This window comes from Sphingomonas sp. ASV193 (assembly GCF_040203355.1).
In the GTDB taxonomy this organism is placed as follows: domain Bacteria; phylum Pseudomonadota; class Alphaproteobacteria; order Sphingomonadales; family Sphingomonadaceae; genus Sphingomicrobium.
This window is the reverse complement of the sequence record NZ_JBEHBW010000004.1, coordinates 192,107-303,404: the sequence shown is the minus strand read 5'-3', so window position 1 is coordinate 303,404 and position 111,298 is coordinate 192,107. Positions and strand designations below refer to the sequence as shown.

At 65.9% G+C, this 111,298-nt stretch carries 118 protein-coding genes, 1 tRNA gene and 1 pseudogene (1 of these 120 only partly in view); 58 read left to right on the top strand and 62 right to left on the bottom strand.

What is annotated here, in order from left to right:
• The 5 genes from ABDK56_RS09955 to ABDK56_RS09935 form a co-directional block, all read left to right on the top strand.
• Positions 1–45: the 3' end of a DUF2268 domain-containing putative Zn-dependent protease gene (locus tag ABDK56_RS09955; RefSeq protein WP_349808109.1), read on the top strand. It extends 876 nt beyond the left edge of the window; 45 of the gene's 921 nt are visible here — the last part of the coding sequence; its start codon lies beyond the left edge, outside the window; its stop codon occupies positions 43–45.
• A 157-nt stretch (positions 46–202) separates the two neighbouring features.
• Positions 203–673: a nuclear transport factor 2 family protein gene (locus ABDK56_RS09950; RefSeq protein ID WP_349808108.1), complete on the top strand. Its 471-nt coding sequence runs from the start codon at positions 203–205 to the stop codon at positions 671–673.
• Entirely contained in the window at positions 673–1,407 is a 735-nt protein-coding gene (locus ABDK56_RS09945; RefSeq protein WP_349808107.1) for a nuclear transport factor 2 family protein, read from the top strand. Before ABDK56_RS09950 ends, ABDK56_RS09945 begins: the two co-directional genes overlap by 1 nt.
• Before the next feature lie 257 nt (positions 1,408–1,664).
• Positions 1,665–2,009: a YciI family protein gene (locus tag ABDK56_RS09940; protein WP_349808106.1), complete on the top strand. Its 345-nt coding sequence runs from the start codon at positions 1,665–1,667 to the stop codon at positions 2,007–2,009.
• A 161-nt stretch (positions 2,010–2,170) separates the two neighbouring features.
• Positions 2,171–3,046: a sigma-70 family RNA polymerase sigma factor gene (locus ABDK56_RS09935; RefSeq protein ID WP_349808105.1), complete on the top strand. Its 876-nt coding sequence runs from the start codon at positions 2,171–2,173 to the stop codon at positions 3,044–3,046.
• Between the two features lie 285 nt (positions 3,047–3,331).
• On the opposite strand, the gene ABDK56_RS09930 is transcribed toward ABDK56_RS09935, so the two are convergent.
• Genes ABDK56_RS09930 through ABDK56_RS09915 form a run of 4 tightly spaced genes read right to left on the bottom strand, consistent with a single transcriptional unit; the run spans position 3,332 to position 6,125 of the window.
• A complete protein-coding gene (locus ABDK56_RS09930) occupies positions 3,332–3,808 on the bottom strand; it encodes a hypothetical protein (RefSeq protein WP_349808104.1) in 477 nt (158 codons plus the stop codon).
• A gap of 35 nt (positions 3,809–3,843) precedes the next feature.
• Positions 3,844–4,659 (bottom strand): NAD-dependent epimerase/dehydratase family protein, encoded by an 816-nt coding sequence (locus tag ABDK56_RS09925; protein ID WP_349808103.1) that lies wholly within the window; start codon positions 4,657–4,659, stop codon positions 3,844–3,846.
• A gap of 51 nt (positions 4,660–4,710) precedes the next feature.
• Positions 4,711–5,640 (bottom strand): hypothetical protein, encoded by a 930-nt coding sequence (locus ABDK56_RS09920; RefSeq protein ID WP_349808102.1) that lies wholly within the window; start codon positions 5,638–5,640, stop codon positions 4,711–4,713.
• 53 nt (positions 5,641–5,693) lie between these two features.
• On the bottom strand, positions 5,694–6,125 hold the full coding sequence (locus ABDK56_RS09915) for a nuclear transport factor 2 family protein (protein ID WP_349808101.1): 432 nt from the start codon (positions 6,123–6,125) through the stop codon (positions 5,694–5,696).
• Between the two features lie 397 nt (positions 6,126–6,522).
• On the opposite strand from ABDK56_RS09915, the gene ABDK56_RS09910 reads away from it, so the two are divergent.
• The 3 genes from ABDK56_RS09910 (at position 6,523) to ABDK56_RS09900 (ending at position 10,837) form a co-directional block, all read left to right on the top strand.
• Positions 6,523–8,022: a S41 family peptidase gene (locus tag ABDK56_RS09910; RefSeq protein ID WP_349808100.1), complete on the top strand. Its 1,500-nt coding sequence runs from the start codon at positions 6,523–6,525 to the stop codon at positions 8,020–8,022.
• A gap of 109 nt (positions 8,023–8,131) precedes the next feature.
• Positions 8,132–8,932: a dienelactone hydrolase family protein gene (locus ABDK56_RS09905; protein ID WP_349808099.1), complete on the top strand. Its 801-nt coding sequence runs from the start codon at positions 8,132–8,134 to the stop codon at positions 8,930–8,932.
• Between the two features lie 1,437 nt (positions 8,933–10,369).
• A complete protein-coding gene (locus ABDK56_RS09900) occupies positions 10,370–10,837 on the top strand; it encodes a TlpA family protein disulfide reductase (RefSeq protein ID WP_349808098.1) in 468 nt (155 codons plus the stop codon).
• Here the strand turns inward: ABDK56_RS09900 and ABDK56_RS09895 are convergent.
• Positions 10,834–11,760, bottom strand: a complete 927-nt coding sequence (locus ABDK56_RS09895) for a hypothetical protein (RefSeq protein ID WP_349808097.1) — start codon at positions 11,758–11,760, stop codon at positions 10,834–10,836. The two genes, ABDK56_RS09900 and ABDK56_RS09895, sit on opposite strands and share 4 nt — an antisense overlap.
• A gap of 973 nt (positions 11,761–12,733) precedes the next feature.
• Between ABDK56_RS09895 and ABDK56_RS09890 the strand changes: the two genes are divergently transcribed.
• Positions 12,734–13,219: a hypothetical protein gene (locus ABDK56_RS09890; RefSeq protein ID WP_349808096.1), complete on the top strand. Its 486-nt coding sequence runs from the start codon at positions 12,734–12,736 to the stop codon at positions 13,217–13,219.
• Positions 13,220–13,877: 658 nt separating this feature from the next.
• On the opposite strand, the gene ABDK56_RS09885 is transcribed toward ABDK56_RS09890, so the two are convergent.
• The 5 genes from ABDK56_RS09885 to ABDK56_RS09865 all read right to left on the bottom strand — a co-directional run bounded on the left by ABDK56_RS09885 (position 13,878) and on the right by ABDK56_RS09865 (position 20,068).
• Complete coding sequence (locus ABDK56_RS09885) at positions 13,878–14,111, bottom strand: hypothetical protein (protein WP_349808095.1); 234 nt, start codon at positions 14,109–14,111, stop codon at positions 13,878–13,880.
• A 119-nt stretch (positions 14,112–14,230) separates the two neighbouring features.
• The gene (locus tag ABDK56_RS09880) at positions 14,231–14,704 is read right to left on the bottom strand and encodes a hypothetical protein (RefSeq protein WP_349808094.1); all 474 of its coding nucleotides are present in this window, start codon (positions 14,702–14,704) and stop codon (positions 14,231–14,233) included.
• Positions 14,701–17,274: an RHS repeat-associated core domain-containing protein gene (locus ABDK56_RS09875; RefSeq protein WP_349808093.1), complete on the bottom strand. Its 2,574-nt coding sequence runs from the start codon at positions 17,272–17,274 to the stop codon at positions 14,701–14,703. Before ABDK56_RS09875 ends, ABDK56_RS09880 begins: the two co-directional genes overlap by 4 nt.
• Complete coding sequence (locus ABDK56_RS09870) at positions 17,265–19,115, bottom strand: hypothetical protein (RefSeq protein WP_349808092.1); 1,851 nt, start codon at positions 19,113–19,115, stop codon at positions 17,265–17,267. Before ABDK56_RS09870 ends, ABDK56_RS09875 begins: the two co-directional genes overlap by 10 nt.
• Before the next feature lie 41 nt (positions 19,116–19,156).
• Complete coding sequence (locus ABDK56_RS09865) at positions 19,157–20,068, bottom strand: Calx-beta domain-containing protein (protein ID WP_349808091.1); 912 nt, start codon at positions 20,066–20,068, stop codon at positions 19,157–19,159.
• A gap of 314 nt (positions 20,069–20,382) precedes the next feature.
• On the opposite strand from ABDK56_RS09865, the gene ABDK56_RS09860 reads away from it, so the two are divergent.
• Genes ABDK56_RS09860 through ABDK56_RS13155 form a run of 9 tightly spaced genes read left to right on the top strand, consistent with a single transcriptional unit; the run spans position 20,383 to position 28,001 of the window.
• A complete protein-coding gene (locus ABDK56_RS09860) occupies positions 20,383–20,649 on the top strand; it encodes a TrbC/VirB2 family protein (RefSeq protein WP_502959290.1) in 267 nt (88 codons plus the stop codon).
• A 6-nt stretch (positions 20,650–20,655) separates the two neighbouring features.
• Positions 20,656–20,940 (top strand): VirB3 family type IV secretion system protein, encoded by a 285-nt coding sequence (locus tag ABDK56_RS09855; RefSeq protein WP_349808090.1) that lies wholly within the window; start codon positions 20,656–20,658, stop codon positions 20,938–20,940.
• Positions 20,937–23,291, top strand: coding sequence for a VirB4 family type IV secretion/conjugal transfer ATPase (locus tag ABDK56_RS09850; RefSeq protein WP_349808089.1), 2,355 nt, complete (start codon positions 20,937–20,939; stop codon positions 23,289–23,291). Before ABDK56_RS09855 ends, ABDK56_RS09850 begins: the two co-directional genes overlap by 4 nt.
• Positions 23,288–24,484, top strand: a complete 1,197-nt coding sequence (locus ABDK56_RS09845) for a type IV secretion system protein (RefSeq protein WP_349808087.1) — start codon at positions 23,288–23,290, stop codon at positions 24,482–24,484. The genes ABDK56_RS09850 and ABDK56_RS09845 overlap by 4 nt, the downstream gene beginning before the upstream one ends.
• Entirely contained in the window at positions 24,481–25,266 is a 786-nt protein-coding gene (locus ABDK56_RS09840) for a VirB8 family type IV secretion system protein (RefSeq protein WP_349808086.1), read from the top strand. The genes ABDK56_RS09845 and ABDK56_RS09840 overlap by 4 nt, the downstream gene beginning before the upstream one ends.
• Complete coding sequence (locus tag ABDK56_RS09835) at positions 25,263–25,607, top strand: TrbG/VirB9 family P-type conjugative transfer protein (RefSeq protein WP_349808085.1); 345 nt, start codon at positions 25,263–25,265, stop codon at positions 25,605–25,607. Before ABDK56_RS09840 ends, ABDK56_RS09835 begins: the two co-directional genes overlap by 4 nt.
• On the top strand, positions 25,604–26,659 hold the full coding sequence (locus tag ABDK56_RS09830; RefSeq protein ID WP_349808084.1) for a TrbI/VirB10 family protein: 1,056 nt from the start codon (positions 25,604–25,606) through the stop codon (positions 26,657–26,659). Before ABDK56_RS09835 ends, ABDK56_RS09830 begins: the two co-directional genes overlap by 4 nt.
• Positions 26,656–27,645, top strand: coding sequence for a P-type DNA transfer ATPase VirB11 (virB11, locus tag ABDK56_RS09825; RefSeq protein WP_349808083.1), 990 nt, complete (start codon positions 26,656–26,658; stop codon positions 27,643–27,645). Before ABDK56_RS09830 ends, virB11 begins: the two co-directional genes overlap by 4 nt.
• Positions 27,642–28,001 (top strand): TrbC/VirB2 family protein, encoded by a 360-nt coding sequence (locus ABDK56_RS13155; RefSeq protein WP_502959289.1) that lies wholly within the window; start codon positions 27,642–27,644, stop codon positions 27,999–28,001. The genes virB11 and ABDK56_RS13155 overlap by 4 nt, the downstream gene beginning before the upstream one ends.
• A gap of 85 nt (positions 28,002–28,086) precedes the next feature.
• Here the strand turns inward: ABDK56_RS13155 and ABDK56_RS09820 are convergent, their stop codons facing one another.
• From ABDK56_RS09820 to ABDK56_RS09755, 14 genes are all read right to left on the bottom strand, one after another.
• Positions 28,087–28,296 carry a helix-turn-helix domain-containing protein gene (locus ABDK56_RS09820; protein ID WP_349808082.1) on the bottom strand — a complete coding sequence of 70 codons (210 nt, stop codon included), beginning with the start codon at positions 28,294–28,296 and terminating at the stop codon, positions 28,087–28,089.
• The gene (locus ABDK56_RS09815; RefSeq protein WP_349808081.1) at positions 28,293–28,514 is read right to left on the bottom strand and encodes a DUF2274 domain-containing protein; all 222 of its coding nucleotides are present in this window, start codon (positions 28,512–28,514) and stop codon (positions 28,293–28,295) included. Before ABDK56_RS09815 ends, ABDK56_RS09820 begins: the two co-directional genes overlap by 4 nt.
• A complete protein-coding gene (locus ABDK56_RS09810; RefSeq protein WP_349808080.1) occupies positions 28,511–29,719 on the bottom strand; it encodes a TraB/TrbI/VirB10 family type IV secretion system protein in 1,209 nt (402 codons plus the stop codon). The genes ABDK56_RS09815 and ABDK56_RS09810 overlap by 4 nt, the downstream gene beginning before the upstream one ends.
• Positions 29,719–30,558 carry a P-type conjugative transfer protein TrbG gene (gene trbG / locus ABDK56_RS09805; RefSeq protein ID WP_349808079.1) on the bottom strand — a complete coding sequence of 280 codons (840 nt, stop codon included), beginning with the start codon at positions 30,556–30,558 and terminating at the stop codon, positions 29,719–29,721. Before trbG ends, ABDK56_RS09810 begins: the two co-directional genes overlap by 1 nt.
• Positions 30,555–31,358, bottom strand: coding sequence for a conjugal transfer protein TrbF (gene trbF, locus ABDK56_RS09800; RefSeq protein WP_349808078.1), 804 nt, complete (start codon positions 31,356–31,358; stop codon positions 30,555–30,557). Before trbF ends, trbG begins: the two co-directional genes overlap by 4 nt.
• A 3-nt stretch (positions 31,359–31,361) precedes the next feature.
• A complete protein-coding gene (gene trbL, locus ABDK56_RS09795; RefSeq protein ID WP_349808077.1) occupies positions 31,362–32,669 on the bottom strand; it encodes a P-type conjugative transfer protein TrbL in 1,308 nt (435 codons plus the stop codon).
• Between the two features lie 123 nt (positions 32,670–32,792).
• Positions 32,793–33,512: a P-type conjugative transfer protein TrbJ gene (gene trbJ / locus ABDK56_RS09790; protein WP_349808076.1), complete on the bottom strand. Its 720-nt coding sequence runs from the start codon at positions 33,510–33,512 to the stop codon at positions 32,793–32,795.
• Entirely contained in the window at positions 33,512–35,950 is a 2,439-nt protein-coding gene (gene trbE / locus ABDK56_RS09785; protein WP_349808075.1) for a conjugal transfer protein TrbE, read from the bottom strand. Before trbE ends, trbJ begins: the two co-directional genes overlap by 1 nt.
• Positions 35,944–36,213 carry a VirB3 family type IV secretion system protein gene (locus ABDK56_RS09780; protein ID WP_349808074.1) on the bottom strand — a complete coding sequence of 90 codons (270 nt, stop codon included), beginning with the start codon at positions 36,211–36,213 and terminating at the stop codon, positions 35,944–35,946. Before ABDK56_RS09780 ends, trbE begins: the two co-directional genes overlap by 7 nt.
• Positions 36,210–36,539: a TrbC/VirB2 family type IV secretion system protein gene (locus ABDK56_RS09775; protein WP_349808073.1), complete on the bottom strand. Its 330-nt coding sequence runs from the start codon at positions 36,537–36,539 to the stop codon at positions 36,210–36,212. Before ABDK56_RS09775 ends, ABDK56_RS09780 begins: the two co-directional genes overlap by 4 nt.
• Positions 36,536–37,528 carry a P-type conjugative transfer ATPase TrbB gene (trbB, locus tag ABDK56_RS09770; RefSeq protein ID WP_349808072.1) on the bottom strand — a complete coding sequence of 331 codons (993 nt, stop codon included), beginning with the start codon at positions 37,526–37,528 and terminating at the stop codon, positions 36,536–36,538. Before trbB ends, ABDK56_RS09775 begins: the two co-directional genes overlap by 4 nt.
• Positions 37,525–37,929 carry a CopG family transcriptional regulator gene (locus ABDK56_RS09765; RefSeq protein ID WP_349808071.1) on the bottom strand — a complete coding sequence of 135 codons (405 nt, stop codon included), beginning with the start codon at positions 37,927–37,929 and terminating at the stop codon, positions 37,525–37,527. The genes trbB and ABDK56_RS09765 overlap by 4 nt, the downstream gene beginning before the upstream one ends.
• Positions 37,930–37,940: 11 nt before the next feature.
• A complete protein-coding gene (locus tag ABDK56_RS09760; RefSeq protein ID WP_349808070.1) occupies positions 37,941–39,935 on the bottom strand; it encodes a conjugal transfer protein TraG in 1,995 nt (664 codons plus the stop codon).
• 119 nt (positions 39,936–40,054) lie between these two features.
• Complete coding sequence (locus tag ABDK56_RS09755) at positions 40,055–41,911, bottom strand: DUF3363 domain-containing protein (protein WP_349808069.1); 1,857 nt, start codon at positions 41,909–41,911, stop codon at positions 40,055–40,057.
• Between the two features lie 260 nt (positions 41,912–42,171).
• Here ABDK56_RS09755 and ABDK56_RS09750 point away from each other — a divergent pair, with 260 nt between their 5' ends.
• On the top strand, positions 42,172–42,669 hold the full coding sequence (locus ABDK56_RS09750) for a hypothetical protein (RefSeq protein WP_349808068.1): 498 nt from the start codon (positions 42,172–42,174) through the stop codon (positions 42,667–42,669).
• Between the two features lie 19 nt (positions 42,670–42,688).
• Here ABDK56_RS09750 and ABDK56_RS09745 read toward each other — a convergent pair whose 3' ends face one another.
• The 5 genes from ABDK56_RS09745 to ABDK56_RS09725 form a co-directional block, all read right to left on the bottom strand.
• Complete coding sequence (locus ABDK56_RS09745) at positions 42,689–44,917, bottom strand: hypothetical protein (RefSeq protein ID WP_349808067.1); 2,229 nt, start codon at positions 44,915–44,917, stop codon at positions 42,689–42,691.
• A gap of 523 nt (positions 44,918–45,440) precedes the next feature.
• The gene (locus ABDK56_RS09740; RefSeq protein ID WP_349808066.1) at positions 45,441–46,892 is read right to left on the bottom strand and encodes an AlbA family DNA-binding domain-containing protein; all 1,452 of its coding nucleotides are present in this window, start codon (positions 46,890–46,892) and stop codon (positions 45,441–45,443) included.
• Between the two features lie 143 nt (positions 46,893–47,035).
• Entirely contained in the window at positions 47,036–47,494 is a 459-nt protein-coding gene (locus ABDK56_RS09735) for a hypothetical protein (protein ID WP_349808065.1), read from the bottom strand.
• A 316-nt stretch (positions 47,495–47,810) separates the two neighbouring features.
• Positions 47,811–48,443, bottom strand: coding sequence for an RES family NAD+ phosphorylase (locus ABDK56_RS09730; protein WP_349808064.1), 633 nt, complete (start codon positions 48,441–48,443; stop codon positions 47,811–47,813).
• A gap of 74 nt (positions 48,444–48,517) precedes the next feature.
• Positions 48,518–48,904, bottom strand: a complete 387-nt coding sequence (locus ABDK56_RS09725; protein ID WP_349808063.1) for an MbcA/ParS/Xre antitoxin family protein — start codon at positions 48,902–48,904, stop codon at positions 48,518–48,520.
• A gap of 158 nt (positions 48,905–49,062) precedes the next feature.
• Here ABDK56_RS09725 and ABDK56_RS09720 point away from each other — a divergent pair, with 158 nt between their 5' ends.
• Genes ABDK56_RS09720 through ABDK56_RS09700 form a run of 5 tightly spaced genes read left to right on the top strand, consistent with a single transcriptional unit; the run spans position 49,063 to position 53,133 of the window.
• Positions 49,063–49,335 carry a multiubiquitin domain-containing protein gene (locus ABDK56_RS09720; protein WP_349808062.1) on the top strand — a complete coding sequence of 91 codons (273 nt, stop codon included), beginning with the start codon at positions 49,063–49,065 and terminating at the stop codon, positions 49,333–49,335.
• A complete protein-coding gene (locus tag ABDK56_RS09715; protein ID WP_349808061.1) occupies positions 49,336–49,716 on the top strand; it encodes an E2/UBC family protein in 381 nt (126 codons plus the stop codon). It begins immediately after the preceding gene.
• Complete coding sequence (locus ABDK56_RS09710; protein ID WP_349808060.1) at positions 49,713–51,050, top strand: ThiF family adenylyltransferase; 1,338 nt, start codon at positions 49,713–49,715, stop codon at positions 51,048–51,050. The genes ABDK56_RS09715 and ABDK56_RS09710 overlap by 4 nt, the downstream gene beginning before the upstream one ends.
• Positions 51,014–52,522, top strand: a complete 1,509-nt coding sequence (locus ABDK56_RS09705; RefSeq protein WP_349808059.1) for a hypothetical protein — start codon at positions 51,014–51,016, stop codon at positions 52,520–52,522. The genes ABDK56_RS09710 and ABDK56_RS09705 overlap by 37 nt, the downstream gene beginning before the upstream one ends.
• A complete protein-coding gene (locus ABDK56_RS09700; protein WP_349808058.1) occupies positions 52,519–53,133 on the top strand; it encodes a ubiquitination-like system serine protease family protein in 615 nt (204 codons plus the stop codon). Before ABDK56_RS09705 ends, ABDK56_RS09700 begins: the two co-directional genes overlap by 4 nt.
• Positions 53,134–53,348: 215 nt before the next feature.
• Here ABDK56_RS09700 and ABDK56_RS09695 read toward each other — a convergent pair whose 3' ends face one another.
• The 3 genes from ABDK56_RS09695 to ABDK56_RS09685 form a co-directional block, all read right to left on the bottom strand.
• Positions 53,349–53,927: a hypothetical protein gene (locus tag ABDK56_RS09695; protein WP_349808057.1), complete on the bottom strand. Its 579-nt coding sequence runs from the start codon at positions 53,925–53,927 to the stop codon at positions 53,349–53,351.
• Between the two features lie 46 nt (positions 53,928–53,973).
• Positions 53,974–54,384 (bottom strand): single-stranded DNA-binding protein, encoded by a 411-nt coding sequence (locus ABDK56_RS09690; protein ID WP_349808056.1) that lies wholly within the window; start codon positions 54,382–54,384, stop codon positions 53,974–53,976.
• A 285-nt stretch (positions 54,385–54,669) separates the two neighbouring features.
• Positions 54,670–55,686 (bottom strand): HEPN domain-containing protein, encoded by a 1,017-nt coding sequence (locus ABDK56_RS09685; RefSeq protein ID WP_349808055.1) that lies wholly within the window; start codon positions 55,684–55,686, stop codon positions 54,670–54,672.
• 26 nt (positions 55,687–55,712) lie between these two features.
• Here ABDK56_RS09685 and ABDK56_RS09680 point away from each other — a divergent pair, with 26 nt between their 5' ends.
• A complete protein-coding gene (locus tag ABDK56_RS09680; RefSeq protein WP_349808054.1) occupies positions 55,713–57,212 on the top strand; it encodes an ApeA N-terminal domain 1-containing protein in 1,500 nt (499 codons plus the stop codon).
• Positions 57,213–57,236: 24 nt separating this feature from the next.
• On the opposite strand, the gene ABDK56_RS09675 is transcribed toward ABDK56_RS09680, so the two are convergent.
• Complete coding sequence (locus ABDK56_RS09675) at positions 57,237–58,199, bottom strand: DUF2493 domain-containing protein (protein ID WP_349808053.1); 963 nt, start codon at positions 58,197–58,199, stop codon at positions 57,237–57,239.
• Between the two features lie 604 nt (positions 58,200–58,803).
• Between ABDK56_RS09675 and ABDK56_RS09670 the strand changes: the two genes are divergently transcribed.
• Positions 58,804–59,895 (top strand): M48 family metalloprotease, encoded by a 1,092-nt coding sequence (locus ABDK56_RS09670; protein WP_349808052.1) that lies wholly within the window; start codon positions 58,804–58,806, stop codon positions 59,893–59,895.
• A 217-nt stretch (positions 59,896–60,112) separates the two neighbouring features.
• On the opposite strand, the gene ABDK56_RS09665 is transcribed toward ABDK56_RS09670, so the two are convergent.
• From ABDK56_RS09665 to ABDK56_RS09655, 3 genes are all read right to left on the bottom strand, one after another.
• The gene (locus ABDK56_RS09665) at positions 60,113–61,084 is read right to left on the bottom strand and encodes a retropepsin-like aspartic protease (protein WP_349808051.1); all 972 of its coding nucleotides are present in this window, start codon (positions 61,082–61,084) and stop codon (positions 60,113–60,115) included.
• Between the two features lie 259 nt (positions 61,085–61,343).
• Positions 61,344–61,505 (bottom strand): sigma factor-like helix-turn-helix DNA-binding protein, encoded by a 162-nt coding sequence (locus ABDK56_RS09660; RefSeq protein WP_349808050.1) that lies wholly within the window; start codon positions 61,503–61,505, stop codon positions 61,344–61,346.
• 282 nt (positions 61,506–61,787) lie between these two features.
• On the bottom strand, positions 61,788–64,061 hold the full coding sequence (locus ABDK56_RS09655) for a ParB/RepB/Spo0J family partition protein (protein ID WP_349808049.1): 2,274 nt from the start codon (positions 64,059–64,061) through the stop codon (positions 61,788–61,790).
• 91 nt (positions 64,062–64,152) lie between these two features.
• Here ABDK56_RS09655 and ABDK56_RS09650 point away from each other — a divergent pair, with 91 nt between their 5' ends.
• Positions 64,153–64,527: a helix-turn-helix domain-containing protein gene (locus ABDK56_RS09650; RefSeq protein WP_349808048.1), complete on the top strand. Its 375-nt coding sequence runs from the start codon at positions 64,153–64,155 to the stop codon at positions 64,525–64,527.
• Positions 64,527–65,759 (top strand): type II toxin-antitoxin system HipA family toxin, encoded by a 1,233-nt coding sequence (locus ABDK56_RS09645; protein ID WP_349808047.1) that lies wholly within the window; start codon positions 64,527–64,529, stop codon positions 65,757–65,759. Before ABDK56_RS09650 ends, ABDK56_RS09645 begins: the two co-directional genes overlap by 1 nt.
• 113 nt (positions 65,760–65,872) lie before the next feature.
• Here the strand turns inward: ABDK56_RS09645 and ABDK56_RS09640 are convergent, their stop codons facing one another.
• The 4 genes from ABDK56_RS09640 to ABDK56_RS09625 form a co-directional block, all read right to left on the bottom strand.
• Positions 65,873–66,487, bottom strand: a complete 615-nt coding sequence (locus ABDK56_RS09640) for a lytic transglycosylase domain-containing protein (RefSeq protein WP_349808046.1) — start codon at positions 66,485–66,487, stop codon at positions 65,873–65,875.
• Positions 66,484–67,074, bottom strand: a complete 591-nt coding sequence (locus tag ABDK56_RS09635) for a S26 family signal peptidase (RefSeq protein ID WP_349808045.1) — start codon at positions 67,072–67,074, stop codon at positions 66,484–66,486. The genes ABDK56_RS09640 and ABDK56_RS09635 overlap by 4 nt, the downstream gene beginning before the upstream one ends.
• Positions 67,041–67,259, bottom strand: a complete 219-nt coding sequence (locus ABDK56_RS09630; RefSeq protein ID WP_349808044.1) for a helix-turn-helix domain-containing protein — start codon at positions 67,257–67,259, stop codon at positions 67,041–67,043. Before ABDK56_RS09630 ends, ABDK56_RS09635 begins: the two co-directional genes overlap by 34 nt.
• 109 nt (positions 67,260–67,368) lie before the next feature.
• Positions 67,369–68,103 carry a DNA -binding domain-containing protein gene (locus ABDK56_RS09625; protein WP_349808043.1) on the bottom strand — a complete coding sequence of 245 codons (735 nt, stop codon included), beginning with the start codon at positions 68,101–68,103 and terminating at the stop codon, positions 67,369–67,371.
• Between the two features lie 256 nt (positions 68,104–68,359).
• Here ABDK56_RS09625 and ABDK56_RS09620 point away from each other — a divergent pair, with 256 nt between their 5' ends.
• From ABDK56_RS09620 to ABDK56_RS09585, 8 genes are all read left to right on the top strand, one after another.
• Positions 68,360–69,100 (top strand): LuxR family transcriptional regulator, encoded by a 741-nt coding sequence (locus tag ABDK56_RS09620; protein WP_349808042.1) that lies wholly within the window; start codon positions 68,360–68,362, stop codon positions 69,098–69,100.
• Between the two features lie 78 nt (positions 69,101–69,178).
• A complete protein-coding gene (locus ABDK56_RS09615) occupies positions 69,179–69,781 on the top strand; it encodes an acyl-homoserine-lactone synthase (protein WP_349808041.1) in 603 nt (200 codons plus the stop codon).
• Positions 69,782–69,783: 2 nt separating this feature from the next.
• On the top strand, positions 69,784–70,680 hold the full coding sequence (locus ABDK56_RS09610) for a phytanoyl-CoA dioxygenase family protein (protein ID WP_349808145.1): 897 nt from the start codon (positions 69,784–69,786) through the stop codon (positions 70,678–70,680).
• Between the two features lie 25 nt (positions 70,681–70,705).
• On the top strand, positions 70,706–71,350 hold the full coding sequence (locus ABDK56_RS09605; protein ID WP_349808040.1) for a GntR family transcriptional regulator: 645 nt from the start codon (positions 70,706–70,708) through the stop codon (positions 71,348–71,350).
• Between the two features lie 104 nt (positions 71,351–71,454).
• Positions 71,455–71,583, top strand: a complete 129-nt coding sequence (locus ABDK56_RS09600; RefSeq protein ID WP_349808039.1) for a hypothetical protein — start codon at positions 71,455–71,457, stop codon at positions 71,581–71,583.
• Positions 71,584–71,736: 153 nt separating this feature from the next.
• Positions 71,737–71,865 (top strand): hypothetical protein, encoded by a 129-nt coding sequence (locus ABDK56_RS09595; RefSeq protein WP_349808038.1) that lies wholly within the window; start codon positions 71,737–71,739, stop codon positions 71,863–71,865.
• A 44-nt stretch (positions 71,866–71,909) separates the two neighbouring features.
• Positions 71,910–72,566: a lasso peptide biosynthesis B2 protein gene (locus tag ABDK56_RS09590; RefSeq protein ID WP_349808037.1), complete on the top strand. Its 657-nt coding sequence runs from the start codon at positions 71,910–71,912 to the stop codon at positions 72,564–72,566.
• The gene (locus ABDK56_RS09585; protein ID WP_349808036.1) at positions 72,563–74,281 is read left to right on the top strand and encodes an asparagine synthase-related protein; all 1,719 of its coding nucleotides are present in this window, start codon (positions 72,563–72,565) and stop codon (positions 74,279–74,281) included. The genes ABDK56_RS09590 and ABDK56_RS09585 overlap by 4 nt, the downstream gene beginning before the upstream one ends.
• Here the strand turns inward: ABDK56_RS09585 and ABDK56_RS09580 are convergent.
• From ABDK56_RS09580 to ABDK56_RS09555, 6 genes are all read right to left on the bottom strand, one after another.
• Positions 74,267–76,267, bottom strand: a complete 2,001-nt coding sequence (locus tag ABDK56_RS09580) for an Atxe2 family lasso peptide isopeptidase (protein ID WP_349808035.1) — start codon at positions 76,265–76,267, stop codon at positions 74,267–74,269. The two genes, ABDK56_RS09585 and ABDK56_RS09580, sit on opposite strands and share 15 nt — an antisense overlap.
• The gene (locus ABDK56_RS09575) at positions 76,267–78,834 is read right to left on the bottom strand and encodes a TonB-dependent receptor domain-containing protein (RefSeq protein WP_349808034.1); all 2,568 of its coding nucleotides are present in this window, start codon (positions 78,832–78,834) and stop codon (positions 76,267–76,269) included. The genes ABDK56_RS09580 and ABDK56_RS09575 overlap by 1 nt, the downstream gene beginning before the upstream one ends.
• A gap of 65 nt (positions 78,835–78,899) precedes the next feature.
• Positions 78,900–79,871 (bottom strand): FecR family protein, encoded by a 972-nt coding sequence (locus ABDK56_RS09570; protein WP_349808033.1) that lies wholly within the window; start codon positions 79,869–79,871, stop codon positions 78,900–78,902.
• Positions 79,868–80,368, bottom strand: a complete 501-nt coding sequence (locus ABDK56_RS09565) for an RNA polymerase sigma factor (protein ID WP_349808032.1) — start codon at positions 80,366–80,368, stop codon at positions 79,868–79,870. Before ABDK56_RS09565 ends, ABDK56_RS09570 begins: the two co-directional genes overlap by 4 nt.
• Positions 80,369–80,665: 297 nt before the next feature.
• Entirely contained in the window at positions 80,666–81,841 is a 1,176-nt protein-coding gene (locus ABDK56_RS09560; protein WP_349808031.1) for a tyrosine-type recombinase/integrase, read from the bottom strand.
• A 188-nt stretch (positions 81,842–82,029) separates the two neighbouring features.
• Positions 82,030–82,120: transfer RNA gene (locus ABDK56_RS09555), tRNA-Ser, on the bottom strand.
• A gap of 124 nt (positions 82,121–82,244) precedes the next feature.
• Between ABDK56_RS09555 and ABDK56_RS09550 the strand changes: the two genes are divergently transcribed.
• Genes ABDK56_RS09550 through ABDK56_RS09540 form a run of 3 tightly spaced genes read left to right on the top strand, consistent with a single transcriptional unit; the run spans position 82,245 to position 83,829 of the window.
• Complete coding sequence (locus ABDK56_RS09550) at positions 82,245–82,646, top strand: metallopeptidase family protein (RefSeq protein ID WP_349808030.1); 402 nt, start codon at positions 82,245–82,247, stop codon at positions 82,644–82,646.
• On the top strand, positions 82,643–83,194 hold the full coding sequence (gene ccmA / locus ABDK56_RS09545; protein WP_349808029.1) for a heme ABC exporter ATP-binding protein CcmA: 552 nt from the start codon (positions 82,643–82,645) through the stop codon (positions 83,192–83,194). Before ABDK56_RS09550 ends, ccmA begins: the two co-directional genes overlap by 4 nt.
• On the top strand, positions 83,191–83,829 hold the full coding sequence (locus ABDK56_RS09540) for a heme exporter protein CcmB (RefSeq protein WP_349808028.1): 639 nt from the start codon (positions 83,191–83,193) through the stop codon (positions 83,827–83,829). The genes ccmA and ABDK56_RS09540 overlap by 4 nt, the downstream gene beginning before the upstream one ends.
• On the opposite strand, the gene ABDK56_RS09535 is transcribed toward ABDK56_RS09540, so the two are convergent.
• Genes ABDK56_RS09535 through ABDK56_RS09500 form a run of 8 tightly spaced genes read right to left on the bottom strand, consistent with a single transcriptional unit; the run spans position 83,826 to position 89,428 of the window.
• Entirely contained in the window at positions 83,826–84,698 is an 873-nt protein-coding gene (locus ABDK56_RS09535; protein WP_349808027.1) for a class I SAM-dependent methyltransferase, read from the bottom strand. The genes ABDK56_RS09540 and ABDK56_RS09535 overlap by 4 nt on opposite strands.
• 10 nt (positions 84,699–84,708) lie before the next feature.
• Positions 84,709–85,938 (bottom strand): M16 family metallopeptidase, encoded by a 1,230-nt coding sequence (locus ABDK56_RS09530; RefSeq protein WP_349808026.1) that lies wholly within the window; start codon positions 85,936–85,938, stop codon positions 84,709–84,711.
• Positions 85,935–86,546: an SURF1 family protein gene (locus ABDK56_RS09525; RefSeq protein ID WP_349808025.1), complete on the bottom strand. Its 612-nt coding sequence runs from the start codon at positions 86,544–86,546 to the stop codon at positions 85,935–85,937. The genes ABDK56_RS09530 and ABDK56_RS09525 overlap by 4 nt, the downstream gene beginning before the upstream one ends.
• Positions 86,543–86,908: a DUF983 domain-containing protein gene (locus ABDK56_RS09520; RefSeq protein ID WP_349808024.1), complete on the bottom strand. Its 366-nt coding sequence runs from the start codon at positions 86,906–86,908 to the stop codon at positions 86,543–86,545. The genes ABDK56_RS09525 and ABDK56_RS09520 overlap by 4 nt, the downstream gene beginning before the upstream one ends.
• On the bottom strand, positions 86,905–87,780 hold the full coding sequence (locus ABDK56_RS09515) for a cytochrome c oxidase subunit 3 (protein WP_349808023.1): 876 nt from the start codon (positions 87,778–87,780) through the stop codon (positions 86,905–86,907). The genes ABDK56_RS09520 and ABDK56_RS09515 overlap by 4 nt, the downstream gene beginning before the upstream one ends.
• A gap of 54 nt (positions 87,781–87,834) precedes the next feature.
• Positions 87,835–88,386: a cytochrome c oxidase assembly protein gene (locus ABDK56_RS09510; protein ID WP_349808022.1), complete on the bottom strand. Its 552-nt coding sequence runs from the start codon at positions 88,384–88,386 to the stop codon at positions 87,835–87,837.
• Positions 88,383–88,517 (bottom strand): cytochrome c oxidase system small membrane protein, encoded by a 135-nt coding sequence (locus tag ABDK56_RS09505; RefSeq protein WP_349808021.1) that lies wholly within the window; start codon positions 88,515–88,517, stop codon positions 88,383–88,385. Before ABDK56_RS09505 ends, ABDK56_RS09510 begins: the two co-directional genes overlap by 4 nt.
• Positions 88,517–89,428, bottom strand: coding sequence for a heme o synthase (locus tag ABDK56_RS09500; RefSeq protein ID WP_349808020.1), 912 nt, complete (start codon positions 89,426–89,428; stop codon positions 88,517–88,519). The genes ABDK56_RS09505 and ABDK56_RS09500 overlap by 1 nt, the downstream gene beginning before the upstream one ends.
• A 53-nt stretch (positions 89,429–89,481) precedes the next feature.
• Here ABDK56_RS09500 and ABDK56_RS09495 point away from each other — a divergent pair, with 53 nt between their 5' ends.
• From ABDK56_RS09495 to ABDK56_RS09485, 3 genes are all read left to right on the top strand, one after another.
• The gene (locus tag ABDK56_RS09495; protein ID WP_349808019.1) at positions 89,482–90,084 is read left to right on the top strand and encodes a peptidylprolyl isomerase; all 603 of its coding nucleotides are present in this window, start codon (positions 89,482–89,484) and stop codon (positions 90,082–90,084) included.
• 90 nt (positions 90,085–90,174) lie between these two features.
• Entirely contained in the window at positions 90,175–91,047 is an 873-nt protein-coding gene (locus tag ABDK56_RS09490; RefSeq protein WP_349808018.1) for a hypothetical protein, read from the top strand.
• Positions 91,048–91,356: 309 nt separating this feature from the next.
• On the top strand, positions 91,357–91,767 hold the full coding sequence (locus tag ABDK56_RS09485) for an RcnB family protein (protein WP_349808017.1): 411 nt from the start codon (positions 91,357–91,359) through the stop codon (positions 91,765–91,767).
• A 104-nt stretch (positions 91,768–91,871) separates the two neighbouring features.
• Here the strand turns inward: ABDK56_RS09485 and ABDK56_RS09480 are convergent, their stop codons facing one another.
• The 3 genes from ABDK56_RS09480 to coxB form a co-directional block, all read right to left on the bottom strand.
• The gene (locus tag ABDK56_RS09480; RefSeq protein WP_349808016.1) at positions 91,872–92,240 is read right to left on the bottom strand and encodes a T6SS immunity protein Tdi1 domain-containing protein; all 369 of its coding nucleotides are present in this window, start codon (positions 92,238–92,240) and stop codon (positions 91,872–91,874) included.
• Between the two features lie 457 nt (positions 92,241–92,697).
• The gene (ctaD, locus tag ABDK56_RS09475) at positions 92,698–94,380 is read right to left on the bottom strand and encodes a cytochrome c oxidase subunit I (protein ID WP_349808015.1); all 1,683 of its coding nucleotides are present in this window, start codon (positions 94,378–94,380) and stop codon (positions 92,698–92,700) included.
• Positions 94,381–94,403: 23 nt separating this feature from the next.
• A complete protein-coding gene (coxB, locus tag ABDK56_RS09470) occupies positions 94,404–95,444 on the bottom strand; it encodes a cytochrome c oxidase subunit II (RefSeq protein WP_349808014.1) in 1,041 nt (346 codons plus the stop codon).
• Between the two features lie 187 nt (positions 95,445–95,631).
• Between coxB and pyrE the strand changes: the two genes are divergently transcribed.
• From pyrE to ABDK56_RS09445, 5 genes are all read left to right on the top strand, one after another.
• Entirely contained in the window at positions 95,632–96,216 is a 585-nt protein-coding gene (pyrE, locus tag ABDK56_RS09465; protein ID WP_349808013.1) for an orotate phosphoribosyltransferase, read from the top strand.
• Entirely contained in the window at positions 96,213–96,953 is a 741-nt protein-coding gene (locus ABDK56_RS09460) for a pyridoxine 5'-phosphate synthase (protein WP_349808012.1), read from the top strand. Before pyrE ends, ABDK56_RS09460 begins: the two co-directional genes overlap by 4 nt.
• 76 nt (positions 96,954–97,029) lie before the next feature.
• Positions 97,030–97,437: a holo-ACP synthase gene (gene acpS, locus ABDK56_RS09455; RefSeq protein ID WP_349808011.1), complete on the top strand. Its 408-nt coding sequence runs from the start codon at positions 97,030–97,032 to the stop codon at positions 97,435–97,437.
• Between the two features lie 26 nt (positions 97,438–97,463).
• Positions 97,464–98,396 carry a signal peptidase I gene (gene lepB, locus ABDK56_RS09450; RefSeq protein WP_349808010.1) on the top strand — a complete coding sequence of 311 codons (933 nt, stop codon included), beginning with the start codon at positions 97,464–97,466 and terminating at the stop codon, positions 98,394–98,396.
• Positions 98,397–99,596 (top strand): AI-2E family transporter, encoded by a 1,200-nt coding sequence (locus ABDK56_RS09445; protein ID WP_349808009.1) that lies wholly within the window; start codon positions 98,397–98,399, stop codon positions 99,594–99,596.
• Between the two features lie 22 nt (positions 99,597–99,618).
• Here ABDK56_RS09445 and ABDK56_RS09440 read toward each other — a convergent pair.
• A pseudogene (locus tag ABDK56_RS09440) lies at positions 99,619–99,855 on the bottom strand (FKBP-type peptidyl-prolyl cis-trans isomerase); the annotation flags it as partial.
• A gap of 198 nt (positions 99,856–100,053) precedes the next feature.
• The gene (gene rpsU / locus ABDK56_RS09435) at positions 100,054–100,260 is read right to left on the bottom strand and encodes a 30S ribosomal protein S21 (RefSeq protein ID WP_349808008.1); all 207 of its coding nucleotides are present in this window, start codon (positions 100,258–100,260) and stop codon (positions 100,054–100,056) included.
• 295 nt (positions 100,261–100,555) lie between these two features.
• Here rpsU and ABDK56_RS09430 point away from each other — a divergent pair, with 295 nt between their 5' ends.
• Positions 100,556–101,224 carry a murein L,D-transpeptidase catalytic domain family protein gene (locus tag ABDK56_RS09430; RefSeq protein WP_349808007.1) on the top strand — a complete coding sequence of 223 codons (669 nt, stop codon included), beginning with the start codon at positions 100,556–100,558 and terminating at the stop codon, positions 101,222–101,224.
• 627 nt (positions 101,225–101,851) lie between these two features.
• On the opposite strand, the gene ABDK56_RS09425 is transcribed toward ABDK56_RS09430, so the two are convergent.
• Positions 101,852–103,237 (bottom strand): L,D-transpeptidase family protein, encoded by a 1,386-nt coding sequence (locus tag ABDK56_RS09425; protein ID WP_349808006.1) that lies wholly within the window; start codon positions 103,235–103,237, stop codon positions 101,852–101,854.
• A gap of 234 nt (positions 103,238–103,471) precedes the next feature.
• Here ABDK56_RS09425 and ABDK56_RS09420 point away from each other — a divergent pair, with 234 nt between their 5' ends.
• The 3 genes from ABDK56_RS09420 to ABDK56_RS09410 all read left to right on the top strand — a co-directional run bounded on the left by ABDK56_RS09420 (position 103,472) and on the right by ABDK56_RS09410 (position 104,470).
• On the top strand, positions 103,472–103,747 hold the full coding sequence (locus ABDK56_RS09420; protein ID WP_349808005.1) for a PilZ domain-containing protein: 276 nt from the start codon (positions 103,472–103,474) through the stop codon (positions 103,745–103,747).
• 12 nt (positions 103,748–103,759) lie between these two features.
• Positions 103,760–104,080, top strand: coding sequence for a PilZ domain-containing protein (locus ABDK56_RS09415; protein WP_349808004.1), 321 nt, complete (start codon positions 103,760–103,762; stop codon positions 104,078–104,080).
• 132 nt (positions 104,081–104,212) lie between these two features.
• Positions 104,213–104,470 carry a hypothetical protein gene (locus ABDK56_RS09410; RefSeq protein WP_349808003.1) on the top strand — a complete coding sequence of 86 codons (258 nt, stop codon included), beginning with the start codon at positions 104,213–104,215 and terminating at the stop codon, positions 104,468–104,470.
• Positions 104,471–104,473: 3 nt separating this feature from the next.
• On the opposite strand, the gene ABDK56_RS09405 is transcribed toward ABDK56_RS09410, so the two are convergent.
• Positions 104,474–105,352: a peptidylprolyl isomerase gene (locus tag ABDK56_RS09405; RefSeq protein WP_349808002.1), complete on the bottom strand. Its 879-nt coding sequence runs from the start codon at positions 105,350–105,352 to the stop codon at positions 104,474–104,476.
• A gap of 93 nt (positions 105,353–105,445) precedes the next feature.
• On the opposite strand from ABDK56_RS09405, the gene purT reads away from it, so the two are divergent.
• From purT to ABDK56_RS09370, 7 genes are read left to right on the top strand one after another with little or no spacing between them, the layout of a single operon-like run.
• Positions 105,446–106,618, top strand: a complete 1,173-nt coding sequence (gene purT, locus ABDK56_RS09400; RefSeq protein WP_349808001.1) for a formate-dependent phosphoribosylglycinamide formyltransferase — start codon at positions 105,446–105,448, stop codon at positions 106,616–106,618.
• Between the two features lie 51 nt (positions 106,619–106,669).
• Positions 106,670–106,810, top strand: coding sequence for a hypothetical protein (locus tag ABDK56_RS09395; RefSeq protein WP_349808000.1), 141 nt, complete (start codon positions 106,670–106,672; stop codon positions 106,808–106,810).
• Positions 106,811–106,848: 38 nt separating this feature from the next.
• The gene (gene argC / locus ABDK56_RS09390) at positions 106,849–107,856 is read left to right on the top strand and encodes an N-acetyl-gamma-glutamyl-phosphate reductase (protein WP_349807999.1); all 1,008 of its coding nucleotides are present in this window, start codon (positions 106,849–106,851) and stop codon (positions 107,854–107,856) included.
• A complete protein-coding gene (gene argJ, locus ABDK56_RS09385) occupies positions 107,853–109,016 on the top strand; it encodes a bifunctional glutamate N-acetyltransferase/amino-acid acetyltransferase ArgJ (RefSeq protein WP_349807998.1) in 1,164 nt (387 codons plus the stop codon). Before argC ends, argJ begins: the two co-directional genes overlap by 4 nt.
• Positions 109,013–109,888, top strand: coding sequence for an acetylglutamate kinase (gene argB / locus ABDK56_RS09380; protein ID WP_349807997.1), 876 nt, complete (start codon positions 109,013–109,015; stop codon positions 109,886–109,888). Before argJ ends, argB begins: the two co-directional genes overlap by 4 nt.
• A complete protein-coding gene (argR, locus tag ABDK56_RS09375; RefSeq protein WP_349807996.1) occupies positions 109,885–110,352 on the top strand; it encodes an arginine repressor in 468 nt (155 codons plus the stop codon). Before argB ends, argR begins: the two co-directional genes overlap by 4 nt.
• Before the next feature lie 49 nt (positions 110,353–110,401).
• The gene (locus ABDK56_RS09370; RefSeq protein ID WP_349807995.1) at positions 110,402–110,833 is read left to right on the top strand and encodes a hypothetical protein; all 432 of its coding nucleotides are present in this window, start codon (positions 110,402–110,404) and stop codon (positions 110,831–110,833) included.
• 15 nt (positions 110,834–110,848) lie between these two features.
• Here the strand turns inward: ABDK56_RS09370 and ABDK56_RS09365 are convergent, their stop codons facing one another.
• Positions 110,849–111,160 carry a hypothetical protein gene (locus ABDK56_RS09365; RefSeq protein ID WP_349807994.1) on the bottom strand — a complete coding sequence of 104 codons (312 nt, stop codon included), beginning with the start codon at positions 111,158–111,160 and terminating at the stop codon, positions 110,849–110,851.
• Positions 111,161–111,298: the final 138 nt, after the last annotated feature.

The following is a 111,298-nucleotide window of genomic DNA, read 5'->3' as shown; positions in this document are numbered from 1 at the left end:
TTCCTCGCAGCGAGCGGCTGGCGGCCCGGTAAGCGATGCGCCTGATGCCGTCCCTAACCGCTTACCTGTGCCCCCACCCGCTGGCGGCCAGCCGCGTTGCCGTTTCGCGGCTTCGGCTGGCCGGTCCTTGATGGTGCCCCCGGAGCCGAAACGACCAGGCCCTCGAATTCACCTCGTCCCATCGCTTTTCGAAAGGAACATCATGAAACGATCGTTCGCCCCCCTGCTGACAGTGGCGGCGCTAGCCACCCCTGTCGCCCCCGCCGCCGCGAAACCCCATCGCATGTCCGAACCGCGGACAGCGGCGGCGGTACGGGCGGCCGACGATGCGTGGGGAGCCGCCGAGGTGCGCGGTGATGCCGAGTTCGTCGATCAATTGCTGTTGCCGGACTACCGTTCCGTCGGCCCGACGGGCAAGGCGACCGAGCGAGCCGTGATCATCGCCGGGGCGAGGGCCAACCGGTCAAACGTCGCCGCGGCGGCCGCCCGGGCGAACGAATGGAAAGCGGCGCATCCGACCCGCGCCGAGGTGACCCTCCACGGCAACACCGCCGTGCTAACCTGGGTCTCGACGTCGCCGGCGACGGCCGGACGGATCTCCTCGAGCGACGTTTTCACCTATCGCGACGGACGCTGGCACGCGGCCTATTCGCAGCACGCAAACCTCGGGTGATGACGATGGCAACCCGATTGTCGCCACCGGTCCTCGCGCTGACCATTTCGCTTCTCGCCGCGTCCCCGGCCGTGGCCGAAACCGTTTCTCAGCTCCTGCTTCGCAAAACGCAGGCCTTTTCCGATGCCGGCCAGCGCGGCGACGGCACGGCCATGGCAGCGATGCTCGACGATCACTTGGTCTTCTTCAACGAGAGCGGAGACCAGGCCAGTAAATCCGACCTGGCCGCGAGCACGCCGTCCACGGGTTCGTCGGGCATCACCACCCGGATGACGATCACCGACTGGCATTGCGAGGTCCATGGTGACGTCGCGGTGGCCAGTTTCATCGACGATCAGCAGCAGGATTGGCACGGCCAGCCCTTCCATGCACGCTATCGATCGGTCGAGACCTGGCGCCATGCCGGCAAGGACTGGAAGATGATCGCGAGCGAGACGATCGCCTTGGTCGATGATCCAACACCGGTGTCACTCCCGGGCTCCACGCTGCAGGATTATGTCGGCCGATACGAGGCCGCGCCCGGGATCGAATTTTCCTTCACTCGAGACGGGGATACCCTGTTCGCGGCGACGGCGGGAAGCCCGCCGACCCGCCAGGAAGCGGAGATCAAGGACGTCTTCTTCACCCCCGGACGCTCGCGAACGCGAAAGCTGTTCGAGCGCGACGCCACCGGGCGAATAACCGGCTTTCTGCTGCGACGGGAAGGGCACGACTTGCGCTTTCGGCGCCTCTGACCACCGCTTGTTCGAGCGAAGTCCTGCCACCTGACCTACAATGCGCGGGCTGCGGTCTCGTCGTTCGGCCAAACCTTTGATTGGCGCTTCCGACCGCTGTGGTCGGATTGCCAGACCCATCATGTTTACAGCAGTTGGTCTGACATCGCGGGTTCCGAGAGGCAGAGACCGCAGTCACATCGCGCTGATCTCCAGCGTCTAGCTGATCATGGTGATTGGTCCAGATCGACCATCATCGAGCCGCAAGGAGAAATGTCGTGAAATATGCTTTGCTCATCTATCAACCGTATCCATTCGAACCAAAATCCCTTCCAAAGGGAGAGTTCGATCGGATCGCCTCCGAGTACCAGGCCGTGTCTCTCACACCGAACATCACTTCGGGGCCGCCGCTCGGGCACATCAAGGACGCAATGACCGTCAAACTGGTCGACGGGCAGCCGCTCTCCACTCCCGGCCCATTTGTCGATGAGGCCGGTGCGGTCGGAGGTTTTCTTCTGTTCGAAGCGAATGACATGGAAGACGCCGTGGCCTTGGCTGCGCGGATACCGGCAGTGCGGCTCGGCGGCGCGGTAGAGGTGCGGCCGTGCGAGGTTTACTGGTGATACGGAAGATGGCCAGCCTAGCAGGAGCAACTCCACCCGCATCGAAGGGTAGGACCTCCCGTTTCGTTCGAAGCCGGAACGCTGCGAGGATCGCGGTCCGGCATTCCCCGGCAGATCGCGCCATATGCAGGGCGACCACAGTACAAAGAGAGCGTTGAGGGGTGCTCCCGCAAACCATCCAGGACTCATTCGAGGCGGGACGCGACCGATTTCGCCGTATCGCCTTTCGTATGCTTGGCGACTGGGACGAGGCGAACGATGCTTTGCAAGATGCGTGGATCAAGGCGGCGCGTCATCACGGCAAGGAGTTGGACAACGCCGACGCGTGGCTCGTGACGATCGTAACACGGATGTGCCTCGACCGTCTGCGGCAGCGCAGGCGAAGCCAGGCCGCTGGTTTGGTCGAACTTGACGTAGGCCCCGGGGCGAAGGCCCTGACCGACGATCAGGCTGGTCCAGAGGAGACCATGCTGCGCAGCGACATCTTGGGTGCGGCACTATTGATCATTATCAAGCGGCTCAGCCCGATGGAACGCGTGGCATTCGTCCTCCATGACATTTTTGAAGTGCCCTTCGACGAAATCTCGACATTAATTCTTCGCAGCCCGGAGGCAGCCCGCAAGCTGGCCAGCCGTGCCCGAAGCAGGGTGCGCGCGCGACCGCCCGATCTCCCGGCAGGCTCGGCGCGACACCGGGAGCTCGCCGATGTTTTTCTTAGGTCAGCGAGAAGCGGCGACCTGGACCAACTGCTCCGGCTGCTTCACCCGCAGGTGATCCTCACGGGCGACGACTCGGCTGCACGATTAGCCCCCACCATCCCGCTGAAAGGCGCCCACGAGGTTGCGAATTTCTTCATGAAGCGGGCGAGCATGGCAGATGTCGCGCGCTTCAAGGAACGGCTCGGCCTGATTGTCGTGCCCGACGACCAGTTGATTCTGGCCATTGAAATCGAGTTTAGCCGAAATCAGGTCGTGCGCTTGCATGCCGTCGGCGATCCCGAAGAACTGGCCAGGGTCGAAGCGTCGATTGCCATCTGACGTCTGGCAAGGTTCGAGTTCCGCCGGCAGTCTGGTCGCACGCCAACCCGCGGACGTTGCGTGCGCTTTCCGCTGCCCGGAACAAGGGATGTGGCGACGAACTCGCAGCACTCCTCTTTTGCGGCCGCGCGCGACGGAACTGGGATCGCTGGATGATCACGCGACAGGTTTAGTAGCAGCGGCGCTCGTTGCTCGAGCGCTTCCTAAGTGGCCAGTTTGCGACCGGCCTTGCCTGAAGTTTCGCAGGGCATCAGGGCCAATTGCCGCGAGGCATCCGAAAGCGATTCAACGCTTGCACGATAAGGTATCACCCAGTGCCATCGTGCCGTCGCTTCCGCGATATGACCAATCGATGGTGAGACCGCCGGAGGAAGGTCGATAGGCGAATTGCTCGAGCGGCCGACCTTCGGCGTCACGCGTGAACAGCAGAGCCGCCCCATCGCTGCGCCCTTCGAACCACCGCATCCCGGTTGCATCGACGATCGCCGCGCGCGCGCCCGGGGATTTGAACGACCAGATTTCCGACGAATGATAGGTCCCCGGCGAAATGTCCCGGTGGTCGACAACCAGCGTGCCGTCGATGTCGCCGCGCTGGATCGAGACGAGCGCATCTAGCGGGCGCCCGCTTCGCACGAAACGGCCGTGACAGGTCCAGCGCCCCATGAAGGGCGCGGCATCGATCGCCGGAATGGCCGGCGGGAGTGCTGGTGCCTGAGCGGCGATCAACCCCAACACGACGAAAGCTGCAACCATCTCGATCAACTCCTCCGGTGAAAAACGGTTCCCAGACGGCCCGGTTACAATATCCCCTCCTCTTGCGCCTGACGGACGGTCCGAACCGACGGTCGAAACCCAAGGCTACGAGCGAGCTCCCCGTCGAGGCGCCCCGACCAGGGATTCGCGAGCGGACTGGCCGAAGCGGCTACCGGATGGCCGGCGATCTCGCACAGCTCGAAGAGCGTCATCGGCGCTTCGTCGACGATATTGACGATGCGTCCAGCCATGCCTCCCGCCAGGGCAAGCGCCACGGCCGCGGCAATATCGCGATGGTGGATCAGGCTGAGCGCCATGGCCGGGTGCCAGTCGAAGCGCTCGGCGAGACCCAGTAGGGCCGCGAGATGACCGTCGCCATCCCCGTAGACGAAACCGAAGCGCTGGATGGTCCAGTCGAGCCCACTCGCCATCAATGACGCTTCCGCCGCCACCTTGCTTGCCGGATAGGGCGTCGCCGGGTGGCACGCATCGTGCTCGCGCGCCGGGCGAGAAGTTCCCGGGTCATACACGAGCCCGGTGCTGGCCATGATGACCCGCGCATTGGGTGCACCCGCCCTGACCGCCATGATCAGGTTGTTCGTGCCCTCCAGGTTGACCCGGTGGATCAGCGAGGCATCGGGTGTTCGCAGCACTGCCGCGAGGTGGATGACCGCGGTGACGCCCTCGACCGCGGCGTCGAGCGAGGCCGGATCGAGCAGGTCGCCGTCGATCGTCGTAACCTCATCGGTTGCCAGCTTGCCCCCACGGACCAGCGCTCGACACGTGACGCCGGAAGCCACCAGGCGAGGAAGGAGCCGGGTCCCGACAAGGCCGGTGGCGCCGGTTACGAGAATTGTCATGACGTGCTCCCGGGTTATCGTCGGAAAAGTTGGAACTTTCGGGTGCGGGGCTCAGCGGCCGGTGGCCGCATCCTCTGCGCGAACGAAAATCGTGTAGGTCCGCTGGGTCGCGGCGATGTGCTTGCCGTCGTCCGTCACCAGATCCAGCGTCCGCTCGACCACGATCTGATCGGCCAGGGTAATGCCACGGACGACCGTCGCGCTTCCCGTCCAACGCGCCTGCCCGGGAACCACCCGCACCTTGATCGCCCGCCCGCCCGCGCTGATGGTCAGCGTCGCCATGCGCGCATCATCGCTTGTGAGGCCGGCGCCGGCTCCCTGCCGGGTCAGCGTGACGAGACCGAGCCCGGGATCGAGGCGGGCCACCGCCACCACTTCGGTCCCGGAAGGGCCGATCTCCCAGGGCTGCGCAATGCTCGCCGTCCAATGCTGGCCGATCGACAAGCGGTGTGGGATGGCGCCCCACAGAAGGGGATTGAACAGCGGCGCACTGGTCTGATCGTTGGTCCGGCACTTCCCGTTGACGCAATTCGTTCGGCCGGCGTCGCGGACCTCGACGACATCGCTGCCGGCCGCCGTCCCGTCATAGTGATAGCTTTCGTCGGCAACGATGCTGTCCGGTCCGGCCGACCGAATCACGATGGTGTCGGTCCCGCTAGTGCGCGAGACCTTCGGATCGAAGCCGGGAATGGAGAGCGAGACCGTCTTCGAGAAGATGGTGTCGATCCGCTCGCCGGGCTTCACCCGCGGAACGAGCAAAAGAGACGACAACGAGCGAGTTGGTCCCTCCGTCGCGCAAGCGACGGATGACGGAGACAACGCAAGGAGCATGCCGAGCGCGACCGCTATTGCCGCGCGTCGCACGTGACCGGGGGCATTCATGCCGAACTCCTCGTAGAACATGGGCTGGTCGCGGCGCCTGGACGGAACAGCTGATTTCGCGACGCGCGAGCGTCCAACAACAACGAAACGCCAGTCCATCTTGCCTTGCGATCGGGTTGGTCGGGCGCTTGCGTCATCGCGAGGCCATATCCCTAGAACATGCCGTTCGCATTGGCGGCGGCCTCCGGGACCGGCTGGCGGACGTCCCAATGTTCGGCGATCTTGCCGTTTTCGAGGCGGAAGATGTCCACGATCGCGAGCCCCAGATCCTCGGGGCGGAGCTTGACGTGGACATGGAGCACCACGAAGTCGCCATCGGCGAAGGCGCGCTTGACGTCGACACGAGCGCCGGGAAACTCGTCGACGAACTCCTGAAGCATCGCTCGAAAGCCCTCGATGCCGTCCGCGGCCCTCGGGTTGTGCTGGATGAAATCGGAAGTGAAGTAGGTCACCGCTTCGTCGATGTTGAATCGCTTCAGCGCGGCGTCGTAAAATGCGAGGACGGTCCGCTTGTTCGCCTCGCGGACGTCGGCCGCGGCAAGCAACTGCGTGATGTCGGCGACTGACGATCCGGGATCCCTCATCGATGACTCCCATGGCGCCGACCTTGGGTCAGGGATGGCGCCGGTTTGAAGGCGGCAGGTGCCGTCCGGATGACGACGCGTCCAACACTTATTCGGCCCCGTTCCATCTCACCTTGCTATGAGGCGTGAGGGTCGGTGGCAGGTCTTGCCGGCGGTAACGCTGCCATCGGCGCGGCGCGCCGAGCGTTGGGAGTGAAACGGCTCGTCCTTGGTCGTGAGATCAAGGCCGCTTCTGATCGGGTGCCAATGCGGCTCGGGACCCCGGGCCGCCGACGGTCCCTGCCGCCGAGAAGGCGAGCATATCAAGGCCATATGCCAAGGGTCAGGATCGGTATTGGAACTCCCGCTGCCCAAACGATAGCCAAGACCGACGTCCGCCTATCAGGAAGATTCCTCCTTGCTCCCCGTCCTTCTCGCCGTGGCCGCGGCATCCCTTTCGACCGCGGCCGTCGCATCCGCTCCTAACGCAGAGCCCTCCGCCAAGGCCCAAGATGCCGCCGCCTTCTGGCGCGGCGCGGCCGAGCGGGACGTCGAGGCGGCCTACATCCTGGTCAGGGACAACCACCCCGCGGCGGTCCCTGAACTCGGCGACACCCGCTTCACTGGCGCGCTTGCCACCGCGCACGCGCTTGCGGCGGCGCGCGCGCGCTCCGTTCATGATTATGATGCCTATACGGCGACCCTCGCCGCCTTCGCCGATGCGCTGGGCGACAAACATCTCTGGTCACGTCCAACCTATGTGCTGGAACGGCCGAGCTGGCCGGGCTTCCTGACCAGCAAGCGAGGCAGCCATTGGATCGTCACCGAACGAGCGGATGGCGAGGATCCGTCGCTTAAGGGCGCGGAACTGCTCTCGTGTGACGGCATCCCGGCCGAGCGAATGGCCGAGCGATCGCTCGGCCAGTTCCGCGTCGATTGGTCGGTCGGCGCCCAGCAGATCCAGGCGGCACCCTGGCTCCTAATCGATGAGCACAACCCGTTCGTCACTCGCCCTCGCGCGTGCACGTTCAACGCCGCGGGCAAGAGCCTCACGCTACCCTTGAGCTACGCCACCATCCACCGCGTCGACCTCGCGGACCGGATCAAGCGCGCCGGCGGCGCGGGGGTCGCGGGCCTCGGCATCCGCCGGGTCGGTGGCGGGGCGTGGATCGCGCTCGGCACGTTGCTCGACAGCGCCGCGCCATTGGTCGACGAGGTCGAGCGCCGCGCCGACGAACTTCGCGCGGCGCCGTTCGTGGTGGTGGACGTCCGCGGCAATGGCGGGGGAAGCTCGACCTATGCCACCAGGATTGCTGACGCGCTCCTGGGCAACGCCTATGTCGACGCCAGGCTGGGGGCTTCCGACGACAGCGATTCCTGCGCCGATGTCTGGCGCGCCTCGCCCGGCAACATCGCCCAACTGGAAGACCTGCTCGCCAAATCCGGCACCAGCCGAGGCCCCGAGTTCGTGCGCATCGTCACGAAAATGATCGCCGATGCCAAAGCGGCGCGTCGTGCCGGCAAGCCCTGGATCATTCCGGCGGCGTGCCAGCCGCGGGAAGGCGGCACGCCTGTGCCAGCCCTACCGGCCCCCGCTCCTGCGCCAGCGTTCAAGGGCAAGTTCATTCTCCTGACCGATAATCGCTGCTTCAGTTCGTGCTTGGTCCTGACCGACACCTATCGCCGTTTGGGCGCGATCCAGGTTGGGCAGACGACCGACGCGAACACGCATTACACCGAGGTTCGTGAAGTCCTGCTGCCGTCCGGGATGTCTTACTTCTCGACGCTCCAGGCCTTTTCGCCACTGAATCCGCGCCAGTACGGCCCGTTCGTGCCGCGTCACAGCTATGCCGACGATATTGCCGATACTGCCGACGTGGAAAAGTGGGTAGTCAACATCGCGCGAGCCGCCGGCTGAAACCGGCGCCGTCCGCGAGATGGGCTGAAGATGCCTCACGCAATTGCGCGTCAGATGTTGCCGGACCTTGCGTTTGCAGCGGCGCGACAGGCAATCGGAGAGATGTGTCGTGACGATCACCACAAGTAAGATATGCTACGAGATCGACGGTCTCACCATGGTCGGCCACCTGGCGCGACCGGCCGGCGGTAAGCCTCACGCGGCGGTGCTGCTCGCCCATGACGGCGTCGGGCTCGAGGACTATCAGCGGGGTCGCGCCGACGATCTGGCCACTCACGGCTATATTGCGCTCGCCATGGACTATCATGGGGGCCAACTCTTCTTCGATCGGCCGCAGGAGATGCTCGCTCGGACCTTGCCCTTGCTGGCCGACGTCGAGCGTATGCTCCGCATCGGCCGCAAGGCGCTCGACCTTCTTCTGGCACAGCCCGACGTCGACCCGCACCGGGTTGCCGGGCTCGGCTATGGCGCCGGCGGCCGGATTGTGCTCGAACTCGCGAGGACCGGCGCGGCCTTCCACGCGGTTGCCGTTATTCACCCGGCCTTTCCGCAGGCCGATGCCCAGGACTGGCGCGAGGTGACGAGCAGCTTTCTATTGTGCACCGGCTCCGAAGATCCAATCTGTACGCCCGAGCAAGCCCTCGCCTTCGGGAAGACCCTCCAGCAGTGCGGGATTGATTGGCGCGTGAACATTCTTGGCGGTGCGCGGCATGCTTTCTGGGCTCGCCCGACCAACGCCGATGGCTCTCCCGTGGACGGAACCGCGCACACCCAGGCAACCGTGCCGGGAGTCGGTTATCATCCGACCCAAACGCCGCGTGCCTGGCGCGCCGTGCTCGATCTGTTCGAAGAGGCCTTCGCGGCGCCAAGCTCGGTGTCACTTGAAAGGGAACCGACGAGCGGCGCCTGACGTCCACCTCATTGAGGCTATCTTGCACTTCAGGTCATATCGATGACGCTCCTGCCGAACGGACTGCGCTCGAGGTGATCGAGCTCGGCGGGCAACGCCGAGGGTTGAGCAGGTGGATACTCTATTGCCCGCTGTGAGGCTGCGCGACGAATCAAAGGCCGAGACGTTCGGCGCTGTTGATTCCGAACGGATTATGGCGTCGGAAAATCAGCACCCCATCGGCTCCTGCTGCCGCCATCCAAGCGCGCGTCATCATTACCAGGCAAGGCGGCAGCGAAGATCAGTGGGTTCGCCGTGACGCCGGACCCGCAGCTCGCCGCGAACGGCCAAAGGTGATCCACGCCGATGGAAGCGAATATGATTGTCCGGCCGCACAGTTCCCCTGAAGATACATGACGATGGCCGCCGCAACCAGCACCGCGAGCGAGTACGCTATCGTCACAGCGACAATCCGTGCTCTCATCAGTGGCAGGCTACGAGAAAGGCTAATGTCCACCAAAAATCGTTAGCGGCCGATGCGCTCGAACGACCAGTTTTAGTGGAAAGCGGTCATTCAGTCGCGCTCCCGAAGGTAAACCTCATGTGCCCGAAAGGCATTCCGCTTTCGGGCCCACCGCCATCGAAGCGCGAGGCCCAAGGCGCTCGCAAGCGCGCCCACTGGTAGGACTTGCGTCGTCAGGAGGAAGGACGCGCCATTTTGGTCGAGTAGACCGCGTCGCACTGCCTAAACGAGATAGATCGTCATGCCTAGGAGTGTGACCCCAGACAGCAAAAAGCACAGAACATGATAGGCTCTCGGTGGGACGCTATAACTTGGTAGCATTGGCATATAATGCCGGTGCCAAAGAGCGACGGCAATGGGTAGAGAGCGGACACGACCGCCAAGGTTCGCACTATCGAGAAAGGGGGCGGTGACGTTTCTACGTTAAGAACCAAGTCCTATCGGAGGGCCTGAATGATAGGGTCGATGCTTTGGCTTATTTGGTAGGAGGCGCATGCGCTGCGCCGGCAAGTGCCTGCATCCGAGGCCCTTTCGACGTTAGCATCGTCGGCCATAGCGCAAAGGTCGATACGTACGGTGAAAATCACTTGAGTGGCATTGTAACTATGTGGCGACAACACTCGAAGAGTCGGCTTCAAGTCATTTTTACGTGGGGCGCGATCGAACAAGGCGAGGTGCTCGGATGCTCATGGAGCGACAAACGGCCCTTAGAAAATATTTGCTTGCAGGGGGTGTGCCGCAAACCGCCATCTCCAAATCGACATCGTCAAAGCCTCCTTCCGCAGAAGACGCGGAATGGGCCGGCGCAGTTCCTGGTGCTACAATGGGGCTTGCGGCAGGCTGCTAATTCATGTCCGCAATGGGGCGCTAGCAGCCGAAGCGCTTGGACGGCTAGTTTGGGTGGAAAGCGGACATTCCGGCTCTATACAAAACCAATGAAAACGGTCTCGATGTTCCTCGCGTGCCTGGTGGCCATCCCGACAATGCTTGGCGCGCGTGCGCCAGAGGGCACGACGTTGGAAAAGCAGCCGTTCCGGTCTGCCGGCTTCGTTACTGTTGTGAACTTCTGGGCGACCTGGTGCGCCCCGTGCCGGGCGGAAATGCCCGTCCTCGACGCGTATTACCGTCGCCATCACGCGGGAGGATTGCAGATGATCGCGGTTTCGGTCGACCAAGGCGCGTCGGCTGCACGGCTTGCCAGGGCGACGGCGGGCTTCGCCTTCCCGGTCGCGAAAGTGTCGGACATGAAGCTGGCGCGCCGCGATATTCCCAACGCGCTTCCAGTCACCCGCGTTTACGACAAGACCGGGAAGCTGGTCTTCGAAACGAAGGGGGACGGTCGAACACCGATCGACGCGGCCACGCTCGAACGCGTGGTGTCCCCCCTCCTTCGCGCTGGCTAGAGGTGAGCGAGTAGCCCCACCGAAGCTTTCGCGCGTGGCGTCAGCTGATAGCCATTCACCTTGTTGTAGAGCGGCAGCTCCACATTGCCGAAGCCGACCAGTCGGTCGGTCAGCTTGAGCGACAGGCCGGGCGCGACGTTGACCTGCGTGCCCCCACTGTTGGGCCGGTCGCTAGCCGCGCCGCTGTCGCGCCAAGTGTGGCGGACGCTGAGCTGGATTTGCGGCGTGATGCCGTTCCAGCCGACGTAGTTAAGCGCCGCCGATCCTTGGACAAACGCGCCGGGCTTGTAGCCGTCGCGGCTCGCTAGCGCCCATTGTCCGCCGCCGTGAAGGAAATAGCCGAGCGTTTTCGTCACCGCACCGAGGCGATAGATACCGGCGACGGCCTGGACCGTCCCCGTGCCTGGCTGAAGCCCACGATCAACGTCCTCTCCGGACATCGGTCCTTCATCGAACGTCTGGCGAAATTGTCCGGTGGGGAGAACAAGTCCGGCCTCGAGCCCGGTCACACTTCCGGGAGTCGAAAGGCCCTGCCAACGTCCGACCACGCGCAGGTCTCCAATTCCGTTCGTGTCACTGTGCGAAGGCTCGGTCGTGTCCTCGCCATAGGTCGAATGCGGTCGGGTCAGGATTGGCAGCTGTACGTCGATCCCGAAGTCGTTGGCGAACTGGTGGTCGAGGGTGACCGTCAGACTGTGGTTGTAGGTGTAGCGTTCGATCTCGCGCTCGTTCGGCAACTCGATCAGCGAGCGGTCGAGAATGGTTGTGCCGGTCTGAAGCCGGTTCTGCGGAATGTAGTCGTAGCGCAGGCTGAGCGTCGTGCCGGGCTGCGCGGCAAGCCCCTGGCTAAGCCAGTCGGCGGTGAGCGTGCAGCCGCAGCTGGCACAGGCGGACGCCGGGGTCGAAAGGAAGAGGGTCGGCAAAAGAGTCGCCGTCGCGAGCGCGCGGCTAATCGAATTTCTAGTCATGGGAGTGCCCTGCTTGAGCCGCCCACGATGCGGGGCGGCGAGAGAAATTGAGTAAGCTAGGCAGCCATGGGTGGTCCTCGGACCGGTGGACGGGCGTGGTCGCGCGAGACTGGCAGAAGCGCAACGAGCCCCTCGGAAGTCGCCTGAGAGACAGGCCACGCAAACTGCCCGAGCCCAACGGGGTGCCCGAGATCGGCTGACGCGTTGCCGCCGATCGCGAACGGGCAATGGCCGGGCGTCGCGCTCTTCGAACCATGTGAGTGATGTTGGTGATGATCGACGGTCGGCAGAGTAGGACCGTCGTCAGGACAAGCGACGATGGTGAGGCCGCCGGCGCCTGCGGCCGGCATGAAGCCAGTCGGCACCAGCGTTCGAGCCACGAGGAGCATGACGACGAGCGTTGCCCACAGCGGGTTCAGACGGGAAAGGCGCGTCGCGCTGGCCACCGGACGCACCTAGCCTTTGGAACGTGCTCTGTCAGCGCTGTTTGAATGTCTGCTTTGGGTCGTCAGCGGCCGGGCCGCCGGGACGGCGAGTTTGGGTGGAAAGCGGACGTTCAAGTAGACGCGCTTCGAGTAGCCCCAAGAAATTTGGGATGGCCTATTGTCGTCGCTGACGGCACTTTCTGTGCGTGGCGGATTTGTCAAAACTGAGTGGCTCAGAACGCCGTATGCTCGAAATGCTGGCGGAGGGGCACACTGCGAAAAGCATTGCGAGCGCAGACTCCACAACACCTACTGCGGTGTACGAGCGTCTCCGCGAGGCGCGTCGGAAAACCGGCGTAGGTAGCAGTCGTGAACTAGCGAGACTGCTTAGGGCGCAAGAAATTCGTGACAAAGAATTGGGGGTGGGCAGCACAAAAATCGGAGGCGAAGCAACTTCCATCGCCGTTGCCCAACCTGGGCCACATCGAAGTGGAGTTGTCTTAATGATCGGATTGATTGCTGCCGCCGCCGCCGGAATGGTCACCCTCGCACTGCAAAGTTCGCCGTCAACGGTGAACGTCGATGATCCACTATTATCTGCACCAATTCCGGATGGCCCTAATATTGTTGCTCTGCACAACCGCCTTCGGACTGAAGCCCGCGACAATCAGTGGGCCGCCCATGTAGAGCCCGCAATCCGCGCACGGCTGATGTCGGTTCCGCTTGTTGGCAAAGATGGGAATGCATTGCGGGTCACATGCTCAAGCACCCTTTGCGAGATCGCGGGCACCCTGTCAGTTCCGAAAGCTAGGACCCAGCTGTCAGACCAGCATTCTCAATTCAATCGAGCTCAACGAGAATTGCAAACCTCGCCGCTGACCACCGATCTGGAAGGGTTAAAGTTGGGGCCGCTCGGCGCATTATTTACATCCGGAAAGGGAAAACCTGAGAAGCTCGCCTTTTTGATTTACTACGCTCGGATTCATTGATCCGAAAGGCAAGGACGCTTGAGGCGCAAACGTCCGCAATGGGTCGAAAGCGGACAGTCTGCTTTCGACCCAAACCTGCCGTTCAGGCGGTTCGGCGGCTAGCCCCATTGCAGATACTACGCCTGTCCGCTCTTGAAAGCGTTTCGCTGATGCCTGGTACATGCCCACCTCGGGCAGCCAGATCTGGCCGGTGTAGCCGAACCGGCCGTAGAGCGTCTGGCCCGACGCGCTGGTCTGCGGCACGCCATATTCGTCGTAAGCGTTCTTGTTAATGAGGTTGCCACTGCTGTCGGTGACCGCGACGATCGACCCTCCGCCGCCATTCCACGCGCTGCGCGCGCGGAACCTTGGACGGCTCCGCCCTTGCGATCGGGGATCAGGTAGCGAAGCGCTGAGGCGGTAACCCCACTGCCCTCGTACCAGGCGACCGGATCGTCGACGGATGCCCCGTGGAGGTAGCGGCGCAGCAGGTTGCCGCTGCCGTCATATTCCGCGACCAGCTCGTCGCCATCGTACAGGAACCGGGTGGTCGCGGCGCCGCTCGTCACCTGGTAGAGGCGGCCCAGCGGATCATAGCTGAGCGTGGCACTCAGCGTGCCGCCCGCGCTGACCAGGCGGTTCTCGATGTCATAAAGGTAGGTCGCGCTGCCGTCCGAGGTCAGGTTGCCGTTGGCGGAGCCGGCCCAAGGTTCCGAGCGCGCGAAGCGCGATCGGAATGGCCCGCGGAGGTATCGTAGGTGAAGTTGGCGCTGCCCGCGCTAATATACTGGTTGAGCCCGTTGATCCCATAAGACCGGTTCGCGTTGTACAGCGCCGTATAGGCATAGGCGTCGTTGTCGCGGCTCTCGCTCGTCAGCTGGCTCGCCGCATTATAGCCGAACGTCCAGGTCACATTGTTGGTCGTGCCCGCCAGCGTGTTGCCCAGCGACGATAACCGGTCTGTCTACTCGCTCGTTGCCGCATTCGAATCAGTACGTGGGAGAAATTGCGCATTCAAGCTCAACAATCTCCTCAATCGTCATGGGACGCGAGTTCAGAATCTCGATCGCTCGCGAAAACCGAGATGCATACTTCTCCGCTTTCGGCATCACAAAGCATGCGGGCTCTTGCCCCATCATCGCACCGAGCTACAATGACCGCGTTCCACCTAGCTGCTATGAATATTCCAATTTCACAAAGTTCTTCGAATTCAATTACATTGGGGAACAATGAATTTATTATAAGTAGATTTGACCAGTACTGAGCCTCGCTTTTAGTTTTTCCATATTTGAGTGAATCTTCGTATCTTCCAAGTTTATACAAAAACTCGTTCAACAGGACTCCGTCGACTTTGAAAAAATCCGGACAGATCAAGTTTGCTAACGATTCAACAGTCTCCAGAGACAAATCGATACTTGAGCATACATAAAACATATAGTCGTAAATCGAAAAGTCAGTTCCGTTCAAAACCTTCATCTCGTTCAGAGTTGCGAGTTTATCCGTCATTCGCCTTCGCCTGCGCTAGAGTCGACCGCGTCTTCCATAGTCTCGATGCCCATCTCGACGCCCAATAACGCCTCAACTTCCTCGCCCAGCGTAAGTTCACGACCGAGCGCCGCCTCTTCTTCTTCTTCGGCTGTCGCTGCTCGCACGGTATCCGTTGCGCTCGTTCTTCCGTTTGGCCCGGTGTGGTATTTCGTAATCTTTACATTCGGGCGCCTAATTGGGCCATGGGGCTTTCCGCTGCCGCGATACTGCAATATTGGCCTCCCTTGACTATCATATCTTACGAAACTGCCTTCGCGGCCTGGAGAAGTGTAGACGGTTCGGTCCGGCGGCCCCATCCCCGCCCTGCTCCGATTTCCAGTTACCACTATTTCGTTTGCACTTTGTGGCGGCCCGGCGGGTCCTGTCCGCGGAGACGGAGGTCTTTGAGGCGGCGTAGGTGCCGGCTTGATGAGTGAAGTTAACCAATCCCAGAAAGTTCCTTTCCCACTCGGATCACTCTTATCGACCGGATCGTCTCCGACGTATTCGTAGAGGTTGATCTGATCTTTGTATCCGATCGGATCGGTTTGCATGAACCGACCGAGGGTAGGCGAGTATAGGCGGGCCTTGTAGTGGTACATGCCCACCTCGGGCAGCCAGATCTGGCCGGTATAGCCGAACCGGCCATAGAGTGTCTGGCCCGACGCGGTCGTTTGCGGCACCCCATATTCGTCATAGGCGTTCTTGTTGAGCAGGGTGCCCGCGCTGTCGGTGACCGCGACGATCGAGCCCTTGCGATCGGGGATCAGGTAGCGAAGCGCCGCGGTGGTGACCCCACTGCCCTCGTACCAGGCGACCGGATCGTCGACGCTCGCCCCATGGACGTAACGGCGAAGCAGATTGCCGCTGCCGTCATATTCCGCGACCAGCTCGTCGCCATCGTACAGGAACCGGGTGGTCGCGGCGCCGCTCGTCACCTGGTAGAGGCGGCCCAGCGGATCGTAGCTGAGCGTGGCATTGAGCGTGCCGCCCGCGCTGACCAGGCGGTTCTCGATGTCATAAAGGTAGGTCGCGCTGCCGTCGCCGATCAGGTTGCCATTGGCGTCGTAGATGAAGGTGGCGCTGCCGGCGCTAATATACTGGTTGAGCCCGTTGACCCCATAAGACCGGTTCGCGTTGTACAGCGCCGTATAGGCATAAGCGTCGTTGTCGCGGCTCTCGCTCGTCAGCTGGCTCGCCGCATTATAGCCGAACGTCCAGGTCACATTGTTGGTCGTGCCCGCCAGCGTGTTGCCCAGCGACGTCAGCCGATCGATCCCGTCGTAGCCGAAGCCGATCGAGTTCACGCTCGCGCCCATTGCCGAGGAGCCCAGCAGCCCGCAGCTGGTGTAAACATAGCTCCTGACTGTTCCTGTCGCGCCGCTGATCCCGGTGATCCGGTCGAGCCCGTCGGGCGTATAGGTAAATTGCTGGCCGTCGGGATGGGTCACAGAGGTGCGCATCCCGTCGGCGTTCCAGCCATAGCTGAGCTGGCGGCTCACCCCGCCCATCAGCAGCGTGGTCGATGTCACCCGCCCGAACCCGTCGTAGACGCTGGTCAGTCCATCGTTGGTCGCCGCGGCCCCATCGAACCGGGCGTAAAGCGGATGGCCCTCGAGATCGTAGCCGTAATAGACGCTGCGGGTCGCGCTGGCCGGCAGGTCGGCGCGGGTCGGGACGTTCTTCACCGTCATCCGGTTGAGCGCGTCGTACGTATAGGTCAGCAGCGAGCCGTTGCGCTTTCTTAAGCTCGTCTGGTTGCCGTTCGGGTCATAGGCATAGGCCTCGTAATCCGCCGTATTCAGCGAACCTGCAGTCGTCTTCGACGGAAACGTCCATTGTGCCAGGCGGTCGAAGGCATCGTAGGCGTACTCAGCTATGTTTCCGTTGGCGTCGGTGACGTCCTTTTGCTTCCCGTTAGGAGTGTAACTGAAGGTTTCTTCATTGATCTGCGATGACGTCCAGAAAGCTTTCTGAACCTGCGTCAGCCGATCGGCCGCGTCATATTGATTGTAGGTGATTCGGTCCGGTCCGTTGGGGCCTTGAGTTGATGGATTGCAGGCACTGGTCGGAAGCGACTCGAAAACGGCCGAGTTCATCCGGACAGCGGAGCACAGCAATCGCCCGTGACCGTCATAGCTATACTGAGTGACGAGCGTACTACCGTCACTGCCTGTGACCGTGTCACGAATCTTCCGGCCCGCCGCATCGTAGATCGTCGTGGTCGACTGTTGGACCGTGAAGCCCGTCCAATTCGCGGGCGCGACTGACTCCGCCTGCCAGGAAACGAGCTCGCCCTTCTCAACCTTGACAAGGAGGCCGTCGCTGAAGGTGTTGCGAACAGCGGCATAATGCAGGGGGCCGCTGCCGTCAGGGTCGGGACTGATAGAGCCCACCAGGCGCCGATCCGCGTCGTAGCGATAGCCGGTCGTGTAGGCCGACGCAGCGCTTTGGGCTTGGGCCGGAGAAACCACCGTGACCGTCAACACAGCAATCAAACAACCAATGATTTGCGCGAAGTTTATCGCGCGGGGAAGCGTTAGGAACATGGCGTTGCTCCTTCGCCAAGCGGCTTGGTTTCCCAGATCTTGTTGCCGAGACCATCGTAACCGTAGCAGATTCGCTGGCTCGTGCCGCTTGCGGTGACGACGATCCCCTTGACCGTCAAATTGCTTCCGGTGCCGTTTGCGCCATATTCGTAAGAGGTGACGCGTTGCGGAGCGCCCGCGTCACAACTTGGCGTGTTGCTTCCGGCCACGGTCTGACACTGTGTTTGCGTAGTTACGACCCATATGGGCGTTGGGCCCGCGACGAGCGTCCCCGACGCATTTCGAAAATAGGGATAACGCGAAACCCAGGTCGTCACCTTGAGCGGTCGAGCCGCGCCCGGACTCGGCGCGGGATCCATTTCCGTCAGGACGCCGCCGTGTGCGGAATCGTAAGTATAATCGGTCTCGTTGCCGTTCGCGTCGGTCGTCGAGACCGGCCTGTTACAGGTCAATGGATTGTCGCACGTAGACGGAAAAGCCGCGGTGATCGCGATGGATCCGGTTCCCGATTTTGGCGTCGTCGTCACGGCAATGATATTACCCCGTGCGTCCCTAGTCAGGGCGACGGCATCGTTTTCCGGATGCGTGACGGATGCGGGCCGGGAGGCGAAAATATAGGATGTACCCTGGTAGCTCGAAGCAACATCCGCGCCGAGTTTCGTCTTGTTGCCGAGCGCATCTTGGACATAATCGACGATCGGCCCTGAACCGAATGTGCTGTGAGCGCTGAAGTAAGCCGCGCCCGCGGGGTCCGTTACCTGAATTGTATGCTGGGTCGATCCGTGTTCGGCGAGGTAAAGCGTCTCGTCGGGATAGGTGTAGCGCCAGAGTCCGCGATAGTCGGTAAAGGAGGTGACCCTTCCGGCTGCATCATAAGCAAGTTCGAATTCTTTGCCGTCGGGGCCCCTAAAATAGGTCAGACCGTCGCGCGTCGACCAGTCGACCGGGTTGCGGGGGTCGGTGTAGGTGTCGATGGGCTGTATCGAATATCGCCAGACATCCCCGCTCGCCGTGGTGACCTGCGTCCCAGTGACGCTCCGACCCGAAAGACCGCTCGTCCCGCTGAAATTCGAAAGGGATATCGTCGCGTCGACGCCATCGCACGCCGTCACCGCAACATCGCAGGTGTGATTGGCAAGGTTGACGACCGAAATTGACGTCGGAACGCCGCTCGCGAGATTATATTTCAGCGCGTAACCGCCGCTGCTCACCACACTCTGGATGGCGTAGCCCTGATAATAGTTGATGGTGATCGTTACGCCGTTCGGTCGCCTGATCGACAGGAGCTGCCCCAGTGTGACAACCGGTTGGGTCGTTTGATTGTACGAACTGAAGCTGTTGAGGATGCTGAAAGTGTAGATCGAACCGTCGCTGCCGGTAAAAATCCAGTTGGATCCGTTGTTCGTGAGCGATGTCCCTCGCCCCTGCAACTCCTTGCAGGCACCGTTCTGACAACCGGTGAAGATGGTCACGGCGCCCGCGATCTTCACCTGTGTCTGATTACCGGCGGCCGGGGGCCCCCAATAGCTGATCCAGCCATTGTACGGATCGGTGTCCGAGTGAGCAATGAACGACCAGCTCAAACCACCGATCGCGGGATCGCCGATCGACAGGAGCCGATCATTCCGTTCATAAAGCATGGTGGCAAGATCGACCCCCAGTTTATCGACCGTAAGATAGTCCGGAAGATCGTAGGAGGTGGGGCCGGCCGTCAGGGGTGACGTCTCAACAAGCAGCGAGGCGATAAGAAGACCAACCGTCCCGCGCCAAGAAGGGCGACGCGGTTGCTGTGGAAAAATTGGTTGCAGCGCATACCTCGCGCCCGCAATCTTGGTTGCCAAGCCAAACTGCGAGTTCGGCCGCGCTACGCATTTGACGCGATCTAGCCCGAGCATACTTTCAAATTCCCTGTTGTGGTGATCGTGACCGTGCCGGTCGACGTCGCGTTGAGGCTGTTCTTGACCGTGTAAGTCACCGTCGAAGTCGACGGCGTGCTGTCGGCGTCGATCAACAAGCTGCTGGCGGAATAGACAGACGCAGTACCGCCGTATCCCCCGGTCACGCTGATCACAGTCAAAGGCAGGTGACCGCCCGGATCCGTATCATTGTTGGTGACATTGAGGATCGCGGTGGTGTTGCACATCAGGCTGATGCTGTCCGGCTGAGTGACGGGCGGCTGGCTCTGAGGATCATTGTCGTTGATTGTTCCGGAAGCGCTCCCGATCGCGCCGTTGCCGACGACATTCGTGAGATTGATGTTGAAGGCCTGGGTTCCGATGTAGGTCGCGTCATCGATTGTCGGCACGCTGATCGTCTTTGCCGTGTCGCCTGACAGAAATGTCAAAATGCCGGAAGCAGATGTGTATCGAACACCGGCCGCGGCGGTCCCATCGGAAGTCTGATAAGCCAAAGAGATCGACCCTGGCGAAGATCCTGATTTCGTAACGGTGAAGATCGATGGGCTGCCTTCGGTGACGGGTCCGTTACTGACGATCGAGAAGGTCACGGCGGTTCCCGCGTTGGCGCAATTCAACGCGGTGGTGGAGGTGGTGACGTTGCTGCGATTTGATGCCGGATCATAAGCATAGCATGCCGTCGCCCCGTTATTAACGGTGCCGGAACTTGCTGCCTTCACAAGGCGCCCGTTCGCATCATAGATGTAGGATTTTGTTTCTCCGGCAAGCGAAGTACCGGAAAGCAATGCGAGCAGGCACCCGACAAAACATTTCCCGGTGCCTCGTCGAAGCGGTTTATCCGTCCTGAGCCGAATGACCGGCCAAGCGCCTAGGATCATTACCCTCCCCCTTTTCACCGACATCGTTGACGAATGCCCGAGCACTACCTACGCATTCGAATGAGGTGCGATTCGTACTATGAATCCAGTAAGTGAAGATTTTTGGCAAGCCCCTGCATCAGGTTATCGGCGGCGAGGAGCGAAACAGCGCCCGATCGACAAATTCGGGATTGGGGGCATGCGAAGGTGCGGCCTGTCAGGGCGGGCAACTATGGGCGAGCCCGGCTCGGCGGAATCCTTCAAAATCGGGTGGTTCGATAATGACTAGATCAGGAGGCATTCAGCCGCGGCTTCTGGTCTTAGCCGCGTCGATCTTGGGAACGGCCGAGCCGGCGCACGCGTCGCAAGTCGATCCTCAAGGTTCCGGCGTCTTCGTTTCCGCCCTCAACTGGATGCAGGGCACGTTGATGGGCACGGTCGCGACCGTAGCTGCAGTGATCGCCATCGCCGTGGTCGGCTTCATGATGCTGAGCGGCCGCGTGAACTGGCGCCACGGGGCTGTCGTCATCCTCGGTTGCTTCATCCTGTTCGGGGCCGCCAGCATCGTCGCCGGGATTCGCTCGGCCGCGACGCTGGGCTAGCTCGCCGTGCGGGGGCTCCAGCAGGATCGTCTGTTCGTCGCACTGACGCGGCCGCAGATGTTTGCGGGCGTCAGCTACAGCTTTTTTGTCCTGAACCTTATCCTGTCGGCCGAGCTTTTCCTGATCCTGCGCTCGCTGTGGGTTGTGGTCCTGGCCGGCCTCCTTCACGTGACCGGTATGCTGCTTGCGTTGCGCGAGCCGCGCTTTCTCGATCTTTGGCTGACACGTGTCAGTCGCTGTCCTCGGATCAAGAACTACCGCTTCTGGCAATGCCAGTCGTATAGGCCGTGAACCCAGAACTCTCATCTTTCGCGCGCGAAGTGCCGGTCTCCAGGCACCTCCCTTACGCGCGCCATGTCAACTCACGGACGATTGAGACGCAAGACGGGCGCCAGATGCAATTCATCCGACTGCGCGGCCTGTTGTTCGAGACCGAAGACGGGGACGAACTCGCCTATCGCGCAATACTGCGTGATGCGATGGTCCGCAGCCTCGGCTCATCTCGATACGCACTCTATCACCACATCGTCCGCCGACAGGTCGACGTTGGCCTTTCGACAGAATTCCCGGACGCGTTCTCGCGCGAGCTCGACCAGCGTTGGCGTGGCCGCTTAGCCTCACGCCAGCTCTACCAGAATGAGCTGACGCTGACGCTGGTTCGCCGGCCGATGAAGGGCCGGCTAGGCACGCTTGACCGGCTGGTTGGCCGGGTGGCAAGCAAAGCCGAGCGGCAGGCGACGAAGGCTGCCGAGCTTCGTCAGCTCCATGCGGCAAGTGAAGCGCTGATCTCGGCGCTCACAGCCTACGCACCCCGCTATCTCGAGGTTTACGAAAGCGGCGGCGACTATTGTTCGGAAGCCTTAGAATTCCTGGGCGAGTTGCTAAACGGGAACGACCAGCCCGTTCTCCTGCCGTATCAGAATATCGCCGACGGCCTGGCCCGCCGGCGGATCAGTTTTGGCGACCAGGCAATCGAGTTTGCGGCCGCGGGGGACGCGCCGCGGCAGTTCGCGGCGATGGTTTCGATCAAGGATTACGCGGGGCAGACCTCACCGGGCATGTTCGACGATCTGCTCCGCCTGCCGATCGCGATGACCGTCTCCCAGTCGTTCACTCTGGTCGAACGGCAAGCTGCGCTTGAAAAGATGAACCTCGCGCTGCGCCGTATGCGCTCGGCGGAAGACGAGGCCCTGAGCCTGCGCGACGAACTCACCCTTGCTAAGGACGAAGTCGCCGCCGGACGCGCAGGTTACGGCGAACATCATCTGAGCATCATGGTTCGGGGCGCCAGCCTTGACGAACTCGACGCAGGGGTCGCCGAGGTCGTCGCGGTGCTCGCTGATCTGGGTATTGTCGCGGTTCGCGAAGACGTCGCGCTGGAGCCGACCTTCTGGGCCCAGTTTCCGGGCAATTTCGCTTACATCGCCCGCAAAGGCCTGATCTCGACGCGCAACTTCGCCGGCTTCGCCAGCCTCCACAATTTCGCGAGCGGAAAAGCGCGCGGCAATCATTGGGGCGAGGCGGTCAGCCTGCTCGAGACAACGGCCGCCGGTCCCTATTTCCTCAACCTGCACCAAGCCGACCTTGGCAACTTCACGGTCATCGGGCCGTCCGGATCCGGCAAAACGGTGATACTCAATTTCTTGCTGGCGCAGGCGCGTCGTTTCGATCCGCGGATCATCTTCTTCGACAAGGATCGCGGCGCGGAGATCTTTCTTCGCGCCATAGGCGGACATTATGATCGACTCGTTCCTGGTGAACCGTCGGGACTCAACCCGCTGCGGCTGCCTGACACACCTGCCAACCGCCAGTTTCTCGCCGACTGGCTGACGTTGCTCGCCGGATCTGCTGGCGCAAGCGAGCTTGACCAGATCCACGACGCGATCGACGCCAACTACGCCGCGCCGGCTCGCCACCGCCGGCTCCGTCACTTGGCAGAGTTACTTCGCGGCGGCGAAAAGGCGCACGCGGCGGATCTCTACAGCCGGCTAAAGCCGTGGTGGGGCGATGGTCCCCACGCCTGGCTGTTTGACAATGCCGACGACCAGACCGATCTCGAGGCTCGCGTCGTCGGGTTCGACATGACGTTGCTGCTCGACGATCCGATCCTCCGCACGCCGGCGATGTATTACCTCTTTCATCGGGTCGAGGAGCGGCTCGACGGCAGCCCCGCCATCATCGTCGTGGACGAAGGCTGGAAAGCACTCGACGATCCGATCTTCGTTGCTCGCATCCGCGACTGGGAAAAGACGATCCGGAAGAAAAATGGTCTCGTCGGCTTCGCGACTCAGAGCCCGGAAGATGCGCTACAGAGCAAGATTTCAAGCGCGATCATCGAACAAGCCGCGACCCAAATCTTCACGGTCAATCCGAAGGCTCGCGAGGCAGACTATGTCGGCGGGTTCAAGCTGACCCCGCATGAATACGCACTTTTGAAAAGCTTGCCGCAGGAAGCGCATTGCTTCCTCGTTCGGCAGGGACAGGAAAGCGCGATCGTTCGACTAGACCTATCGGGCGAGAGGGATTTGCTCGCGATCCTGTCTGGCCGAGAAGCGACCGTCCGACGGCTAGACGAACTTCGCCGCACCCATGGCGATCGGCCCGCCGACTGGCTGCCGCAGTTGAAAGCATCCGCGGCATGATCGGCTCTTGTAGTCCCGATCCCAATGGCGCGTTCCTGACGACCACGCTGAGCGCGCTCGATTGCCAAGGCCGCACCATCGGCGCTTGGGGTTTTGCGAACATGGCCAGCAGCGGCATTGGCAACATCCTACTGTCGACCGCGCTGGCGTTGCTCATCGCGGTTGCCGGCATCCATCTGATGTTCGGCGGCAAATTGCAGAGCCGCGACATCGGCTGGGGATCGCTCAGGATCGCGCTGGTTCTGACGCTGGCGCTGAGCTGGCCCGCGGTGCGCCTCCTCGTTTATGACGCGGCGTTCGATGGACCTGCGGAGCTGGCCAGCGCGATCGATGGCAGTACCTCCAGCAACTCACCACCAACTCTGGCCCGGCTCGAGCGAGTCGATCAGGGATTTGTCGCCCTGAGTGCCGCTGGAACCGGCCGGGACGAGATGATGGGTTTGCGAACGGTCGACGGCCAGCCCTCGGCCGACGCGTTCCGCGGCATGCCGATCGCCGACCAGATCGCTCTCGGCGGGGCGCGCTTTGCCTATCTGTCGGGTTTGCTCGTCACCTTCGGGATCACTCGTCTAGGCGCCGGCTTGCTGATTGCCTTGCTGCCGCTCTTTGCCCCGCTGCTGCTGTTCGACACGACCCGAGCGCTGTTTGGAGGTTGGGTCCGAACCTTAGTGGGACTCGCGCTGGCCAATGCTGCCCTGATCGTGACGACCCGGCTCGAACTCTCGCTGCTCGAACCTTGGCTGCAGAACGCGCTAAATTTGCGCGCTTCCTATTATGCCACGCCGTCGGCGCCGACGGAGTTGCTGGTCATCACGGTCAGCTTTGGCGCGATCGGGCTGGGGATAGCCGCGTTGATGTTGCGCATCTGCTGGCAGTTCGCCGCGAGCCTAAGGGTCGCCGTCGATCAGGCCGTGGCGCCGGCGGCGACCCATCTCGCGATCCGGCCCGAGCGGGCGAACGCCGAACCCGCCCCTGAGCGCGTGGCGCACTCGATCCGCGAGACGATGATCGGCGCCAGCCTGGCGCGCGACGCGAACTATCGCGAACGCCTCGCCTCGAGCGACCGATCTCGCGGTTCCGGCGGGAGCGCCGCTCACGAGGAACTTGCCGGCGTGCCGGGCATCAATTCCTCTGCCAATAGCCCGCGCACCATTCGCGCCTCGCGCAGCCGCGCCCGAAGGGACAGTCAATGACCAAGGTCGCAAAGCCACTCGACGGCTATTTCGAGCAAGCCGCCACTTGGGCCGAGGATCGCCAGATCGAGATCGAAAAATCGCGTCGATTAGCGTGGCGGGTAGCGCTCGGCGCAGCCTTTCTCGCCGGCCTCGAAGGAATCGCGCTTGTCCTAATGATGCCGCTCAAGACGGTCGTTCCCTATACCCTGCTGGTCGACAAGCAGACCGGCTATGTCACCACGCTCGATCCGACCAAGCCGGTAACGATGACCGCCGATAGCGCGCTCACCCAATCCCTGCTCGCGCAATATGTCGTTGCGCGCGAGACGTTCGACGTCACGACGGTCAAGTCGGACTATGCCAAAGTGACCGCGCTTTCGAGTGGGGCGGCGCGCACGACCTATTTGGCGGCGATGAGCCCCGATAGTCCGACGAACCCGTTCCGGCTTTATCCGCGGACAAGCGTGGTCAGCGTCGAGATTCGTAGCGTCTCGCCATTGAGCAAGGATAGCGCGCTCGTTCGCTTTGCCACGCTCCGCCAGGATGAAGGCGCCGCCGCGCCGATTGCTCAGCCTTATGCGGCGGTGGTCAAGTTTGGATATTCGGGCGCGCCCGAGAGCCTCGCCCAACGTCTCGTCAATCCGCTCGGATTTACCGTCACGAGCTACCGGCGCGATCCCGAGGCGCCACTTTCCCCGTCTGTCATCACCTCCACCAATGTAGTCGGCGCCGTTCCCGTCGCCACCATACCCGTCACCGTCGTCCCCACCCCTACCCCGTCGCCGGGTCGAGCTCGATGAAACGAACGCCCGCCCTTCGGATGCTTGGGCTGTCGGCCTTCCTGGCGACTGCCGGGACGACTTGGGCGGCAACGCAGTGGCTCGGGCCTTGGCGGCTAACCGGCGCGACGGCTCTTTGGCCATCGCATATCAGCGACCAAGGTGGCGTCATCGCGCTCGACTGGCCCCACGATCGGGAAATGCCGGCAGTTTTTGCCGTTGAAGGCCGCGGCGATGAGGTTTTGGTCAATGGTCAGATGCGGGGAGAGCATTATATGCTCGACCGGCCGTACGCGGTGCTGATTTTTCGGCTCGGCAAGGATCAGGCCCGCGCTGAATATCGTCAGGGAAAGAAACCATGACGATCGTTTCGCGCATCCCAACCGAGCCGGAACATGCCAGTCGCCCGCTCGTGGCGCGCACGCCGCGGCGGACGCCGCTCTACGTGTTCATCGCAGTCCTCGGTCTCTTTGCGATCTACCTGTTCGCCAGCCTCAATGCCGCGCGAGTGAAGCGGGCTGAAGCAGAAGCGGGCGGGCCCATTGCCGTTCCCGACAGCGGCAGCGCGCCGGCGCTGGTCCTTCCACCAATCGAGGCTTCTCCATCGGCATTGCCGTCTCTCTTGCCCATCGCTTCACCGACCATCCGGAATACTGTGCCAACAGCGCTCGCGCCGGTCCCGTCGGGCCGCGTAGCAACCGCACCGCGAACCGTTGTTGTGCAAACCCCTGCGCCCTTTGTGCCGCCGGCCTACCCACCCGCCGCCATGCCACCGTTCGTTGCGCCGTCGCCGCCAACGACGAGCGGTCTTTCAACCAGCGGGCCCACGCGCGGCGATCCGTTTGGTCGGACTGGCTCGATGCCAATGGCCAATCCCTCCTTCACCATCGCCCAGGGGACGATGATCCCTGCCGTCCTCGAATCCGCGCTTAATTCGACCCATCCGGGGCCGGCGCGCGCTTTAGTCACGCGCGATGTTTCGGGGTTCGATGGCAGCCGCGTCCTGGTGCCTCGTGGCAGCCGTCTTTTCGGTGATTATTCGGGATCGGTCCGACAGGGGCAGAAGCGGGCGCTGATCAAATGGACCCGGCTGCTCCGTCCCGACGGCGTCTCGATCGCACTGGACTCACCGAGCGCCGACTCGCTTGGCCGCGCCGGGGTCGAAGCCCACGTGAATTTCCATGTGATGAGCCGCGTGGGTAATGCGCTGATTGGCGGAGCGAGCACGATTGGCACGGCGCTTCTGGGCGCCCGCCCGGCAACGACGGTGATCTTGAATTCGACGACAAGCACGGCGGCTCCGGTTCAAATCGGCGGCCGGGATGTCGCCCCCACACTGACCGTCAATCCTGGCGCCCGCATCGCGGTGTTCGTTGCCCATGATCTGGATTTCAGCCCGACGGACGCCAAATGAGCGCGGCCGTCGACGCGGTCTATCTTGACGCCTGGCTTGCGCCTTTCGCGTCGCTGCTGGCGGATCCGACCGTTACCGATATCGTCATCAATCGGCCCGGCGAGCTTTGGGTCGACCGGCTGGGACGGGCTCCTGTTTGCGAACCCGCTCCCGATTTGAGCAGTCGAGCCCTTGAGCGCCTATCGCGTCAAATCGCGGCCGCCTCGCATCAAGCGATCAACCGCGGTGCACCATTGCTGTCAGCGTCCCTACCAGGCGGCGAGCGCGTCCAAATCGTTGGACCGCCAGCGACCCGCGACGGGACCATCGTCGCCATCCGCAAGCAGGTTCTCCTGAACCAATCGCTTGCCGACTACGCGGTCCAAGGAAGCTTTGCAGGCTCGCCTTCCCAGACGAAAGACGATGCCGCCCTTCGTGCGCTCGCAGGACCCGGCCGCCAACACGACTTCCTCGCGCTTGCCGTCCGCCAGCGACGCAACATCTTGGTCTCGGGCGGGACGTCGACGGGAAAGACGACGTTCCTCAATGCCCTGCTCAAGGAAGTTCCGGACGACGAACGGCTGGTGGTGATCGAGGACACCCCAGAGTTGATCGTTCCTCAGCCGAACGCCGCCCTGCTCCTTGCGCGGCGTAGCCCGTTGGGGGAAGCGGAGGTGAGCGCTGACGATCTGCTCTCGGCTGCTCTACGCCTTCGCCCCGACCGGATTATCCTCGGCGAGATCCGCGGACCCGAAGCCTTTACTTTTTTGCGGGCGGTCAACACCGGTCACCCCGGCTCGATGACCACGGTCCACGCAGACACACCTGATCGCGCAGTCGAGCAGCTGGCCTTGCTGGTTCTGCAAGCCGGCTCGCGACTGTCGCGCGAGGACGTCAGATCCTACGTCGAAGGTATCGTTGACGTTTACGTCCAGCTTGCGCGGTTCGACGGACGACGCGTTGTCAGCGAGGTCCGGTTGGCGCAGCGGTTTGCGCGAGCGGCATGAGCGATCCGGCTTTTCTCGACGCAAGTGGGCATGAGGCTCTGACACAGTCGGCGGGCTGGGTCACGGCCCTGTTGTCGGGTCAGGCCACCGTCGCCCTAGGAGTGATCGCGGTCAGCTTGGTCGGATATCAATTCTTCTGGGGGCGAGTGTCTCCGCGACGCGCCGGAGCGGTCGTTGTTGGCTGTTTCATGCTGTTCGGAGCGAGCGTTATGGCGCAATCAATTGTCTCGACCTTCGGGACAGACGCGGCACCTCCCCCCACCCCGACAAGTTCGGCCGATGCGCAAGGATCCCCGCCCCTGAAACCGCCCGCGCAACTGGACCCCTATGCGGGAGCTTCCCTCCTCCGGCGGTAGCGCCGGACGCGCGAGAGAATCTTAGAACACGAGTGTTCTCATAGGCGCTCGCCCCGATCTAGATTGCTATGAATTCAGGGGCAGGTCAGTCCGGTTTGCACCGCTGGCGTTCCACGAACGACGACAGGCTGGCGAATATGATCAGCGTGGAGCTCCCGACCTTGACATGCTCGATCTCGCCGGCGCCCATCAGCTCGTAGAGCCGGGAGCGGCTGATCCCGGTCAGCCGGACCGCCTCGCGAACCCTGACGCTGATCGGGAGGGCGGTCCCGCCGGGCAAAGCGTCCGCGTTCACGATTCCCTCCGCCGCGCGTTCTGAAACGACCGATCCCCGGCAAGGAACGTATCAAGCATGGCAGGCACCAGATCGGTGACGGCTTCGGCGCGACCATATTGCGCTTCGTAGAGGGCGGCATAGGCAACCAAAGCTTCGTGCAAGGCCGGCGCGACATGAAGCACGAGCTTGACCGGCGTCCGGTCGGGCAAGCGCGGCAATCGCAGGGGCATGCTCATCGCTCCTTCCACGGCATCAGCACGAGATCTTGGTTGACGATCGCGCGCACCGGCCAGCCGGGCCGCACGCGGATCGTCGGTTGGACGTCGAGATTGCGCTTCGTCAATTGATCGCCGGCCCGGCTGCCGTTGTCCTGGACACTGCCGCGCAGCGCGCCGAGCAATCCGCTGCCGTCACCTTGCCGGACAAGTTCCGTCCCAATGCCGAGCAGACTGGCGAGCGCAATGCCTTCGACCAGTCTCAGGGTGTGGAAATTGACCCGGTCAGCAAGACCCGAATAGCCCGCCGCGTCGGTCGCCGGCAGATGGTCGAGCGCGATCGACGAACCGTCGGGCAGGACGATCCGCTGCCAGATTAAGAGCGCCCGACGCTGGCCGTAAGCGACGGCGCTGTCATAGCGACCGATAAGACGCGCGCCCTGCGGGACGAGGACGATGCGGCCGGTGGCACTGTCGCGCACATTCTCGGTGACCTGCGCGACGACCATGCCCGGCAGGTCCGAATCGAGCCCGGTGACAAGGCTCGCCGGAATGATCGTCCCGGCGGACAGCAAATAGGGCGAAACCGGCGCGACGAGACGTGCCGGATTCACGGCGCCGTCGCCCGCGTGCGCGAAGGCGGCCTTTGCGCCGGCCGCGTCCGATGCGGCCTCCCCGCTCGTTGGATCCACGTCCGGCGTTGGCGCCGGGATCGTCGCCGGCTCCCCCGTGCGTCGGCCTAGCTGGACCAGCAGCGCAGAGGTGCGTGCGGCCTCGCGCTGCGCGACGCGCCGCTGCCGCTCGGCGTTGGCGGCCGACCGCCGGCGCGCCGCGTCGTCGAGCCCCGGATCGATGGCCGGCGGCGGTGCGCGGCCCGCGAGTTCCCGCTGGCGATCGAGAATTGGTCGCCCGAGATCGCCCGGCAGCGGAGGACCGAGTTTGGGGATCTGGCCGTAGCCGGCTGGCGCGTTGGCCAAGGCCTCGGGGGTGCGGGTCGACCCGAACCGACCGTCATCGTCGCCTGTCGAGACGATGTGGAGCGCCGCCGGCTTCAAGGCGATAAAGGTGACCCCGCAAATCGCAAGCGCGCTGCCGCCCGCAAGCGCGATGATCAGCCCCCGCCGGAAGCGGACCACCGGCCGCGGGCGGCCGCGCAGGACGAGCGTCTCGGGGTCTTGCTTGGGCACCGCGCCTGCACTCCCCGGCTCGATCGTCTCGCCGGCCATCAGCGACGCCCTCCGATCCGCGTCCGCTCGATCCGGACGACCTGCTGGCGGTGTTCGCCTAGGCGGAGCTCGGCGCGATCGACGAGCCGGTCGACGACATAATAATGCCCCCGCTGCCGATAATTGACGAGTTCGGCCCGACCCCCGATCCCGATCATGAACAGCGGCGGTGCCTCGCCGGCGGCGAGCCTTGGCGGGAACTCGATATAGAGCTGCCGGCCGTCGTCGAAGGCGCGGACCGGGCGCCAGGCCGGATGATCGCCACTGATGCGATAATTAAAGTTCAGCGCCTCGACCGGCGGCACGGCAACAGGAGGCGATCCGCCGCTCGTCCGCAGCAGGATCAGTCCGTCGCCGGGATAGGTCCAGGCGATCCCGGTCATTGCCGTCGCCGCGGTGCTGATGAGGTCGACATGATAGATCCGCCGGTCGGTCGCAATGAGCAGGTTGGTGACGAGGCCGGCGCCGGCCGGCTTGACCAGGATGTGCGTGCGCTGGCCCGACCCGCTGCCGCTGGTGGTGTCGCCGATGATCCAGCGAAGCGTATCGCCGGCAGCGACCGACACCAGCGCCTCCCCGGCCTGAAGCGCGATATCGCTGACCTGGCCGGGCGCGGCGTAGAGCCGGAATCGCGCGCCCTCGCTCCACGGATAGATCTGCGCCGCCTCGACATAGCCCGCGGGCCCGGGCTCGCGCGTCGCCGAGCGATTGGCGCGGCGCACGGCGTCGATCGCAGACGGGCGGGCGGAGGCAGCATGCGGAACACGGGGCGAGGCCATGGCGAGACCGGGCAGCAGGAGGGCCAGCGCGGCCATCACCGCGCGCTGTGAAGACGTCATCGATCGATCCTTTCGGAGGTGGGTCGGGTTGGGTCGGCGGGCGCGAGCGGCGATCCCGAAGGCACGGTCGCCGACGGCGCCGAGGGCGTCGAAGTCGGCGGCGGCGGCGGTGGCGACACATCGACTTCGCGGGCCCAGTCGACGGCATCGACGAACAGACCGAGCGGGTTCTTGCGCAGCGCCTCGGCGGTGGTCGGGGTGGACACCTTTACCGTCAGGATCGCGGTCCAGCGCGCCGTGTCGGCGAGGCTGCCGCGCTCGAACTGGCTTTCGGTCCATTTGACCTGGAACGAGCGATCGGACGCGCGCACCACGCTGGTCACGGTCACCGACACCGTGCGTTCGCCGAGATGAGCGAAGGGGTCGGCGGCCCGCGCCTGCTCATTCAGGAACAACGCGCCGCGCGGCGTCACGAAATCATAGGCCGACAGCCAGTTCTCGCGCATCAGGACGGGATCGAGCGAGATCGTCCGGACATTCTTGATGAAGCGCGCGAGGTGCCAGGCGATCTGTGGATCGGTCGGCCGATAGTCGGGATCGACGGGCGCGACCGCGCGGGCTTCGCCGAGACGATCGACCTCGACCACATAAGGCGTGACCCGGCTCTGGGTCGATTGCCATAGGAGGCCGGCGGTGAGCGCGCCGGACAGGATCATGCCGCCCAGCGCCATCAGCCGCCAGTTGCGCGCCTGCACCCGCGCCGCGCCGATCCGTTCGTCCCACACCTGCCCGGCCCGCTGATAAGGGGTCTCGGGGACCGGTGTGGTCCCATAGCGCTGTACCGTTCGCCTGAACCGCATCGCTCACTCCTCTCTTTCCTTGATGTCCGGGGCGATGCCCCCACCGCCAGAATCGCCGTCGCGAAGACTTTGACCCGCGACCTGCCGATGGTGGCGGCTGCGCTGTTCGGCCCGAAGGCGACGTGCCCAATCCGGCGCGCCCGCCTCGGCCTGCGGCGAGCCATCGGCGCCTTTCCCGCCGCGCCGCTCGGCGCCGGCGAACAGTGCGGCCTTCTGGCCCGCCTCGACCGCCGCGCCGAACCCGCCCGCTTGCGCCATCTTCTGCCTGGCCGCGGCAGCTGCCGCCGAGGCGACGCCGCCGACCCCCGCGCCGATCGTCGGCGAGCCGCTGGTCTCCTGGCCGAGCCGGTAGGCGGTCGAGCCAGCCGACCCCATCGTCGTCGCCGCGCGAAGACCTCCGAGCGCGCCGCTCGCAGCCGCGCGCGCGCCGCCGAGCGCTACGCCGCCGCTGAGCGCCACCGTCCCGACGGCGGCCGCGGTGGTGCCGAGCGCCGCCCCGGCGCCGAGCTGCGGCGCGCCGGCGACGAGGCCGGTGGCGATTCCAGGCCCGAAAATGCCCAGGCCGAACAGCGAGAGGCTGGCGAGCACCAGGCTCATCGCCTGGCCGATATCGGGCTCGCGGCCGCCGAGCGCGCCGACGAAGTCGCCGAAGAAGCCGGCGCCGATCCCGACGATGACCGCGAGCACCATGACCTTGATGCCCGCCGCGACGACGTTGCCGAGCACGCGCTCGGCAAGAAAGCTGGTCCGGTTCCACAAGGCGAAGGGGACCAGCACGAACCCGGCGAGCGCGGTCAGCTTGAATTCGAGGATGGTGATGAACAATTGGATCGCGAGCACGAAGAAGGCGATGATCACGAACAGCCAGGCGAGCAGCAGGATGGCGATGGTCAGGAAATTGTCGAAGAAGCTGGTGAACCCCATCAGCTGGCTGGCCTGCTGGAGGAGCGGCCAGGCCGCCTCGAAGCCGGTCCCGGCGAGATAGCCGGGGCGGAGCAGGTCGGCGGCGGTCATGCCGCCCCCGCCCGCGGTCAGCCCCGCCTGCGCGAAGGATTTAAAGATTAAGTCGGCGAGCCGGCTGAAATTGCCGAGGATGAAGGCGAACGCGCCGACGTAGAGAATCTTCTTGAGGAACCGGCCGATGACGTCGTTCTCGCCGCCCATCGCCCAGAACAGACCGGCGAGCGTGATGTCGATCCCGACCAATGTGCTGGTGAGGAAGGTGACGTCGGGCCCGAGCAGTCCGAACCCGCTGTCGATATAGTGGATGAAGGCGGCGAGGAACCGGTCGATGATGTTGAGGTCGGCCATGCGGGAACCCGATGATCGTGGCGGAGGGGAGAAGAGGTGCCGCGGGGTCCGGCAGGGAGCACCGGACCCCGCGGCGGGCGCCGCGCGCCGAGCCGCGCCGCGCCCTTGTCGAACGCTGTCCGCTCAGGGTTTCGTGTAGGCCTGGCCGGTTCCAAGGAAGCGGCGGGTCGCCGCCCGCGCTTCCTCCCCGTCCTGGGCGCGGCGCGCCCGGTCGAGCGCCTGGCTGCGAAACTCCGTCGCCATCAATTGCTCGAGCTGAAACTGCTGCTTGGCGCTCAGGGCGAGGAGCTGGTTGGTCGCCTGGCTGACCTCGAGATTGCCGCTCGCATTCTGGCTCCGCGCGACGAGCGCGACGAGCAGATCGGCATCCTCGCGGACCTGGCCGGCGACGTTTGCCTGCACTTCCATGCTCCGGCGCGTGCCGTCCATCGCCGCGTCGAGCCGCGCCCGTGCCTGGGCCACGCGCTCATCGCCGCGAAGCGCCTGGTCGACGCTTCCCGGGAACATGGCCCGCAGCCGCTCGTCGAGACGATCGACCTTGAAATCGATACCCTTGGCCTGGTCGATCAGCTGCTCGCTTTGCTTAAGCGCGCCGGTCAACTGGGTGAGCTCCGGAAAATCAATGCGCTGGAGATCGCGCGCCATATTCTGGAGCATCGTCGCCTCGTTCTGGAGCGAGCTCAATTGATGATTGATCTGCTCGAGCGCGCGTGCGGCCGAGAGCAGATTCTGCGAATAATTGGCCGCGTCGAACACCGGGATGACCGCGGCGGCTGGCGTCGCCGGCACGATCGCGGTTAACGGCAACGCGAGCATCGATAGCGAAAGAACATAGAGCTTCATCATTGGTCTCCTTGCTTGGGGGATGGGGAAAAGCGGTCGAGCGCCTCGGCCGCCCAGTCGAGGCCTTGGGCGGCAAGGAAGCGACCCGCGAAATCGGCCCCGCCCTCGCCGAGCAGGCGATCGATGAGGCGCTGGCTGGCGGGGTCGGACGCGCCGCACAAAGCGAGCGCGACAGGCCCGAGATCGAGATCGAACAGACGGTTGCCCCGGCTGGACTGGAGGTAATAGTCGCGCTTGGGCGTCGCCCGCGCGACCAGCTCGATCTGGCGGTCGTTGAGCCCGAACCGCCGGTAGGCCTCGGCCGCCACGGGTTCGATCGCCCGGTCGTTGGGCAGGAAAATCCGCTGTGGGCAGCTTTCGATGATGGCGGGGGCGATTGTGCTGCCGGCGATGTCGGCGAGCGACTGGGTGGCGAACACCACCGACACATTCTTCTTGCGCAGCACCTTCAGCCATTCGCGGATGCGCTGCGCGAACAAGGGATGATCGAGGAACGTCCAGGCTTCATCGAGGATGAGCAGGGTCGGCGTCCCGTCGAACTGTTCCTCGAGCCGGTGGAACAGATAGGTGAGGACCGGCCGGATCGCGCCCGGCTGGGTCATCAGCGCCTCGGTCTCGAAACATTGGACGTCGCTGAGCGCGAGGCCGTCGGCGGCCGCGTCGAGCAGCCGGCCATAAGGACCCTCGAGCGTGTAGGGCATCAACGCGGCCCTGAGCGCATTCGACTGGAGCAGCAGCGACAGGCCGGTGAGCGTGCGCTCGGCCACCGGCGCCGAAGCCAGACTCAGAAGTGCCGACCAGATCATGTCTTTGACCTCGGGCGTCACCGCGACCTGCTCATGATCGAGCAGGGCCGCCAGCCACTCGGCGGCGAAGGTCCGGGTCGCTGCCTCGTCGATCCGCGCAAGTGGCTGGAAGGCGAGCCTGTCGCCACCCTCGCCGGCGCCGAGCGGATGATGCGCCCCGCCCATCGCCAGCACCGAGGCGCGCGCCGAGAAGCCCTTGTCGAAGATAGTGACTCGCGCGCCCGGATAGCGCCGGAACTGCAGAGCGAGCAGTGCGAGCAGCACCGACTTGCCCGCGCCGGTCGGCCCGACGATCAGCATGTGGCCGACATCGCCGACATGGGCGGACAGCCGGAACGGGGTCGACCCGCTGGTCTGGGCGACGAGCAGCGGCGGACCGCCGAGATGCTCGTCGCCCTCCGGCCCCGCCCAGACCGACGACAGGGGCATGAGGTGGGCGAGATTGAGCGTGTGAACGAGCGGTTGTCGGACGTTGGCGTAAACCTGTCCCGGCAGGCCCGACAGCCACGCCTCGACCGCGTTCATGCGTTCGCGAACGATGGTGAAGCCGAGACCGTTGACGACCCGTTCGACGGCGCGGATCCGGGCCTCGGCCGCGGCCGGCGTGGCGCCGGTGACGCTGAGCGTGACGGTCAAATAGCCGAAGGCGACATAATCCTGACCGAGCGCCTGCAGCGCGAGGTCGGCGTCGGCGACCTTATTGTCGGCATCGCTGTCGTGGAGCGCGACCGGCTGGTTGTAGATCACCTCGCGCAGCAGAGCGGTCACCGACTTGCGCTTATTGAACCATTGGCGTCGAAGCTTCGTCAGCGCCCGGGTCGCATCGGTCCGGTCGAGCGCGATGAACCGCGTCGTCCAGCGATAGGGAAGGCCGAGATGGTTCAAGGCATCGAGCAGGCCGGGCCGGCTCAACGCGGGGAACCCCAGCACGGTGATGGTGCGAAGATGGGCCTCGCCGAGCATCGGCTCGAGCCCGCCGATGAGGGGTGTGTCGGCGAGCAGCGCGTCCAGATAGAGGGGCGTCTCGGGCACCGCGACCGGATGCGGCCGGTTCGACACCCTGGCGTGAAGGAAAGTCAGGGTCTCGGCATCGTCGAGCGCGGCGATCTCGGGCATGATCCCGGCGAGGAGGTCGAGCGCCCGGTCGGTCTCGGCGACGAACCCGGCCAGCGCCTCGCGCCAGTCGCGCCCGGCAGCTTTGTCGGGCGCCTCGACCAGCGCGCGCCCGGTGCGAGCCTCGGCATCGGCCGGCGCCAGCCAGGTGAGGCTCAGGTAGAAGCGGCTCTCGAAATGCTCGCCCTCTAAATCGAAGGCGGCGCGCCGTTCTTCGTCGACGAGCCAGGCGGCGGCATCGGCGAACCGGCTGGACGGATAGCCGGCGGCGGCGATCCGCTCGGCCTCGACGAACAAGGCCCAGCCCGACCCAAACCGCTTCAGGAGATTGTTGACCCGGGCGGCTGCGCCGATCAGCTCGGCGTCGGTCGCGCTGTCGAGATCGGGGCCGCGAAAGCGGAAGGTGCGCAGGAAGCTGCCGTCTTTGTTGAGGACGACGCCCGGCGCCACCAGCGCCGCCCAGGGCAGATGGTCGGCGAGCCGATCGGCCCGGTCGCGATATTCGCCGAGCCTCAGCATGTCCAATGCCCTCGCTGGCGAAGATGGCGCATCAGCACCGGCGCGAAATCGGGATCGCGCTTGGCGGCGAGAACGGCGAGCGAATGACCGGCCGCCCACAACAAGAACCCGGCGAGCCATTGCTGGAGACCGAGGCCGAGCGCCGCGGCGACCGTGCCGTTGACGATCGCGACGGTGCGCGGCGCCCCGCCGAGGAGCAATGGCTCGGTCAGCGCACGGTGGATCACCGTCTCGAAGCCGTCGGGATGGTTGTCGGCGGTCATCCGAGCATCGCTCCGCCGCCGAAGCTGAAGAAGGACAGGAAGAAGGAGGAAGCGGCGAAGGCGATCGACAGGCCGAACACGATCTGGATCAGGCGGCGAAATCCACCGGCGGTCTCGCCGAAGGCGAGCGTCAGGCCGGTGGTGATGATGATGATCACCGCGACGATCTTGGCGACCGGACCCTGGACCGATTCCAGCACCTGCTGGAGCGGCTGCTCCCACGGCATCCCCGAGCCCGCCGCGCGGGCGTCGGCGGCGAACAGGATAAGGGGCGCGCCCGCGAGCGAGAGCCGCCGCAAGCATGGACGGCAGAGATGAACGGTCATGCGATGAACTCCTTGCTTGAAAGATCGGGATTGACGGCGCGAAGCGCGTAGCGGCCGTCGTCGGCGAGGCCGTGGACCGCCAGCGGCGGTGCGATCCGCCGCCCGGCGCCGCGCCCGTCGATGAAGATGATGAGATCGATCGCCTCGGCGATGAGCGCGCGCGGCACGGTCAGAACCGCTTCCTGGATCAGCTGCTCGAGCCGGTAGAGCGCGCTTGCCGCGCTGTTCGCGTGGACCGTCGCGATCCCGCCGGGATGGCCAGTGTTCCAGGCCTTCAAGAGATCGAGCGCCTCTCGCCCGCGGACCTCGCCGATGATGATCCGGTCGGGGCGCAGCCGAAGGGTCGAGCGGACGAGGTCGGTCATGGTGACCACGCCGGGGCGGGTGCGCAGCGCGACCGTGTCGGGCGCGGTGCATCGGAGCTCGCGCGTGTCCTCGATCAGGATCACGCGCTCGTCGCGCGGCGACAATTCGGCGAGCAGGGCGTTGGCCAGGGTCGTCTTGCCCGAGCTGGTGCCTCCGGCGATCAGCAGGTTGCGCCGCTCGACCACCGCCAGCGACAGCAGCCGCGCGACTTCCGGGGACATCAGTCCGTCGGCGACATAGTCGGCGAGCGAATAGACCCGGGCCGCGGGCTTGCGGATCGAAAAACAGGGCGCCGGGGCGACCGGCGGCAGCAGCCCTTCGAAGCGCTCGCCGGACAGCCCCGACCCGTGCGGCGGCAGCTCGGCGCTGACGATCGGGGACTGGCCATGAACCTCGGCACGGACATGGCTCGCGACGAGCCGGATGATCCGCTCGGCCTGCGCCGGCTCGAGCCGCACGCCGGTGTCGGCGCAGCCGCTGCCGAGCCGGTCGAGGCGAAGCGCGCCATCGGGATTGACCATCACCTCGACCACCAGCGGATCGGCGAGCGCGGCCGCGATCGCCTCGCCCATCGCGGTGCGCAGCATCGCCCGCCGCCGCTCGTCGGATTCGGCGGCGCTCATTCGCTACCCTCCGGCGCAAGGCTCGAGCGGCCGCCGGCCAGCTGCCGGCCGACCTGCTGGACGAAGGCTTCGAACCGATCGCGCCCGATCGCCCGCGCCGCCTCGTCGCCCTCGGCGACCGGAGCCTGGACGGTCAGCATGTAGCGGACGAACAGGGCGAGGCTTTCGATCTGGACGTGGCCGTCGCGTTCGATCCGTGCGAGCTGATGCGACAGCCGATCGAGCCGCACCGCGAAGCGCTGCTCGAGTTCGTCGCCGCCGCGCCGCTCGAGCATCGCCTCGAGCGCGGCGGCGAGCAGTGCCGATTTGCTTGCGCCGGGGCGCGCCGCGAGCGCCTCGAACCGCTCGCTCAGGCCCGCGGGCAGGAACAACTGATAGCGCACGCGTGTCGACTTACCCATCGCCGCGGCCCTCAGAAGCTCGGCACCAGATCGCCCGCGCGATCCGCACCCTGGTTGGCGGCATGGGCGGCGATGAGCGGCGTCGGACCGGCCGCGCCGGCGAGGCCGTCATCGTCGAGGTCGAGTCCGAGCAGGTCGAGTTGGTCGGGCGACGGCGCCTTGCGCCGGCGCGGCCGGGGGGCGAACGCGGGGACCTGCTGCAGCCCGCCTGCTCCGCCCGCGTCGACGAGCCCAGGATCGAACGACGACGGCGGGGCATCGGCGGTGGTCGTCCAGTCGTGCGGGCGGGCCGGGGGCGCATCGACGAGGTCGCCATCCACGGCCGGGGGTGCCAGGCGCCGAGCGCTGAAATTGCGGTCCTCATAATAGCGCAGCTTCGTCGCGCGGATCGGCGGCACGCCGGCGAGCAGGATCAGTTCGTCCCCCGCAGGCAGCTGCATCACCTCGCCCGGAGTCAGCAGCGCGCGCGAGGTCTCCTGGCGGCTGACCATGACGTGCGCGAGCCAGGGCGCGAGCCGATGACCGGAATAGTTGCGCATGGCGCGCTGTTCGGTCGCGGTCCCGAGCGCGTCGGAAATGCGCTTGGCGGTGCGCTCGTCGTTCGAGGCGAAGGCGACCCGGACGTGGCAATTGTCGAGGATCGAATTATTCTCGCCATAGGCCTTGACGATCTGGTTCAGCGACTGAGCGATGAGGAAGGCGCGGATGCCGTAGCCGGCCATGAAGGCGAGCGCGGTCTCGAAGAAATCGAGCCGGCCGAGCGCCGGAAATTCGTCAAGCATTAGTAGCAGCTGTCGGCCTGAGCGCGGACCGTCGCCGAGGCGCTCGGTCAGTCGGCGGCCGATCTGGTTGAGCACCAGCCGGATGAGCGGCTTGGTCCGCGAGATGTCGGATGGCGGCACCGCCAGATAGAGCGAGACCGGACGCTCGCCTTCCAGGAGATCGGCGATGCGCCAGTCGCAGGTGGCGGTGACCGCGGCGACGGTCGGGTCGCGATAAAGACCGAGGAACGACATCGCGGTCGAGAGCACGCCCGAGCGCTCATTCTCCGACTTGTTCAGGAGTTCGCGGGCGGCCGAGGCGACAACCGGATGCGGCCGCGCCCCCTTCTCGTCGTCGAGGTGATGCGTGGACATCATTGCCTTGAGCGTCGCCGCGAAGCTTCGCGCCGGGTCCGAGAGGAAGGAGGCGACGCGGGCCAGCGTCTTGTCCTCTTCGGCGTAGAGGACGTGAAGGATCGCGCCGACGAGCAGCGAGTGGCTGGTCTTCTCCCAATGGTTGCGCCGTTCGAGCGCCCCTTCGGGATCGACCAGCACGTCGGCGATATTCTGGACGTCGCGCACTTCGTCCGCGCCGCGCCGGACTTCGAGCAGCGGATTGTAGCGGGCCGAGGACGGGTCGGTCGGATCGAAGCGCAGGCAGTGCGAAAAACGCGACCGCCAGCCCGCGGTCAGCTGCCAGTTCTCGCCCTTGATGTCGTGGATCACCGCCGATCCGGTCCAGCTCAGAAGGGTCGGCACGACCAGGCCGACGCCCTTGCCGCTGCGCGTCGGCGCGAAGGCCAGCACATGCTCGGGGCCGTCGTGACGAAGATAGTCGCGGCCGAGGCGGCCGAGGAACACGCCGCGCGGGTCGAGCAGCCCGGCTGCGAGCATGTCGCGGCGATCCGCCCACCGCGCCGACCCATAGGTCGTCACCCGCCCGCGCTGGCGCGCCCGCCATAAAGACCCGCCGACCGCCGCCGCGCAGCCGACAAACCCGCTGGCGCCGGCGAGCATCCCGGCGCGGTCGAAGATCCGCGGGGCGTAGGCGTCATAATGATACCACCAGCCGAACAGCGCCCACGGCCGGTAAAGCGGCAGGCCGGCGACCAGCCGCCAGGGCGCGCCGAGTTCGGGCTGATACCCGAGCATCGCCGCCGCCCATTGGGTCGCCGCCCAGACGCCGAGGAGCACGATGGCGAAGACGATCAGGATCTGGCCGATCAGCAATCTGGTGGGGGTCATGAGGGCATCCCGCCCGGCACCGCGCCGGTCCCGCCTGATCGCCGAGCGATCCCGCCGAGGGCATTCCCCGTTCGGCGCTGTCCGGCGCAGTCCGACGAATCCCGGACCCGGCGGCCGCGCTAGCGCTCCATCCCGCGCGCACGGCCGATCGTCCAGTTGGTGCCGCGCTCGCGCACCACTCCGCCGATCTCCTTGCCGATCGCGGCGTCGAGGACCGGGCGCCACGGCACGAGGGTGAAGCTGCGCTCGGTCTCGACCAGCGCGAACCGTCCGCCGGCGAGATCGACCCGCCGGCGCAGCAGTCCCTCGATGCGTATCCCCTCGCCGGCTTCCTCGAATCCCTTCCCGGTCTCGCGCTCGAGGCCGGCGGCGGCCCCGAGCAGTTCGCGGCGCATCAGCATCGCGAGCGCGCCGCGTCGAAGCGCGAACCCCTCCTCATTCTCCTCCGCCAGCTGCCGCTCGACGAGCCACGCCCGCCGCGCGGCAAGGGCCGCGCGGACCTCGCTCCCGAACCCGGCGTCGCGGGCCGTCGCCGCCTCGCCCCGCCCGAGCTCCCGATCGAGCCAGGTCGCGCCGTCGCGCGCCGGAAGCATTTCGAGCGGCAATGGCGAGAGGATCTCGACGGCAACCGGGCGGCGGCGCACCAGCGCAGCCTGCCGGCGCTCGAGCCGCTCGAGATGGTCGGTCGGGATGGTCCACATTCCGTCGGCAGCACGCTCCAACCGAAGGGGACGCCGAAGCGCTTCGAGCCGCCGGACATGGGCCTCGACGAAGGCCGCGGAGGCGCCGGGATCATGCGAGCGGTGAAGTACTGCATCATATTTGCCACCCGACGCCGCCGCCACCGCGGCGATGGTCCGGTCGACCGCGCGGACTCCCGCGTCGTTCGGCGCGATCCTGACGATCGCGTCCGCGGGCAAGGACTCGACCGACGCGCCCTCGCCGATCATCACATAATGGGTGCGCCCATCAATCGCGTCGACCAGCAGGAAGTGCCGGTCGGCAAGCTCGTCGGCCAGCCCGCGCGCGACGACCCGACCGATCAGTTCCCGGTCGATCACGCCATCGACGCGATGCGCGGCCGGCGCCCGCTCCAGCCCGGCGTGGCGGAGCGCCCGCTGCATGGTGCGGATGAAATCGCCGCGCTCGCCGAGCGCCCGAAGCCGGGTCTCGAATTCTTCGTCGAGACGCCATCGCCCGCCGCCCTCGTCGCTCGCGAGGCCCAGCCGTTCGAGCTTGCGCAAGCGTCCGATCAGGAGGCTGTGATCGTCGGCGTCGTGCCCCACGGCCTCGACGCGGCCGGCGCCATCGAGGCCGGCGAGCAGGCGGCGGTCGAGCCTGGTAAAGCGCTCGGCGCCGACATCGCGCCTCTGCTCGGCCGCCACCTCGAGCGCGGTGCGTGGACCGAGGTCGAGCGAAACGAGTTCGCGCAAGCGGCTGCGCATGCCATGCGCGAGATAGTCGGGCGCGATCACCAGATCCCGGCCGCGCTCATCGCAGCCGCGCAGCACGATGTGGGTGTGGGGATGAAGGGTATCGGCATGATCCACCGCGACCCAGTCGAGACGCGTTCCCAAATCCTCTTCCAGGCGCGCCATGAACCGGCGTGTGAGCGGCTTCAGATCATCGTAGAGATGGCCGTCTTCGGCCGAGACGATGATCCGAAACTGATGACGATCGCCATTGCAGCGATCGAGAAAGGCCTTGCCGTCCACCTCCTCGCCGGCCGCGTCATAAAGCCGTCCCGGTGTGCCTTCGCGGGTCGCCGCGTCGCGCTGCAGGTAGCGCAGATGCGCCCGCATCCCTGACAGGCCACGTCCGGCCAGGCGGACGAGGCGCGTCTTGACGATGCCGCGCCGGCTGCCGCCGTGCCGCCCGAGCAAACGCGCCGCGACCGCGCCGCGCCCGATGCGGCTGCCGCCGAACGACCGGCCTCGCGAACAGGGTGAACCATGGCGGATCGCCGCGACGATCACGCTGCGCAGATAGCGCCGCCCGCGCGGCGAGCCCGGCGCCTTGAGGCGCCCGAGGCGAAGGTCGAAGTCGTTCTCGTCGGCCATGGCGCGAACGAGAAGGTCGCGGCCGCCGGAACCCCGCGCAACGTCCGCTTCGGCGTTCGACGATACCTGTCGACGGACGGTCGACGTCGGCCCGCGAGGGGCTTGCGCTTCGCCGGCAGCCCTGCACTATATCGGAGCCGAAGGCCGCAAGCCGGCTCGAACATGGAGGACGACCGGTGGACCTGGCCTCGAAGACCGACCGGCAGATCGAGACCTGGATCAGGAACCACGAACTCTCCGGGATCACCATGGCGGCCCTCTATCTCGAGCTTCTCGAGGAACGCGCTCGCCGAGCACAAAAGAGTCAGTTGCTCGATTTCGACAAATCCCTCGATCATCTCAAGCAAGCGGCGATCGAGCGGACCTGCACCTCCTACGGCCGACTGGCGGCCGCCAGCGGCGTCGACTGGTCGAAGGCCCGCCACCAGATGAACGGCGCGAACGGCCATCTCGACCGTCTCCTCGACATCTGCCACGCCCGCGGCCTGCCGCTGCTGACGGCGATCTGCGTCAATCAGGACAAGGTCGAGACCTGCGAACTGGGCGAGGACGCTCTATCGGGGTTCGCCGCCGCCGGGCGTCGCCTCGGCCTGCCCGTGAGCGAGCCGTTGGCCTTCCACCATCAGTGCCGCGAGGATTGCTGGGCGTGGGGCGCGGCCCAGAAGCGATCCTGACGGGCTGAGCAGTCGCGACTTACGACGATAGCGGGCGGTTGTGACCGACTCGGTCCGGCTCTTCACGTCGCGGCTCGTGTTCGGTCACCCGTTTTAGCGCCGTGCGCACCACCTGCGGCGAGGAAAGGAGAATGCTTTCTGGATTGCCCAGATGAAGATAGCGGATAGCGTCGGACGCGGCGATGTGGTCCGGCACGTCGCGCTCCCAGCTCATGCGGTCCATTTTTCCGGCCCGCTGCACGCGCTGTGCTAGTCGCTCGTACCAGTCGTCGCGCAGTGGATTTAGGTCGAACAAAGTGTCGTGAAGCAAATTACTTCCGGTCGCCGCTTCATAATGACCAGCCCGCTCGAAGCCGCGGATGATGTCGGTCGCAAGCTCCATTCGCAACACGCCGCTGACGACGTTCGTCCAGGGGAGCGAGCGTCCAGCGTCGTTCACGATCTCGGCGAAGTGAACCGCCCGGTTGATGAGGCGCATGACGAACCGCGCCGCTTGCGGCGCGCGGATCGGCAGCGCGGTCGCGACAACCGCGATCGCGCCGCACGCCAGAAAGCCATTGGCGACCGTGGCGTGGGACCGATCGAACGGATGGGTATCGCATGCACTTAGGACAACGATCGGCGGCACGCGGACCTTGCCGGCGAGGTCCCAGATGTTGAAGCTTTCGCCGCCGATCATGAGGCCGCCGGCCACGTCGCCATCCTCGTGGCCCCCATGGCTGTCGACGATCAGCATCGGACCATCAAAGCCCTCGAGCGCATCGACGAACTCCTTTGGGGAGCGGGGTGATCCGAACCGGCCAAGGATCGGCTCTCGATCGGCATCCGTCGCCAGAAGGGCGCCGACCCGGAGGTGATTGGCTATCGCGTCACCCTCGCTGAACATCGACAGCACCAGATAATTCCGGAAAGACTTGGGTTTGAGGTAGTGCGGCGGCACCGAACGGATCTGCTCGAGAAACAGGTTTCCTGGCGTCGCGTCGATCCGCGACACATCATATCGGATCCCGAGCGGCAATCCATCGACCGGCAGCCATTCGATCGGCGCATCGGCAATGATCTTGATCCCTGACTTCGATCGCTTGATGAGCGCCAGATGTTCGGGCGGGATCGCTTCCGCCAGGGCTTGCTGGGCGGCCTTGAACACGCGCGCCGACTTGACCGGGGGCGGCGCTTCATGGGTTCTCAAAAAGCGGGCGAGCTGGCCGATCACCCCGCCAGTCCGATTGACCGCCGGCGGCAAGCGGATGGTCGACGCGAGGGTCCCCGCCGCTCGAAGGCCGACTGCACTGGACAGCAATTTGAGCTCCGCGCCACGCAGCCCCAACAGCGGCCCGATTATTTGAACGTTGCTGTCGCTTGCGTCGATTTCGATAGTGTAGCGACGCTGCCGGTCGAGCGTCCGCATCGCCGACTTCAACATCGGGTTGGTCATCGCCCGTTCTAACTTCTTGGGCATGCCTCGAAGCATCGACGGGGCGAGGAGGATGAGGTCGGGCCGCGGTGGGGTGATCTGATGCGCCGCCCTATCTCCGGTCTTCGGCCACAGTGCCATGACGGCCTCGGCGGATTCGGTGATGCCGCGAACATATTCTTCCGGCGACGAGACATTGAGATGCCCTTCCTCCCCTGTCAGCGCCGCTTCGCCGGCGCCGACCAGGACCAGCTCGTTCGGTTTGGTTACATTGTGCCCGTGATAAAAAATCGAACTCGGCCGGACTTCTTCGGTCTGCCAGTTCGCGAGGGCCCACTGATGGACTCCGAAATCGAGGCGACGGTCGGCCGCTTGAGCGTGACGCATGGCGGCCGTCAGGCGGTGCCGGAGCTGCTCACGCGTGAAAGTAAAAAGATCGATCGCACCCGGCGCTCGATGAAGACTGAGGTGAACGGGCCGGATTCGAAGCCTGCTGCGCCAGCGTGATACCGCCTTGGCAGACCCGGGATCGGACGTCATCACCACCATGTATGGGACGTGCGGCAGGGGCTTCCGCCGGGTGAGCAGAAGGGAAAGATTGACCGGCGACCACAACCAGGAACCCTCGCCCGAGCGGCGCCGCGCGAGCCGATCGTCCGGGTCCATGGTCGGCTCGAGAATATCCGCCGGATAAGCGGGCAGCCGGTCGAGGAACGGAATGAAATAGGGCAACCGGGGAGCGAAGCCCTGAAATGGCGTGACCTCGTTCGGCTTCCAATCCGGCAAAGCCAGGACATAGACTATCTCGGGCCGCGGCACTTTGTCAGGGCTCACTGGATATCACTTTCGTCACTTCTCCGTTCCAGTCCAGACCTATGCGCTCACTTCCGGCTAGCCTGCTCATGCCGGGTTCGTTCTCCCCAGGCAGGGGCGCGATTCCGCGACCCGCCAGTCTGGCTGCCCGCACAACACCGAGCGGTCAACGCTCGACGCCTGGCGACGATCGTGCGCCAATCCGCTCGTCGCCCCGCATGCCTTCGGGTCTGGCGATCATAGTCGCGTGATCATTCGGCTTGCCTGAGATGGTACGGTCGACCAAATCGATATAGGCAAAGCACGCGGCCCCGATGCCGGCGAAAATGGGCACCCCCTTTGCGTTGTTACCCAAATTGCGAGCGATAGGGACCTTCGATTTCCGTAGGAGTCACCATAGTCAAGCGCTAAGCGTTTCTTGCTGCAGCATATTCTCCATTATGGCATGAATCGCGACCACTTTTCGTCCCACATTTTCCCTGCGCTTTGACGGCGCTCCATGGGCCCGAATGCGACGGTTTGAGATCTTACTTTCGTAAGGCGCTCAGCCGAAGAGCAACTCATCGATCCGGCAAATACCACGGCGAAGAAAACTGACCGCGGATGTACCTTCACCAACCGCAAGGCACTCGCGGAGCAACTTTAGTAATAATGACAAATCGAAGCTCGCGGCAGATGGCATGGCTTGGACCGCTTGGCCAATGTGGCCAGCTACCGTGGCGTTCGTCACGACTGGCATTTCTCGCGCAAGGATTTTGGTGAGATAGGACTTGGGCGTCCCAACCGCTTTATGGAAAGCTGCGTCAGGCTTAATCCAGTCGACGTACTTCTTCTTTCTGGCGAGGCTTGCCGACGTCGAATTGATGAAGGCGACAAGGTCATCGTGAGACATGCTGGCCAACCGCGCAAAGTAGTGCAGCGGGAGACGCTCATTCTGGCCAACTTCAAGCGCGAAGCGAATATAGTCAGTTGGATCGCTGGGCTCATTCTGATTGAGAAATGCTTCTAGAACGTGATTTCTGGTCAACATACCTAGCTGCGTTACCGCTCGGCCGTTGGCTTCCACGGCGGTGACATCCCCGACTAGGCGCAATGTGGGCGCGCCCCCGACCTCGCTGAATTCACCAGCCTTGATGAAGCTGAGTTTCTCCAACAACGCGCTGTCAATCTGAAGCGCGCGTCCGCCGTCCGTCAGCATTCCGCCGTCAAGATCTGCCACCATCGCGCGCGCTGGCCCGAGCTGAAGCAACTTCTCTACCATCGGCAAGATTTGGGCGCGCGCGTCGGCGTCCCTGGCATCCAAGATCGCACGAAGGTCGCTGTATTTGATCCGAGACGATTGGCCAGGGTATCGATAGAAGATATCGCCTTCTTTGATCGAAGCGTCCTGCTTCACTGCAATTACGGGCCGGCTGGCGTGTGGCTGGACCTGGATTATCCCAATCATCTTTCCGCCAATCTCGGCCGTCGAAATTCGAAAGAGGGGCGTAGGGTCGAACATCGCCTTCACCCTGGTCGAAAACTCTGCCGGATCCGCGTTGGCAAATTCCGAAGAACTCAAGCCACATACAGCGTGACTCAAGTTCTCACCGTTGGGCCCTTTCGCGTCTTTGTCATGCACGCCGAAAAATACGAAGCCGCCGGCGTTGTTGGCAAGTGCCGCGATCGGGCGAAGCCATTTGTCCATATGCTTGAAACCAAAGTTTGCTTTGCACTCACACCGGTCGGATTCGCCCTCGCTCAACCTCCAAAGGCCGTCCGGCCCTTTCGCAAAGTGTTTAGCGACGGAAGTCTGTGCCAGCGGATCACTCCGTTGGATGTGTCGACCCGACGAGAGGAACGTGGGGTCAGCCAGGAAGGCATCGAGCTCGGCGTTGCTCGCAGCGGGAATTGCCTTGGAGTTGCTGTAGGAGCCGTTGCCAATGTCAGTGATCCGGCCGCTGTTGACCTTGCGATCGGGGCGATTGAAGTACAGCTGAATGTCGCTGTTCTTCATTTTTCGGCCTAACATGGCCTTGATCAAACTGATCTCTGCATCCCTAATGCTACGCTTCGGCATGGCTTCGCCCCCAGTAAAGTACGACGACAGGAAATTTTGGCGCCAGCGCCGTCCTATTTCGCCGCGACGCTCGTTGCCCGCTATCGAACGAACGCAGGCCGTCGCTCGGTGGAAGCCCAGATTGGCACCTTGTTACTTCGACCTGTACACCGCTTGTTGAAAATCCGAATCCATCCGCGCTGGACTTCTTCAAGGTGCTGAAGTGTCTGATCCACTAGATCATCAGCAATCGCTTCGGGGTGACCATGGATGAAAGAATTCCGGGCAATTTGAACGCGGTCAATGAGCGATGCCTCTTCGTCAAACCCCTCACTTCTTAGGTCATCGAGAAAGCTGACCTGCCAGGTCCGGCGATAAAGCCGATGAAGCCGACCGCCGATGCTAGGAAATCGTCGAAGCAGTTCATCACCCAGTTCACCCGGAAGATCGGCGTACGCGGCACGGTAGAATCCTTCCATGAGCACCTCAAAAAGGGTCCAAAAGAGCAGGACAACCGTGAAACGCTGAGACATTCTCATGAAGCGGGTCTCGTCTGCCACGATGGTCCGCTTGGCTTCGATCTGGATTTGCGTGAGCAGGACAAAGGTCGACCAAGGTATTGCGCCTTGTCGGGCCTGAGTGATGTGCTCTTGCCCGTCGATTACTGCCCGATCGGGCGAGACGTCCCACTCATAGCCACACGCTCCACACTTGAGACCTCGGTGTAAGCCGTTGCAGTCTGGACAGTGGACTAAACCATGCCAAGGCTCTTGCATTTGAATGCACTACCCGAAGGCGGCCGGGCAGGCAGCGTACCTGCCGCGCATTCCGAACCTACGGCCCCCGAATTTAGCCGGATATGTGCCAGCCGTCTTCTCAAGCAGCGCGGTCGATAGACTTCTCACCGAACACCTCTTCGGGCACGAGTGTCGCGCCATCGCTGAATGAATAGACCGAACGAATGTTCGCGCCGTCCCAAACGAACTTGAAGTGCTCGGCTTGAAGGCTCCGCTGCAGCACCTCTCCATTGAACACCGCCAGGCAAGTGGAGGCCCTGCGATAAGGGCTGGCGAATAATGCGCCATGGGCGCCTGATTTCAGAGCTTCCTCGCCAATACGCCAGCGAGCGCTCTGGGTTAACGAGGGGTCCATCGTCCTCAGGTCCGCGAAATCTCCGCGAACGTTAGTGCACAATACACGCATGTCGAGGTTAAGGGGCGGCTCCCCGGTTCGGGACAAGAAGAGCTCGCGACGGCGTATCGAGGCGGCGAGCGCCGTCTGAAGGGAATCTGAAAGCTCAAGTGCTCCTATGAAAGGGTCGAGGAGCCAGGTTCCTTCAGGATTGAGGTACGTGAACGGCGCGTGGTTCCAATTTTGAAGTTGCGGTGACGCCTCATCGACCCGGTTGAGCCCTGTCAGCAGCCGACGTTCTTGAACTCGCGGGTTCGTCAGCTCTTCAACCCTTTGAAGGGTCGGCCAGTCCTCTCGCGGCGAAATCCGCTCATACAAGTCGATTGGGGGAAACCGGGACGGTATTAGCCGAAACCAATTCCCTTCCACACGCAACCGTTCCGCCTGCACCGCTATCCCCCCCGCTGTGCGTCAAGATATCGGCGCACATCGATGATGTCGGCCATTTTGCCCGAGAGCATGCGATCAAGGGCGCTCTGCTCATGCCAATAATGGTTTTGCCGCCGGATCCAGTCGTCGGCGCGCTGCGGGTCCGGGAAGAGAATGTTCAGGCACTTGTATATGCTGACAAGGTGAGAAATGCGCTCGATCGTGTCCGGGGGCAGCAGCCCGCCCTCCTTCTTCCATTTGAAGAAAGTCGACCGTGCCGGCGAGCCCAGTAGCGTAATCTGCTGGTCGGTCGACAGCTGCCAAAGATCCGCCAGTCTAATGAACGCGGTGAAAGCTGCTCGGTCGCGATCGCGCGTGCTGAAACTCTCTGGGGCGGTTGCCTCGACCATATCACACCCCCTCAATGTGAAGGTCCAAATTCGAACTTGATTGTACGCTGCAGTCCATATACCACCGGTCTAGATCCGGACGAAAACGAATCATTGGTTCGAATCGCGCGCAAGTCAAGCGCCTAGGGTTGCAGCAGGGCGCGCTAGGAAGGAAAGGAATGACCATGACTGCGGATGGCAAGGGCGGCGGGAAGCCGGAAATCTACACGTATTTCGTATCCGGCAAGAAGTACGAGACCGAAGAGCCGGAGCTCACGGGACTGCAGATCAAGGCACGGGTGCCAGACTGGGAGCCGAACCACGATCTCGTCCTCGAGGGTCACGGTAACGACCCGGACGAGATCATCGCGGACGACCAGACGGTCGAACTGGCCAAGCATAAGGGTGGGCCGTTGCGGTTCTCATCGGCGCCCAAGGCTAACTTCGGCTAGATGGGCCCGCTCGAAACTCAGCTCGCGCAGCTCCGAGAACGTTTCGGGGACGTGGCAGCCGACCGGCTGCCAAGCGGACAGACGCTTGTGACCGTGCCTTCCGTGCGTATTCCGCCAGGCTGGAACAAGGAACGTAGTGCTATCCGGTTCATGGTCCCCGCCGGATATCCATTCGCGGCGCTAGATTGTTTCTGGGCAGACCCTGACCTGATGCTCGCTGGCGGCCGGATGCCACAAAATACGGCGTCCAATCCGGTACCCGAGGTCGGAACTCCGGGCCTCTGGTTCTCTTGGCATCTGTCGCAGGCCTGGAACCCCAACCGCGACACTTTATCGAGCTGGATGAACACCATCATCGAACGGCTGCGGAAGCTTCAGTGAGCGCCCTCCGCTTTGCCGCGCCCGCCTACGCGGAGCTTACGTCGGCTCTACTCGCCGATGCTCCGCTCGAGAGTTGTGGTGTCGCGTTCGCCAAGGCAGATCCGGACGCAGGCACTTGGCTTGTCCGTGACGCGCAGTCGGTTCCAGAGGAGGCATATGAGGTACGAACCGAGACGTCTGCAACGCTCAGGCCTGCTTATCTGATCGAGGTTGCCAATCGTGCGCGACCGACGGGCGACAGCGTTGTCCTCATCCACACTCACCCCTTCACTCGCGGCACTCCTTCCTTCTCGCCGATCGATGATGCCGGTGAGGTTGAACTTGCTGAATATTTCGGCCGTCGTGCATCAACCGGCTTCCATCTTGCCATGGTTGTTGGCCCTAATGGTTGCCGGGCGCGCCGTCTTGGGACACGAGGCGACATTCCGGTCTGGGAAGTGGGCGCAACACTCGCATGTCGCTCAGGTGCCGTGACTGCGATCGAGCTTTCGGAGATTCATGACCGCCAGGTGCGCGCGTTCGGCCGGGCAGGTCAGCAAATCCTCGCGGGTCTTCGGGTCGGCATTGTCGGAGCTGGTGGAACCGGCTCGGTAATCGCGCAGGAACTGGCTCATCTTGGCGTGCTCGACTTCCTAGTCATCGACCCGGACCGGGTCGAACGCACGAACCTCAATCGTTTGGTCGGCGCCCATCCAGAGGACGTGGGAAACGAAAAGGTCTCCGTCGCGCGAAGTGCGATCCTTTCAATATCGCCGGCCGCCCAAGTTACTGGCGTGGTGAGAGATGTGGTCGATGCGGACGTTGCGGCTCTGCTTCGTGGGCTCGATTTCATCTTTCTCTGCACCGATTCGCACGCAAGTCGGGCGGTTGTTGGCCAATTTGCCTATCAGTTCCTTGTCCCGACGATCGACATGGGCGTGAGTGTGACCGTCAAGGAAGGCGAGGTGACCCACATCAGCGGCCGGGTCCAAATGTTAGCGCCCGGATTGCCCTGCCTCGCCTGCACCTCAGCACTCGACGGTGAGCAGATCAGGCGCGAGATGCTGACACCGGAGCTTCGCGCGAGCGATCCCTATATCATAGGAGTTCACGAGCCCCAGCCGGCTGTCATCTCGATCAATGCCACCATGGCTTCCCTTGCAATCACGATGTTCATGGGCGCTGTCACTGGGATGCCGGCACACGCACGCTTTCAGCTCTACGACGGTATCCGGGGAACGGTGCGACCGACCACCGCCCGCATCGTGAGCAATTGCATCGTTTGCTCATCCGAGGGCGCCCTAGCCCGCGGGCCGTCATGGCCGCTGCCCGTTCGGCCGGCAGCATTCGCATGACGGATTCGCGGGTCCAGGTTTTCTGGTTCGGACATGCACCCGAGTCCAACATCCTGACCGAGATGCGCCAGCGCGATCTCGTCCTGGAATCCTGCGACGGAAGCGAAGCGGCAACGGACCTAAGCGGCGGACGCGCCGCCATCTTCCGGTGCGATCGCGCCTCGCTGGATACAGTACTGGAAGCGGCCGAACGTCTCGCCAATGATTTGGTCGATTATGGTCTTTTGGTCCGGATCATTGCCGACAGCGATGCGACGGCGCTCGTGATCCAGAATCGGCTTGCGGACAACCTAACCTCGAAAGACATTTTCGTTCGAACGCGGCCGTTACCTCATATGCTCGCGGAGGAAGCCGCGCGGCACGATCCTGGCGCTAACGCAAGGCTGGATCTCGACATCAGCGTGGCGGGCTGCGGTACGCCGGTCATGCATTCAGATCGGATTCTGCTTCAGCGGGCCTTCAATGATTGCAGCCGAATCACGCTCGTCGAATTTGGTGATGGCAAATCAGAAGCGCGCGTCTTTGCCGTTCATCTCACCGTCGACCGATCCCAAGCCGGGCTCCGCCCGCAGCCAGCGTTCGCTAAGCTCGACCGACGCGACAAAATTGAGAGGGAACACGAGAATTATAGGGAATACGCTGACCGATTTATTCCCTTCGAACTTCGTCCCAATATTCAGTGCCGGATCGACGGAGCCAAAAGGAGCCTCTTGGTAGGGAATCTGGTCGATCGCTCGGAGTCGCTTTGGGATATCGCCCAGCGCAATGTTGCGAGCCAAGCGCTTCACTCGCTTATCGACGAGACGCTCGCCGGGTGGCGCGACCAGGCCTATGCCACTGATCCGATCAAAGGTTCGGTCGCGGATGAGCTGGTGAAGCTGGGGATTTGCCGGCCAGAGGACGTCCGTGAGTTTTACGTTGATGTCGGGCGACAAAGGGGCGTCGATGCCGGGCCTCAGGAGCTTTGGAGAGTCCTTAGGCGCCTCGATCAATCCTTTCGGGTTGCGACGGCACACGGGGACCTTCATGGCGAGAACGTTCGTGTCCGCAACGGTCGCGCAATTGTCATCGACATGGCATCCGTCGTTCCGCGCGCCCCGCTGACAACGGATATCGCTGCACTCGAGACCGCGCTGGCATTCCAGATGCCGGATGACCAGGCAGATATATTCGACGACGATGAATGGTCCGAAGAAATCGATCGACTTTACCAGCCCGCCGCGTTTGTTCACCCACCTGGTCCAAGCGAGGCGACGTCGACCTATTGCTGGATCGCTACGGTTGTTCGCCAGCTGCGACGGATGGGAATTGCCGCGCAGTCCTGCTCCAACGAGTATCAGTCGGCGGTTGTCGCTCACCTCCTGCGCCGTTGCCAGTGGGATGACGGATCGCCGGGGGACCGCGGGCGTCGAGCGAAGGCGTACCAAGTGGCCGCGATGCTAACGAACGATTTGGCTGGAGCCGCCAAGTGACGACAACACATGCGCGCGAAGTCCGGATGCTCGGCGAAGCACAGCATCGCGACGAAGCCGAGGCTCGCCTCCAACGACCGGGCGACGCTTTGATCGTTCGCCGCGGCGTTCTGAGGTCGCTCGTGATGCGTTGCCCCGACGGATGTGGTGAGACGCTCGCAATAAACCTCGATCCTCGGATGGCGAAGGCGTGGCGTTTCTATGAGCGGCGCGGTCAAGCAACCTTGTTTCCATCCGTATGGCGCGACAGTGGTTGTGAGAGTCATTTTATCGTCTGGCGCGGCAAGATTCTCTGGTGCGGTTTGCCCGGCAATACCGAGCCACCCTATGATGCCGAGCTCGAGGCCAACGTCGTTTCCGCTCTGTCGAAAACGCCTCAGTCCGATTACGAACTGGCGGAGCAGATCGACGAGATCCCGTACGACGTTGACCGAGTATTGAGGAAGCTCGCAAGCAGCGGTCGGGCGCGCGCCCTTGGAAGGCGACCCGTTCGATACATATTGCCGGACCGGATACAGGAGCAGATCAGCGACGATTCCGGTCCCGGTACGTCCGTCGAACCACAGAATCGACGGTGGTGGCACCGGGTTCTGCGGCGACCGACAAAATAGCTTGCACAACATAAGTGGCAGCAGTTTGCGAGAGACGTCTTGTCTCTTGCATGCCGAATGAGTCTCTCGAGAAATCGATGTGCAGACAATGGCTTAGCAGTTGGTGAGAGCCACTGCTTTTATCTTGCCCTCCCTGCCCCCTTCCATCGATGAACCTAACTTAGCCGCACAAAAATGGGAGCGACGCCGACTGCGCCGCTCCCACAACCGTTTCGTCAGTGCCCGCTCGGCCAGGCCGCGACTGCCGTCCCGCAATCCGCGAAAGGCTGCCGCCAACAAAGCTCGACGACCTCGCCCTCACCGTCGATTAGACAAAGCGCGATCCACCACTTTTCATTGAGCCGGCTCAACACCAAGACCCGCGACAGTTCCTCGCCGTCCCGATCGAAAACGTCGGCCTCCTGACCGAGATATCGTTCCAGGACCCGGGCCTCCCAGAGAAAATCTGCGGCCTCCGCCTCGATGATCCGGTCGGCGACGATCGCTCCGAATTCGGCCTTCAATCCGTCGATGATGATGTCGCTGCGACAATCGAAATGATGATCAAAACTTGCCATGATCCGTGCTCCCGGCGTCCTGTCTTCGGGATTGAAGACTGTGCCCGGCGCGCGGGCGCCGGAGCGGGTGTCAGGGACGCCGAAGGCGCCGCGGAGCGGGGCGTGGGGGAGCCGATTTGCGAAGCAAATTGGGGGAACCGCGCATCCTTGAGAGCCGATCCGGCGGCCGCCATGCTGGGCCTCTTCGTGACGAGAAACCCCTCTCCCAATCCGGCCACCGACCTCGTCGATGGACATAAAAAATGCCCCGACGGTGACCCGCCGGGGCATGAGAGAAGTTGAGTCAGACGAGCTCGGGTTCGGCCGGTTCGGCATCGCTCTCGGCGGGCGTATCGTCGCTCGCCTTGGGGCGCGTCAGGAACTGCACATCGTCGGCGATGATCTCGTAACTGTAGCGGTCGACGCCGTCCTTGTCGGTCCATTTGCTGTTGTGGATGCGGCCCTTGACCGAGACCAGCATGCCCTTGGTGGCGTGCTGCGCGACGATCCGGCCGAGGCCATTGAAGCAGGTGACGCGGTGCCATTCGGTGTCCTTGGCGGTAAAGCCGCTGGCATCCTTGTAGGTCTTGCCGTCGCTGTCGCGCTTCACCCGGCTGGTGCCGAGGCTGAAACTGGCGATGTCGGTCTCGCCCTTGGCGGTGCGCAATTCGGGGTCGGCGCCGAGGTTGCCGACGAGCAGTACGATGTTGGTCATGATGATGTCTCCTGTCTGTCCGCCGGGGCCTTCCCGACGACAGCCTCACCGATGGCGCGGACAAGGAGACGGCCGGCACCGGCGCGAAGCGGCGGGACACCCCGAAGCGAGGCCGGCGCGGGCAGCCCGAAGGGCAACACGGGCCGAGTGCAGCGGGTTGCCGACCGGCTCGGCCGTGCCAGGTAGAGGCTTGAAGGAGCGAGGGATCGGTCCGGCGGAAGCGTGAGCGATCGTCAGTCCATCGTCATGCCGGGCGGCGATCCTCGATCGCGAAGCCCCCGACCGCTAGGCCGCCTTGGCGAGCTCGATCAAACGCTCGTTGCAGAGGTCGCGGACCAGTGACTGGAGCTGGCCGATACGCTCCGACAGCCAGGCCAGCTGGTCCCCCGAGATCCGATACTGGCGCGAATAGCGCGCCTTCACATAGGCCTCGCGGAGCAGTTCGTAAGCCCGCCGCTCGTCGCGGGTGTCGCGAGGCCAGACCGTCTTCAATCGCGGATCGAGCTCTTCGGCGAGGCGCCGCAGCTGGTTCAGATTATGGGTCTTGGGGCTGTACAACGTCCGTACCAGGAACAGGCAATGGTAGAAGCGCTCGGTCGCCTGATGAAAGTCGAAGGCGGCTTCCTTGAGGTACCCCTTCTCCAGAGCTGCGTTTGCAAGTTCAAAGCGACGACAAGCACTTTCGAACCACTCGTCGAAATATTCCTCGGTCTCCCGCAGCGCCTCGGCCGGGCTCAAAGCCTTGGGCTCGACGAATGGACAGCCCGGTTCCTCGAACAGCGCGATCCCGTCGCGGACGATATCGATGAAGAAATAGCGCCCGAGGCGAAGCTTGTCGTTCACGTCGTCGAGGCTGTGGACGATGAGGCTGACGGGCGTCCGGAGGTGCTTTCCCGACGCCAGTTCGTCGAGCAATTTCTCCTCGGTCTTCGCCCAATATTCGGGAACGTCGGTCAATTCCTCGCGGTCGACGACGAGCAGCAGGTCATAGTCGGAGAAGTAACGCCCGACCGGGTCGGCGACCCAGTCGCCGCGGGCGTAGCTCCCGAACAGAATGATCTTCAACAGTCGCCCGCCGCGCACCGCCGGCATGGTCCGGCGCTCGATCGCGAAGGCAAATCCTTTGCGGATGGTGTCGACCACGAACGCCAGTTCATGCTGTTTGGCCAAGGGCAGAAAGGCGAGCGTGTCGGACGTCATTGGCCTGAGGGTTCCCGTTTCTTGTCGTTGATGCAAGTCACTCCTCCAACCGGACCCTTCCCTCTTGGCCTTGGTCCTGACGGGCCGGGCTGCGATAAGCATCCCGACCCAACAAGGAAATTACTCGCTTGAAGAGATCGACGAACCAACCCCTTGAGCGCGGCCAGCGGATTACCGGCACCTTCGAGGTCGAGTCCGGCCGAACCGTCTTCGGCGAGCTCGCGATCGAAGGCGAGCAGACTTCGCTCTACCTACGCGACGACGACTTTTTCCTGACGCTCGACCTCGAGCAGGGCTATCTGGCCGGAACGGCGCACGATCTCAGCCGGCTGTCGCTGCACCAGTGCATTACGCAATCGGGTCCGGGGACCGGGTGGCGAGGCCCCGAAAGCTACACGTTCGCCGAACTATTTCCCCATTATATCCTCCACGGTTCGGCGCATCTTCGTCCAGACGAGCGTTGCGTGGCGGCGATTTCCTTTTCGGTCGAGGATGGCCGCGCGGCCTTTTACGATTTCGACTCCTACGGGCTCGTGCTGGAGCCGCAAAAGCTGATCGAGAAGGTGGCCAACGCCAATCGCGCGGTCATTAAAAGGAAGGTCGTGACCGGTCCCAATCCGCAAATCCGTTATTTCGCGGGCCGGACCGACCTGCTCGACGCCGACACCGCGATCGGCACGGTCCTGGTCAAGAACCGAACGGGCCTCAGCCTGCCGGGGGCGGAGGCCATTGTTCCAGGAGTCGGCTTCGAAATCGTGTTCGAGGAGCCGGTCACCTTCGAGGCTGCCCAAGACCGCGCGACAACTCTGACGCGTTTCCTCAATCTGATCATCGGCCGGCCGCAGAACCGAAAAGACCTCGTCGTAAAGACAGCCAAGGAGGCGGATCCCGCACCTCATTTCCTGCGCGCCTATGCGACGTTGCAGGACCGCTGGGACCATGGCCCGGATCGGGGTCCAGGCCCCCGCGACGTGCTTATCGAGGGGGTTTCGAACAGGCGCGAGATGCAGAAAGTCCTCCAGCGCTGGTTGGCGCTGAACCCGGTGCGGCGCGATGCCCGCCTGCGGTTCGCGCTTGGCTTCGAGCAGCGCCACCGGTTCAGTGAAGACCGGCTGATCGGCGCCGCCAACATGTTCGACCTGTTGCCGGCGGACGCGGTTCCGCGCCGGGTCCGGCTGACGAAAAACGTGCTGGCAGCGCGCGACCAAGCCAAGGCGCTGTTCAAGGCGCTCGACGATTGCCCGGAGCGCCAGGCCATTCTGGGCGCCCTCGGCCGGGTCGGCCAAAGTAGCCTCCGGCAAAAGATCGGGCATCGCGCCAAAATCGTTACGCGCCGATTGCCCTGGCTTGCGCCCGACATGGACCTCGTCATTCGGGAAGCAGTCAACTGCCGAAACCATTATGTGCATGGCAGCGCCGCGAGCTTCGATTATCGAGGAAGCGGAGCGTTCGCCTTCCTGACGCGGGCGCTCGAATTTATTTTCGGGGCTTCCGACCTGGTCGACTGCGGCTGGAACCTTCGGCGCTTCGCCGCGAACGGTGGCGATCATCCGTTCGCACTCCTGCTTCAAAGCTGGCCGAACGAAGTTGCCGCGATCAAGGCCGAGATGGCCAAGGGGCGCGCGTAGGCAAGCCGCAAGGCGGAGCAGCGATTAGCGTGGCGTCGGCGCTATCGGTTGAGCGGCCTTCGGATGGGTTCCAAGAGGCCCGCGTCGATCGACCACGGCGATGCCCAGCCGCTTGGCCTCGATCACCAGCCGCTCGAGCACGCCGCTACCGGGGAACGCAACGACGTAGCGCGGCTTCAGGACCAGCATCTGCTCGTTGCGACGGAAGCCCGCGCGCGTGCCGAGCCGTCGGTCGAGCCCGAACACGAGTTGCGGGATGTGCCGCCGCTCGGCCCAGGACGACGCGATCCGGTCGAGCCCCTTGAGGTCGCCGCCGTGGACCAGGACCAAGTCGCCGACCCGCTCGCAGACCTTGTCGAGCGTCGCCCAGACCGAGCTCGCGACCGCCTTGGCGTCGTCCGTCGTGGGGAAGCTCAACCGTCCCCCGGCGAACACCACGGGCGTGCCCTCGGGCATTAAGGCCTTGCGATTGGCCTCGCGCCGTGCCTGCAGGAACGCCCGCGCATCGACCACCGCCGAGGTCAGCCCGACGCCGTGGTTGAGCCGCGACCCGCCCGTCGGCCGCCAGGAATGGCCAGTCTCATGGCTGTACAAATCAGCCGCGATCTCGCGAAGCGATTCCAGCGCCAGCATCGAGGCCTCGGCCCGCTGGGCCCGCACGACTTGCTCCTCGAGCTTGCCGGCATGAACCTCGCTGCCGTCGGCCTCGGCAACCAGCAACCGGACCTCGTCGGTCGCGCGATCGAGCGCCGCCGCGCGCTTGGCGGCGGCGCGGTGGAACAGGTTGACCATACCCCAAGCTAGCTCTTCGGTATCGAGCTCGAGGACGGTATCGGGGAACAGGGCGAACAGGTCGGACCAGACCGCGGAGAGCGTCTGAGCCGATGCCTCGGCATTGGGCGGATCGAGCGAGGTCGGCTCGAGATCGGCGCAGTTGAGATGCCCAAGCTCGAGTTGGGCGATCTGCATCGCGATGGTCGTGCGCATGGGAAAAGTCCTTGTCTGATGGCGCCGGCCGATCCGGCGCCGGGCGCGCCTGTCGACCTGGCGCCTCCAGGCGGGATGGCACCAAGCGAAGCGCGGGGAACCCGAGGCCGCGGCTGGCGCGGGCCGCGCGAAGCGCCAGCCGGGCCGCGGCCGACGGGTTGCCGCCCGCCGGCGCCGGGTCAGCGCGACCGCTTGGCGGCGGTCGGGCGGAGGCTTGGAAAGACATTCGGTCCACGGCGCGACCATCGCCGAAGCCGAGGGCCAAGTCGCTGAAGCAGTCACGCGATGACGCGACGACTTCGTCGGCAGGGCGAAGATGGTCGAGCGAGCAACTGTCGGTCGCGCGCCCGCGATCGGTCCCCCGTCCTGCCCCGGTGAATCGGCCGACCCGCCACCGGGTCGCTGTCGATCGGAGGACACCCGGTGTCGACCAGCAGGGCGCCGTGATCGACCCCACGCAATGTCGGGACGATGGGAGCGCCAAATCGGGTGCCGGTGCCGCGGGTCGCGGGACTGCGTCCCTAGCCTGTCGGTTGCCCGGCCCGTGGGGCCGGTCCGCCGGGTGGCCTTCGGAGCCCGCAATCGCGCCGGACGTTATGCCCTGATGGCTGGGCCGACACCAAGCGACGAGGAGATTTTCCGGCGGATTGCCGCGTCCCGTGGGCAGCCGGTCGATGACCTCGATCTGCCGCAAGGGGATCGGCAAAATTTCGCGGCGCTCAGCGCTCGGGCGCGGGATCTCATTGAATCGGCGAGACGGGCCGTAACGGGTATTCCCGAGATCCATTTCGGGTTCGTCCGAAACGCGACGATCAACGCCTTCGCCGCCAAATCCGACGGCCGTTATTTCGTCGGCGTCCACACCGGCGTGGCGGCGCTTCTGCGCCTGCTGACTGGCAGGATGCTCGCCGATCCGGGCCTGTTTCCCCTAATCGGCGATCCCTCGCGGGAACGGGCCGATCTTCCCAGGATCGCGTTCTACGCCCCCCATGCCGACCAGATGCTGGCGAGCGAGGATCTGGTGATGCCGTGTGATCCGCTGCGCCAGGCCTATATGGATCACCTCGTCGACCGCGCCCTCATGTTTTTCGTGGGGCACGAAATCGCGCATATCGCGAACGGCCATGTCGACTATCTGCGCGAGGGGCGGGGCTTAAGCGCCCTCGAGGAGGACGACGGGACGCCGGTCGACGACGAGCGCCTGCTCGAACGCCGGGTCCTCGAATTCGACGCCGACCGGCGCTCGATCATGGCCAGCGTGAATTCACTCAGGGACACACAATTCGCGCCCGGGTTCGAGGGGATGGCCTGGGGCGAGGGCGCCGACGATGCCGCCACCATGTTCCGCGACTGGTCGGCCGCCATCTCGATCCTCTTCCGGATGTTCGGCGATCCCGCCCTGGCCGATACCAGGCGTGCCCAGGCCTATCCGCCCCTTCTCGTGCGATGGCAAAGCGCCCTCGCTCACGCTCGATACGGGATCGACCGATTCTGGCCCGGGGCCCAGCACGCCGCCGCGCTCGAGGCCCTCGCCGAAGGGCGACGCGAAGTCGCCCGCGCCTTTGCGACGATCGCCGGAAACTCGGCACCTGAGGTGCTACCGACCGCCCCGCCGCCCGACTATCTGGACGGCCTGCAGAACTACTGGAATGACGTCCTTCTCGAGCGCGTTCGACCCTATGCCTACGAGTTTTGATCCGTCTCCTCGCGGGTCTCTGGACAGCCCGTCGCCAAAGTCCGAGGGCCGGTCGGCAAGCAACGCGACGATGGGCTCGCCTCATCGCGGTAATGCCGCGAGCGAAGCTCGGGGAGACCGGCTTCCACCTTTCGCGCGAATGACGTTCAGTCTTTCGCCGGAAAGGCAGGCCCCCTCGACGACGTTGCACCGGACGCCGGCAGGGGCGGCGCGCTGGTCAGCGTTGTGACCCTTCCGCCAGCGCCTCCCCGGGAGGAACCACGCGAAACCGCATCCTGGCGAAGTCGATCGATACTTTCCGGAAGGCCCTGAGCGCGTTCATGCCCAGGAGGAGCGCGGGTCGTTCCTCGAGATGGAGCTGCGAAAAGGTCCTGGCGGGGGCGAAGACGACCTCGAGATTGTTGATCGAGACCGCGCCAAGGTTGAGCTTGCGCAAGATCATGGAGTCGCCGGCAAGCTTTGCTCCCGTTACCGAGATCAGCAGCGACGGCCGGATCTCGCCCGACAGCCCGCGGCGCGCGAGCGCGGCTCGAAGCGCCGCGTTGCCGACCGTGATCTCGGCACCCGTATCGACGACGACGACAAGGGAGTGGTCGATGGTGCTGGCGTTGGTGAGGACCAGACGGCCGTTGCGGCGATGCCCCAGGATTTCGATGGCGCCGGTCACGTCGGTCGGATCAAATGTGGTCGCGGGCGCGATCGACATGGTTCTCCGGTCGAAGTCGAACTGGATTCGCTGGCCGGCAAGCCCGTCGGTTCCGAGCACTCCATCTGCGCCGATATCCGCCCCATCGAGGATGACGGCCTCGAGGCCGGTCATCGCGACCTTGGTGAACGCCAAATGGGGAACGTTGACGGTTTCAGCCTGGCTTGCGCCGGTCAGGCTATTGATCTCGGCCAGGGGTCCCGGCCTCAGCCGGAGCGAGTTCGCCAGTCCACGGGCGAGCGCGGTACGATTGGCACCGGTGTCGACCATGAACCGATATGGGCCCCTGCCGGCGACCATCACGGGAACCGTCATTCGGTCATTCGCCTCGGCCGTGTAGGTGATGAGGGTCGGGGCGAGCGGCGTCGCCGCCGGAGGCGTCGGCTGAGCTTCCGCGCTGACCGGCGAGACCACGACACCGGCCAGCAGCGCCGGTTGTATCCAGCGATTGCCCGCGAACCGCTTCGCTGTCAGTCTGCTCATCGCGTCACGATGGGTCCAGCGCCCAGAACGCGCTATCAAGATTCGTCGATCCTGCGAGAGAGCCGGAGCCTGTGGAGCCTTTTCCCCACGCCCGCGCTACTGCCCCCGCCTTCTCCCAGCGGCCACCCCATTCGGTCCGCGAGCGGCCGGCACCGCGTTGCGGCACCCAGGCACTCAGGCCCTGAAGCCGCGTCCTGCGTCGCGGGCGGAGGAGCGCGACGCCGGCGTTACCGAACCGCTTCGGCAATGGGCGCGCGAGTCAGTCGCCGAGCCATCGATCAAACTTCCGCAACCCCCGCGCGAGCCGTCGCTCAACCTCATCGGTCGAGAGGTGAAGCCGCTTGGCGATGGCCGCGTTGCCGAGCCGCCGCCGGGCACTGAGCAACAGGATCACGCGATCGAGCCGCCGCAGCTTCGACAAGGCGATGGCAAACCGATCCGACGCTTCGTGCTTCGGGCCATGAGTCATGACAGGTCTCCCACCCGGCACGGGATGGGAACGGATCGGAGGGTACCGGGCGGCGGGCCGGGCTCGGCTGGCGCCCCAGCCAAGCGAAAAGTCCGCGGCGGATCGTGGGGTGACGCCTCCATCTCCCGTTGGCCGCACCCTGTGGTCCCTTGTGACGAAGTTCGGTCTCGATCCGTCCCCAATAGGTGCCGGGCAAGGGCCGGGCGATCCCAAGGGACCACCCGGCCGGTTGCATCAGGCCGCCTGATCCAGCGGCGCGGGATCAATGATGTCCGGGACGCCGGCCTGTTCGCCATCGGCGTCAAGCTGGTCGATCGTCTCACCGTCGGCCTCAGGCTCGATCGCGTCTTGGGCCACCGCGTCGGCAGTTTCGCCACCGGCAACACCTCGGACACCGTCTTGGACGTCGCCGATCCACGGCGGGACGACGAAGCGCATTGCCGCCGGGACCCAGCTCAGCGCTGCGTCACGCACCTCGGCCTCGACGATGAGTTCGCCTGCGAACAGGCACTCGCACACCTGGGCGAGTTCGGGCTTCTTCGCCTTGGCATAGAGGCCGGCAAGCGCGGGACCGCCGACCTCGGCGAGCGCCGCCAGGCTGACGCCCTTGGGCACCCGGTCGAAGTAATTGGCGCCAGTCGGTCGCCACCAGGCCGCGGGTTCGATCCCGAGCAGGTCACCGAGCTGGTCGTGAAGACCGCACTCGCGGTGGCCGCGTTCGTTCAGGCTGGCGTGGAGACTGTCCGCGACCAGCTCGGCGAGCCACGCCGCCTGCCGATCCGCGTTGAGCCGGCGGAAGGCCATGAACCGCTCGGCCGTCCCCTCGAGTCCGGTCCACGAGCGATCGAGCGCCGCTGCCTGCTCCTGCCGGGCTTTTCCGGCCGCCGTGTCGGGCATCTGGCTGACGGGCACCGGCTCGTTGGGCTTGGTCGCGCTGATCGTCGAGCCCGGCCGCTCGCCGCGATAGCCGATGGCGCGATCGGCCATCAGGAAGATGGCGAGACTGGTCGCGACCGCCGGATCGCGCGCGACATGCAGCGCAAGGATGTCGCGGCGTTGCATCGCCAGTTCGTCGGCGTGACGCTGCGACAGCCCCGCCGGCGCCTTGGGCTCGGCCGCGCTTTCGGCCTCGCCGACGCCCGCCACCGCGGCTTCGGGTCGATCATCCTCATCGCTTGCCGCGTCGTCTTCGTTCGGGCTCAGATAATAGTGACGATGAAGGCGCGGCTTGCTGTTCTCATCGAGCAGGAGGAAGGTGCCGAGACGGTCTTTCAGATCATCGGGCAGGATTGGCGGCTTGTTCTCGATCTCGTCGATCTGGGCATCGAGCTGGCGGACGCGGTCTTCGCATTCGGCGCGATGGGCTTCAGGCATCTCCTCGCTTTCGAGCCGTTCGACGAGCCCGCCGATCATCTCCTCGTAGGCGGCGACGTCGGCCTCTTCCTGTTCGCTAAGCGGCGTCGCCTCGAGGTCGATCGGCGCCAGCCCCTCGGTATGACGATAGCCGATCCAGCAATCGAGCGTCGGCGTCACAAAGGCGAGCCCCAATTCGGCACGCTTCTCCTCGGCCAGGGCGGCGATCTTCTCGCCGGCCAGCCGCTCGACGAGCTCGACGTCGAGCCAGCGCGCGGTTTCGTCGTCGGCGAACAGGTCACGTTCGATCCGGCCGCCGGCCTGCTGATAGGCGTCGTCGCCGACGAACCGCGCCCGTCGATCGCTGCCGGCAATCGTCGCTTGGGTCATCAATCGCCGGATGCTGTCGGGATGGCAAACGCCATAACCGTCGCACATCTGCGCGTAGACATGCGCCTGACGATCCTGGTCCGAGGTCGCCGCGAAGGCCTTGGCGACATCGAGCGTGATGTCGCCCGCGCCCAGCGCTTCGAACACGACCGGCGCGAGATCGGCGAGGCGCAGGCGTCCGTCGACGAAGCGGCGGGCGAGCCCGAACCGGCTTGCGATGTCGTCCACGTTAAGGCCGAGCGCGACGAGACGCTCGAACGCCCGGCATTCGTCGGCGGGGTTCATGCGCAGGCGCTGGAAGTTCTCGGCGAGGCTCGCTTCCTGCGCGTCGCTCGTCGCCGGATCGAGGATCAGGCAGGGCACTTCAACATCGGCCGTGATGGTCCCGTCCTTGACGAGCCGCTGCAGCGCGCCAAGGCGGCGTCCGCCGGCCTCGACCGCGAAGTGGCCGCGCGGTTTCTTTAGCGCGGTGACCACCAGATTCTGCAGCAGGCCATGGGCCGCGATATCGGCCTGAAGCTGCGCGTCGGCTTTCTCGTCCGTCATCCGCCGGACATTATTGGCAGAGCGACGAAGTTTGTTGAGGGGAATGGTCGTGATCATGACGGTCTCCTTGGTCGGGCCGGCGCGAACCCTTCGCACCGTCAAGCCCATCCCGACCCGTTCCCTTTCCTCTCTCCCGGTCGACCGTGGGCGCGGTGGCATGTCGGTTGGCCTCGACCTCACCATAGCGATCAGCGCCGACCTCCGGCTCGGCGCGAACATCTGCAATAGCGTCAGACATGCAGGGCCTTATTTGACAAACTATCAGATATGACATATCAAAAGCGCTAATTCAGCATATCTGGACGGTTCAATGACGTCTCCCAAAGTCCGGCCGGTTCTGTCCAGATTGGGAAACGACATCCGCAGCGCGCGGCTTCGCCGCCGGCTCGCGGTGGCCGATCTCGCGGTCCGGGCCGGGACGTCGCCCAGTTCCATCGCCCGGCTCGAGAAGGGCGATCAGGGCGTTGCGATCGGCACCCTTGCCGATGTTCTGGTCGTCCTCGGGCTGGCAGAGCGACTGGGCGACCTCGTCGACGTCCGCAAGGATGACCTTGGCCTGGCCCTGGCGAGCGAGCAGTTACCGCAACGCGGCCGGTCGACCGCGGCGCGTCGACGGACGCGCACATCAACATCGGCGGAAGGCGGAAGCCGGGACGATGGCGGCTCGGACGGCATCGCTTTCTGATGCCGGAGTTTCATTCTCGGGTCGTGCTCGGCGAAGGCCGGATACCGGTCGGCCGGCTGCGGTTCACGCGGACAGGGCCGCGCCAGTTTTCGACCTTCTCCTATGAGGACGCTTGGCGCGAGGACTCCCGGGCCTTCGCCATCCAGCCCAATTTCGATCTGGACGCCGGCCCCTTTCACACCTCCGGCCAACCGGGCCGGATGCATGATGCGCTTCCGGGCGTGTTCGCCGATGCGGCGCCCGACACATGGGGCCGGCGTCTCCTGGAGCGCGCCTACGGCAACGGCCTCAATGAGTTCGAATATTTGACCCTGTCGGACGATTCGAGCCGGCAGGGCGCGCTTCGATTTGAAGACGAGGCCGGCGAGATCATTCGCGGCCCTGCGCCGGAAGCCGTTCCCCGGCTGGTCGATCTGGCGACGATCACGGCGATCGCCCGCGACTATGAACAGGGGAAGGATGTCTCCGCCGAGCAGATCCAGGCGCTGGCGGGCGCGGGCGGCTCCGGCGGCGCGCGACCGAAAGCCAATGTCGCGGAAGGCGACACGCTTTGGTTGGCGAAATTCACCTCGGTCCACGACCAGCAGCCCGTGGAGCGGGTCGAAGTCGCAACGCTTCGCCTTGCCGAACGCTGCGGCATCCTGACGCCCCCCGTCAGACTGGAAATGGCCGACACGCCATTCCCGGTGGCCCTCATCCAGCGCTTCGATCGACGCGGAACCGCGCGGATCCCCTACATGTCGGCGCGCAGCGCACTTGGAAAAGCCGGCACCGAACTGGGTTCCTATACCGAGATCGTCGACTTCATCCGTGCGCACTCTGCCGATCCCAAGCGCGACTTCGAGGAACTCTACCGGCGCTTGATCTTCACGATCCTCGTGTCGAACAAGGACGACCATTTGAAGAACCACGGCTTCCTCTACGCAGGCGACGGCCGCTGGCGCCTGTCGCCGATGTTCGACGTCAATCCCGCGCCCGATCGGCAGCCGCACCTTGAAACGGCGATCATGGAAGGCGGTCCCCACGACCGATCCATTCGACTGGCGCGGGATGCCGGCGACTTCTTCGAAATAAGGCCGGATGACGCCAGGAGGATGATCCGCAGCACGGCGCAGGTGATCGCCGACGGCTGGCGGGACGAACTGCACACCGCGGGCCTGTCGAGCGCCGCGAGCCGCGATTATGAGGCCGCCTTCCTGCACGACGAGGCGACGCAGGCGTTACAAATGTAGTCGGATATGCGCAGTTATTCGGTCTAAGAAGTCAAATATGATGAGTTGCGAGTGCAGCCCGACCGAAGCGAAACCTGAAATCTCGAGGCGTGACGTTCCTCGACTTTTCGACGTCACGGATTGGCAACCGTTCGGCGCTTAGCGCTGATGACGAAGAAATTTGCTTCGGATGTGGGTTGGTCCGTTTCGTTTGCTGCTTTCTCTTGTTCCTTTTGAACGGCGAACAGGGATGCTTGCGGGGCATACCCGGCGGGCGGTGGAGCCTCGGACATGGCCGTCTTGCCCGATACGGTTCGAACGTAGGCGCGCGTTTCTGCGGGCAGCGGACGCCCCTCGCGACGTGATGCAGTGTAGCGTCCCGGACCCGCGTTGTAGGCGGCGAGCATGCCGGGATAGCCGAACCGGTCATACATCGCCCGCAGATAGGCCGTTCCGGCATAGATATTGTCCGCGGGATCGAACGGATCGGCGCCAAGGCCGTGCTGTCGCCGCACCTCGTCCCATGTCCCCGGCATGATCTGCATGAGCCCCATGGCGCCCGCGCGGCTGACCACCGGCCGCCCGCGCCGCCACGGGTGCCCGCCGCTCTCGGCGCGCATCACCGCGCGGATCCAGCCTTGCGGGATGGCGAAACGAGCCGACGCGCGCTCGATCTCGGCGGCCCACTGGTCGACCGGGTCAGCCGCGGCGGGCGCCGCGATCATAAGCCCGGCGAGAAGAAGCGTCACTCGAACGGCCATAGATGTCTCGCCCGCCCAATTACCTCGCGGCGCTCCGTCACGCCGAAATAACGGCCGTCGAAGGCATCCCGAACGCCGGCCGACAGGAGAAACAGTTGGCCTCGGGCGAGGCGACGGCAGCCGAACCAGCTTGGCAGAGGTCGCCCGTGACGGTCCTGCGAAAGGCGCTCGGCGAGGGTTCGCCCATTGACGGAAACATGGCGACCGCGAGCGCAGACAAGGTCGCCGCCGGCAGCGGCGACCTGTTTGACGACAGGAACATTGACGGGAAGGTAACGGCGACCTGCGGCGAGATCCTTCACGGTGGGCGGCAAGTTGGCGACCACCATGTCGCCGGGCCGAAGTCCCTGCTGATCGCCGACCGCATAGAGGCCGACCGGGCTGCTGAGGCTGGAATTCCAGACCATCCGGGGCCGCGGCGCATCGACCAGGGTGAGCAGAAGCATGATGCAGCCGGAGATGAGCGCGAGCGCGCGCCAGGGCCGGCGCATCACGTCGTTCCAGCGCCGACGTCGGCGGATGGCCTTGCGCGCCGGCGACATCATCGCGTGCCGGCGCCGCTGCCGCGCGACCAATTGTCGAGATCTTCGATATGATAACGGACAAAGCGGCAGTGCCGGCGAAAAACCGGGCCCCCTCCGCGGCTTCGCAGCGCCTGCAATTTGCGGGCGCTCAGCCCAAGATAATAGGCCGCCTGCTCGGTCGACAGGAACGGCGTTCCTTTCCGCGCTTGGGCCGCCCGGGCAATCTCATCAAGCATCTCAGTCAATCCGATCGAGTTGGCGTCGGACCGATCTTGGCGACAAAAGCCGGGTGTCCGGAGGCTCGAATTCGCGGCGGTGCAAATTCGAGCCCCGGCCTGATCCCGGTCAGTCATTGCGCAACAGCAGCGCGCGAAAGCCGCCCGCCGCCATGGTCCGCGCCTGGCGGACGAGCCGTTGAACCTGGAGGCGGACCGTCGGAAGTTCGATTCGCCAGCGGGCCTTCGCGGCATCGGAATCGAACAGATGCTCGGCGATCCGTCTCTGCGAGGCATCGGTCGCCAGCGCGTCCGAAACGCGAAGCAGCCGCGCGAGCCGGGCAGCCCGAGCGCGGGACAGGGGCGCCGTGGCCAGGCAGCCGGTGCGTGCCAGGCGCTCGACCTGCTGGAGGGCAACGATTTGCGCGCCCAGTCGCTCGGGCGCCGCGCCCACCAGGAACGTCGCCGCGGCGGCAAGATCGGGCGCGATGTCGAGGCGAAGCGCACTCAGGCCGTTCGCGATGAGGATTCGTTCGCCGCCCAACCTTCGCTTCAGCCGCGTGAGCCCCTCCAGATCGATTCCGGCCGACACCAGGACGCCGACCGAGGCGTCGAGCACGAAGGCCGAATATTCATGGGTCCAGAGTGGCCGCGCTTCGGCGGCGCCGAGCGCGGGATCTTCGAAGCGGTGCAGACCCCAGTTGTGGGGCCGGGACGCCGGCTCACCCCTATTCGCTGCGCCGCGTGCCGCGCGGCGATAGCCGTCATCGCGCCGGAGCCACTCCCATGCCCACCCACTGCGATCGACGGTGAGAAGGGATGCATAAGCGTCGGGATCGCGCCAGTCGGGGCGATCGCCGGCCACCGACCCTCAGCGCCGGGGTGCCGCCGCCCGGGCCGCCAAGCCGGGCCGATCTTCGCTGCTGAAGGCCGATTCAACCATGGCCCGGCAGAATTATAAATCGGTTATTTGCTGGAAATAACCATTTCTGGGTATCATCGTCGGGTGCCGAAGTCGGTGAAGCGGGCAGTTGAGAGCTGCTCGTGCGCCGCGAACGAGGGAAGGCAGTTTCGGGACCAGGCGGCTTGGACAGCGCGCCCCGGGACGTGCAGCGGCGCACGTGTTCGAGCGAGTACAAGCTTTTGTCGACGACGCCGGACGGGTCGAAACCGAAGCGGCCTTGTCGGACCTGATCGGGCAGGTTTGCGCCGATCTGCATTTCGACTATTTTGCGCTTACGCATCACGTCGATCCGCGTCGCGGCCCGCGACCGACGATCCGTCTTGCCAACTATCCCGCCGAGTGGGTCGACTATTTCGATCGTCATCGGCTCGGCCCCGTCGATCCGATTCATCGCGCGAGCCACCTGACCAGCGTCGGCTTTGTCTGGTCGCAGGTCCCGGCCATGATCGCGCTGACCAAGCGCGATGTCGACATCCTCGAAGGCGCCGCGCGAAGCGGGCTCGGCGACGGCTTCACCATTCCGGCGCACGTTCCGGGCGAGACGCTCGGCAGCTGTTCGTTCGCAACACAGCGAGGCCGGTCGCTGGATGGGGAGGTGCTTCCGGCCGCTCAGTTGGTCGGCCTGTTCGCCTTCGAGGCGGCGCGGCGGCTGTATCGGGTCCGGTCGAGCGATGTCGCGGTACCTGCGCTGACCGACCGCCAGCGCGACTGCGTGGTGTGGGCGGCGCGCGGCAAGTCCGATTGGGAGATCAGCCGGATCCTCGGCATCAGCCATGAAACGGTGATTGCCCATGTCAAGCAGGCGCGCGAGCGTTACGGCGTTGCCAAGCGCACGCTGCTGGCGATCCATGCACTACTCGACGGCACGATCAGTTTCCTCGACGTGATGAACCGCTGACGCTCCCCATTTCTGGTGATGGCGCCACCATCCCGCCCGGCCGATGCTCCTGCTTGTCCAAGAGGAGCAAGTTCCACCATGCCCATCACGTCCCTGCGCTCATCGGGTCCGCTTGAGGATCGCGCGCTCGCCGCCATGTTCGAGGCCCGCAAGCAGGTCTTCGTCGACCTGCTCCGTTGGGACCTGCCGGTGCTCGACGGCCGCTTCGAGGTCGACGAGTTCGACGACCGGCATGCGGTCTACCTCATTGTCTCCGACAGGGACGGCGGCCATCTGGGCTCGGCGCGCCTGCTCCCGACGACCCGTCCCTATCTCCTGGCGACTCATTTCCCGAGCCTTTGCGCGTCCTTGCCGTGTGCCCCCGACAGCTGGGAAATTACCCGCTTCTGCCTTGATCGGCGACTTGCGGCGCCGCAGCGACGGGCTGTCCGAGACCAGCTGGTGTCCGGTCTTGCCCGCCACGCACTCGAGCACGGCATTCAGACTTATTACGGCGTTGCCGAACTCCCTTGGCTCCAGCAGATCCTCGCCTTCGGCTGGCGATGCGATCCCGCGGGCCTTCCCAGGGCCATCGGGTCGCGAAAGCTCGGCGCGCTCAGGATTTCGATCGACGAGGAGACCCCTGCCCTGCTCGCCGCCAACGGCATCGGCGAGACCGCACCGCTGGCGGCGGCGGCGTGACGATGGCCCATCGCGCCGCTTCTCGATCGGCACCGGTCCCGGCGCCGCCGCCCGCTGCCTTCAGCACGCTCGAGCGCGACGGCTTCGCCGTCCTCACCCGGGCTCTGCCGCCCGAGCACCTTCGCCGGCTGGCCGGCGACCTCGAACCCCACTTCGAGCGAGCGCCGTTTTGCGAAGGGGGCTTTTACGGCGGCAGGACCAAGCGCTTCGGCCGCCTATTGGTCCGCTCGAATCATAGTGACGACCTGGTCCGGCATCCGGGCATCCTCGATCTTGCCGAGCGGGTTCTTGGTCCCTGGTGCGACCGGATCCAACTCAATCTCACCCAGGCGATCGCCATTCATCCGGGCGCGCCTGCGCAGCTTCCGCACCGCGACCAGGACATGTGGCGCGGCGTCGTCGGCGAGGTCGAATATCTGCTCAACGTGATCTGGCCGCTGACGCCCTTCAGGGCCAAGAACGGCGCGACGCTGGTCTGGCCTGCCAGTCACGGCCCGCGAGCGCTCGACGCCGAGCCGCGGGAGGGCCCGGTCGCGATCGAGCTCGATCCGGGCGATGCGCTCGTCTTTCTCGGCTCGACCCTTCACGGCGCCGGCGCCAATCGCACGCAGGGCGAGCGCCGCGGGATCATCATCAGCTACTGCCTCGGATGGCTCAAGCCCTATGAAAATCAGTGGCTGGCTTACCCGCCCGAGGTCGCCCGCAGCTTCCCGAAGCCGCTCAGCGAACTTGTCGGTTACACCCAGCACCGGCCGAACCTCGGCAATTTCGAGGGTCAGTGCCCTTCGGTCCTGTTCGACGACGGTCCCGACGTCCCCCGTGCGGCGATCGACGCGCTCCGCCCCGATCAGCAGCGGCTCCTCAACGACTATCTTCTCGCCCAGGAGCAAGGCGAGTGACGCGGATGGCGGCGGTCGGCGAGCGATGGTGATTTCGGGCGGAACGTTCGAGCGGGTGCTCATCGGCCTTCGCGCCCGCATCGAGGCGGGCGTCTATGCACTCGGCGATCCGCTCGAGCCCGCGCATCTCGCGCACGAGCTCGCCGCCAGCATCACGCCGGTGCGCGATGCGCTCCATCGCCTGGTCGGGGAACGCCTCGTCGAGACCGCGCCCGCCGGTGGCTTCCGCTTTCCCTTGATGACCGAAGTCGGCCTGAGGCATCTTTACGACTGGCGCTATCGCCTGCTTGTCATGGCCCTGACCGACAAAGCGAAGGGACAGGCCAGCCCGGCGCTAACGGTCGACGCGGATGCCGGAACCTACGTCAGGGGGCCGGACCTCTTCGCGGCGATCGCCCGGCTCGCCGCCAATCCCGAGTGCGGCGCCGCCCTCGCGAATGTCGGCGCGCGGCTCGAGAATGTCCGCCTCCGGGAGGAAGAACTGTTGGGCGCGCGGTCCGTGGCCAGCGAAGTGACGACCCTCGCCACCTGGATGGCGGCGAGCGAGTGGGGCGCACTGCGGCGCGGGCTTCGCGCATATCATCGCCGCCGCCTCCGCATCGTCGGCGACCTGATCGCGACGCTTCATCGACCGAGGGAGAGCGAACCAAGCCCGGAGATCGGCCGCTGAAGAAAACAACACGCCGGTCACTTGCTTATAAGCTTCGTACCCGGCGACGGTCTTCCTAGCCTTCGCGCCGCGCGGCGTGGTGCCGCGCGAGAAGGAGGACGATGATGAAGAAGACAATCCCGCAGCCCGTAGGGCCGGCCCTCGGTCGGGCCAGCCGAATCACCCGCGGCGCCAACGGCCATATGCTCGAGGCGAGCGGCCTGTGGGGCATGACCGGGCTCAACCGCGACTGACCAGGCATCGGCGACGCCGAGCGCACCGCCGTGCTCGGCGTCGTCGATGCAAACAATCGGATTATGGCCATCTTATAGAATAGGTATCTTCTCCCAGCCTCCATAGCCTTCATCGTGCTGCATCCCCGCAGCGAACAGCCAGGAGGCAGGAAGATGACCAAGACGAACTATCGCCGGGACCGGCGGACCCTCGGCCGCGCCAGCGACGTGACCCGGGGCGGACCGATCGGGACGCTCGAGGTCGCGGGCTTCGAGCAGAAGTACGGCATCGCTCGCGACTGACGACGAGGAGCGCGCCCCGGAGTTTCCGGGGCGCGCATCGTGTGATGAACCGCTACAGCCTCCTGCCCCACCTCAGCTATGCGATCGTCGACGACACCGCGATCTTTCTCGATTTGCAAGCCGATCGCTATTTCGAGCTCGATCAGCGGCTTTTTGCCGATCTCGTTGAATTCGACGCCGCCGCCGGGATGCCGCGCGACGAGGCCGCCCGGCGGCTTCTCGAGGCCGGATTGATCCGGGCCGGGATCGGGCAAACCGGGGCGACGGAGATCCGGGTTCGCCTGCCCAGTGTGTCCGGCGGGCAAGGGGAAGCCGCACCGCCGCGAGGGTCGCTGCTTGGATCGCTCGAAGTTGCCCTGCTGGTCGCAGCGGCGATCGTACGGCTCCGTCTTGGCGGCTTGGCCGCCATTCTCGATCGGTTCACCGCGGTGCGGGCCGGCAGCGATCCGGTGCTCGTCGCGGCGTTCGCCCAGCAGTTCGACCTTTATCGCCGTCGGGTCCCGATCCCGCGGCGATGCCTTCCCGATTCGATCGCCCTCGCGTGGTTCCTGCGGCGGCGTTCGCTGACCTCGACGCTCGTGATCGGCGTGACGACATTGCCCTTCGCCGCACACTGCTGGATCCAGGACCTGGACCAGGTTCTCAACGACGATGCCGACATGGTCGCGGGCTTCGCGCCGATCCTGGCCCGCTCGGTATGAGCTTCGCGGTCGGCTTCGGCTCGACACGTCATCTGGACGCACTGACGGCCGACTGGATCGGCCGGCTGGCGCCGCTTGAATGGAAAGTCCATCGCGGCGAGGGCATGATCGTCGCCGTCGGTCCCGGCGAGACCCTGATCTGGTCGCCCGATCGGCGCGCCGTCGCGGTCGGACTGATTGTCGAAGCGAGGACCTGCCGACCCCCCGCCGGGCTGGCGCCCCTGCCGGACGAAGCGAAGATTGCCGACTTCGTCGGGAACCATTGGGGTCGCTATATTCTGGCCTGCGCTTCGCCCGACGATTGTTGGCTGTTTCGCGATCCCTCGGGCGGCCAGCCCGCGCACCATATCCGGCACGCAGACCGGCATTTCATCGTCCCGGACATCCGGACAGCGGATCTGCTCGGTCTCGATCCGGGGCCGGTCGATCACGCGTTCCTCGGACAGTGGCTTACCTATCCTTTCCTGCGCACGGCGAGAACCGGTTATGCCGGAGCGGCCGAAATCCTCCCCGGCGATGTCCTGTGCCAGTCGGCCGACGGCTGGCGGACGAAGGCGCTCTGGAAGCCACACCGCTTTGTCGGTCCGGCTGATCGGGTCCTCGACTTCGATGAGGCGGCTAGAGCGCTCGGCGCGCTCCTCGAGACCGTCATCCCGATCATGGTCGGAAACGCGCCCTCACCTGTCGTTCAGCTGTCGGGCGGCCTCGACAGCGCGATCGTTCTCGCGGCGATGGGCAAGCCCGGTCGGTCGACGGTAGCCCTAACTTACCACGGGCCCAGCGCCGACAGCGACGAGCGGCGCTTTGCGCGGCTCTCCGCGAGCGCGGCGCACGCCGGTCTTCACGACTTCGAGATCCCGGCCTCGTCGCCGATCGCGGGCCCGATCGGTCCGCGGTCATTTCGGCCGCTTCCCAATGCTGCGCTTCGTCCCCTGTTCGGCGCGCTCGACCGGCACGTGCGCGGGCTGGAGGGCAGCGCGCTGGTTGACGGGGCGGGCGGTGATAATCTGTTCTGCTTTCTCACCACTGCTGCACCGGCGGTCGACGCGTATCGATGCCGGGGAATGAGCCAGGGTTGCCGCACCCTCGACGATCTGTCCGTGCTCACCGGTTCGACCCTCTGGACCGCGCTGCTCGCCGCGATCCGCAAGCAGGCTCGGGCGCGGGCCCGGCCGCGCTGGAAACGCGATGACCGCTTCTTGAAGCCCGAGGCCGTGCCGACGGTCCCCGATCGGCACCCCTGGCTTGAAGTTCCCGAGGCCATCCTGCCTGGAAAGCGCGAGCATATCGAGGCGCTGGTGAGCATCCAGCATTTCCTCGATCGCGGCCAACCCCTCTTGACGGTGCCGATGCGCCACCCCCTTTTGGCGCAACCGCTCCTCGAATTCTGCCTCGCCGTCCCGACCTGGCTGTGGTGCCGGGGCGGACGCGACCGCGCCGTCGCCCGCGCCGCGATGCGCGCGCGTCTACCGCCCGAGATCGAGGGGCGCCGCACCAAAGGCCGTCTCGAGAGCCTGTTTCGACGAGCCTATCGCATCCAGCGGCCGGCGCTTCGCGACATGCTTCTCGGCGGAGAGCTTGCCGCGCGGGGGTTGATCGATGAGGTGGCGATCATGACCTATCTGCTCCAGTCCGAAGACCCCGCCGACGACGGCTACATCCGCCTGCTCGAAATGGCGGCGCTCGAGGAATGGCTCCGATCAGCCGGGAGGTAACGGGTCGGCCCCGCGCGACGTCAGGGCGGTCCAGCGCCGTGCGGCGCCGGGGTCGACGAGATCGGTCGCGCCCGTCAGCCAGAAGCGAAACCAGTCGAGGTTGCGCTGCATCGCCTGCCGCTGGTGCGCGGGCTCGACCTTGATATGCCCCTCATCGGGAAAAGCATAGGCTTCGCTCGCGACGGCCGAACGGCTCAGCCGGGCGAGCAGCTCCGGGACCTCGCGGGCCTCCTGCTCGGGCATCTGGAGCAACAGCGGCGCGCGGATCCGGTCGATCGATCCGACCGGCGACGCCGCCGCCCATTGCGCGGACGACGTGCCCGGCGGACCAAGTCCCCAAACTTGCTTGAGCAGGCCGGGCTGGTCACGTCCCCGGCCCGCGTTCAGCCAATAATAGGCGGGCTCGATCTGGGGCGAGGTGATCGAGGCCGCGCTGATCAGCCGGGTGTGTGTCAGCATCCACATGGTGACCTCGCTCCCGAAGCTGAAGCCACCCATGCCGACACGGTGCGGATCGATCGCGCCTTCCGCGTCGAGGCGTTCGATCAGCGCCCTGATACCGGCCTCGGCGGTCCGATAGCCGGCAAGCGCGTCCTGCGGTCCGTGGTCGCGGGCCGCGTTGATGCAGGCCACCACGATCCCGGACTCGACCAGGGGCGCCGACGGCCATTCGCCGCCTTCGCCGCCCTTCAGCCATCCCGCGCAACGATAATAGGTCAGGAACAGGGGATATCGCCTCGCCGGCCCCGGCGGGGTCAGCAGAACGCCCGTAAAGGTCGCCGCTCCAGCGTGCCATTCGAGACGACGAACAACGGGCACCGAAGCGGCCTCAACCGAGTGAGGCGCGACGACCGTGCGCCAATGCCCGTCCTTGATCGAGAGCGAGACGAGCCGGGGTGGATTGACCGGGCCCGCGGCAATGCAGAGCAGATAGGCGCGGGCGATCGCGCACGGCAGGTCCGCTCCGTAACCACCCCCGGACAGCGTGCCGTCGTATCCGGCGATCGGTCGCGGCCTCTCCTCGTTCGCCGTCCACTCGAAAATTCGATCGCGCTTGTGAAGATCGCGGACCGCGATGATCAGCCCGCCGCCCGATCGCCACGCGGCCCAGGCGATGATCCCCGCGGGCATCCAGACGCGCTCCCCACCCGCGCGCGTGACGCGGAGCACCGATCGCTCGCCGCCGTTCGACACCGTTGCGATCGCGCCGTCGGCGGCCTTGAGTGTAAATCCGTCAGGCGGCTGGACGGGCCCGGTCGCCGGTGGCGGGACCGGCTCGCGACCGAGCAATCGATCGTGACCGGTCGCGAGGTCAAGCCGGTGGCGCTCTCTGGGTTCGGAGCCGAGCAGGCCGCCGCGCTTGAACCAGCGGCCCACGAGGCGCTGGGCACCGAGCCGGCCGTCAACCCATCCGCCGCGGAGCAGCGACTGGGCAAGATCGACGGTTCGGTCGATCCGGATCCCCTCGCGGCCCTCAGCCTGCTCGGCCGCGACAATATCGGCGCGGGCGGGTCCCGTGATAAAGGTGACGCCGTCGCGGTCGACCCCGAGCAGTCGTTCGATATTGCCTCGAGGGACAAAGAGCGGCCGTGCGCGACACCCTCGCGCCCCGCTTCGCCACAAGCCGATCGCGCCTCCCTTGAGCGCCCGGTAGTCAAAGTGCGAGGAATCGGGCGCCCACAGCGCGTCGCCGGGCGCAACGAGGCCCGGATCGGTGTAGATCGCCGCCCCGCCATCGCCCGCGAATGACACCGCGCCGCTCGCCGGATCGACGATCAGCCATCTCAAATGATAGAGATTCCTGCCGACATCGGCGGTTTCCGTCCGCACCGCCGCCTTGCGCCCGTCGGGCGAGACGACGAGTCCGCTGAATGCAGGTTGCTCGACAAGGTCGCGAACCGTTGTCGCGCCCACCGCGCCCTGGCCGGCGGCCGCAAGCCAAGGCGCGGCCCACAGGCAAACACCAGATCGCCAGACGCGCGCCATCACCAGCTTTGACGCAGCTGCAAAGAGACGAAGCGGCCGCGTCCGCTGGCGTTGACCGGGTCGTAGCCGAGACCGCGCGTCGAGCCGGGATCGTTGGCAAGGTGGGGCGGCGCCTGGTCGAAGAGATTATCGGCAAACAGGCTCATGCTGGTCCCGGCGAGCGGGCCGCTGTGCGGTGCATAGGTTATGCCTGCATCGACCGTCGTGAAGGAAGCGACCGGGACGACCACCAGACGGCGGTCGTCGCGATACCCGTCTGCATGATGGACCGTGACACTTCCCGACCAGGCCGCGCGCCGCCATTGCATCCCCGCGTTGAAACGCCAGTCGAGCGGCTGATATGGGGTATCGAGCAGCGACTGAATCGGAGTGGTCGCGGTCAGGCGGCTGTCGAACCGCAGGACATGATTGGCATTGATCTCGGCACCAAGGTCGTATCCGGCAAGCTTGAAGTCGTAATGAAGGAGGAGGTCGAGGCCGCTTGTCCGGGTCCGGGCACTGTTGTTGTAGCGGACGTCGACGATCGTGCGCACATCGCCGGGTCCGGCGCCGCCGTTGGTGAACCCCGGCCCTGAAAAATCGAGGATCTGCGACGCGCCGTTGACGATGCCCGTAACGATGTCGGCAGACGGGTTGCGGGTCACCAGCGATTCAAGCGCCGGATTGCCGACGATCACGATCTGGTTGGTCGGCAGGACGATCCGGTTGCTGAAGTCGACCCGATAATAGTTGAGGCTGGCCGTCAGGCCGGGAAGCGAGGGCGGCGTCCATTGCGTACCGAGCGTCCAGCTCTTCGAACGCTCGGGTTGGATTTTGGGATTGCTGCCGGTCAGCACCAGCGCAGCGCCGCCCGATGGCGCGCCCGCCGGATTTGTATAGACCAGGCTGACCGGGAAATAATAGGCGATGTAAAAGCCCGATGTCTCCGATTGCAGCGGCGCCCGGAACGACGTCGCGTAGGACGAACGGAAGGCCAGCCCGTCGACCGGCGACCAGAGGAGTCCTAGCTTGGGATCGAGGGTCGATTTGAACCCGTCATATTTCTCGTAGCGAATGGCGCCGGTCAGCAGCAGGCGCTCCACTCCAGGGACGCGGTTCGTGCGCGACACCAGAGGCACATCGACTTCCCCGAACAAGGAGCGGACCCAACGGACATTCCGGCGCGACACCGCCGAACTGACGCTGGTCTCAAACACGTCGACATAGGATTCGCGCCGCAGCTGCGCGCCGATTGCCGTCTTGACCGGCCCACCCGGCAGGTTGAGCAGGGTGCCATCCAGCTTCAGGCTGCTCTCGAACAGCCGATTGGTCGTGTCGATGTGATTGAAGAGACCGATCCCTTCACTGATCGCGCGCTCGCGATTGCGTGAAACAAACAGCTGACCGGCAAGGTCGAGCCGCCAGCTTCCACCAAAGGCGTAAGTCAGATCGGCGCTTGCGCCCGTCGAACGCGCGGCGGCGTGCGCGGTGGTCGGGATCGAGCTTTGGAAGAAGAATCGATCGGTATCCCGGCGCGCGTAAGTTCCGGTAAGCTCGAGGGTCAGACCAGGTGCAAGCGATTGATGGACGATCCCGAGTAAACTGTGCCGCACTTCGTCGGGCGTTACGGACACGTCCGGCTGAAGTCCGGAGGTATAATCCCGTTCGCCTGCCTTGATCGGGAAATCCTTGCGATATTCGTAGCTGAGCAGGACCCGGCCGCTTGACCAGTGCGTGCCGCCGGTCAGTGACCCGAGCAGCGAACTGCCCCCGCCGGCGGTGGTGGTTCCCGCCTGGAAGGTCGTTTCCAGTCCGTCGAACCGATCCTTCAGGATGAAGTTGACGACGCCGCCGACCGCGTCCGAGCCGTAGATCGCCGAGGCCCCGTCGGTCAGGATTTCGACGCGCTGCAAAGCGCTGACCGGGATCATCGATACATCGACGAAGGAGCCGACGCCGCTCGGTGCGAGCCGCCGTCCGTCGAGGAGTACGAGGGTCGCACGCTGTCCGAGGCCGCGCAGATTGAGTCCCGCGCCATGTTCGGTGATATCGGTGCCTGCGCCCGAAGCGTTGAAATTTTCCTGCCCGACGCCTGCCTGCGAATTCTGCGGAAGATCGCGAAGCAGGCGCTCGACGGACGTCGCCCCGCTTCGATCAATTGCGTCGCGGCCGATCGTGATGACAGGGGATGTCGGCGGTGCGCCGCGAACCAGCGACCCGGTCACGACGATCGCCTGATCCTCGCTCGCCGCCTTGTTCCGGTCCGCGGCGCGGGCTTGGTCCCGGCGGATGACGAAATCTCCGCCGACGCTGACGACCTCCAGGCCGGATCCGGCGAGGAGGCCTTGAACAGCCTGGATCGGCGTCTGCGTTGCGTGAAGGGCAGGCGCCGTTCGACCCGCCAGGAGATCAGCGGGGGCGATGAGGTTGATTCCGGACTGGGTGGCGATCGTCCGCAGTGCCTGGTCCAGCGGCTGCGCCGCGAGGTCAAAGCGCCGCTGCGCCGGCAAGGATCGCGCCCCGGCGGGTACCGGCGGCATCATGGCGAGCGCGGCGGCAGCCAAGAGGAACATGGACGTTTTCGACATTGCATCTCTCCCCCGGGCAGGACCGTCTCGAGGTCCGCCCGGGGAATTGACGCGCGGGGCGGGGATTACCCCCCGTTTTTCTTTTGGCCCCGCCCAGTCTTAGGGTCGAGGCGGATCCGGCCATCTGAATAGACCGCGGCGAGATCGAAGGCGGCCGCCACCCCGGCCGCGAGGCCGCGCGTGTCGCCTGCGCGGTAGCGCCCGGTGATCCGCAGCTTGGCCAGGGCGGGATCGCCAAGTTCGATCGGGGTTTCCGCATAGCGGTTGGCGCGATCGAGGACCGACCCGAGCAGCTCGTTTCGAAAATCCAGATAGCCGTCCGGCCAATCGGGATCGGAGACTACGTTGCCGCCTTCGGCTGAAACGCCGGGCGGGATTTGCAACGCGGCATTCGGGCCCAACGCCCGACGAACCGAGCCGAGGGTCATGACCACCGCGCCGGCGCCGGTCTGCAGCAGATAGGCGCGGCCGTTGGTCGACAGGTCGATCGTTCCGGCCCCTGCCAATTCGATGGTCTCGCCGACATCAAGCGTCAGCGGGCGCTGCTCGGCAACCCAGGCGATCCGGGCACGCCCGCGATCAAGCCGGATGCGCCGATCCCGTCGGTCGATGCTGATCCTTGCGGCCGATTGGCTGTCGAGCGTCAGGCTTGAGCCGTCGGCCAGCTTCACGGTCCGGATTTCCCCTCTCCCGGTCGCCACGGTCAGATCCTGCGCTCGGCCGGTGCTCACGAACGGCGGGGCAACACCGACCAGCAAGCAGCCGCCGATCGCCAGAATGAGCGCAAAGCCTGTCGCCCAGGCGAGGCGATGAGGCATCGGCGCGACCCGGGGCAATGACGGCGAGGGCAGGCGGACACCGGCGGAAGCCTGCCAGAGTGATGCCATTCGCGCGAAGGCTGCGGCATTTGCCGGGTCGCGGGCCCGCCATTCGTCGAAACGCGCCCGATCCTCCTCGGTCGAGGGTCCTTGGAGGCGCGCAAACCACCTCGCCGCTTGGCGACGAACGCGCTCGTCCTTGGAAAAGGGATTGATCATGCGCCTCCGCGCCCGAGGCAACGATCGAGGTGCAATAAGGCTTTGGCCATCTGCTTCTCGACTCCCTTGATGCTCAACCCGTGGCGTTCGCCGATCTCGGCATAGCTCAATCCCTCGACCCGGTGAGCCAGGAAAATCTGTCGCGTTTTGGGCTTGAGCCGCAGCAGTGCGGCCTCGACGCGACGGAGCATGTCTCTCGCTTCGATCTGGCCAAGGATGTCGACACTCGTGGGCCGGCTCTCGGCGAGAGATTCCGAGATTTCCCGATCGCGGCGTTCGGTCCTGATGCCGCTGACCTCCTCGTTCGCGACCATTCGCTGGAGATAGGCCGCAGGGCTGTCCATGGGCTCATGTCGAAGCCGCACGATGAAGCGTGCGAACACACTGTGAAGGCGGTCGGCGGCGTCCTGGCGGCTCGTCGCCGAACGAGCAAACGAGCGCGTGAGTCCGGCGCTCCGCGTCCGATAAAGCTGCTCGACGATCCGCTCGCCGTCCACCCGCCTGCGCTCCTTTTTCGAGAGGCGGTTCCGGCATCGAGCCGGGTGTTGAGAACATGCTTGGACATGCGCCGATGCCTTTAACCGCGAGAGCAGTCTGGACATTCGCATCGGCCACCCGGGCACTGAACTATTGCCGGTCGCAAGCGAGGTTCTCACGCCTCGGCGCCCTGACGAGCGCGGGTCGAAGTCTAAGTCCAAACTTTCGATGCGCAAGAGGTCGATTATTGGAAACTATCATTCCGGGACCAGCAATTGCTCAGCCGATAGGACGTGCGCTTCACACCGATACTGCGATCAACCTTCTGCCGACTTGACGATGAAATCGCTCCAGTCTTCCATCAATTGGCGACGCTTGGCTAGCGCACTTCCGCGGCGATAGGCTCGCTCGGCAGCGTTTCCGACCTGATGAGCCAAGGCATGCTCGATCAGCTCGCGAGGATGCTGGGTCTCGTCTCCGGCCCAATCGCGGAAGGTAGACCTGAACCCGTGGACCGTCGCATCCTCGCAGCCCATTCGGCGAAGCAGCATCTCCATGCTCATGTTGCTTAGACACTTTCCGGTGCGGCCAGGGAAAACAGGGCTTTCGGCCCTCGATCCATGCAGCGCCATGGCGTCGAGTACGGCGATGGCAGATCTTGTCAGAGGAACCTGATGCTCGGTACCTGCTTTCATTCGTTCCGCCGGAACCGTCCACACCCTCGCCTCTCGATCAATTTCCCGCCAGCTCATTTGAATGACCTCGCTCGTTCGCGCAGCAGTGTGGATCAGAAATTCGAGCGCCCGCGCCGCGGTGCTGACGCGCGACTTCAGGCCGATAACGAAATCGCCAATCTGTGTGTGGGGCATCGCCGGATGGTGCCTTATCCCCGCACCCCGTGTCCGACCCGGCAGAACAAGCTGGAGGTGGCCACGCCAACGTGCAGGATTTTCACCCTTGCGAAAACCCTTGACCTTGGCCGCGTCGAACACGCGCTCCATCCGGGCCCGCACGCGCGAAGCTGTCTCCGGCTTATCGCTCCAGATCGGCCGGAGGACCGACAGCACGTCGCTGGTGTCGAGTTCGTGGACGGGTCGGCTCCACATGCTTGAGCAATAGGTTTCGAGCGTCGATCGCCACTGCGCCCGATGCTTCGGATTCTTCCAACCCAATTCGAGATCGGCCATGAGGGCCGCAGCAACGTCACCGAATGATTTTCCGTTTTCTCGCACCGCTGGTGCCAAGGGGTCGAGGCCGTCGGCAAGCAGTTTGCGGGCGCAATCGCGGCGGTCACGAGCCTCTTGCAGGGTGACGTCTTTGGCCGAACCAAGCCCCTTCTCGCGCCTCTTTCCTTTCCACTGATAGATAAAAAGCCAGGAACGGCTCCCCGCTGCTTTGACGTTCAAGTAGAGTCCGCCGCCATCGGCGTAGAGCCCCGGGCTCTTTCGGCCGGCTACGGATTTCGTCGTCAGTCGATTGATCGTTCGAGGCACTTTGACCTCTCCAGCTGCGCAGTTAACGTTGGTCTTTTAGGGACAGTCTGGTCAACCCTAAAATTGTCCCTAAAAACGGGTGGTGGAAGGCAGCGGCCAAGTTGGGACGGCCATGGACGTTTTGCTAATTTTTTTCCCGGTTTCCACATGTTTTTATGAACATCAATGGATGCAGCTGGATATGGGGTTGGCGGAGCGGGAGGGATTCGAACCCTCGATACGGTTTTGCCGTATACTCACTTTCCAGGCGAGCGCCTTCGACCACTCGGCCACCGCTCCGCAACCTTCCCGGCCGTCGCCGCCCGAAAGCGGCATCGACCGGGCGCATCCGATGAATGCGCCTGGAACCTGCGCGCTGTAGGGCGGGTGGCGAAATGGCACAAGCTTGCCTAAGCCAGCGGCGATGACGCGCCGGTTCGACACCCCGCCTTCCGCCGACGAGATCGAGGCGATCGCGCGCGCCGCCATGGCCGCGCTGCCCGAGCCGTTCGCCCGGCACCTCGGCGCGGTCGTGCTCCAGGTCGAGGAAGAGGCCGAGCCCGAGCTGCTTTCCGAACTCGGCATCGATCACCCGCTCGACCTCACCGGCGTCTACGAAGGCGTGCCGATCGGCGAGCGCTCGGTCGAGACGAGCGGCACGCTGCCCGACCGGATCCGCCTGTTCCGCGCCGCGATCCTCGACGAGTGGGTTACCGACGGCGAGCCGTTCGAACATCTCGTCCGGCACATCCTGATTCACGAGGTCGGCCATCACTTCGGGCTTAGTGACGCAGCGATGCACGCGCTCGAGGAGGAAGGGGAATGAGCCTCCTCACGCTCGACCGGGTCAGCATCGTGCGCGGTGGTCGCCTGCTGGTCGAAGAGCTTTCGCTGGCGCTCGAGGCAGGCGGCGCGGTGCATCTCGCCGGGCCGAACGGCGTCGGCAAATCGAGCCTGATCCGCGCCATCGCCGGCCTGCTCCGTCCCGCGTCGGGGACGATCGAACGCGCGGACGCCGCGCTCGCCGACGACGCGCTCGCGCTCGACCGCGAGCTGCCGCTCGGCAAGGCGCTCGCCTTCTGGGGCGGGGCCGCCCTCGCGGAAGCGATCGAGGCGTTCGCGCTCGACGGGCTGGTCGAGGTGCCGGTGCGAATGCTGTCGACCGGGCAGGCCAAGCGCGCGAGGCTGGCGCGGGTGATGGCGAGCGGCGCGCCGCTGTGGCTGCTCGACGAGCCGCTCAACGGGCTCGACCGCGACGGCGGCGACCGGCTCGCAAGCGTCGTCGCCGGTCACCGCGCGCGTGGCGGCGCGGTGGTCGCCGCCAGCCATGTCGCGCTACCCGGGGCGTGGCGGACGGTGGAAATCGGCGGATGACCGGCGCGTTGGTCGCCCGCGAAGTGCGCCGCGCGATCGGCGGAGCGGCGTGGCTGCCGGTGCTGTTCTTCGTGCTGGTCGCCGCGTTGGTCCCGTTTGCGGTCGGCCCCGATGCGAAGCTGCTCGCGCGGATCGGCGGGGGCGCGCTGTGGATCGCCGCGCTGACCGCCGCGCTGCTCCCGATCGAGCGGCTGGTCGAACCCGACCGCGCCGACGGCACGCTCGACCAGCTGTCGCTTTACCGGGTCAGCGAGGAAGCGGTCGGGTTCGCCAAGATCGTCGGTCACTGGCTGACCTTCGGCCCGCTGCTGCTCGTCGCGGCGGTCCCGGGCAGCCTGCTCGTCGGGCTCGACGGCCCCGCGCTCGCGCGCGCGCTGGTCAGCCTCGCGATCGGCACCCCCGCGCTCGCCGCGCTCGCGGTCGCGGTCGCGGCGCTGACCAGCGGGCTGACCCGCGCCGGGGCGCTGGCGGGGCTGCTGATGCTCCCGCTCGCGGTGCCGCTGCTGATTTTCGGCGCAACCGTCGCGGGCGACGGCGGTGGCGGGGCGCTCAAGCTCGAAGCGGCGGTCGCGCTATTGATCGTCGCCGGGGCGCCGTTCGTGACCGGCGCCGCGATCCGCGCCGCGCGTAGCTAGTCGCGGCGCCAGCGCGCGAAGATCGCGGTCGGCAGCAACAGCCCGCGCGCTTCCTCGCGCACCGCCATCTCGCCGCACTCGACCGCCCCGCCCAGCCGCGCGGTCGCCTGCCGGAGCAGCTCGCCGATGCTGAGCGCGCTCATCCGCACCGCGTAGACGGTCAGCACGAGAAACCTCGATCGCTCGTCGAGCAGCGCGGCGCAATCGGCGACCAGCGGGGCCAGCCCTTCCTCGAGCCGCCACGTCTCGCCGTTCGGCCCGCGTCCGAACTTGGGCGGGTCGAGCAGGATGCCGTCGTAGCGCCGCGCCCGCCGCACCTCGCGCGCGGTGAACTTGGCGGCGTCCTCGACCAGCCAGCGGATCGGCCGCTCGGCCATCCCCGACAGCCCGGCATTTCGCCGCGCGCCCTCGACCGACTTTTTCGACGCATCGACATGGACCAGCCGAGCGCCCTTTTCGCTCAGCAGCAGCGAGCCGACCCCGGTGTAGCCGAACAGGTTGAGCACCTCGTCGTCGGGCCGCACCCGATCGCGCATCCAGTCCCACTGCGGCGCCATGTCGGGGAAGAAGCCGAGGTGGCGGAAGGGGGTCAGGCTGGCGTGGAACCGCACTCCGTCGCGCGCCAGCGGCCAGTCGGCGGGGACGGGGCGGTGATGAACCCAGCGCCCGCCGCCGTCCTCGTCACTGCCCGGCACGAAAGTCGCATCGGCGTCCCACGCGTCGTTCGCGGGCGCCCACATCGCCTGCGGCTCGGGCCGGATCACGCGGACCGCGCCGTAGCGCTCATATTTGCGCCCGGCGCCGCTGTCGATCAGGCCGAAATCGGCCCACGGCTCGGCGACGATGGTCTGAAGCTCGGCGAGCGACATCAGTAGCGCCTCATGCCGCCAGCGCCATTCCCGCGCCGATCGTCGCGGTCGCGCGCGGTCCCGCCAGCATCGCCGCGCCCGCCGCCCGCGCCGCCGCGACGTCGACCGCGCGCAATTCGCCCAGCATTTCGCCGGTGGTCATCACCCGCCCGAACACCTCGAGCGAGCGCGCCATCGCGTCGGCGCGGCCCTGCGGGGTCTCGAGCGCCATGACGATCCCCGCCTCGAGCTGCGCGCGCGCCCGCGCCAGCTCGGCCTCGCTCAGCGTCTCGGCGGCCGCCGCCAGCGTGTCGAGCGTCAGCGCGAACGCCTCGGCCGCGCGCGCCCGGTCGGCGGCGAGGTTGACCGCGAACAGCCCGGTCTCGGCGAAGCCCTGCGTCCAGGCATAGATCGAATAGGCCAGCCCGCGCTCCTCGCGTAGTTCCTGGAACAGGCGCGACGACATTCCGCCGCCGACTGCCTGTGCGAACAGCGACAGCGCGGGCGCTCCTGCCGATCCCGCCGCCAGACCGGGAAAGGCGATCGCCAGGTGCGCCTGCTCGGCGCGCTTGCGCTCGCGCCGCGTGCCGCCCGTGAAGCGCGCCGCCTCGACCGGCGGGGCGGGCCGGTCGGCAAGGTCGCCGAATAGCGCCTCGGCCTGACGGAGCACCGCGTCGGGATCGACTCGCCCCGCCGCCGACACGATCAGCCGCGACGGCGTGTACTGGTCGGCCAGCCACCCCGCGCAGTCGTCGCGGGTCGGCGCGACGATCGTCTCCGCCGTGCCGAGCACCGGCCGCCCGATCGGCTGGCCGTCGAACGCCGCCTCCATCAGCCGGTCGTGGATCAGGTCGTCGGGGGCATCGAGCGTCTCGCCCAGCTCGGACAGGATCACCTGCTTCTCGCGCTCAAGCTCGTCGGCATCGAGCGTCGGCGCGCGCACCAGCCCGGCGATCAGCTCGAGCGCCAGCGCGACGTCGGCGGGCAGCGTGCGCGCGTGGAACACCGTCTGGTCGCGCGCGGTCCACGCGTTGAGCGAGCCGCCGACGTCCTCGATCGCCTCGGCGATGGCGCGCGCGTCGCGTCCGCCCGCGCCCTTGAACACCATATGCTCGACGAGGTGCGCGAGCCCGCCCAGCCGCGCCTCCTCGGAGCGCGAGCCGACCGCCGCGTAGAGCCCGATCGCCGCGCTCTCGGCCCCCGCCATCGGGTCGACCGCGACCGTCAGCCCGTTGGCCAGCCGGGTGACCGCGGCGCTCACCGGCGCTCCCGCCACCGCTTGCGAAGCGCGAGCGCGTAGATGATCGCGGCGATCGCGGCGAAGGCGAACCATTGCACCGCATAGGCGAAGTGATTGTTGGGAATGACCGACAGGTCGGGCGCGGCATTGGGCGACAGCCCCGCAGCGGGCGGCGAGAGCACCAGCATCGGCACGGTCGCGCGCCTGGGCGAAAACAGGCTCTCGATCAGCGCGCGATGGTCGGGCGCCGGGGCGAGCGTCCCCGCCACCGGCCCGCCGTTCCACGCGACCTTCGCCTCGGGGTCGCGGGTGGTGCCGATCTGGACCAGCAGCCCCGGCCCTTCGGCCCCGGTCACGCAATGCGCGATCAGCCGAAAGCCCTGCGCCCCCGCGCCCTCGCGCTCGATCGCGGCGGGCTTGAGACACATGCCCGTCGCCCGCCGGAACAGCAGCGGCGCGGCATCGCCGATGACCGGCACGGTCACCGGCGGCTTGCCCGGGGCGGCGGCGTAGAGCGCGAGTTGCGCTTCCTTTTCCCTGAGCCGCCCAAGCTGCCAGAAGCCGAGCCCGATCATCGCCGCGACCGCGAGCGCGACGAGCGCGGTGGCGAGCGGGGGCACGCGCCTCACTTGCGCAGGCGCCCTTCGCCCGCGCGGTAGCGAAATTCCTGGAAGACGAGCGCGGCCTTGCCGATCCTGAGGCCGGCGAGCGTCAGCCCGATGCCCACCGGGATCCATAGGAGGTGCACCCACCACGGCGGCGCCGCGGCGGCGTCGAGCCACAGCGCGCCGACGGTGACGATCGCCCCCACGATCAGGATCAGGAAGGCGGCGGGCCCGTCACCGACGTTGAACACCGAGATGTCGAGCCCGCAGGCGCGGCACCGGCCGGCCAGCTTGACCCAGCCGGCGAACAGCGTCCGCGACCCGCACTGCGGGCACAGCCCGCGCAGGGCCGCCGCCGCCAGCGTCGGCGGCTCGGCCCCCGTCACGCGGCGATCTGCGCGCCCCAACCGCCCCACACATAGATGGCGACGAACAGGAACAGCCACACCACGTCGACGAAATGCCAGTACCAGGCCGCCGCCTCGAACCCGAAATGCTGCTTGGGCGTGAAATCGCCGCGCGCCGCGCGCAGGTAGCAGACGATCAGGAAGATCGTCCCGACGAGGACGTGGAAACCGTGGAAGCCGGTCGCCATGAAGAAGGTCGAGGTATAGACGTTGCCGCCGTTGACCGCCTTGAACGCGAACGGCGCGTGGAGATACTCATAGGCCTGGATGCTGCTGAACAGCAGGCCGAGCGCGATGGTGCACAGCAGCCCGGTCTTAAGCCCCTTGCGATCGCCGTGGATCAGCGCGTGGTGCGCCCAGGTCACGGTCGTGCCCGAACACAGCAGGATCAGCGTGTTGAGCAGCGGGAAGCCGAACGGGTCGAGCACCTTCATGCCCTTGGGCGGCCAGGTTTCGGCGGCATGGATCAGCGCCGGGTCGGTGACCCGCTGGGTCAGCCCGTTGACCAGCTCGATCGGACGCGGGAACAGCGAGGCGTCGAAATAGGCCCAGAACCAGGCGACGAAGAACATCACCTCGGACGCGATGAACAGGATCATCCCGTAGCGCAGGTGGAGCGAGACCACCGGCGTATGGTCGCCGGCATGGGCTTCATTGATCGTGTTGCCCCACCAGTTGATCATCGTGACCAGCACCATCGCCAGCCCGGCCGCGCCGATGATCCCGCCATAGCGGACCTCGTGCATCCACATCACCAGCCCGCCGAACATGAAAAAGGCGCTGAACGAGCCGATGATCGGCCACGGGTCGGGCGGAAGGATATGATAGTCGTGGTTCTTGGTCGCGGCCATGATCGGGTCCCTGAATCGCTTGGTCGTCGTGGAAAGAAACTGTGCCGGGCGGCTCTAGCTTGCCTTGGCGGCGGACGCCACCGGGTAAAATGTGTAGCTCAGGGTGATTTCCTTCACCTCGGGCGCCCCGTCGGGCTTCTCGATTCCCGGATCGACGAAGAAAATCACCGGCATCCGCTTCTTCTCGCGCGGGGCGAGCGTCTGCTCGTTGAAACAGAAGCACTGGATCTTGTTGAAATAGGCGCCCGACTGGTCGGGACTGACGTTATACGCCGCCTGCCCGGTGAGCGGCTTGTCCGACAGGTTCTCGGCGTCGTAGAAGATCGTCTTGCGCTCGCCGGGGCGGACCGTGACCGAGGTCTGCTCGGGCTCGAACCGCCACGGCAGCCGCTTGTCGGTATTGGCGTCGAACCGCACCGTCAGCAGATGCTCGCCCGCGACCGCGCCCGGCGCGACCTCGGCGCGGCGCGGGGTGCCGCCATAGCCGGTCGCCTGACAAAAGGCACGGTAGAGCGGCACGCTGGCGAAGGCGAGACCGAGCATCACCGCGACGAACAGCGTGGCCCGGCGCGCGACCCGCCGGTTCTTCGCCTCGAGCTCGTTCACGAATGGGTCGCCATCTTCACGATCGAGATCGCGAACACCAGCACGACGAACGCGCCGAGCAGCAGCGCGGTGATCATCGACCGGCTCTTCTGCCGGCGGCGGACCTCGGTTTCCCAGTCGGGGGTCGACATTACGGCAGCAGCTTCGCGTCGGCGACCAGCGCGCCGAACAGCACGAACAGGTAGAGGATCGAAAATGCGAACATCTGCTTTTCGGGCTTCATCCCGGCGGGCTCGGTCGCGCGGTTGGCGAGCACCCGCGCCGCGAGCAGCAGGAAGACCGCGCTCATCGCGCTGGCGGTCGCGCCGTAGATCCAGCCGGTCAGCCCGAGCGGCCACGGCGCCACCGCGACCGCCGCCATCGGCAGCGAATAGAGGAACGCCTGCCGCCGCGTCGCGGTGACCCCGGCGACGACCGGGAGCATCGGGATGCCGGCGGCGGCATAGTCCGAGCGGACGAACAGGCTGAGCGCCCAGAAATGCGGCGGGGTCCACAGGAAGATCAGCGCGAACAGCAGCAGCGGCAGCAGCGTGACGTTGCCCGTCGCCGCGGCCCAGCCGAGCAGCGGCGGGAACGCCCCCGCCGCCCCGCCGATGACGATGTTCTGCGCGGTCCGCGGCTTCAGCCACATGGTGTAGACGACGAGGTAGAACAGGATCGAGATCGCCAGGATCGCGGCGGCGAGCACGTTGGTGGCAAGCCCCATCAACACGACCGAGAAAACGCTGAGCCCGACCCCGAAATGGAGCGCGGTCTGCCGGTCGACCCGCCCGGCGGGAAGCGGGCGGCCCGCGGTGCGGCGCATCTTGGCGTCGAGCTCGGCCTCGTACCACATATTGAGCGCCCCCGCCCCGCCCGCGCCGAGCGCGATGCACAGCAGCGCGGTAAAGGCGAGCACCGGGTGGAGCGGCACCGGCGCAGCCAGCAGCCCGGCGGCGGCGGTATAAAGCACCAGCCGCATCACCTTGGGCTTGGTCAGCGCGAACAGGTCGCGCCACTCGGCCGGCAGCGGCCGCTCGTCGGGAATCGCCAGGGAGGTCATGGGCGCGCCTATAAGGGCTTGAAGCCAAGAGGAAAAGCCCGTCAGGTAGGGCGATGCTGACCCGACTCGCGCTCTTCGCCCTGCCGCTCGCCCTGCCCTTCGCCGCGATCGCCGCCGCCCCCTCCCCCGCCCCCGCCGATCCGGGCACCGTCAAGGTCGCGCTCGATACCGACAAGGGGCGTATCGTGCTCGCGCTCGACGCGGCGCACGCGCCCAAGACGACCGCCAATTTCCTCAAATATGTCGACGGCCACAAGCTCGACGGCGAAGGCTTCTACCGCGCGATGCCCTATGGCGATGGCGGCGGGCTGGTGCAGGGCGGGATCACCAGCGACGCGCGCAAGCTGCTTCCCCCGGTCGCTCACGAGCCATCGAGCGAGACCGGGATCAAGAATGTCGCGGGCTCGATCGCGATGGCGCGGCTCGAGCCGGGCAGCGCGCGGTCGGACTTTTTCATCGAGACGGTCGACATCCCCGGCTTCGACGCGAGCGCGACCGATCCCGGCTTCGCCGCCTTCGGCCATGTCGTCGAGGGGATGGACGTGGTGAAAGCGATCTTTTCGAGCCCGCGCTCGCCGACCAAGGGCGTCGGGGTGATGAAGGGCCAGATGCTCGACCCGCCGGTGCGCATATTGAAAGCGAGCCGCCTGCCCTGACCCGCCCGGCGCGCGGGCGGATCGAGGAAGCAGTTGAACTGACGCACAATGCGCGCCATCCTCGCGCCCGACCTTAGCGGGGGATCAGGCATGGCCGACGACAATGACATCACCAAGGACTGGCGCGCGACTCACGAGCAGAAGGGCGCGGCGACCCGGCTGCGGATCTTCGCCTTCCTCTGCTGGCTGGTGGCGATCGGGACCGAGATCTACGCGATCATCGCGCTCCGGCAGCACAAGTTCGACCATGGCAACCTCGGCCTGCTGATCGGCCTGTTGGTCGGGATCGCGGTGTTCGCGGTGGCGGGCAGCTTCCTGTGGAAGTCGGCGAACCGGCAGGACCCGGCGCGCGAGGCGGACAAGGCGCGCTTCTTCTTCCAGAACCAGCTTGGCGCGATCATGACCGTGCTGGCGTTCGTGCCGCTGGTGTTCCTGATCTACACCGACAAGGACATGGATCCCAAGAACAAGAAGATCGCCGGCGGCGTCGGCGCGGCGCTGGCGGTGCTGGCGACGGTGCTGGGGATCGACTTCAACCCGCCGTCGGTCGAGAAATACACCCAGGACATGAACCAGTGCGCGGCGCAGATCAAAGCCGGGCAGCCGACCACCGCCTGTTCGCCCGAGGTCGCGCAGCAGGCGCAGGACATCGCGCGCGATTCGAAGACGATCGCCGACGCGACCAAGGACGCGGCGCACCCCAACGGGGTCGACACCGTCTACTGGATCGCGCCCGAGGCGGGGCAGAAGAAGTCGTCCGACCCGCACGTCTTCCACCTCTGCCAGGGGGTCAGCCCGCTCAAGGGCAAGACGGTCAATTCGGGTAGCGTGACCCAGGCCTATGCCGAGAATGCGACCCGGATCACCAAGCAGATCCCGATGGAGCAGAAGCAGTGCGGAATCGGCGCGGCGGCAGCCGGGGCTCTAGGGGCGACCCCGGCGGCGGACGGCAACGCGGCTTAAGGTCGCAAAAGCCAGCGTCACCCCGGACATTTTTGTGACCTTAAGCGAGGGCGGCGTGGCGCCGCGCCTCGCGGCGGGGCGGGCGGCGCGCCGATCGCCCCAACGCGAATCCTACGCGGGTGGGCGAGCGTCCTGACGGTGGCACAGGCGGGGGGCTGTAGGACAGCGAAATCGCCAGTGCGCGACCTGTCTGCCGCCTGACCGCGCCGGTATCGCGCGGTTCAGGCGTAGTGCGATAGAAAATGCGTCATACCGGGGAATCACCCTGGCCGGGCATCGAGGGGCGCCCGGCAGAGAAGGAGTATGACCATGCGCAAATTCATCCTGTTCGCGGCGATGGCGGCGAGTGCCGTTCCGGGCACCGCGATGTCGCAGGACATGCGCCACGACCGCCAGGAAGTTCGCCACGACCGTCGCGAAATCCGCCAGGACCGGCGCGAGCTTCGACACGACCGTCGTGATCTGCGCGAAGACCGGCGCGATCATCGCCGGGTGGCCTATGTCGCCCCGTATCGCGGCTGGGCCTATCGCCCGGTGACGGTCGGCTACCAGTTGCGCCCGGCGTTCTACGGTTCGCGCTATCATGTGAGCGACTATGGCCGGTTCAACGTCCGCGCGCCGGCGCGCTGGCAGCGCTGGGTTCGCTACGGCGACGACCTGCTGCTGGTGAATGTGCGCACCGGACGCGTGCTGCAGGTGGTGCATTACCGCTATTGGTAAGCGCGGCGCCGCGTGAATGAGGAGAGGCCCCGTCGCAAGGCGGGGCCTCTTTTCGTTGGGGGAGTGTCGGCGTTGGGTGGAAAGCGGACGTTCGAGTTTGACACCTAATCGGTCACTTTGACTCGGACTGACGACCCGTCGGGCAGGCCGTTTAGCTGGCGATGAACGTCAGCCAATCCGACCATCTGTTCCCTTACGGAAACCACGAACATGTTGTCCGTGTCATACTTTCCCTCGGCAAAGACCGGCAGAATTGTAAAGCCGAAGCACTCCCCTTCATTTGGCTTCTTGCCCTCCGCATTGAGCCGCTCGACGAGCGGTGGCAGGAACCAATCGTCGACCAGTTCGGGTGACGACCTAACTAACTCGTCAAAATGCTCGCGGCTTTGGGCCACCTGCTCAACCAAGCCGGTCCCCGTATCAAGCCAATGGACCTTGCCGTCCGGCGTTTCCAGAAAGATGCCCGCGACCATCGAACAGACGATTGGCTCCCAAGGCTCCGGCATTAGCCAAACCCAAGCCCTGGCGGCTTCGCGCGCAACAGCGGGGTCCAACTGAAACGCAATGTCTCGCCAAGTCGCGCTCATCGGTAGAGGGTAAAGCTAATGGCCGAATGTCCGCAATGGGTCGTTGGCGGACATTCAGTCACGAGGTCGTAACGGTGTAAATGCGCTAAGTAGCCGTCGCTAGTCCGACGGGTTCGGTGAGGCTTCTGGCGGCCGGCTTTCGGCAGCTCTTCGACAGAGGGCCGGAAACCGCTTCGCGATTTCCGGCCCTCTGCTCGGCGCCTCAAAATGGGTGGGCCGTCACGGAGTTAATCCGTGACGTCGATCCGGTCGCTGGCGCGCCGGTCGGCCGGCTTTCGGCGGCTCTTCGACAGAAAGCCGGTATCCGCTTCGCGAATTCCGGCTTTCTGCTCGGCGCCTCAAGCTAGTCGATCCTTGGCAGCGTCTCGAACTGGTGGAAGGGCGGGGGGCTCGAGAGGGTCCATTCGAGCGTGGTCGCGCCTTCGCCCCACGGGTTGTCGCCGGCCTTGCGGCCCGCCGCGAGCGACAGGGCGACGTTGACGAAGAACACCGCCATGCCCGCCACCGTGATCATGTAGCCGTAGGTCGAGACGGTGTTCCAATGTTCGTACGCCGGGGTGTAGTCCGGGATACGCCGCGGCATGCCGTCGAGCCCGAGGAAGTGCTGCGGGAAGAAGATCACGTTCACGCCGACGAACATCAGCAGGAAGTGAAGCTTGCCGAGCGCCTCGTTGTACATCTTTCCGCTCATCTTCGGGAACCAGTAGTAGAAGCCGGCGAACAGCGAGAACACCGCGCCGAGGCTGAGCACATAGTGGAAGTGCGCGACGACGTAGTAGGTGTCCTGCATGTAGTTGTCGACGCCGCCGTTCGACAGCACGACGCCGGTGACGCCGCCGACGGTGAACAGGAAGATGAAGCCGATCGCGAACAGCATCGGGGTCTCGAAGCTGAGCGAGCCGCCCCACATGGTGGCGATCCACGAGAAGATCTTCACGCCGGTCGGGACCGCGATGATCATCGTCGCGGCGGTGAAGTACATCTTCGTGTTCACGTCGAGGCCGGTGGTATACATGTGGTGCGCCCACACGACGAAGCCGACCACGCCGATCGCGACCATCGCGTAGGCCATGCCGAGATAGCCGAACACCGGCTTGCGGCTGAAGGTGGCGATGATCTGGCTGACCATGCCGAAGCCCGGCAGGATCATGATGTACACCTCGGGGTGGCCGAAGAACCAGAACAGGTGCTGGTAAAGGATCGGGTCGCCGCCGCCGTCGGCCGCGAAGAAGCTGGTGCCGAAGTTGCGGTCGGTCAGCAGCATGGTGATCGCGCCGGCGAGCACCGGGAGCGCGAGCAGCAGCAGGAAGGCGGTGATCAGCACCGACCAGACGAACAGCGGCATCTTGTGCAGGGTCATGCCCGGCGCGCGCATGTTGAAGATGGTGGTGATGAAGTTGATCGCGCCGAGGATCGAGCTGGCGCCCGCGAGGTGGAGCGCGAAGATCGCCATGTCGACCGAGGGGCCTTGCGAGCCGCTGGTGGAGAGCGGGGCGTAGACCGTCCAGCCGGTGCCCGCGCCGTTGCCGCTGGCGTCGCCGGGGACGAATGCCGAGCCCAACAGCAGCAGGAACGCCGGGACGAGCAGCCAGAACGAGATGTTGTTCATCCGCGGGAAGGCCATGTCGGGCGCGCCGATCATCAACGGCACGAACCAGTTGCCGAACCCGCCGATCATCGCCGGCATGACCATGAAGAACACCATGATGAGGCCGTGGGCGGTGATCAGCACGTTCCAGCGGTGGAGCGCCTCGTCCATCGAGCCGACGCCGCCCAGGAGCGGCCAGACCTTGTCGAGATACTGGATGCCCGGGTGCATCAGCTCGGCGCGCATGATGCCGCTAATGCCGCCGCCGATGATCCCCGCGACGATCGCGAAGATCAGGTAGAGCGTGCCGATGTCCTTGTGGTTGGTCGACATGAACCAGCGGGCGAAGAAGCCCGGCTTGTGATCGGCATCGTGGTGCGCGTCGTGATGGTCGTCATGCCGCTGGAGGTTCAGGGCGTCGGCGGGGATCGTGCTCATCTGTATGTCCGTACTCTAAAGTCTCAGGCCTTGGCCGGGGCGGCGGCCGGGGCGGGAGCGGCGGGCGCCGGGGCCGCGGCGGGAATGACGGCGGGGGCCGCGGGCGCGGGGGCGGCGGGCTTGGCGCCCTTGGGCTGGCCGCCCTTCGAGGCGAGCCATTCGTTGAACTGCGCCTCGGGCAGCACCTCGACCGCGATCGGCATGTAGCCGTGGCGGACGCCGCACAGCTCGCTGCACTGGCCGAAATAGACGCCGGGGCGATCGACCTTGACCCAGGTCTCGTTGATGCGGCCGGGGACGGCGTCCATCTTGGTGTAGAAGGCAGGGACCGCGAAGCTGTGGATCACGTCCTCGGCGGTGACGAGGAACTTGACCGTCTTGCCGGCCGGGATGACCAGCCGCTCGTCGACCGCGAGCATCGGCGGCCCGTCCTTGTCGGTGCGGGCGCGATCGGTCTTGCCGCGGGTCGGGTCGTTGGCTTCCTTGAGCTGGTTCGAGGTCAGTTCGAACCCGCCGTTGTCGGGATATTGGTAGGTCCAGTACCACTGGTGGCCGACGACCTTGATGGTGAGGTCGACCGGCGGCGGGCTGTACTGCGCGCGGATGATGCGGATCGAGGGGATCGCGATCGCGACGAGAATCAGCACCGGGACGAGCGTCCACACCACTTCGATCATCGTGTGGTGAGTGGTCTTCGACGGGGTCGGGTTGGCGCCGCGGCGGAAACGGAAGATGGTGTAGACCAGCAGCACCAGCACGAACACGCTGATCACCGCGCACATCCACAGCAGCGGGCCGTTGTGGAAGTTGGCGACCCGCTGGCCGAGCGCGGTGACCTGGTCCTGCAGGCCGTAGCGCCCGTCGGGCATGCCGACGCCCGGGGTGGGGGTGAGATAGTCGACCGGCGGGGCGGCGGCGGCGGCCGGGGCAGCAGCAGCGGGCGCGGCGGCGTTGGCGGCGGGAGCCGTCGCGTTAGCAGCGGCCTGGGCCGTGTTCTGGGCGAACGCGGCGCTCGCCGTGGTCGCGGTGGTCAACAGGGCCAGCGCCCGTCCGATCAAAGTCATCGTTACCCCGGATATACGGACCCCACCTGTCGCGCGGCCCCTTCATGAATCGGCGGCCTTATAGAAAGGGATGCGCCGGTCCTCAAGACGCTGGAAAGGCAAAGTTTGGTGTCTCGTCGAAGCGCGGTTGCGGCCACGCGCGCGGCTGCCTATTCGCGGCCCAGACCACCAGGAGGCGCGAGACGCGATGACCGACGACGAGGTGCTGGCCGAATTCCGCGCCGCCGAGGCGCTGCTCGAAGGGCATTTCATCCTGTCGTCGGGGCTTCGCAGCCCCAAATATCTGCAGTGCGCGCGGGTGCTGATGGACGGGGCGCGGGCCGAGCGGCTGGCGCGGGCACTGGCCGCGAAGATCCCCGCCGAGATCAAGGCGAAGATCGGCGCGGTGGTGTCGCCGGCGATGGGCGGGGTGATCATCGGCCACGAAATGGGCCGCGCGCTGGGCGTGCCGGCGATGTTCGTCGAGCGGCCCGACGGCGAATTCCACCTGCGGCGCGGGTTCGCGCTGGCGCCGGGGACCGGGGTGCTGATGGTCGAGGACGTGGTGACCACCGGCCTGTCGAGCCGCGAGGCGATTCGGTCGATCGAGGCGGCGGGCGGCACGGTGGTCGCGGCGGCGAGCCTGGTCGACCGCACCGGGGGCGGCGTCGATCTCGGCGTGCCGTACATCCCGCTCATTCGCATCGACGTGCCGACCTACGCGCCTGACGCGCTGCCGCCCGAACTGGCGGCGATCCCGGCGGTGAAGCCGGGGAGCCGCGCGGCGGCGTGAGCGTGCCCCCTGCCCTTCGCCCCGGAGCGCTGCGGCTCGGCGTCAACATCGACCATGTGGCGACGATCCGGAACGCGCGCGGGGGCGGGCATCCCGACCCGGCCAAGGCGGCGCAGATCGCGGCGGCGGCGGGGGCCGACGGGATCACCGCCCACCTGCGCGAGGACCGGCGGCACATCACCGACGACGACATCGCGCGGTTGATGGGGGCGACCGACCTGCCGCTCAACCTCGAGATGGCGGCGACGCACGAGATGCTGGGCATCGCGCTTCGCCATCGCCCGCACGCGGCGTGCATCGTCCCCGAGCGGCGCGAGGAGCGGACCACCGAGGGCGGGCTCGACGCCGCCGGCCAATATGACATGCTCCGCCCGATCGTCGATGCGCTCGGCGAGGCGGGAATCCGGGTCAGCCTGTTCATCGAGCCAAGCGAGCGCCAAGTCGAGGCGGCGCTTCGGTTGCGGGCGCCGGTGGTCGAATTTCACACCGGTCGCTACGCTCACGACGGCGGGGCGGACGAGCTTCGTCGGATCGCCGAGATGGCGGCGCTCGCGGGCAAGAACGGGATCGAGCCGCACGCGGGGCATGGCCTGACCTACGACAATGTCGTCCCGGTCGCCGCCATCCCCCAGCTCGCCGAGCTGAACATCGGCCATTTCCTGATCGGCGAGGCGATCTTCGACGGGCTCGCGGCGAGCGTGAAGCGGATGCGCGGGCTGATGGAGGCGGCGCGGTGAAGTGGCGCATTCTACGTCGACGCGCCATCCGGCGGATGACGGCCCTCATCCTGCCCCCGGCAGGATACGGACCGTCATGATCATCGGGCTCGGCAGCGACCTGTGCAATATTGAGCGGATCGAGGCGTCGCTGGCGCGGTTCGGCGAGCGGTTCGAGGCGCGGGTGTTCACCGATCTCGAGCGCGCCAAGGCGGCGCGGCGGCCGTTCACCAAGGCCGGGACGCTGGCCAAGCGGTTCGCCGCCAAGGAGGCGTTTTCCAAGGCGGTCGGGACCGGGTTCAAGCGCGGGGTCTACATGAAGGACATCGGCGTGGTGAACGCGGCCTCGGGCGCGCCGACGCTGATATTGACCGGCGGGGCGAAGGCGCGGCTTGACGCCCTGACCCCGGACGGCCACGCGCTTCGCGTCCACCTGACGATGACCGACGACCATCCGTGGGCGCAGGCCTTCGTCGTCATCGAAGCGCTTCCCGCCGACGCCTGATGTCGGCCTGAATCTTGGAGAGTCTCGTGTCCGACCCGGCCGTTCCCGCCGAGCGCCCCACCGCCGAACAACCCGTCGCTTCCGAGCCGAAGGAGACGGCGGGGCAGGCGCTTTGGCGCGAGACCAAGGGCATGGGGCTGGTGCTGCTGGCGGTGCTGGGGTTCCACAGCTTCATCGCCAAGCCCTTCTACATCCCGTCCGAATCGATGATGCCCGCGCTGCTCAAGGGCGACCGGCTGGTGGTCAGCAAATATCCCTATGGCTGGTCCTACGTGTCGCCGACCATTCCCAACCCGGCGGCGATCGTGCGCAGCCTGGCGAGCCACAGCGGCGAGCCGTGGGGGATCACCCTGCCCTTCATGTCGGGGCGGGTGCTTGGGCATATGCCCAAGCGCGGCGACATCGTCATCGTCACCCCGCCCGGGCGCGACGAGGATTATATCAAGCGCGCGATCGGGCTTCCCGGCGACACCATCCAGGTCAGGGACGGGCGGCTGATCCTCAACGGCAAGCTGGTGCCGTTCGAACTTCGCCCGCCGGCGATGGTGCCGGTCGACACCAACGCGCCTTGCAGCCCGGCGCAGTTTCCCGGCGACCTGGTGACCACCGCCGCCGGGCAATTCTGCCGCCTGCCGATCGTGCGCGAGACGCTGCCCGGCGGGGTCAGCTACGACACGATCGACGACGGGAGCAGCCCCGGCGACACTTACGGGCCGGTGACGGTGCCCGCGGGACACGTGTTCCTGATGGGCGACAACCGCGACCATAGCGCCGACAGCCGCTACAGCCTCGCCGAGCTGGGGCTTGGCGGGCCGGTGCCGTGGGAGAACATCGGCGGGCGCGCCGAGTTCATCACCTTCAGCCTCGACGGCGATTTCAGCCTGTTGCACCCGTCTACCTGGTTCAGCAGTTTCCGCAAGGGGCGCGCCGGGTCGTCCCTGCGAACCCACGGAGGATAGATGGCGGCCAGCAGCGATCGGGATAGCGACGAGCGCGAGGTTCCCGGCCCGATCGAACTGGCCGACCCGGCGCAGATCAGCGAGTTGAAGCGCGCGGCGATCTGGCTTGGGATGATCCTCGCCATCGCCGGGGTCGTTCTGCTCGCCAAGCCGCTGCTGCTGATCTTCGCCGCGGCGATCTTCGCGGTGATTCTCGACGGCGGGACGCGGCTGCTGGGGCGGGTGCTGCCGATCGGGCGCGGGTGGCGGCTGACGATCGTCACGCTGGGCATCCTCGCCTTTCTCGGCTGGGTCGGCTGGTACGCCGGGACGACGCTGTCGGGGCAGGCCGGGGCGATTCGCGAGGCGGTGACCGCGCAGGCCAACCGGCTGATGGGGATCGCCAACAAGTTCGGGCTGATCACCCCCGACAGCAAGTCGAACATCGGCCAGCAATTGATGGGCGAGGTCGGGCGGCTGACCAGCGTGCTCGGCACCGCGGTCGGGGCGGTGTCGTCGCTGGCGATGGTGCTGGTGCTCGGCCTGTTCATCGCGGTCGAACCGCGATTGTACGAGCGCGGCATCGCCTGGCTGCTGCCGATGCGCAGCCGCGATACCTATTACGCGATCAGCGACAAGGTCGGGGCAACGCTTCGCCAGCTGATGTTCGGGCGGCTGATCGGGATGATCGTCGAGGGGGTGTTCACCTTCCTCTTCTTGTGGATGGGCGGGGTGCCCAACGCGGCGCTGCTCGGGCTGCTGACCGGGCTGCTCGCCTTTTTGCCCAACATCGGCGCGGTGGTGTCGGGGCTGCTGATGGCGGCGGTCGGGTTCGGCGCGGGGATGCACCAGGGCATCTGGGCGATGGTCACCTACGCGCTGGTGCAGTCGGTCGACGGCTATCTGGTGGTGCCCTATGTCGCGCGGCGGACGGTCGACCTCGCGCCCGCGGTGGTGCTGGCGATGCAGATCGTGCTGGGCACGCTGTTCGGGATCGTCGGGCTGTTCCTGGCCGACCCGATCACCGCGACGATCAAGGTCGCGCTGGAGGAATTCGCTCGCCGCGGCGGGCGCGGCGAGCAGCCTAGCGGGCGGGCCGCGCCGCGCCGGAGTCGGGCTGCGCCGGCTCCTGAGGCTGGGACGGGTCCTGAGGCTGCTGCTGCGCCTGCATCTGTTGCTGCGCCTGCTGGGCGGCGGCGGCCTGGATCGCGGCGTCCTTGACCACGCGCACGACGGTGACGTCGAAATGCAGGTCGGCGCCCGGCGGGATCGGGCTGCCTTCGCGCGGGCGATCGCCATAGGCGAGGCGGCTGGGAATGAGGACGCGGTACGAGCCGCCTTCCTTCATCTTCTGGAGCGCTTGGCTGAACCCCGGGACAACGCCGCCAACGAGCATCGGCGCGGGCTGGCCCGGCTGGGTCTGGTCGAACACCGTGCCGTCGTCGAGCGTGCCCTTATAGTCGATCAGCACCCCGTCCATCGGCCCGATCGGGTCGCCGTGGCCGGGCGAGACCGTCTCGACCTCGACATTGTGGAACGAGCCCGCGCCGAGCTTCGCCAGCACGAAGGCGGCGATGACCAGCGCGGCGATGCCGAGCCACAGGCGCAGCATCGCGCCCTTCTTCAGCGGGCGGATCGGGACGGCGGTGACGGTGCTCATGGGTGGGCGCGCTAAAGCTTAGCGCGCACCTTCGCGCTCGAGCCGCTTGCGCTCGAGCTTGCGGGCGCGGCGGATCGCGGCGGCGCGTTCGCGGGCGCGCTTTTCCGACGGCTTCTCGTAGTGACGGCGCAGCTTCATCTCGCGATAGACGCCTTCGCGCTGCAGCTTCTTCTTGAGCGCGCGCAGCGCCTGCTCGACATTATTGTCGCGAACGATGATCTGCATAAAAGCCGTCCAACTCCTTCGATTCCGTGGGACGCCAACCCCTTGAGGTCAGGCGCATAAATAGCGTTCGCCGCAGGAGCCGGTCCCGCGGCGGTCGCGGCCCCTTAGCAGGGGGACCGATGCGGTTCAAGTCATTGGCTTTTTCGTCGTCGGTTCCGGCCATCCACGACGAATCGAGCCGGGGTCGGGACGAGCCGCGAAACGAACGCGTTCTGGTTATCGGCGCTTAATCTTTTCGATGATACAAGCCTCGCTTCACCGGAGTGGGGAAAGCATGTCGTTGAATCGTCGGGAAATGTTGCGAGTGGGCGCTGCGGGCGCGGGCGGATTGCTGCTGTCGTCGGCGGCCGCTTCGCAGACGCTGTGGTCGGGCGCGACGACCGGGATGCGCGTCGATCTTGCCCCCGGCCTCAAGCCCTACCAGCCCGCCGCCGCGATCCAGGCGCCCGCCGGGGTCAACCCGCAGCTGTTCCAGCGCGCGCTGGCGGCCCTCGATTCGCACCGCCCCTATGTCGCGGCGCGCGACTTCGTCGGGATCGTCGACTTCTCGTTGCCGTCGGACCAGCCGCGGTTTCACGTCGTCCACCTGCCGTCGAACACGGTCGAATCGCACCTCGTCGCGCATGGCCGCGGGTCGGACCCCGACCATTCGGGCTTCCTCGAGCGGTTCAGCAACGACTATGGCTCCTACGCGACCGCGCAGGGCGCCTACATCACCGACGGCACCTATGACGGCAAGTACGGCCTGTCGATGAAGGTCGCCGGGCTCGACGCGACCAACAACAACGCGCTCGGCCGCGCGATCGTCATCCACAACGCCTGGTATGCCGAACCCGACATGGTCCAGGAACATGGCAAGCTCGGCCGCAGCGAAGGCTGCTTCGCCTTCGGCCGCAAGAGCCAGTGGGCGGTCATGGGCCGTCTCGGCGGCGGCCGCATGATTTATGCTGATAAAATCGCGTAGCCGCACGCGGCTAACGAAAGCGGAGCGAAGCGAGCGTCGTTAGCTGCGAGACGGCAAGCGCGGACGGTCTGCCGCGCCAGCGGACAGGACCGACGTCACGGCGCACCCGCCCAAGGTTCCGGCTATGCGCAGCATCGTTGGAATGCCGGCGGAGGTTTTACTTCGTGACGGCATGCGAGGGTCATGACCGCTAAGACACATTGCGGACTTCCTGGAGATCTGCGAACTTCGTCGCCAGATGCGCAGACACTTTGTCGGATTGGGCTGCATTCTCACCATTGCGTGTTGGGGATTTGCGTTTGTTCTAGCGCTAGGGCCCATTCTCGGCGATTGCATTCCTTCGCATGGCCACGCCTGCCCGACCGACCATCAACGCGACATGGCGCTGCTCAAGATCGTCATCGGGGCAGCTGTCACGAATGTTCTTGGACTCCTGATTTTTGGCTATCGATCCATTCCGAGCGACGCCGACTGAGGTTCGTATTCCACTCATGGAAGCCGTCACGGAGTAAATCCGTGACGTCGGTCCTGTCCGCTGCGCGGCAGGCCGTCCGGCGCTCGCCGTTTCGTCGCGCTGCGCCGGCGACGCGCTAACGCGTCGGCGTCGCTACGCTCGGTGGCTCGGGCTCAGTCCTTCGATTCGGGGGTCTTGTCATCCCCCTTGTTCTTCGTCGCCTGGTCGGCCGCCTTGGCCTTCGCCGATTCCCCCGTCCGGGTCAGCAGCGCGCTGATCACCGCGGGGTCGCGGTTGTAGAGGTCCTGGTAGGTGGTGATCGTCCCGTCGGTCGCCGCCGCCGCGCTGAAATAGACGATGTAGACCGGGACCGGCTTCACGAAGCTGGCGACCTGCGTCTTCTTGGTGTCGAGCGCGGCGCGGACGCTTTCGGGGGTCCACTTGCCGCCGTCGTCCATCAGCAGCGTGGTCGCGAGGTCGACGATGTTCTGGGTCCGCACGCAGCCGTGGCTGAGCGCGCGCACGTCGCTGTTGAAGCGGCTGCGCGCGTTGGTGTCGTGGAGGTAGATGTTATACTTGTTCGGCATCACGAACTTGAGTTCGCCGAGCGCGTTGGTCGGCCCCGGCGGCTGGAGCCAATACTTCACGTGGCCGTCGGCCGCCTTGACCGGGGTGAAGCCCTTCTTTCCGCGGACCTCGCCCGAAATGCTGTCGGGCACCGCCCACGACGGGTTCAGCACCACGCCGGTCGCGAGCACCGAGAGATTGGGGGTCTTGGTCGTCACCTTGCCGGCGATCGCGCGCTGTTTCCAGCGGATCTGCCCGTCCTGCACCAGCGTCACGTGGAAGCTGGGGATGTTGACGATGACATATTTGCGCCCGAGGTCGCGCGGCAGCCAGCGCCAGCGGTCCATGTTGAGCCGGATGAGGTTGATCCGCGCGGTGTTCGCGGGATCGTTGGCGATCGTCTCGGCCAGCGCGGCGCGCAGCGCGCCATATTGCGGGTGGGTCGGGAGCAGCGCGTCGAGCGCCTGCGGCACCTGGTGGTGCGCGAGCGCGCCGTCGAGCAGCGCGCGCTGGCGGGTCGCGTCGAGATCCTTGTCGACCACGTGCCAGTCGACCCGGCTGGTCCCGCGGACATGGCCGAGCGCGAGGTCGTTCGACAGCTGGTTGAAGCGCGCGGTGGCGGCGGCCGAGGCGATCGCCGGGTCACGGCTGGCAAGCGCGGCCTGGAGCCCGGCGGGATCGTAGTCGGCGGGGTTCAGCCCTTCCTTGCCGATCCCCTGGATGTAGGAGATCAGCGCGGCGACGTCGGCCGCGGGCCAGATCGCGGGGGGCGGCGGCGGGGGTAGCGGCTCGACCGGCTGGGACGACTGCGGCGTGTTGACGGGCGTGGTCGTGACGGGCTGAGAGGCGGCCGGCGAGAGCGGGTCGACCCTGGGCGCGGGGCGCGCGCCGGGCTGATAGGGGGTGACCTGGCCCATCGGCGCGACCTGCGCGGGGGCCGCGATCGGCAGCGCCGCCAGCGCGGCACTCGTCAACAACATCAGCCGTGTCATGGTCCTGTCATTCCCTCCCGAGGCGTATTCGCCAACCGCTTGTCGCCCAAGCCGGGCTTACACGCGATGAACGGTCGCGGCCAACCGCGCCACCGCCCAAAAGTCCGGACCGCGACGCCATGACCGCGAATCCGTTTCACCAACCATATCTTAAGGCGATCGGGCTATTTCCAGTGCAAAGCGGCAACAGCGGGGCAGAAAGTCGTGGCGATGAAACTTCGGTTGGACGGGGGGATGATTCCGCGCACGGTCAAGCGGATGTTCGACCAGCGCAGCGAGCCGCGGCTCGAGCCGAGCGGCGATACGGCGGTGATGACCGCGCGCGGGGCGTCGGCGGCGGTCAGGCTGGTCAATGTCTCGGCATCGGGGGCGATGGTGGCGAGCGAGCATGCCTTGCACATCGGCGAGCGGATCCGGCTCCAGTTGCTTGAGCAGGGCGAGGTCGCCGGGCAGGTCCGCTGGATTCGCGACGGTCATATCGGTATTCACTTCGCCGCGCCGCTGGAGTAGCGGCCCGAGCCGATGAGCAGGATGGACGTCAAGTTGAACGCGCGGATGGGGGAGCTTCCCACCGGCGCCGAGCGCCGGCAGGCCACGCGCATGCCGGTCGCGATCGAGGCGCGGATGCGCGAGCTCGGCAGCGAGGGAGTCGAGGTGCGCGTGCTCAACCTGTCGCCCGCCGGCTTCATGGCCGAGACCGAGGGCGAGTTCGAAGTCGGCTCGCGCGTGTGGCTGATGCTGCCCGGGCTCGAGCGCGCCAACGCGCTGGTCAAGTGGACCGCGGGCACCAAGATCGGCGGCGAATTCGCCGAGCCGATCGACCTCGCGCCGCTGGGGCCGTAGCGCAAAAGCAACAGTTTCGACGGCTCCGTCTCCGGCTGGGACGGCCAAGCATTTGTCGTTGAAGCGTTTTCTTTCGTCGATGAAACATTTTCGTCATTTCGCCCGTTATGGCTGCGAAAGGGAGTTACGACGATGAAGACCGTTGCGATGATCGGCGACCTGCATACGGCGTTCGACCCGGCGGCCCGCGGCTATCACGCCGTTTACCGCGAGCAGGAAGTCAACCACTGCCCCGGATGCGGGCGCACCCACTGGCTGATCGGCCGGATGAGCGCCGAGTGCGCCTTCTGTTCGACCGCGCTGCCGCTCGCCGAGGCGAGCATGCGTTCGTACAACGGCCCGGCGATGATCCGCCACCGCAATGCCGAGACCCGCGCCTGGGCGGCCTGACGCCTAGGACTTGACGCCGACCTTGCGCACCGGGACCGGGACCGCGCACAGGTCGGCTCCGGGCGAGGGCACGCCGTAGTCGCGGCGGTGCGAGGCAAGCTGGACATAGTCGGCGAAGGCCGGCGATCCGGATTTCAGATATTCGAACCGCGGGCGCTGACCGGCGGGCATATCGGCGGCGATCCGGACAGATGTGATCGCCAGCGGCGACTGGTCCTTGGCATAGACCCCCATGTCGGCGGTGCCGCGCGGCAAGGCCGAGAGATATTCCATCCCCTCGATCACCCGCCCGACCAGCGCATAGTTGCGGTCGAGCCGGCGGGCGGTCGCGCCGATCACGGTGAACAGCTCGCTGCCGTTCCCGGTGTCGGGGGCGGCGTCGCGCGCGACCCCGACGGTGCCGTAGCAATAGGCGGCGTTGACGATCCCGCCCGGCTGCTTCGCCACCGGCCAGCCCTCGGTATAGGCGGCCATCGACGAATAGGGGTCGGGCGAGCCCATCGGGGTCAGCGTCAGCCCGCGCGCGCTGCGCTGATATTCCTCGGGCGGGCGGTCGATCACCCCCGGGGGCGACTTGAACGGGCCGTCGCCGAGCCCCCACTGGGTGACCCAGTTGTCGACCACGCGATAGACGGTCGCGCGGCCCCAATAGCCGGCTCGCGCCATGATCTTGAGGTTGGCGACGTGCACCGGGGCAAAGATCGGGGCGAGCTGGATGACGACGCGTTTGCCGTTTGCGAGGTCCATCACCATCAGCTCGTCGGCCGGGATCTCGGCCCAGTCGGCAGCGCGCGCCGCCTTGACCGCGTCGCCGGGCGAGCGGATTTTCGGCGTGGCGGGGGGCGGCGCCGCGGCGAGCAGCAGGGCGGTCAGGATCGGCATCGGTTCAATCTCCCCTTTTGCGGCACCCTCCCCCGCCGCGCGGCGAGACGCAAGACCCTTGGGCGCGGGCCCGCTAACGGCTAAGCGGACGCGATGTATATCGCCACGCTGATGCTGCTCGGGTCCGGCGAACTGGGCCGCGAATTCGCCATCGCCGCCAAGCGGCTGGGTTGCCGGGTGATCGCCTGCGACCGCTATGACGAGGCCCCGGCGATGCAGGTCGCCGACGCGCGCGAGGTGTTTTCGATGCTCGACGGCGCGGCGCTGCGCCGCGCGGTCGAGGCGCACCGGCCCGACTATATCGTGCCCGAGATCGAGGCGATCGATACCGCGACGCTCGCCGACCTCGAGGCCGAGGGGTGGCGGGTGGCGCCGTCGGCGAAGGCGGTCCAGCTGACGATGAACCGCGACGGGATTCGCGACTTCGCCGCGAACGAACTCGGGCTCGAGACCTCGCGCTACCGGTTCGCCGAGAGCCGCGACGAGGCGATCGCGGCCGGGCGGGAGGTCGGGCTGCCGGTGGTGGTCAAGCCGGTGATGAGCAGCAGCGGCAAGGGCCAGTCGACCGCGCGCACCGCCGACGAGGTCGGCGCGGCGTGGGACCATGCGGTCGCCAACATGCGCGGCGACCGGCCGCGGGTGATCGTCGAGCAGTTCATCGCCTTCGACAGCGAGATCACGCTGCTGACCGTGGCGAGCGAGGACGGCGTGCTCTTCTGCCCGCCGATCGGCCACCGGCAGGAAAAGGGCGATTATCGCGAGAGCTGGCAGCCCGCGCGGCTCCCCGGCGGGGTGCTGGACAGCGCGCAGGCGCAGGCGGCGACGGTGGTGAGTGCGCTCGGCGGCCACGGGCTGTTCGGGGTCGAGTTCTTCATCGCAGGCGACCGGGCGATCTTCTCCGAGCTGAGCCCGCGCCCGCACGACACCGGGATGGTGACGCTGTTGAGCCAGTTTCCCAACGAATTCGAGCTTCACCTGCGCGCGATCCTCGAGCTTGCGATCCCGGCGATCGAGTTGGCCGGGCCGTCCGCCTCGGCGGTGATCCTGGCAGCGCGCGAAAGCGAGGCGTTCGCGTTCGAGGGGGTGACCGAGGCGCTGGCAGTGGGGGCGCCGGGCACGCCGGTCGACCTGCGGCTGTTCGCCAAGCCCAAGACCCTGCCGAACCGGCGGATGGGTGTCGCGTTGGCGCGGGACGCCAGCGTCGAGGCGGCGGTCGAGCGCGCGGTGCGCGCCGCCGGACTGGTGCGGATTCGACACACCGACTGAAAGTCGGCCGCGCGACGGAACAATGTCGGCAAGAAGACATTGGGAATCTCGATGTCACAGGCCGTTCCCCGCCCCAATTCGCGCGCGCTCCGCAATATGGCGCAGACTGCGAGCGATCCGCTGATCAAGCAGGCGCTGCTCGATCTCGCGGCGGAATATGACCGGACGCAGCCGCGGATGACGCGCGCCTGACACTTGCATAAATATGCAGGTTTCTGCATAGGGCCGCGATGATTCGTGCCGCGATCCTTGGTGCCTCGGGTTATGTCGGGGGCGAGCTTCTCCGCCTGCTGGCGAGCCACCCCGCTATCGAGGCGGGGACATTGTTCGGCTCGTCTAACGCCGGCCAGCCGGTCGAGGCGCTGCACCCGCACCTGTCGCTCGCCTATCCGGGACGCGCGTTCGACACCTACGACGCGGCGAAGCTGGCGGGGCATGACCTCGTCTTTGCCGCGCTGCCGCATGGCGAGACGCAGAAGCTGGCCGACGACCTCGTCGGCAGCGGGGCACGGATCGTCGACCTTGGCGCCGACTTCCGGCTCGACGAGGCCGACGTTTTCGAGCGCTGGTACGGCGAGAAACATGCGCGGCCCGACCTGCTCGGCCAATTCGTCTACGGGCTGCCCGAGCTTCATCGCGAGGCGATCGCCAAGGCGCGTTTCGTCGCCGCCCCCGGCTGCTACCCGACCGCGGCGACGCTGGCGATCAAGCCGCTGGTCGATGCCGGCGCGGTCGAGACGAAGGGGATTATCGTCGACGCCGCCTCGGGGGTCAGCGGCGCGGGGCGATCGGCCAATGCCGGGACCCATTTCTGCAGCGTCGACGGCAGTTTCCGCGCCTATGGCCTGACCCGCCACCGCCATACCGCCGAGATGGAGCTGACCAGCGGGGCCGAGGTGCTGTTCACCCCGCACCTGCTGCCCGCGAGCCGCGGGATCCTCGCCACCTGCTATGCCCGCGCGACCGGCCCGTGCGACCCGCTCGCGATCCTGCGCGACGCGTGGGCGGGCGAGGCGTTCGTCCATGTCGGCGAGGCGCTGCCCGAAACCAAGTGGGCGACCGGCAGCAATGCCGCCTTCGTCACCGCGCGCTTCGACGAGCGCACCAACACGGTCGTTGCGCTGGCGGCGATCGACAATCTCGGCAAGGGCGCCGCCGGGCAGATGATCCAGTGCGCCAATTTGATGTTCGGGCTCGACGAGGGCGCGGGCCTGTCCAGAATCGGGGTCTATCCGTGAGCGTTACCGTCGCCGAAGGGTTCGTCGCCGCCGGGATCCATGCCGGGATCAAGCCGCAGAGGCGCGACATGGCGCTGTTGGCGACCGACGACGGCAAGCCGGTGCCGTGCGCCGCGGTGTTCACCACCAACAAGTTCCGCGCGCCCCCGGTCGAGGCCGACGTCGACCGGCTCGCCGCATCGGGCGGGATGGCGGCCGGGGTGATCGTCAATTCGGGCAACGCCAATGCCGGGACCGGGGCCAAGGGCCGCGCCGATGCCGAGGCGATGTGCGAGGCGGCGGCCGAGGCGGTCGGCTGCGCGAGCGGCGAGATGCTCGCCTGCTCGACCGGGCTGATCGGGTTCCGCCTGCCGATGCGCAAGATCCTCGCCGGGATCCCCCTACTCGGGCAGGCGCTGACCCGCGCCGGGCATCGCGACGCGGCCAAGGGCATCCTCACCACCGACACGCGGCCCAAGGAAGCGGCGGTGGTGCGCGACGACTACGCGGTCGGCGGGATGGCCAAGGGCTGCGGGATGCTCGCGCCGAACATGGCGACGATGCTGGCGTTCCTGACGACCGATGCCGAGGTTGCACCAGACGTGCTCCAGCCGATCCTGCGGCGGGCGACCGACGCGACCTTCAACGAGCTGATCACCGATGGCGCGACCTCGACCAACGACACCGTCCTGCTGTTCGCCAGCGGGCGCAAGGGGCCGCCCGCCGACCTGGCGCAGTTCGAGGACGACGTCCGCCAGGTATGCGAGGCGCTGATGCTGAGCATGGCGCGCGATGCCGAGGGGATGACCAAGCTGGTCGTCATCCGCGTCACCGGCGCAGGCAGCGACGCCGAGGCGCGCAAGGTCGCGCGCTCGATCGGCAACAACCAGCTGATCAAGTGCAGCTGGTACGGCGCCGACGCCTATTGGGGGCGGCTGCTGGCCGAGGCGGGGAGCTGCGGCGTCGACTTCGCGCCCGACCGCTCGGCGGTGAGTTATGGCGGGATCCGGGTTGCCGAGGGCGGGGTCGAGATCGCGCACGACGCCGAGGCGGTGCTCGCCCACATGAAGGGCGGCGAGATCGACATCGTCGTCGACCTGGGGGTCGGCGGGGGCAGCGGGCGCGCGGTGAGCGTCGACCTCGGACCCGGCTACATCAAGGAAAACGCGGAAACCTCATGACCGACGCCAACACGCACCCGATCGATACCGCGCGGATCCTGATCGAGGCGCTGCCCTATATCCGGCGGTTCACGGGCAAGACGGTGGTGGTCAAGGTCGGCGGGGTGCCGATGACCGACCCCGAGCGGCGGCGGAGCCTCGCCAAGGACATACTGCTGCTCCACTCGGTCGGCATCCGCCCGGTCGTGGTCCACGGCGGCGGGCCGCAGATCGATACCGAAATGGCCAAGGCGGGAATCGCGATCGAGCGGATCGACGGGCTGCGGGTCACCGGGGCCGACGCGCTCGACGTCGTCAGGATGGTGCTGGTCGGCAAGACCAACCGCGACCTCGTCGCCGCGATCAACGCGCTCGAGCCGGTGGCGATCGGGGTCGCGGGCGAGGACGGACGGCTGCTCGAGGTCGAGCCGATCGACCCGCGGCTCGGCTTCGTCGGGCGGGTGGTGAAGGTTCGCGGCGAGCTGCTGCACGACTTCCACGAGGACGGGCTGATCCCGGTCGTCTCGACCGTTGGGGCCGATTCCTCGGCGCAGCCCTACAACATCAATGCCGACGATGCCGCGACCGCGATCGCGGTGGCGATGAAGGCCGAGAAGATCATCTACCTGACCGGGACGCCGGGGCTGCTCGCCGACCCCGCCGACCCGGCTTCGCTGGTCCAGCGGCTGACCGCCGCCGAGGCGCGCGCGGCGATCGCCGACGAGGGCGTCACCGGGGGCATGATCCCCAAGCTCGCCGCCTGCGCCGAGGCGGTCGAGGGCGGGGTCGGCAGCGCGCACATGATCGACGGGCGCGCCGACCATTCGATCCTGGTCGAGCTGTTCACCGACCAGGGCATCGGGACGATGATCGCGGGGGACGGCCAGCGATGAGCGCCGCCGCCAAGCCCCAGCGCCAGCGGATGATCGCCGACTGGCTTCGCTCGGGCCGGGTCGGCAGCCAGGAAGAGATCGTCGCGCGGCTCGGGCTGGCGGGGGTGGCGGCGACACAGGCGACGGTCAGCCGCGACCTCGACGAACTGGGCGCGGTCAAGCTCAAGCGCGAGGGCGCGATCCGCTATCTGCTGCCCGAGACGATCGACCCGGCGCACGCGGCGGCGAAGCTCGACCGGCTGCTCGCCGAATGGGTCACCGACGTCGTGACGGCGGGGCCGCTGGTGGTGCTGCGTACCCCGCCCGGATCGGCCAACCTCGTCGCCAACGCGCTCGATTCGGCGGCGCTGGGCGCGGTGGCGGGGACGATCGCGGGGGACGATACCATCTTCGTCGCGGTCGCCGACGGCCACCGCGCCGCCGACGTCGCCGCGCTGATCGAAGCGCGCCGCGCGCGCGGGTGAAGCTTTCGCGCGGCTCGTGCGTATCGCCTTGGTGAAGAGGAGATCATCGATGACCCGTGCGCTCGCCCTCGCCTTCCTGCCGCTGCTGATCGCCCCGCTCGCGGCGTGCGATTCGAAACCCGCGGACAATGCCGCCGCGCCCGAGGTGATGGCGCTGAGCCAGGAGCAGAAGGACCTCCGCGGGCTGAACGACCTCAACCGCGCGATCGCGCTGAAGCGCGCGATCCACGCGTCGGGCTACATGTGCCAGCGGATCGACGCGAGCCAGTTCAACGGCCGCTACAAGAACATGGATTTCTATTCGGCGCGCTGCAACGACAGCAAGGACTGGGCGCTGTTCATCGGCGGCAACAACGACGTCCAGGTGCGTCGCTGCACCGACACCGAAAAGGTCGGGCTGCCCGCGTGCAAGTTCGACCAGGCGGGCGGCAACGGGATGGACGCGAAAAAGCCGGCGGAGGCCAAGCCCACCGCCGGCTGATCGGTATGAGGCGGGTCAGTTGCAGCTGCGGGTGGTCTTGATCTCGCCCGAGGCGCTGCTTTCCTTGACCGTGGTGCAGTTGCCCTGCTTGGTTTCCTCGCGCCAGCTGCCGTCGGCGTTGGTCGTGCGGCTCGCCTTGGGCACGCGCTTGCCGTCCTTGACGTCGTAGCTCCACCCCTGCGGGGTCTTGCCGGTCAGCGCGGCGGCGTTGCCCCCGGTCGGGTCGGCGGCGCGGGCGTAGCTGGCCCCGGCGACGCCGAGCGCGAGCGCCGCGACGCCCACCACCAGCACCGTCTTGCCGATCCGCTTCACCTTCATGCGATTCATCGAATCACTCCTTCGTTTCGCCTTATAGCACAAACGGTTGAACGGCGGCTGTCGATCCGCCGGACGCGGGGGAGCCCCCCCCCCCCACCCCGCCGCCGCGGGGGGGGGGGGGGGGGGGCGCCCCCCGGGGGCCCCCGG

Bases quoted from the DNA above. Each gene is read 5' to 3' on its own strand.
- ABDK56_RS09950 (WP_349808108.1), top strand. From the start codon at position 203: ATGAAACGATCGTTCGCCCCCCTGCTGACAGTGGCGGCGCTAGCCACC.
- ABDK56_RS09945 (WP_349808107.1), top strand. From the start codon at position 673: ATGACGATGGCAACCCGATTGTCGCCACCGGTCCTCGCGCTGACCATT.
- ABDK56_RS09925 (WP_349808103.1), bottom strand. From the start codon at position 4,659: ATGACAATTCTCGTAACCGGCGCCACCGGCCTTGTCGGGACCCGGCTC.
- ABDK56_RS09920 (WP_349808102.1), bottom strand. From the start codon at position 5,640: ATGGACTGGCGTTTCGTTGTTGTTGGACGCTCGCGCGTCGCGAAATCA.
- ABDK56_RS09915 (WP_349808101.1), bottom strand. From the start codon at position 6,125: ATGAGGGATCCCGGATCGTCAGTCGCCGACATCACGCAGTTGCTTGCC.
- ABDK56_RS09900 (WP_349808098.1), top strand. From the start codon at position 10,370: ATGAAAACGGTCTCGATGTTCCTCGCGTGCCTGGTGGCCATCCCGACA.
- ABDK56_RS09890 (WP_349808096.1), top strand. From the start codon at position 12,734: ATGATCGGATTGATTGCTGCCGCCGCCGCCGGAATGGTCACCCTCGCA.
- ABDK56_RS09880 (WP_349808094.1), bottom strand. From the start codon at position 14,704: ATGACGGATAAACTCGCAACTCTGAACGAGATGAAGGTTTTGAACGGA.
- ABDK56_RS09875 (WP_349808093.1), bottom strand. From the start codon at position 17,274: ATGTTCCTAACGCTTCCCCGCGCGATAAACTTCGCGCAAATCATTGGT.
- ABDK56_RS09865 (WP_349808091.1), bottom strand. From the start codon at position 20,068: ATGATCCTAGGCGCTTGGCCGGTCATTCGGCTCAGGACGGATAAACCG.
- ABDK56_RS09845 (WP_349808087.1), top strand. From the start codon at position 23,288: ATGATCGGCTCTTGTAGTCCCGATCCCAATGGCGCGTTCCTGACGACC.
- ABDK56_RS09840 (WP_349808086.1), top strand. From the start codon at position 24,481: ATGACCAAGGTCGCAAAGCCACTCGACGGCTATTTCGAGCAAGCCGCC.
- ABDK56_RS09835 (WP_349808085.1), top strand. From the start codon at position 25,263: ATGAAACGAACGCCCGCCCTTCGGATGCTTGGGCTGTCGGCCTTCCTG.
- ABDK56_RS09830 (WP_349808084.1), top strand. From the start codon at position 25,604: ATGACGATCGTTTCGCGCATCCCAACCGAGCCGGAACATGCCAGTCGC.
- virB11 (WP_349808083.1), top strand. From the start codon at position 26,656: ATGAGCGCGGCCGTCGACGCGGTCTATCTTGACGCCTGGCTTGCGCCT.
- ABDK56_RS13155 (WP_502959289.1), top strand. From the start codon at position 27,642: ATGAGCGATCCGGCTTTTCTCGACGCAAGTGGGCATGAGGCTCTGACA.
- ABDK56_RS09815 (WP_349808081.1), bottom strand. From the start codon at position 28,514: ATGAGCATGCCCCTGCGATTGCCGCGCTTGCCCGACCGGACGCCGGTC.
- ABDK56_RS09810 (WP_349808080.1), bottom strand. From the start codon at position 29,719: ATGGCCGGCGAGACGATCGAGCCGGGGAGTGCAGGCGCGGTGCCCAAG.
- trbG (WP_349808079.1), bottom strand. From the start codon at position 30,558: ATGACGTCTTCACAGCGCGCGGTGATGGCCGCGCTGGCCCTCCTGCTG.
- trbF (WP_349808078.1), bottom strand. From the start codon at position 31,358: ATGCGGTTCAGGCGAACGGTACAGCGCTATGGGACCACACCGGTCCCC.
- trbL (WP_349808077.1), bottom strand. From the start codon at position 32,669: ATGGCCGACCTCAACATCATCGACCGGTTCCTCGCCGCCTTCATCCAC.
- trbJ (WP_349808076.1), bottom strand. From the start codon at position 33,512: ATGAAGCTCTATGTTCTTTCGCTATCGATGCTCGCGTTGCCGTTAACC.
- trbE (WP_349808075.1), bottom strand. From the start codon at position 35,950: ATGCTGAGGCTCGGCGAATATCGCGACCGGGCCGATCGGCTCGCCGAC.
- ABDK56_RS09780 (WP_349808074.1), bottom strand. From the start codon at position 36,213: ATGACCGCCGACAACCATCCCGACGGCTTCGAGACGGTGATCCACCGT.
- ABDK56_RS09775 (WP_349808073.1), bottom strand. From the start codon at position 36,539: ATGACCGTTCATCTCTGCCGTCCATGCTTGCGGCGGCTCTCGCTCGCG.
- trbB (WP_349808072.1), bottom strand. From the start codon at position 37,528: ATGAGCGCCGCCGAATCCGACGAGCGGCGGCGGGCGATGCTGCGCACC.
- ABDK56_RS09765 (WP_349808071.1), bottom strand. From the start codon at position 37,929: ATGGGTAAGTCGACACGCGTGCGCTATCAGTTGTTCCTGCCCGCGGGC.
- ABDK56_RS09760 (WP_349808070.1), bottom strand. From the start codon at position 39,935: ATGACCCCCACCAGATTGCTGATCGGCCAGATCCTGATCGTCTTCGCC.
- ABDK56_RS09740 (WP_349808066.1), bottom strand. From the start codon at position 46,892: ATGAAGAACAGCGACATTCAGCTGTACTTCAATCGCCCCGATCGCAAG.
- ABDK56_RS09725 (WP_349808063.1), bottom strand. From the start codon at position 48,904: ATGGTCGAGGCAACCGCCCCAGAGAGTTTCAGCACGCGCGATCGCGAC.
- ABDK56_RS09720 (WP_349808062.1), top strand. From the start codon at position 49,063: ATGACCATGACTGCGGATGGCAAGGGCGGCGGGAAGCCGGAAATCTAC.
- ABDK56_RS09715 (WP_349808061.1), top strand. From the start codon at position 49,336: ATGGGCCCGCTCGAAACTCAGCTCGCGCAGCTCCGAGAACGTTTCGGG.
- ABDK56_RS09705 (WP_349808059.1), top strand. From the start codon at position 51,014: ATGGCCGCTGCCCGTTCGGCCGGCAGCATTCGCATGACGGATTCGCGG.
- ABDK56_RS09695 (WP_349808057.1), bottom strand. From the start codon at position 53,927: ATGTCCATCGACGAGGTCGGTGGCCGGATTGGGAGAGGGGTTTCTCGT.
- ABDK56_RS09690 (WP_349808056.1), bottom strand. From the start codon at position 54,384: ATGACCAACATCGTACTGCTCGTCGGCAACCTCGGCGCCGACCCCGAA.
- ABDK56_RS09685 (WP_349808055.1), bottom strand. From the start codon at position 55,686: ATGCTTATCGCAGCCCGGCCCGTCAGGACCAAGGCCAAGAGGGAAGGG.
- ABDK56_RS09675 (WP_349808053.1), bottom strand. From the start codon at position 58,199: ATGCGCACGACCATCGCGATGCAGATCGCCCAACTCGAGCTTGGGCAT.
- ABDK56_RS09670 (WP_349808052.1), top strand. From the start codon at position 58,804: ATGGCTGGGCCGACACCAAGCGACGAGGAGATTTTCCGGCGGATTGCC.
- ABDK56_RS09665 (WP_349808051.1), bottom strand. From the start codon at position 61,084: ATGAGCAGACTGACAGCGAAGCGGTTCGCGGGCAATCGCTGGATACAA.
- ABDK56_RS09655 (WP_349808049.1), bottom strand. From the start codon at position 64,061: ATGTTCGCGCCGAGCCGGAGGTCGGCGCTGATCGCTATGGTGAGGTCG.
- ABDK56_RS09650 (WP_349808048.1), top strand. From the start codon at position 64,153: ATGACGTCTCCCAAAGTCCGGCCGGTTCTGTCCAGATTGGGAAACGAC.
- ABDK56_RS09645 (WP_349808047.1), top strand. From the start codon at position 64,527: ATGCCGGAGTTTCATTCTCGGGTCGTGCTCGGCGAAGGCCGGATACCG.
- ABDK56_RS09630 (WP_349808044.1), bottom strand. From the start codon at position 67,259: ATGCTTGATGAGATTGCCCGGGCGGCCCAAGCGCGGAAAGGAACGCCG.
- ABDK56_RS09615 (WP_349808041.1), top strand. From the start codon at position 69,179: ATGCCCATCACGTCCCTGCGCTCATCGGGTCCGCTTGAGGATCGCGCG.
- ABDK56_RS09610 (WP_349808145.1), top strand. From the start codon at position 69,784: ATGGCCCATCGCGCCGCTTCTCGATCGGCACCGGTCCCGGCGCCGCCG.
- ABDK56_RS09605 (WP_349808040.1), top strand. From the start codon at position 70,706: ATGGTGATTTCGGGCGGAACGTTCGAGCGGGTGCTCATCGGCCTTCGC.
- ABDK56_RS09600 (WP_349808039.1), top strand. From the start codon at position 71,455: ATGAAGAAGACAATCCCGCAGCCCGTAGGGCCGGCCCTCGGTCGGGCC.
- ABDK56_RS09595 (WP_349808038.1), top strand. From the start codon at position 71,737: ATGACCAAGACGAACTATCGCCGGGACCGGCGGACCCTCGGCCGCGCC.
- ABDK56_RS09590 (WP_349808037.1), top strand. From the start codon at position 71,910: ATGAACCGCTACAGCCTCCTGCCCCACCTCAGCTATGCGATCGTCGAC.
- ABDK56_RS09585 (WP_349808036.1), top strand. From the start codon at position 72,563: ATGAGCTTCGCGGTCGGCTTCGGCTCGACACGTCATCTGGACGCACTG.
- ABDK56_RS09580 (WP_349808035.1), bottom strand. From the start codon at position 76,267: ATGGCGCGCGTCTGGCGATCTGGTGTTTGCCTGTGGGCCGCGCCTTGG.
- ABDK56_RS09575 (WP_349808034.1), bottom strand. From the start codon at position 78,834: ATGTCGAAAACGTCCATGTTCCTCTTGGCTGCCGCCGCGCTCGCCATG.
- ABDK56_RS09570 (WP_349808033.1), bottom strand. From the start codon at position 79,871: ATGATCAATCCCTTTTCCAAGGACGAGCGCGTTCGTCGCCAAGCGGCG.
- ABDK56_RS09550 (WP_349808030.1), top strand. From the start codon at position 82,245: ATGACGCGCCGGTTCGACACCCCGCCTTCCGCCGACGAGATCGAGGCG.
- ccmA (WP_349808029.1), top strand. From the start codon at position 82,643: ATGAGCCTCCTCACGCTCGACCGGGTCAGCATCGTGCGCGGTGGTCGC.
- ABDK56_RS09540 (WP_349808028.1), top strand. From the start codon at position 83,191: ATGACCGGCGCGTTGGTCGCCCGCGAAGTGCGCCGCGCGATCGGCGGA.
- ABDK56_RS09535 (WP_349808027.1), bottom strand. From the start codon at position 84,698: ATGTCGCTCGCCGAGCTTCAGACCATCGTCGCCGAGCCGTGGGCCGAT.
- ABDK56_RS09515 (WP_349808023.1), bottom strand. From the start codon at position 87,780: ATGGCCGCGACCAAGAACCACGACTATCATATCCTTCCGCCCGACCCG.
- ABDK56_RS09505 (WP_349808021.1), bottom strand. From the start codon at position 88,517: ATGTCGACCCCCGACTGGGAAACCGAGGTCCGCCGCCGGCAGAAGAGC.
- ABDK56_RS09500 (WP_349808020.1), bottom strand. From the start codon at position 89,428: ATGACCTCCCTGGCGATTCCCGACGAGCGGCCGCTGCCGGCCGAGTGG.
- ABDK56_RS09495 (WP_349808019.1), top strand. From the start codon at position 89,482: ATGCTGACCCGACTCGCGCTCTTCGCCCTGCCGCTCGCCCTGCCCTTC.
- ABDK56_RS09490 (WP_349808018.1), top strand. From the start codon at position 90,175: ATGGCCGACGACAATGACATCACCAAGGACTGGCGCGCGACTCACGAG.
- ABDK56_RS09485 (WP_349808017.1), top strand. From the start codon at position 91,357: ATGCGCAAATTCATCCTGTTCGCGGCGATGGCGGCGAGTGCCGTTCCG.
- ABDK56_RS09480 (WP_349808016.1), bottom strand. From the start codon at position 92,240: ATGGTCGCGGGCATCTTTCTGGAAACGCCGGACGGCAAGGTCCATTGG.
- ctaD (WP_349808015.1), bottom strand. From the start codon at position 94,380: ATGAGCACGATCCCCGCCGACGCCCTGAACCTCCAGCGGCATGACGAC.
- coxB (WP_349808014.1), bottom strand. From the start codon at position 95,444: ATGACTTTGATCGGACGGGCGCTGGCCCTGTTGACCACCGCGACCACG.
- pyrE (WP_349808013.1), top strand. From the start codon at position 95,632: ATGACCGACGACGAGGTGCTGGCCGAATTCCGCGCCGCCGAGGCGCTG.
- acpS (WP_349808011.1), top strand. From the start codon at position 97,030: ATGATCATCGGGCTCGGCAGCGACCTGTGCAATATTGAGCGGATCGAG.
- ABDK56_RS09445 (WP_349808009.1), top strand. From the start codon at position 98,397: ATGGCGGCCAGCAGCGATCGGGATAGCGACGAGCGCGAGGTTCCCGGC.
- rpsU (WP_349808008.1), bottom strand. From the start codon at position 100,260: ATGCAGATCATCGTTCGCGACAATAATGTCGAGCAGGCGCTGCGCGCG.
- ABDK56_RS09430 (WP_349808007.1), top strand. From the start codon at position 100,556: ATGTTGCGAGTGGGCGCTGCGGGCGCGGGCGGATTGCTGCTGTCGTCG.
- ABDK56_RS09425 (WP_349808006.1), bottom strand. From the start codon at position 103,237: ATGACACGGCTGATGTTGTTGACGAGTGCCGCGCTGGCGGCGCTGCCG.
- ABDK56_RS09420 (WP_349808005.1), top strand. From the start codon at position 103,472: ATGATTCCGCGCACGGTCAAGCGGATGTTCGACCAGCGCAGCGAGCCG.
- ABDK56_RS09415 (WP_349808004.1), top strand. From the start codon at position 103,760: ATGAGCAGGATGGACGTCAAGTTGAACGCGCGGATGGGGGAGCTTCCC.
- ABDK56_RS09410 (WP_349808003.1), top strand. From the start codon at position 104,213: ATGAAGACCGTTGCGATGATCGGCGACCTGCATACGGCGTTCGACCCG.
- ABDK56_RS09405 (WP_349808002.1), bottom strand. From the start codon at position 105,352: ATGCCGATCCTGACCGCCCTGCTGCTCGCCGCGGCGCCGCCCCCCGCC.
- purT (WP_349808001.1), top strand. From the start codon at position 105,446: ATGTATATCGCCACGCTGATGCTGCTCGGGTCCGGCGAACTGGGCCGC.
- ABDK56_RS09395 (WP_349808000.1), top strand. From the start codon at position 106,670: ATGTCACAGGCCGTTCCCCGCCCCAATTCGCGCGCGCTCCGCAATATG.
- argC (WP_349807999.1), top strand. From the start codon at position 106,849: ATGATTCGTGCCGCGATCCTTGGTGCCTCGGGTTATGTCGGGGGCGAG.
- argB (WP_349807997.1), top strand. From the start codon at position 109,013: ATGACCGACGCCAACACGCACCCGATCGATACCGCGCGGATCCTGATC.
- argR (WP_349807996.1), top strand. From the start codon at position 109,885: ATGAGCGCCGCCGCCAAGCCCCAGCGCCAGCGGATGATCGCCGACTGG.
- ABDK56_RS09370 (WP_349807995.1), top strand. From the start codon at position 110,402: ATGACCCGTGCGCTCGCCCTCGCCTTCCTGCCGCTGCTGATCGCCCCG.
- ABDK56_RS09365 (WP_349807994.1), bottom strand. From the start codon at position 111,160: ATGAATCGCATGAAGGTGAAGCGGATCGGCAAGACGGTGCTGGTGGTG.